Raw genomic sequence first — 115343 nt, forward strand, 5'->3', positions numbered from 1 at the left:
TCGGGCAGGCGACCGGGTCTTTGCGTTTACCGGAATGAAATGCGGCGCTTATACAGAGTATATTTGCTTGCATGAAGATGGGCTGCTCGCCATAAAGCCGGACCGTGTGACCTTTGAGGAAGCCGCAGCTGTCTCTTTTGGAGGAACGACCGCTCTGCATTTTTTTCGGAAAGCAAACATCCGTCAGGGTCAAAAGGTTCTGATCTATGGAGCTTCCGGAGCGGTAGGGACTGCCGCAGTGCAGCTTGCCAAATATTATGGAGCCGAAGTTACCGGGGTATGCAGCACTGCAAATGTAGGCTTGGTGCGGTCTCTTGGTGCCGGCAAGGTCATAGATTACTCGAAAGAGGATTTTACGAAAAGTGGAGAGCTTTACGATATGATCTTTGATGCGGTTGGGAAAAGTTTGAAATCCAATTGCAGGAAAGCATTAGTCCCTAACGGGAAATACGTATCCGTCGTAGGTCAAGGGGTGGCGAAGGTGCTTCAGGAGGACCTAATGCTGCTCAAAGAGTTGATGGAGACAGGTAAGCTGAAGCCCGTCATCGATCGGCGCTATACGCTGAAGAAAATTCCCGAGGCCCACAGATATGTCGATCAAGGACATAAAAAAGGATCTGTCGTCATCATAGTAGCTGAATCATGATGCCTATAGTGGAGGATACTCTGGCCATCTTATGGACCCTGATGATCATCTGTAGGAAGTAGTCAGGAATCCGGAATGGAAACTCTAGGATTGACATCCATTTACGATTTCAATATACTGTCTGTAATCTTATACACGATGTACGTTGAAAGAGCCCAGTAGCAGCTTGGTCCCTGTTCTAGAAAGCCGGGGGTTGATGGAACCCGGTACATATCAAGCTGACGAATTACACTCTGGAGTCACCCGGGTAATGCCGGGCGGAAGCGGCGAACGATAACTCGCCGGAGAGCGGCATGAATGGTGCGCGAACAGCGCAAGGCCCATTGGTGCAATCTGGGTGGTAACACGGTTAACTAATCGTCCCTATGTCAATAGACAAGGGGCGATTTTTTGTTTTTCAACGCGGAATGAATGATTCGTTATTTCGTTATAAGGATATCCAACAATTTAGGGAGTGGTAGCTGTGAATATTATCGACGAACTGGAATGGCGCGACGCCATCAATCAACAAACGGACGCTGAAGGACTGCGGGAGCTGACGAATTCCAAATCGATCTCGCTGTACTGCGGCGTTGACCCGACGGGCGACAGCATGCATATCGGTCATTTGATTCCATTCATGATGCTGAAACGTTTCCAGCTTGCCGGTCATCGTCCGGTCATTCTTATCGGTGGCGCAACCGGTACAATTGGCGATCCAAGCGGCCGTCAAACCGAGCGTTCACTGCAAACGCTGGAGCAGGTTCAGTCTAACGTGGAGTTGCTTACCGAGCAAATGAAAAAGCTGTTCGTGACCGACGGCGACAATCAGATTCGCTTGGTCAACAACTACGATTGGACGCATAAAATCAATGTGATCGAGTTCCTGCGCGATTACGGGAAAAATTTCAGCATCAATTCGATGCTTGCCAAGGACGTCGTAGCGAGCCGGCTCGATAGCGGCATTTCCTTTACCGAATTCTCGTACCAAATCTTGCAGTCGCTGGACTACCTCCATCTGTTCCAAAATGAAGATGTTCAGCTGCAAATCGGCGGCTCGGACCAATGGGGCAACATCACCAGCGGCCTCGATCTGATCCGAAAAAAAGAAGGCGCTGAAGCCAAAGCGTTCGGCCTTACGATTCCGCTGATGCTGAAAGCCGACGGCACGAAGTTCGGCAAAACCGCAGGTGGAGCGATCTGGCTTGATCCGAACAAAACGACGCCATTTGAGTTCTACCAGTTCTGGGCAAACACCGACGACCGTGATGTCGTGAAATACTTGAAATACTTTACGTTCCTTTCCAAAGAGCAGATCGACGAGTTGGCCGAAAAGGTGCAGACGGAGCCGCATAAACGCGAAGCGCAAAAAACACTGGCCGAGGAAATGACGAGATTCGTGCACGGCGAGGAATTGCTTGAGCAGGCGAAACGCATTACAGCAGCCCTCTTCAGCGGCGATATTAAATCGCTGACAGCCGATGAAATCGAGCAGGGCTTTAAAGAGATGCCGACTTTCGAAGCCACGCAGGAGACGAAAAATATCGTCGATTGGCTGGTTGATCTGGGCATTGAGCCATCCAAACGTCAGGCGCGCGAGGATATTACGAAAGGCGCGATTTCGATGAACGGTGAGAAAGTTACCGATTTAGAGCTGGAGGTATCAGCTAGTCAGGCTATCGGCGGCCGTTTCATTATTATTCGCAAAGGCAAGAAAAATTACAGCTTGGTCAAAATGTCCTAGCGGTCACATTCATGAGAAGCTTCCCTTGAATCCAGAGGGAGGCTTTTTTTTGCGGAAATTGAACGTAAATATTTGTAGTCTACATGCCGTACCAGCCGTTTCTCGGAAGATTATTTCAAACAAAATTGAGAATTATAGAATTTTTTGTTATTGACCATTGTTAATTACTGACATAATATTACTTGTATAAGGTTTTCGACCATAATATGTATTGGCGGGGGTGTTTTATAGTAAGAGACGGCCAACTATGAATCGTGAAAGAAATATGATGCAATGTGTAACGTGAACTTGTGCAGTCTTAACATAAAGCAGGATTGGATGTGGAGAGAGATTTTATGGATTTATTGAAAAAATCAAACGCTACGGAGTGCCTCCTCGAGATCGAAAGGCAACGGCTTTATGAAATGGCCGATCAATACGGTGATATTTGGAACCCGAATGTGATCAAGCAGTCTATGATATTGGACGAGATCATTAATAACTATAATAAAATCTATCATAAAATGAATATAGATAAAAAACACAAAAATCCGATCTAAAGTTTTATTAAAAATGCGAGGATTTCCAATTCAATCAATAATAATAAGTGATTGGATACAATGTTAAATATTTTATTGGTGAAAAAAGAATGGATAGAGGTTTCAGAGAAGATCTGAATTCTATCCATTTCTTTTTGTTTTTTACAGCAATAATTTTGTTTTGTAAATCGACTTTCGTTTATTGAAGACATAATTACATTTGTTCTTTTGTCCAAAGAGATGACTTCAATCTGTTTTTTCATAGCGGCTACGTTAGATTCGGTACGTACCAATAAATTCAAAGAACAATTCGGATTGTCCAGCGATATCATTTTCTTACTCCTGGGATTAGGAATCATCGTATTAACCAAAAACGCAATAATATTACCATATTATGGATTGTTGCGGTTTTTAATTTAAGAATAACGATACTGAACTAATCAGCATATGGAAACAGCCCAATCTAATTCCGTTTAACAAACAACTCAAATAAATTGCTATCCGTTCAATTTACTGTTATTCTAATAAAGAATTATTTTTGTTCGGAGTGAAGGATAGCATACGTAACAACTTTCGTCTTGATGATCCTGAGAGCAAGGATAGTAATACATGTGTCGTTATCACACTAGGAGGCAATAACAATGGAACAAGGTACAGTAAAATGGTTTAACGCAGAAAAAGGTTTTGGATTTATCGAACGTGAAGGCGGAGAAGATGTATTCGTTCATTTCTCAGCTATTCAAGGCGAGGGCTTCAAATCTCTTGACGAAGGTCAAAGAGTTACTTTTGACGTAGAAAAAGGTCAACGTGGACCCCAAGCTACTAATGTTCAAAAAGTTTAAAAAAATGACAATAAAAAACAGACTCTTTTTTAAGAGTCTGTTTTTTATTGTCCAGAAAAACAAATTTAAAACCCTACCCAAGCAAATGAGTAGGGAAATGGTACAGGTACAGTAAATGGTAGACTCAGTATAGCATAGTACCTTGGAATCCCCAAAACTTTATGAAATGCGACTGGTTGTAAAATCCCGACTGAACAGAAAGATCGGACCAATTAATAGAACTCTTCATCTGGTTCAGTTGTTGCAGCACGCTTTGGAATCGAATGATGCTCGTATACTCTTTGGCCGTGATGCCCATTAAAGATTTAAATGTTCTCGCGATGTGCCGCTCTGAAATCGGGTAGTAATCCGCAAGCTCCGCTATCGTGATCTTCCCGTTCTTCTCGGTAATAAAATTCAACATGCCGCGAGCCACCATTCTACAGAAATGAAGACAACCGAATCTTGAAAAATAGGTCAGTCGGAGATTTCCGGTTGGCCCTTTTTTGTGTCTTTCCGGGGCCCCCGAAAAGTATCTGAATCAGCTTCAAAGCAAAGTCCCCACTTTGTGGGGTAATTTTGGGTGCAATTCCTCCAAACACCCTATCTTAAGGTACATTTAATATTTAAAGGGTATACTAGCGCATAACTGCTAATGAAGGAGGAATTATTCTTGGGCAAATCGCGTATCGAGGAATGGACGCAGCTGAGAGGGCTTGCCTTCATGGCTATTGTGATGCAGCACTCTATCGCTGAATACATTTACAGGGCCGATATTCAACCAGCCGACTCCATTATGCTGACAATGATTTACCACTTAACCCGTTTTGGTACCCCGACATTTGTTTTTTTGTCTGCAGTTCTCATGTTTTATAAATATGGCGAGGGAGTACGTTATTTCCCATTTATAAGGAAAAGGTTTGAGAGTGTATATGTGCCTTTCCTGTTCTGGACACTGATTTACTGGCTGTATGTCCACGTGTTTACACCGCAATTTTGGCAGATAGGCGGACGGGACTGGGGCTCTTTGCTCCGGGAACTGTTCATTCCGCAAATCGGTTATCAACTATGGTTTATCATCATGATTGTTCAGTTTTATATTTTCTTTCCCATCATGGCAGTTATCTACAGGTCTGTACGGAGCCGGCTTGAACCGCTGAATGAAAAAAGACGAAACCAGAGTGTCTTGGCGATCATAGCCGTCACCGGTATATTGTATATGATGCTGCTTTATCTCTCTTATTATCAAATGGGCTCTTGGTCAGAAAAGCTCGGCAATCCTTGGTCGGAAATGATCCAGTATCGCAGTTATTCTTTCCTAATGTACGGATTTTATTTCGTGATGGGAGCGGTATGCGCCGCAAACATAGAGAAATGGCGAACCTGGTGCATGAAGCTGCTCCCATGGAGCGGACTTGTTTTTCTAGGAATGTATATCAAGATGGGCTATGATGTCATACGGGGTTCCGGAGAAGTCGTTAACCTGAATATTTCCACATATCTGAAGCCTTCGACTTTTATTATCATCGTGGCGCAAATGCTGTTATTATATGGACTACTCATGTTACTGCAACCGCACAGCAGAAAGTTTACCCGTTTGCTGGCGTGGATGGGCAGATACTCATTCGGGGGTTATCTTGTACATGCCTTGGTGATTTATGCCATCGCGTATATTACCCGCCCTCTGGATCTCGGGGGTTATCACATGTTGTTCACACTGCTGACCTTTATCTTGACCGTCCTGGCTTCGCTTGGTATAAGCTATACACTATCGCATGTGCCGAGTTTGAGCTGGACAGTTGGAGCAGGACGCCGGAAGCCGCGGCAGGGAACGTCTCAGGAATCTGAATTCCGAAAAGAGGCGCCTGCGCTACGCTAATCTTGGTTATCCGCAGCATGACTTTATTCCATAAAAGAGGAAGAGGTTATTCCTTTACAGGTGAGCGAGACCTGCGAAGGAACAACCTCTTTCTTTTTGCTGGAATTGTTAATAGTAGAACGTTTCGATTCTAGCGTTTTCCAAATGGGAAAAGCAGTAACTTTAACGAAAAATACGTTTGACAGCGGTTACACCGAGTATCTATAATCTAGATTGGAAACAAATTGAAACGTTTCGATAAAAAACTCATCTATTCCTTCACGGCACCAATGACGATACCTTTGACAAAGAACCGCTGCAGGAACGGATATGCGATGAGAATCGGCAGTGCACCAATAAATATTTGGGAGGCACGCAGCGTTCGCTGCGACATATTGGCAATGACGGCCGGATCGAAGCTCGTGGTATTTCCTTGTACGATGATGGTTTGCATCAGGCTGGCGAGAGGAAGCTTCTCGGAGCTTTTAATGTAAATCAATCCGTCAAAATAGGAATTCCAATGTCCAACCATGGTGAACAAGGCAATGGTCGCAATGACCGGCAGGGAAACCGGCAAGAAGATAGACACGAAGCTCCGCAGATAGCCTGCGCCATCGATAAAGGCGGCTTCCTCAAGCTCTTTGGGCACGGTGCGAAAGAAATTCAGAAGCAGGATCATATTGTATACGGCAACCAGCCCGGGAAGGATCAGGGCAGCCAGGTGATTCATTAAGCCAAGCTTCAGGATCAGAATATAGCTCGGAATCAGGCCGCCGCTAAACAGCATGGTAATCACGAAATACCAGAGATAAGCATTCCGTCCGCGGAACACATGGGTTTCCTTGGATAGGGCATAGGCGGCTATCGAGTTCACGACAAGACCAAGCGCTGTTCCGATGAGCGTCCGTTTGACGGATACCCAAAGGGAAGTCAGAAAGTTAATGTTGTTAAAGGTCTTGGTGTACGCCTCAAACGTAAATCCGATCGGCCAAAACGTGACGAGACCGGCATTGGCAGCCGCCGATGAGCTTAAGGAGACCATCAGCAAATGGTACAGCGGAAGCAAACAGGCGATCGCGATGACCCCGAGCAGAATGTAATTAAATATACTGAAGATGCGGTAAGGCAGCGTTTTATGATACATAATCCAGTCATCCTTTCAAGTACGGATATACGTAAGCATTCTAGAAAATCCGGTAACCAGCGAACCGATACGCCATGCGGTAAGAAATCACGATCAGGATCAGGCTGATCACTGATTTAAACAGGCTGACGGCCGTCGCGAAGCTGAATTGTCCGCTCAGAAGTCCTTCCCGGTAAACGAATGTATCGATAATATCGCCTTGCTGGTAAATCATCGGGCTGTACAAGTTAAAGATCTGGTCGAAGTTCGCGTTCAGGACATTGCCCAGCGCAAGGGTGGCAACCACGATCAGAATCGGCACAAGCGAAGGGATTGTGATGTAGAGCGTTTGCTTGATCCGGCTTGCCCCGTCGACTTCGGCTGCTTCGTACAGCGCAGGGTTAATCCCGGCGAGTGCAGCGAGGAAGATGATCGTATTAAAACCGAATTCCTTCCAGACATCACTAAAAATAATGGTAAGCCGGAACCAGGTGCCATCCCCGAGGAAAAAGATCGGCTTGATGCCAAACAAATACGTCAGGAATTGGTTTACAATCCCGGTCTGTGCGAGCAGGTCGATCAGGATCCCACCAAGCGTAACCCAAGAAAGAAAATGAGGCAGGTATACGAGGGTCTGAATGGAGCGCTTATATCCCATATGTCTGACCTCGTTCAACAGCAATGCGAATGTAAAAGGAATAATCAGATTCAGCACAATTTTGGAACAGGCGAACAGGACGGTATTCCAAGTGATTTTCATAAAATAATCGTTCTCGAACATGTACTGAAAATGCTTCAGGCCGACAAATGGGGAACCGGTGATCCCAAGCGGCGCTTTATAATCCTGAAATGCCATAATAATGCCCGACATGGGCACATAGGAAAAAACGAAAACGAGCAGCACGGCAGGCAGCACCATCAGATGCAAGACCCATGGCACACGGGTTCTTTTTTTCTTTTTCGCTGTCCGGTTCACTTTGAGGTTGACGTCCGGATTCATAATTTGTTCCATAGCTCTCTCCCGTTTCATAAAAGTCTCGATTGGTTGTTGTGAAGTTCTGCTTAATATCATAGCAATGCGGATCAGCTTTGAACTATAAGACATTGTTAGGATTGATAGGGTTTTGTTAGGCATATTGCCCAAGGGGGAAAGACGAATGAAGCTGCGGGACGGCTTGAGCATTTTTAGAAAAAGGATGGGTGCCAAGTTCAGCATGTCCAAGAAAATGAATATTTTGATTCTGATGCTGTTCATACCGATGATCGCTATGTTTACATACTCGAACAGCATTGCGTTTAACGTGATCGATAAAGAGCTGAAGGCGTCGAATATTAAACAGCTCTTTTTTTTATCCAGCCAGATCGACTCGCGGATTGATCAAACGATGAATTTCGTGCTCACGTTCTCTAAGGATCCGAATGTCCGCAAATTCAATGGCCTGAACATTTGGGATGACCGTTACGACAAGATGCAGACAAGATATGTTTTACAGGAAAAAATGGCGCTGCAATCCGGGGTCACGAGCATTTGGCCGGTTAAATTCACGGTGTATTCCCAGCTGAACCGGGAAGCGATTTCGAATGCAGGCACGATGGCGGAATACGATGAGGAATACTTGAGGAAAAACATGACGGGAAAATGGAATTACGGCGACGGAAAAAAGCTTGCGGACGGAAAAAAGCCGGGGTTCCATTGGTTTTACACGGATTCGGTAGGACAGCAGGTTGGGCTGAGGGACAGCAGTTTGGTCGTTCAGGCCACGATCGAGCATGAGAATATTCAGAATATGCTGGATTCATACAAGGCGGGCGGGCAAGGGAACCCCATATTTTATAACAAGGGAGAGGCCCCGATTCTGAACCGTACGGCGAGCGTGCCTTTGACGGATCAAGTGGTCCAGTATTTGCAGCAAAAAGATCTAGGGGACACCTCGCAGCAGGTCATCACTCTGGACCACAAAAGCTACCTGGTTAGCACGGTGAAATCACTTTACTTGGATTGGCATTTGGTGGATATCGTACCGCTCGATCAGATTTTGGGACCGATATCATTCAGCCGCAATATGTTTTATCTGACGATGGTGCTGCTGTTCGCCGTGGGCATTTCAGCATCCGTCCTGCTGTACCGGAATGTGCAGCGTCCGATTCGCCAGCTGATCCGAGGGATTCAGAGCGTTCAAAAAGGCGATTTTTCGGTCCGGATCGACTCCAAAGTGAATAATGAATTTTCATTTCTGTTTTACCGGTTTAATGATATGTCCAGTCAAATTCAACACCTGATTGAAAACGTGCTGCACGAGAAGCTGAGGGCGCGTGAAGCCACATTAAAGCAGCTGCAGGCGCAGATCAACCCTCATTTTTTATATAACTGTATCGGTTACATGATCAATATGGCGGAGCTGAAGGAGGAAGAGGCCGTCGTTTCCATGGGGCATAACCTGAGTGCTTACTATCGTTATATAACCCGTATGGAAAAGCCGCTCGCGTCGCTCCGGGATGAGATTCAGCTCATCATTAACTATCTCGACATTCAGAAGCTCCGCAACGGCAGAATTCATTATCATATCGACATTCCAGAGGAGATGCTGACGCAGGAGGTGCCGCGCCTAATGCTGCAGCCGATTGTGGAAAATGCCGTTATCCACGGGGTTGGAAAAACCTACAGCTCCGGGGAAATCCGGATCAGAGGCGAGATGTCGGACGATTTTTGCAGGCTGTATGTGGATGATGACGGTCCAGGAATGTCTGAAGCGCAGCTGGAGAGCTTGAACCTCAAAATGCAGGGGCCGATGCAGGAAGACATGGGCTACGGCTTTTGGAATACATATCAACGCATCGTTCAGCAATTCGGGGAACAGTCGTTTATGAGCTTCCGAACATCAGAGCTTGGCGGATTCCGTACGGAAATCGTATGGGTCCCTCCTTCGGATGAAGAGTTTCGCACGGCCTAATATAGATAAAGGGGACAAATTACATGCAAATGATCATTGTTGACGATGAAGCCCATTGGGTGGATAACTTATCTGCTACGAAACCATGGCACACGCTTGGGATTGAACAGGTTCATAAGGCATATTCCGCTAGGCAAGCGCTGCAAATTCTGGAAACGCACCCGATTGATCTAATTATCTCCGATGTTATTATGCCGGAAATGACAGGCATTGAACTGATTGGGAAGATTCGTGAACGTGATCATAAAATCAAATGCATCATCCTGTCCGGTCACTCTGATTTTGAATATACCAAGGAAGCGCTGCGGCACCATGCCGTGGATTATCTCCTAAAACCGCCGACAGATGCGGAACTGCTGGGAGCGGTCAAGTCGGCTATAGACCAGCTGAAAGAGGAGTGGGAAAACGTTAGCTCCTATGAGAGTACTGAATTCACACTCCGGGAGAATCTTCCTCTCCTGCGCGGCCAGCTGCTACTTGATGGGTTGCGGGGTGAGCGTCTGATGGGGGAGGAATGGAAAAGGAAGCTCGAAAACTATCATCTTCCTTTTGAGTTCGGGGAATGTTCGCTACTCCTCGTTCGCATGGAGGATGAATTCGGGCGATACCGCAACAACGGCCTACATCTGCTGGAATACGCCATCATTAATATGGCAGAGGAAATACTCGGGGAATTCGCTAACGTCTGGGGCGTAAAGGAGGATCATGGATACCTTGCCTTTCTGCTTCAGTTCAAGCCGGAATATGTTGACCATGGCAGAGAATCCTTGCTTGAGCGGTCTGCAATGCAGCTGCAAGCCAAAGTGAAGCAGTTTCTGGATGGATCATTATCCATCGTCATGACGGAATTTTTCCGGTTTCCCGATCTGCTCGCAGACCGGTACAGCCACGCCTTGGCTTATTTCCGGCAGATCGTCGGAGACGAGCGTGAATTTGTGATTCGGGCAGGTGATCTGCATCAACAGGCATCGCAGGGACCTCTTGACGTGATTCATGCGCCGCCAGGCCTCAAAAATTTGCTAGAGGCGGGTCGATGGGACGCGGCGGAACAGAAGCTGAATGCGGTATTCATGGAGCTTGACGAGAAGTGGTACGACTCCTGGGAGCATTGCCTGGAAGCGGGGTACATGATCGCGGCTTCTTTCACCCATTTTGCCCACCGAAACGGTCATACGCTTGCCGGTTTGCTGGGAGAGGATATCGCCATGCTGCAAAGCTCTGAAGCTTTCGCTTCCATCAGCAAGCTGCGGAACTGGTCGCTCAGAAGTCTGCACAAGCTGAGAGACGGTACATCGAGTGAAGTAAAGGACATGCGTTCGGTTTATGTGAAGAAGATTCAAGCTTATATCGAGGATCACCTGCATCTCGATGTTTCGCTGCGCGCACTGGCGGATCATGTTAATCTGCATCCAACGCATCTGTCGAAGCTGTACAAGATTGAGACGGGAGAAGGGGTTAGCGACTATGTGTTCCGCCTTCGCATGGAAACGGCCTGCGACATGCTGAAGAAGACTGAAAAAAAGGTGTACGCGATTAGCTCGGAGATCGGCTATTTGGATCCGGCCTATTTTATTAAGGTGTTCAAACGGCAGTTCGGGGTGACTCCGCAGGAATACCGGGAAGGAAATTAACAACATGACAGAGTCCTATGGAAACTAACAAATTCATATAGATGACTCCCAGGCCCGTTGGTAAAGTAACTCTTGTAACGATCATACAACGTAGGGGGTAAATCAATATGGGGAAAATGAAGAAGCTGTGGATGCCGATCGTGGCCATGACGCTGTTCCTGTCCGCCTGCGGCAGCAGCTCCGGCGGCAGCGGCACGACTGCCGAAAGCGATACATCCAATAAGGCTACGAAAACGAAAACTGAGACGATGTCCGAAGCCGATCTGGCCTTCAAAAACGGCAAATACGATCCGCCGATCGAGATCAGCACGGTGATCATGCCGCGGGACTATACGAAGGGCGAAACGAAAGAGAACAACGTACATGACCGCTGGATGCTGGAGACGCTGGGCATGAAGCACAAGGATACCTGGTATCCTGCAGGCAGCGACCAGTATAAGCAGCAGCTCCAGCTCGCGCTGACATCCGGCGAGAAACTGCCCGATTTCGTCATGGTACCAACCAATGCGGTACTGACTAATCAGCTCATTGACTCTGGCCAGTTCATACCGATCGACGATCTGTTTGAGAAATACGCGAACAAAACATGGAAGGACCATGCAGCGCAGCACCCTGAACTGTGGTATCCGTTCACGAAGGACGGCAAGAAGTGGAATCTTCCGATCATGGAATATACCGATAACGATGATACCGTATTGTGGCTGCGCGAAGACTGGATGGAGAAGCTGCATCTTGAGGCGCCGAAAACGATCGCGGATCTCGAAAACATCATGGATAAATTCAAAAACCAGAATCCGGACGGACTGGCTCCAAAAGATGTATATCCACTAGCCATCTCCTTGAAAAACAACACCAACACCTGGATGGGCGGATTGGATTGGCTGTTCGGGGCTTTTGGATCTGTAGAGGAGCAGTGGAACAAGGACGAGAACGGCAACCTTGAATACGGCTCCGTCAACCCGGGGGCCAAGCAGGCGCTGGCGAAGCTCCAGGAATGGATGGAAAAGGGGTATATCCATCCGGACTCTGCGCTTTGGGATGAAGGGAAATCGGCTGAAATCTGGACCAAAGGCAATGCCGGTGTACTGCCTGGCGCCAACTGGGTTCCAGACTGGCCTGCTCCAGATTTGCTGAAAAACGTGCCTGGATCGAAGTACAAAGCCTATCCGGTTCCTGCAGGTCCAGACGGAAAGATCGGCACGAAATGGCAGAATTCCGGTGTTAACAGCAGCTTCATGATCAACAAGGATGCCAAGCATCCGGAAGCCATCATTTTGTACTACAACTACCTGCTTGACAACCTGGCGGATCCGAAAGTCGGCAGCCCGTACGAATACGGATTTGCCAAAGGTTACGACTGGGATGTGGTTGACGGACAACCGACAAGCGACAAAGACAAGATCAAAGATTTCTTCGACAAGTTCCCATTCATTACAGGCCCAGCGCGTATTCCGGATCTGTATATGAAGACGCTCGTGAAACTGGCGGACGGCGCGAAGCCGGAAACGCCATACGAGAAGCAGTTGGCTACATTCCGTAAACCGGAAAACTGGTATGCAGCCAAAGTCGTCATGTCGCAAATTGATATCCGTAAGCAAAACTACTTTACGGGTGCAGCGACACCAACGATGATTACGAAGTGGAACCTGCTTCGTCAGTCGGAGCTTGAGACCTTCAATAAGATTATTTACGGTAAACTGCCTGTAGACGCATTTGACGATTTCGTCGCAAGCTGGAAGGCAAACGGCGGCGATCAAGTGACGAAGGAAGTTAACGAATGGTTTAAATCTGTTTCGCAGTAAAAACGCATTCGGAGAAGTGGATTTTTTGAAGTAGACGGATACGAATACAGCTAAAAAAATTAAAGGAACTGCTTGTCGTCTAAATTTTACGACAAGCAGTTCCTTTATATTGTCTGGGCTAAATTAATCATCTCATCTTTTGTTAATTTATGACTGTCCATATCGAAATAAACCCCATCATCTATCCAATAAAGTGCACCGCCTTTTGCTTCACCAACATAAGGATAATAATGATATGTAATGCTATTTAAAGTGTAAGTACTTGCGGTTGGACTCTTAGAACTATCAATTTTTTTGTTATCACTATTCTGTTCAACAAGGCCTAAGATAAAATCATCGTCTGAAGAAAAATAACTAATAATATATTGAGTTTTATAAGTTTTTGTGACAACCTTCCAAGTTTTGGGGACTTCAAGATATATGGGCTTAAATTTCACTTGAGTTTCGTGCAAGATTTTTTCTGTAACCTGTGGTGAAGCACTGCATGTATTTCCAGAAGCAGCAAATACCAGAAGGATTAACAGTATATATTTTTTCACTTTTACATCACCTCATCGATTTTTATAATGTTGAAATTATTGGATAAATGATTATTATTTATTCATTGCGACATATGTAGAAAAGAAAGTTATGCTAAGGTATGCAGCGAAACTTCATAGGGTGATGTGCGTACATATCAGGTGAAGATCATCCAAAGAAATGAGGAAGAAACGTTTGAAAGCCATTAAGTCTGTATTGTTTGTATTGTTAAGCTGTTTATTGCTTTTGACCGGCTGCGGATTGAGTGAAAACCAAAACCAATCCCAATCCCAATCCGAAGGTTTAACCACCTTTGAAGGTGTCGCAAGTTACATCGAGGCCCATCATGAATTGCCGGATAATTTCATTACAAAAGCCGAAGCGAAAAAGCTTGGCTGGGATCCGCAAGGTGGAAATCTGCAGGAAGTTGCACCCGGAAAAAGCATCGGCGGCGATGTCTTCCAGAATCGCGAAAAAAAATTACCCGTTAAAAAGGGAAGGATATGGTACGAAGCTGATATTAACTACAAATCCGGCCATCGGGGAAAAGACCGAATCTTATTTTCGAACGATGGGCTAATCTACAAGACGGAAGACCATTACCAGACGTTTGAACCAATAAAGTAAATCTTGGGGGGCCAGAAATTGCGTGAGATCATATTGGATGGCAGGAAAATGGAAAACAGGGATCAGCTGCATGCCGTATTAAAAGAAGCTTTGGAGCTGCCCGACTATTATGGTAACAATTTGGACGCCTTATGGGATTGTCTGACGGGATGGGTTGAAATGCCGCTTACGATTCGTTGGCTGCATTTTCAAAAAAGTGAAGAGAAGCTGGGGGAAGACAGCCGGCTTGTACTGCAGCTTTTCCAAGATGCGGAAAATGAACTCGAAGGCTTTTACTTACTACTCGAGTCTTAATAAAACATATTAAAGAATTTTACACTCCGTAAATCCTCTGATGACAACAGTGAACATAAGCTAAGTTATTACTGCTTATTTATCAAATCGGATTTATGAACTGATGATTATGCGATAGCCTAGATGCCAAGGAACAGCTTGGTTTCTAGGCTTATTTTATTTATTCAGACCTTAGAGAAAATGATATTCCAGGGATAATTTTCTTTGCGCAAAATATTACATTTCAATCATACACCAATAACAAAGCGGCAGTATTCTTGAGATGTGGGAACGGTCTCACATCCGGAAAAGAGGGCGGAGTACATTGGATTATACAATTAAGGAAATTGCATTACGTGCAGGGGTGTCCAAATCAACGGTTTCACGAGTGATTTCGGGCAAGGGATACATAAGCCCTGCAACGAGGGAAAAGGTGGAACAAATCATTCGCGAGCTGCAGTATAAGCCTAATGCATTGGCCAGAGCTATGGTGTCACAGCGAACGCACAATATCGGTGTGATCATCTACCGCCAGGAATATCCCATTGCTTCCCATCCGTTCTACGGCAAGATTCTGGATTCCATTTTAACAGCAGCAGAAAAGATGAACTATTCTGTTTTTGTATCGACAGATCGTGAAATGACACATCATTCCGCTGATTTTATGCTTGAAAAAAGAGTGGATGGGCTCATCCTGATCAGTCGTCTAAAGCAGCAGCTGATTGATTATATTCAAAACTTTAAGGTTCCTTACCTGATGGTTAATGGCTCGACTGATGTTGAAGGTGTCTTCCATCTCGTCAATCGGGATGATATGGGCGGCCGCATGGCGGCTGATTATTTAATCGGAATCGGACACCGGAATGTCTTCGTACTTGCCGGACCACAAACCCACCGAAGCCACAATTTGAGGCTGAAAGGATTCCGGGAAGGTATGGAAAAGCACATGAATCCTGTTTCTGAATCATCGATCGCCTATCTCGCTGCTTCTACGTTCGAAGAAGGATATAAAACGATGAAGCAGGAATGGACCCGTTTTCAAAGCGGCCTATGCACAGCCATTTTCGCAACTAACGACATGATCGCCCTTGGCGCAATGAGCTTCCTTCAGGAGCAATCCGTACGTATTCCTGAGCAAGTTGGGGTAATGGGGTTTGACGGTATCGATTATGCAGCCATGTATTTTCCGTCGTTAACGACGATTCGGGTCAATATAGAGGAGATGGGTAGACAAGCGTTAACACTGCTGGACAAGCAGATCCGGCAGGAACCTGTTAAGGCAAAAACCATAGAGTATGAGCCTGAGTTGATCATCCGCCAGTCGACCTAGATAGAATGAATTAAATTTATTAATCTATATTTTCCTGAAAGGAGTGTTTATCGTTCGTATGCGTTGGTATTGGAAAGCGATAGGTCCCAAGAAGATTATCGAGTTTCTTGTTCTTGTTGTGTTTGTCATCTTCTTCCTAGGTCCGCTGCTGAACTTGGCCATCTTGGCTTTCACAGGAAATTGGAAATATCCAGAGGCATTCCCGCACGAATGGTCATTGAAATGGTGGAGGTTTGTGCTTCAGCAAGAGGATATTGCGAAGTCCATCGGCTTGTCGTTTTTGATCGCTACGATCGTAACTGCAATTTCCATTTTGATCTGTGTTCCTGCAGCCTACGCGTTCGCACGGATTCGTTTTCCGCTTAGCCGCTTCTTTTTATTCTCATTTCTACTGACGAACGCCTTTCCAAAAATGGGGCTGTACGTGTCCATCGCTGTCCTCTTCTACAAACTAGGATTAATGAACACCCTGGCAGGGGTTGTGCTGATTCATATTGTTAATGTGCTGATGTACATGACATGGATTCCAACAGCTTCTTTCCGTAATGTACACACCGCTCAGGAAGAATCAGCGCGGGATGTGGGAGCGAGCCCTTTTCGTGTGTTCCGCAGCATTACGCTGCCACTCGCCATGCCGGGTATTCTGGTCGCCTCTATTTTTACGTTTCTGAATTCACTGGATGAGGCTCAAGGTACATTCCTGGTCGGTATTCCGAATTTCAAAACGATGCCGGTGATTATGTATTCGATTATAAGCGATTATCCGGCCTATGCAGGTGCTGTCTTCTCTATCATCCTAACGCTGCCGACGATTATTCTGCTGCTCGCAGCGAAACGTTTTGTTAGCGCTGATGTGCTATCCAGTGGCTTTCAATTTAAATAACACGGAAAACAGATAACTCGAAAGGAGCCTCCCTTATGGATATACAACTGTCGATTCAGAAACTCACGAAACGTTATAAAACAGGAGATGGCGTATCTGATATTTCACTCGATGTTCAAAAAGGCGAGTTGATTACGCTGTTAGGTCCGTCCGGATGCGGTAAAACAACGGTGCTTCGCAGCATCGGCGGTTTCCTCGAGCCTGATTCTGGAGATATTCTCATTGAAAATAAAAGCGTTCTGAAGGCTCCACCAGAGAAACGGCCGACGGCAATGGTCTTCCAAAGCTATAATTTATGGCCGCATATGACGGTATTCGATAATCTGGCATTCGGTCTGAAGATACGCAAAATGAAAAAAAGCGAGATTGACCAAGCCATTTCTGAGGTGCTGAAATTGATTCGCTTATCGGGTTCGGAGCAGAAGTTCCCGGGTCAACTCTCTGGCGGTCAACAGCAGCGGGTCGCAGTTGCCAGAGCACTGCTTCTTAAACCAGCCGTTCTGCTGCTCGATGAACCATTCTCTGCGCTTGATGCCAAGCTCCGGCATGAGATGAGAGAAGAATTGCGGGAGATCCAATCGAATACCGGGCTAACCATGGTTTTTGTCACACATGATCAGGAAGAGGCTTTGTCGATCTCCGATCGAATCGTTGTCATGAACAAGGGTCACATTGAACAGGTTGCCTCTCCGCAGGAAATATACGATGAACCTAAGACACTATTTGCTGCGCAATTTATTGGCAAAATGAACTTTTTAAAGGGGGTGGTAACAAACGGTCGGGTAATGATCGCTCAGCTTGCTTTTCCAAATTCGAAAAATCTTTCTGGGAATGTAACTCTCGCGATCCGGCCAGAAGATGTGCAGCTGTTTGATGGAGAAGAAGCGGGTCTACCAGGGACGATCAAACACATCATGGTACTAGGTCATTATGCAGAAGTATCCATCGATTTGCAGGGGCACGGAATCATTCGGTCTTTCCGGCCGCGAGATCAGGTCAATGACCTTCGAACAGGTCAGCATGTGAAAGTAAACTTCGCAAAGACATTGGTATTTCCTACAGTTTAAATTGATATAAAACAACTTAGCGATGGCTTCCGAAGTGAGTTTTGTTACGAAGCCGTTCAATGCAGTTCATGCTCTCACAAAACTTTTAGGAGGAATTTACATGTTTCGTAAGAAATCTGTCCTTTCACTGCTATCTGTATTCGCCATTACATCTACAATCTTGGCAGGCTGCGGCAGCTCGAGCAAGGACTCAAGTTCCACTGACGCAGGCTCTGCTTCTGCAAATAATACTGCAACTTCTGCAGCTGTAAAGCCAGTTGAATTTTCCTTTTATTTCTCCGGTTCGCAGAACGTAAAGGACTTGTGGGATACGCTCATCCCGATGTTCGAGAAGCAAAATCCCGATATAAAAGTAAAACCGGTATTTATTCCATCTGGTACGGGTGCGCAGTCAACCTATGACCGTATTCTGGCAGCCAAGCAGGCAGGCAAAGGATCCGGGGATATCGACTTATATGAAGACGGACTTTCCACCATTACAAAGGGACAAAAAGATGACCTGTGGGATACGCTTAGTTCAGGCAGCATACCGAACCTTAGCAATGTGGATCAGCAAACAATGACAGATGTCTCCAACCTGGCTGTTCCTTATCGTTCGTCCGCAGTCATTCTGGCTTACAATAGTGAAAAAGTAACCGAAGTTCCTAATACCTTGGACGAGCTGTATGACTGGATTCGTAAACATCCCGGAAAATTTGCTTATAACGATCCTTCGACGGGCGGCTCCGGTAATTCATTCGTAATGACAGCCCTGTATAAAGATTTGCCGGAAGAAGCCATTCATAACTCCGATCCGAGCATTGAGTCTCAGTGGGACAAAGGATTTGCTCTGCTGAAGGATTTGGGGAAATATGTTTACGGCGAAGGAATTTATCCGAAGAAAAATCAAGGTACACTTGACCTGCTGGCAAATGGCGAGGTAGATATGATCCCGGCTTGGTCGGATATGGTGCTGGAACAAGTTGCGAACGGTCAGCTCCCGGCTTCGACAAAAATCAAACAGCTGACACCTGGCTTTAACGGCGGTCCGACTTACTTGATGGTACCAAAACTGTCGGAGAAGAAAGACGCTGTATATAAATTCCTGGATTTTGTTCTTTCTCCTGAAGCACAGACGGTTGTCGTTAACAAAATGCACGGCTTCCCAGGCATCCAGCTTTCGAATATGCCACAGGAGGTTCAAGACTCATTCAAAGGCGCATCAGAAGGCTTCCGTTCATTCAATATCGGCGACTTGGACAAAGATATGTCCATGCGTTGGCAAAGTGAAGTTGCTGCACAATGAGTAAACAAACAAAAATGGGGATACTGGGCCTGCTTCTGGTACTCCCCTCTTTTCTTGTACTGTTTGTCATCGTCGTTCTTCCGATCGCTCTTTCATTTAAAGAAAGCTTAACCAATGCATCCGGTGGCTATGATTTATCCAACTACATCTACTTGTTTACGAATAAGCTGATGCGATCCAATATCATTTTCACGCTCGAAGTCACCATCATATCTGTTCTTCTTATATTGGCGATCAGCTATGCCTTAGCGGTATACATGAGGTTCAATAATGGGGCTGTAGTGCAGTGGATTCGAAGATTGTATATGATTCCGATGTTTATTCCCGGTGTCATCGCTACGTATGGCTTGATACAGTTGCTCGGCAACCATGGATGGGCAGCACGGATTTTATATCAGTTTGGCATCGAATCGTTTCCACGGATCATTTTTGATATGAAGGGAATCATTATCGCTAATTTATGGTTTAATATTCCGTTCACCACCATGCTGCTTGGTTCTGCGCTGTCAGCTGTTCCTAACTCAGTTATCGAAAGCGCAAAGGACGTTGGCGCCGGCACTATACAAATCTTCTTTAAATTTATCCTGCCGCTGACCTATAAAACATTGCTTGTCGGGGCTACCTTTGCCTTTATGGGCGTCATCGGCTCGTTCACGGCTCCATTCTTACTCGGGCCCAATGCGCCGCAAATGCTTGGTGTGTCGATGGAACAGGTATTCGGAGTCTTCCAGCAGAAACAGCTTGCTGCAGCACTTGCCTTCTTCACGTTCTTGCTTTGCTCCATTATGGGATTCTTCTATATTCGCGAGATGATTAAAGATGAGGGAGTGAAAGCATGATGAGACGAATCCTTCTCGAAACGCAGGGGGAAGTGTCTCCCGTTTGTTCCAAGAGCCACATTACGTATAAATTTCATATTAGTGAGCCGGGAGGCAAGCTGTGCATTCATTTCGCTTACGGGCCGAAGAACTTGGAAGACCGGGAGCTGTCCAAGACGCTTGTTTATGAAAGCATTGAAAAATATATTGAACCAAGCCGGCGGGAGCTCGTTCAAGCGAAATGGGAATCTTACCTGCCGCTCAAAAATTTGATCACTGTCTCTGTAGATGATCCTGACAGTCATCGTGGTGCCGGCCATCGGCATGATCCTGAACAGCTTTTGCATCTATCCATGAAAGATGCTTCTCCTGGCTTGATTAGCGGTCCGATTCATAGTGGCATGTGGGAAGTCACGCTCAGTTTGCATGCTGTTGTCACGGATCAGTGCAAGTTTTCCCTAAACATCTGGCAGGAGGAGGAATAGCGTCATGAAGTGGATCGCTTGCGAACTGCACTCGCATACCTTTCACAGCGATGGGCGGCAAACGCTGCATGAGCTAGCTGCTGGTGCAAAGGCACTTGGTTTCGACTGTATCGCTCTGACTGATCATAATACCATGACCGGGTTAATGGACAAGGAGACAGTCCAGGACGAAACGGGTATTACCATCATCTCAGGTATGGAATGGACCACCTTCTATGGGCATATGGCCACGATCGGAGTCAAGGAATTCGTGGATTGGCGTCCGGTCGGCCCCGGCGATATTCATGCCGGACTGAAACGCGTTCATGCAAGCGGCGGTATAGCTGGGATGGCACATCCTTTTCGGATGGGAAGCCCAATCTGTACCGGCTGCTTCTGGGAATTTAAGATCGAAGACTGGAACGATCTCGATTATATCGAGGTGTGGTCCGGGACATTTCCTTCAATTAAAAGTGACAATGCCCGTGCTTTTCAGTTATGGACAGATAAACTAAACGAAGGCTATCGAATTGCAGCTACTTCAGGTCGTGACTGGCATGTGCAGAGTACCACGGATGAACCGGTATCCGTAACCTATCTCAGTCTCGAAGAGGGAGATGCGCAAGCGACGGAGAAGGCGGTCCGTGCGGTGGCAGCAGGTAGGGCTTCAGTAACGATAGGTCCCCTTCTAACGATGGACATTGTATGTGGAGGTTCGGCTTACGGGATCGGCAGTATTATTTCTAGAGAGGCTCTAGAGTTCGGCTGTAGTGTGAACTTGTTTGCGGATTTTTCCGTTAGACAAGGTCTCTGGGAGCTAACGGATCAGACCTATTCTCTTCGCGTGGTTGGAAATACAGGAATTATACATGAATGCTCTATTACAAGAGAAAATTCTTACTGCCAATTTGAAATGAATGGCATCGAGGCGATCTGGGCGCGAGCAGAGCTTTGGGGCATCGTTCGCGGGGTTCACGTGTTGATTGCCTTTACGAATGCCGTTTATTTTGACTAAGGAGAGAGCTGGTTATGGCAAAATATTTTCCGATTATTACGGCCCACAGCGGATCTATGGGCACACAGGATCATACGCTGCATTCGATCGATACCGGTATTCAGCTTGGTGCTGATGTGATCGAAGAGGATATTCGAGTGACTCAAGATGGGGTCGCAGTTCTGGCTCATGATGATGAGTTTCGGACAGCTGAAGGACGTGATTGCCAGATTTCACAAATGACTTTCGAGAAAATCCGTGAGCTAACGTCCATTGTGACGCTAGAGGACATGCTGATTCTGGTTCGGGAATCGGGCGTGACAGCCAATTTGGATCTGAAGGTGGATGAGTGCATTGAACCTGTAGCTGATTTGGTGAAAAAGCATGGCATGCAGGAGCAAGTATTTTTGTCCGGATGCGGGGCGCAGCGGGCTCTAAAGGTTCAACTGACACACCCCGAGCTGCGAAAACTGCTCAATGCCGACGATGAGTTATTCCTAATGAAAACATACAGTGAGGCAGTCGCACAGACTTGTCATGATGCACTCGCTGCTTCCTGTTTCGGTATCAACATACATTATCAGCTTGTTCGCCAGGAGCTTATGGATGCCGCTGCGGTTGCAGGATTGCCAGTTTACGTATGGACCGTTAATGAGGAAACGGAGATGAAGCAGTGCATCGATCTGGGAGTGGCTTCCATTACGGCAAGGAATGTCCTCGCGCTCGTGAATTTAAAAGAAGGCATGGCGAAATGAATAATATGATACAATACAGCTGTAACGCGTTGAATTAAGAACTTGCTTCTCGTTTGCCGATTGTACTACAATGCATTTAATTTATAACTACATCGAAATTATGAAGAAGCAATGAAGGAAAGAGTAAGCGGAGAAAGGTCTTAACAGGGACGGCATGCCGATCGACTGAAAGCATCCGAGGAACACTGTCCGCCGAAGTTCATTCCGGAGCCGGTATCTGACAGCCTGCATGCAACATGCTGGCCGTAGGCATACCCGTACCCTTGCGTTAAAAGGTCTTAAGTGAGATATGCTGCAGGTTACGGGCATGTCTAATAAGGGTGGTACCACGACTCCTCGTCCCTTGGCGGATGGGAGTCTTTTTGTTTTTCTTAATAGACCATAGAAGGAGAGATTCGAGATGAGTCAGGGAAGATTGGAAGAGCTGCGTACGAAATTGGATGAGGTAAATCTCCAGCTGCTGGGTCTGCTGTCGGAGCGGGCCAAAATTGCGCAGGAACTCAGAGTAGAGAAAGAAAAGCAGGGCGTTCCGAAATTTGATCCGGTGCGTGAGAAAGAGATGCTGGAGAGATTGGTGGCCAGCAACGAAGGTCCTTTTGATCATGAAACGGTGCGGCATTTATTCAAGCAAATTTTTCAAGCCACATTGTCGCTACAGCAGGTGGATCACAAGAAGCATCTGCTGGTCAGCCGCAAAGAGAAACAGGAGGATACAATCATTCAACTTGGCGACGTGACGGTCGGCGGCGGCAAGCCGATCATGATCGCAGGACCTTGCTCGGTTGAGAGCTACAAACAGGTGCGTACTGTTGCGGCGGCGCTGAAGGAAGCGGGCATCACCGTCATGCGCGGTGGCGCGTTCAAGCCGAGAACCTCTCCTTATGATTTCCAGGGGCTGGGCATTGAAGGGCTGAAAATTTTGAAGGAAGTTGCATCGGAATTCGGTCTGAAAACGATCAGCGAAATCGTGGATCCGGCCCATATCGAGCTGGCTTGCGATTACATTGACGTGATACAGATCGGTGCGAGAAACATGCAAAACTTTGAGCTCCTGAAGGCGGCAGGGGATGTTAAAACGCCGATTCTCTTGAAACGCGGCCTGGCTGCTACATTGGATGAATTCGTGCATGCGGCGGAATACATTGTATCCCGGGGGAATACACAGGTCATGCTGATCGAACGCGGGATCCGGACCTATGAAAAAGCAACGCGTAACACCCTGGATATCTCGGCCGTTCCGATCCTCAAGCAGGAAACGCATCTGCCGGTACTGGTAGACGTTACGCATTCCACGGGACGCAAAGACATTCTGGCGCCATGCGCCAAAGCAGCCTTGGCAGCAGGTGCGGACGGCGTGATGGTAGAGGTGCATCCGGATCCTGCAACAGCATTATCCGATGCGGCGCAGCAGCTGAACATTCCGCAGTTCCACGATTTCTATGCAGAGGTTAAAAAGTCCGGATTAATGTAACAGCTGTACCCGCGGATCATCCCCTTTGAAAATCCTCTAGTCATGAATATATCGGCCTTTTCGGTTCATATATTACTGCTGGTGGAAATTTTCTTGGGAGGGGATTTACATGGAAGAAGCGCTGTTTGAGCATCGGTTTTGGCTGCAGATTCTAGGAGATCACGCCCGATTTATTTATAACGCTCTATCGTCCACAGAAGCTGAGGATGTCCGGACTGCTGAGCAGTTCATTGTATGGTTCGACCAGCTGCTGGATCAGGCGCGTACGATACAACAGGCCGGGGCGCTGAATGAATTGAATGAACAAGCATATCAGGCGGTACTGAAATTGCACGCGTTCAAGCTCCGTCTTCTTGATCGGCTGCTTCTAGGCAAAGTCGTCATCGCGATGTCTCCCACGTTTATTAACCATATGCTCAACGAGCTCGAAGAGTATGAAAGAATATTGACTGAACTGCGAAGTGGGAAGCCGGTTCCCTACTACCATCCGCTTCATCATGATTTGCTGTGGCTGCCGGATGCCGTATTTCACTCCGCGGCCATCGCATCTGATCTCGATGGGGTGGAGCGGAGGCTGATTTACAAAAGCAAGGAATTTGAACAGCATTTCAATGAATTTTATTTAAAAGCGCTTGAATTGGTCGGGTATTTACGGACTCTGAAGACGACGTATCCCTCGATAAAAAAATTTCATCAGGATGTAGATTTGGAGATGGCGGCTTTTATGGCATTTCTGCTGGAGGTGGAAGAGCTGGATATCAGCGCGGAGCTGCTGAGTCGTCTGAACCGGCTTGTACCGGATCATATGTATAGGGAAGAATGCTACTATTTGCAAAAACTTTCACAGTTTGGCGAGGTGCCGAAGCCGGATTGCGATCCGACCAAGCCAAGAGTACAGTAAAAAAACGTGTATCATAGAGTTTCATTAAAAGCACCATGAGCTGCTGCTGATTGAATGTCGGCGGCAGGTTGTGGTGCTTTTTTTTGCCATTTTTGCCGTAATATCAAGGGCGCGAAAATATTGCTCAGCCGATCAAAAAATGTTGCTTGCCTTGAATATTAGGCGCCTTTTATGATGAATCCATGCGGAAAGGGGCCCACAATGACCGCGAGCGCTTAAGTGAAAGGGGAAGATCATGAGAGCTAACATTCAACCGCGAAAGAGATCATCTTATCGCTTACGTGAAAATATGCAGCTGTATTTGATCATGCTTCCTGTTTTGATCCATATTTTCATTTTCAGCTATATCCCGATGTACGGAATCATTATTGCATTTCAGGATTATTACCCGGGAAAACCTTTTTTCTCGTTTCATGAAAGCGTTCACTGGGTTGGATTCCAGCACTTCATTGATTTTTTCAATGGCCCGTATTTCGGAAGACTGATGCGCAATACGTTTTTGCTCAGTTTTTATTTCCTGGTGTTCGGGTTCTGGATACCGATTCTGTTTGCACTTCTGCTGAACGAGCTAAAAAGCGGCATCTTCAAAAAATATGTGCAGACGGCAAGCTATTTGCCTCACTTTATTTCGAATGTCGTCGTTGCGGGCATGGTACTGTCCTTTATCAATACGGACGGCATCGTGAATGCGATCGTCAAGCTGTTTGGCGGAACACCGGTCGCATTAAACACGGAGCCGGGATATTTTCCGGCGATCTATACCATTACGAGCATATGGAAGTCATTCGGCTGGAGCAGCATTCTGTACTTGGCAGCCATGTCATCCGTCGATCCGCATCTGTATGAAGCTGCCAAGATGGACGGAGCCAACCGGTTCAAGCAAATGCTCCATATTACGCTGCCATCCATTCGTCCGACCATCTTCATTTTGCTTATCTTCGCGATCGGCAATCTGCTGTCGGCGAACAGCGAGTTTATTTTATTGATTTATAACCCGATGGTGTATGAAACGGCGGACGTCATTGGCACCTATTTGTACCGCGACGGCCTGCTTGGCGGGAATTTTAGCATGGGAACGGCAGTTGGACTGTTTATATCGGTCATCAATTTCACGCTGCTGTATATCGCAAATTCGCTAAGCCGTAAATATTCAGATTATGCCTTGTGGTAAGGGGGAGTACGATGGCCACGGTCAGGAGAAATCCAAACAGGATCAAGCAGGGCTCGGTCGCGGTCGACATTATCCTTTATGCAATTGCGCTCGTTATATGCTTGATTACACTTTATCCTTTTTATTTCGTCATCATCATGTCGATCAGCTCGCCTTCGGAAGTGGCGGCCATGAACGTCTTTTGGTTTCCGAAAGGTTTTTTCCTCGGTTCCTATGAATTGATTGTCAGGGACACGAAAATGTGGTGGGCGTACTCCAATACGTTGATTTACGTGGGGGCCGGTACGCTGCTAAACTGCCTTACGGCTGTACTCGGGGCTTACCCGCTTACCGTACGCAATCTAAAGGGGCGAAAATGGGTGGTCACATTCTTGCTGATCCCCATGTACTTCGGGGGCGGATTAATCCCCTCCTATCTGCTGATCAATAAGCTTGGGATGTACAACACGATGTTTGCGGTCATTATCCCCGGGATGGTCAGCATCTGGAACATCATCCTTGTCCGGACGTTTTTCACGACCATTCCTGAAGGGCTCAAGGAGTCTGCATTTATCGACGGCGCTTCCCATTTGCAGCTGCTGTTCAGAGTCATCCTGCCCATTTCCAAGCCGATCCTTGCGGTCATAGCCATCTATTCGATTGTCGGCATCTGGAACAGCTGGTTCGACGCGCTTGTATATTTGCCCAACGAGAAGCTTCATCCACTGCAAATGTATTTATACCGTGTCGTCGTCCAGCAATCGGTGGATCTGAAAATGCTATCGCTTGAAGATACCAAGAATGCGGTGGCGAACATGCTGTCAAACATCCAACTGAAATATGCGATCATCGTATTTACGACGCTGCCCGTGATCTTTACGTATCCATTCTTCCAAAAGTATTTCATCAAGGGAGCACTTCTCGGTTCGTTAAAAGAATAACGATTTTGATATCATTCGAGGGGGAATCTAATCATATGAAATTGTGGAAAAGATCCATCGTATCGGCTATGGCGGCAGTTCTCGTGCTTGGGGCTGTCACCGCATGCAATAGCAGCAGCAATAATGGAAGCAGCAGCGCTAGCAGCGACAGCCCAAAAAAAGAAGCCGGAGGTTCTGACTCGGCCGGGCAGCAGACAGCCAAACTCCGGCTGCTCGGTCCTATGACGAGCAATAAATACATCAAATTTGACGAAAGAGATAAGTATCCGGTATGGAAAGAAGTCGATAAGTTGCTCACCGATGCCGGTTTGCAGCTGGATTACGAGATGGTTCCGAGCGAGCAATACAAAGTCGTCATCCAAACCAGAATGGCGTCTGGCTCTGACCTTCCGGACATCGTCAACATATCGGCGCTGGATAACACGACGGTACTGAATCTTGCGAAGCAGGGCGTCCTGCTTGACCTCAATCCATTGATTGAAAAGTACAGCAATGGCAACATTAAAAAAATGTACGATACGGAATTCCCTTATGCCAGAAAGTCGACAACGTCTCCTGACGGCAAAATGTACTGGTTCAGCGACCTTCACAAAAAAACATACCAAGGAAAAGATCCAGCTCCCGTTTCTTTAACCATGCTGCTCCGTAAAGACTGGCTGGAGAAGCTGAATCTTCAGGTTCCTACCTCGGCAGAGGAGTATATGCAAACGTTAAAAGCAATGCGGGATAAGGATGCCAACGGCAACGGAAAGAAAGACGAAGTGCTCGTGTATGATCCAAGCAATTTCTATGGCGCTATTGCCCAATGGTTCGGGCTAGGCACCGAGATTACATCTGTTGACGTGGAAAATAAAAAAGTGGTGTCCCCATGGTATCAGGACGGAATCAAGGATTACTTCCGGTACCTGCAGCAGCTGGCGAAAGAAGGACTCCTCGATACAAGCCTCATCGGGGCGACAGGCGAGCAAAAACAGCAAAAAATGACCGAAAATCAAGTTGCATCGCTCTCTGATTACAATCTGGAAACGTATCAGGAACCGACCATCAATGGCGGCGGCGAATTCCTTCCGCTCATGCCGCTCAAAGCGGTCGACGGTATTACTCCGGCAGCGCAGCTGGAACCGCCGTTCCTCGTATGGCAGAAGTATGCCATCACCAAAGACTGCAAGAATCCAGAGGCGGCCATCAAGTTTTTTGATACCATCTATTCGGATAAATACGCCGAACTTTTATACTGGGGGATTGAAGGCAAAACCTACAAGAAAGACAGCAGTGGTGCGAATGTGTACATCGACAACGGATCGGACGAAGAATTGGCCAAATCGGGCCTGGTGCCTGGGATCAAGCTGTTTGGGGATACCGTGTTCCCACGCGTCCAATTTGCCAACCTGGAGTTCGAGCTGTCCAGAGTTCCTAAATACAAAGCGGATAACGAACTGAATGTTTTGAATTACAAGCCTTATTTCGTCAACATGAACGGCAACTATTTGGCCATCCCCGATGATAAGCAGCTGGAGACGAAAACCAAAATTTTGACCAACCTGTCCACATATTCTTCGGAACTTGCCACCAAGCTGGCTCTCGGTCAGAAATCTCTCGACAACTGGGATCAGTATATCGCTGATCTGAAAAAGCTCGGACTGGATCAGCTGATCGAAATTGACCAGCAATTGCTTGACAGATACAACAGCATTAAGTAACGTTATCCCAAAGAAAATTGAACAGGAAGATGGCAGGTCTATTCGAATAACGGAGGGGCCTGCCGTTTTTCTCCTTTTGCTTCACGATGTACCGATTCCAAACCGAGGGAGGGGTGGCTGTGCGCAATAGGGGCTTCAGAAGCGGCACGTTTCGCAACATTTTTTGGTCCTATACCGCGATACTGATTATTCCCATCATCGTGTTCAGCGTCTTGAACGGACAGCGCAGCATCCAGGAAGAAAAACAGAGGCTGCACGAAAAGCATGCTTCGGATGCGAAACGTATCGCAGACATTGTGGATGTCAAATTAAACGAGCTCAAAAATTTAGGTAAAGTGCTGAGCGGCGAATCATGGGTTAAGAAGCTGATGCAAAATACGAATGTGTACGATGATGAGTTCGATCTACTCAAGATGCTTGAGATCAGAAATAGTCTGGAGAATGATGTGAATTCGCTGGGCATTCTCTCCTTCGGTACGGTTATTTTTCCGGAGAAACAGCAGGTCTTGTCTTCATGGGGCAGCCACAATGAAAACGAATTTTTCTCAAGCATTGCCGTCTTTGACGAGGATATGAAGCGAATGATACAAAGCTCTTTTTCCGAACAGCAATATTTCAAAATCATGCCGCCTGCAACCGTGAAGCTGTGGGGAAGCAATAAACGGGTAATCCCCGTATTGCAAAGCCTGGAGGTCGTCAACCATCCGCGCGCTGTACTGGTACTCTTTGTTGATAGCGCTTACTTTTCTGACTACATGCGCCGTTTTGGCAGTGTAGAACCCAAGGATATTTTAATTTCGACCAACGGTTCACCGATTTACAAACAGACCCAAAAGTTGCGAGACGGTCAGCATGAGGATGGGCGGAGCTACAAGCTGGTTTTGCATTCCCAGGCCAGTGATCTAGAATTTAAGATCTCTTATGATGAAAAGAGCTTGATCGGGATCAGCAATTTATTCACCTCACTGCTGGCCATTCTGATTTCAATCGCGGTAGGCACATGCTCGGCTTTCCTGCTGGCCAAGGTCAGCTATCGCCCTCTTGGCGCCTTGCTGAAGAAGCTTTACGGTGCCGAAAGGTACGGGGAGAATAAAAGCAGCCTAACCAAAGGCTCTGAATATCACTATATTGAAAAGTCGTTCGACCGCTTGCTCCATGAAAACCGGAACCTTCAACAATCCATGAGGGACTATGAAAGCGCTGCCAAATCCAATCAGTTTCTCCGCCTGCTCAAAGGTTATTTTACGGATGATCAGCAGATGAACGGTTTGAAAAAATTCGGAATCGGCTATACCGAGGAGATGTATTATTGCACGATGCTGATCAGCTTAAACGCCATACGAGACTTCTCCGATTTCGAGACGATCCGGAAAATCGAAATGATGACGATCGTGATCGCCGAAAAAGTAATAAGCCGTTATCGTCTAGACTATGAGCTGTTCGAGGTGACCAATGCGGATAAAGCGATGATCATGTCTTCTGACATCCCGTTTGGAAACGATGGTTTGCTGGAACAGATCGCCTCCGGAATTGCGGAAGAAATCGAACGCACCTGCGGATTTCACCCTGACGTCTTTTGCGGACCGGTCGAAAAGGGCCTTGTCGGCATCAGTAAATCGTATTATGCGGCGAATGAAAGCCTGCAGTATACTTTGTTTGCACGCGAGCATCTCCAGATTGTCCATGTGCGTGAGGAATCGAGCTACGCAGGTGTCGATTATTATTACCCCACTGATTGGGAAGTTCAGCTGATCAACAACCTGAAGATCGGTAATCTTGATACGTCAATGCAGATCCTTCATGAAATCAGTGCGGAAAACGGGAAGCGCCAGCTGCCTGAAGCCAGTAGTGTTAAGCTGGTGACGTTATTGATGGAGACGATGCTCAGGGTGCTGCATGAGTTGAATCACGATACAAGCCTCTATGCCAAGCAATTCGAAGCCAGATCAGGAGCGGGAAGTACAGAAGAAATGTGGAGCTACGTCTTTGAAGTGGGGACGCTCATCTGTGAACGGAGCCGTTATTCCAACACGTCATCGGCGGTTGCCATTGGCGGACAATTGCTGGTATACGTGAATGAAAACTATACAAGCGCGGATATATCGTTAAAACAGCTGGCTGAATTGTTCAAGATGTCTATGTCGAGCGTTTCTAAAATATTTAAGGAAGTGTCAGGCATTAACTTTTACGATTATGTATGCCGGCTGCGCATGGAAATGGCCAAGGAACTGCTAAGGGAGAAAAAATGCGGTATGGATGATATTGCCCGCCAGGTGGGCTATCACAATCTTTACTCTTTCAAACGCGCCTTTACCCGGTATGAAGGAATTAAGCCTGACAAATATGTCGATCTGGCTTAATGATCCCGGGGGGTGATAGATTATTTTTGTACAATCTGATAGCTTAGAATAAAAACAGCATGAAAGAATAGAGAGGATCAGGAATCGTGACACTACAGCAGCTGAAATACGTCATCGAGGTCGCCAACCGGGGATCTATGAATGAAGCGGCCAAACGGTTGTTTATATCCCAGCCCAGCCTTTCCAATGCAATCAAGGATCTGGAGGAAGAAATACAGATTACGATTTTTGAGCGCACGAATAAAGGTATATCCCTGTCCAAGGAAGGGGCGGAATTTCTGGGTTATGCCCGGCAAGTGATCGAACAGGCGGAACTATTGGAAAGCCGTTATTTGAACGCCAAGCCTTCGCCGCAGCATTTTTCAGTATCGACCCAGCATTACGCTTTCGCCGTCAATGCTTTTGTGAATCTGGTCCGGGAGTATGGCCACGATGAGTATGAGCTCGCTCTGCGCGAGACCAAAACCCATGAAATTATTCAGGATGTAAAAAACCAGCGCAGCGAAATCGGCATCTTGTATTTGAACGAGTTCAACAGCAAGGTGATCAACAGGCTTCTGAAGGATGCGAATTTGAAGTTTACGAGCCTGTTTACCGCGAAACCGCATATTTTCATTAGCATACATAACCCCCTTGCCAAGCAGTCTGTCGTTACGATTGACCAGCTTCAGGACTATCCTTATCTGTCCTTTGAGCAAGGGGAGTTTAATTCTTTTCATTTTTCCGAGGAGATCCTAAGTACCCTGTCACATCCGAAAAGCATCCGCGTGAATGACCGGGCGACGCTCTTCAATCTGTTGATTGGACTGAACGGTTATACGATTTCAACGGGGGTGCTGAGCGCGGATTTAAATGGCAATGAGATTATCCCTGTCCCTCTGGATATTCAAGAAACCATTAATGTCGGCTGGATTTGTCATCAAAATGCCGCCTTGTCCAAGCTGGCGCTGGCCTACATCGAGGCGCTGCATGAAGCGATATCCGGGGTAAAACTTTAAACGCAAGTAAAACGGAGATAAGCGAAGAATTTGAATGGTAAAGATGGATTAATGATGGGTAATCCATGAAGGGTATCGAAAAAGCACCGAATTGTGGTTTCCCCATGCTTTACAGTTTTAAGACTCAGGAGTATATTCAGGTCATTGTATGCGTCAATTCTATCATTTGTCTATATCGCTGAATTTCCGCCAATCGCGGAAAGCGGGGGAACCAGCCGTGATGATCTTGAATCGTCACATGGGGTGAATCTCATGTCACTTGAGTAGGGCTACTCTTAAGTCCGAATCCGTCAGCTAACCTCGCAAGCGTATAAAGAGAGGCAACCTGGATATATGCGGTTTTGAACGAGGCTTTTTTTGCCTTGCCCAAAGAAGCATTGAAGAGAGGTCCTCTTTTCGATGCTTCTTTTTTGCGTTTTATCAGGTAGAGAGGAGAAGAAAGTTGCCCAACATACAAGTGAACGGAACCACATTATATTATGAGACACATGGCAGCGGCGCGCCGATTGTTTTCATTCATGGACATCTTTCAACCCACCATATGTTCGAGCCGCAGATCGAATATTTCAGCAAGAGGGCCCAAGTGATTGTGCTGGATTTAAGAGGCTACGGCAATTCCGGAAAATTAAACGTCGAAGTCGAAGATATTATAGATACGCAGTGTAAAGATTTGAATGAACTGCTGGAAAAGCTGAATCTGTCCAAAGTCACGCTTGTCGGCTGTTCCAGCGGCAGTCTGCTCGTGCAAAAATTTGCGGCTTACTGCCCGGACAAAGTAAATGCGCTGGTATTGGTAGACAGCTATTTTTTCGGCCCTTACGGGACAAAAAGCAGTCTTTGGAAAATTTTCGAGGCATGCAGCTGGCTTTCCTACTACCTTCCCGCAGGATTCTTCCTCAGGTCGCTTCGCGTTACCTATAACCGCTGGGTACCCGCGTACAGCATTCTGAGGGATGAATTGTTTCACAAGCGGCCGACGGAATCGATCAAGCAGCGGATGGCTTTATTAAAAATTGATATGGACTCTAACTCCTCCAGGCTGCGAATGCCCATATTATGCGTGGCCGGCAGGCAGAGTGAATGGTTCGTGAAACAAATGAACAGGGCTGCAGAGATGTTCGTTTATGCTCAGAAGGTCGTCATTGAAGACGCGATATACCCGAGTCATTTATGCCAGCCCCACGAATTCAACCGCGTCCTGCTGAATTTTATGATCGACCAGCATATTTTTCGCGTGGAGCAGCAGTTGGTTTGAGTAGGGCCGCATTTAGAGGTTGTTTTTCTTACGATGTAAGGATGCGATCTCTTTGAATTTAATACTTTCTGATATCTTAGAGAGGTGGTTTCCGACTTGGTCGGAAGCTACCTTTTTTTAATTTTTGATTTGGGAATAGAAGGAAGTGGACGTATTTTGTCGAAATCTACCAGATTGCTTGTAAAATATTCCTTGATTAAAAGAAAGAGAGAGGTCATGAAGTTGAAAAAGTCATTATTTTTTACCCTCCTCATTGGCATCCTGTGCGGACTTGTTTCAACGCATTGGACAACCGGTACAGCTTTTGCAGAGGAAGGCAAACTCCAGATTCAAGACATTGCAGGAAAGAATACCTATTTGATGAGCGACGGGTCGATGTGGACCATGTACAATGGGAATCGAATCATCCATACACCTGGAACGATTGCTTCAATCAGCGGGGATCTATACCAAGGTAATGGTGTAACCCGGGACGGCCGCTTGATTTCATGGAGTATGAATGCTCCGGAGGTTGTTGACGGCGTAACAGGAGTCAAGCAGGTGTCGGGAGGCTACGTGCTGAAGACAGACGGAACAGTTTGGATGGGTAAAAAGCAGCTGAAAAAACTTAGCAATATTCTGCTTATTGGCTATGGCAGAATGGATTTTGCAGCGCTTGCTTCGAATGGGGATTTGCTTTTTGAGGATGACACCAAACCGGACGGGTTCAAGAAGCTGGGTACGGTAGAGCAGGCTTCCTCGGTCAAATCCATGGCGGTAACTGAAAGTAGGGTGGCTTTGCTATATGACAGCGGTAAGGTCGTTGTTTACGAAACTTACAACTTTGATGATAACGGCCGCATTATTCCGGTGACGATCACGCAGGATGCGGTTCATATCGTGTACGATCCTTCGAGAACTCTCATCGTGACGCTGAAGGACGGGACGGTGTGGACGACCGGAGAATATCAGGACCGCTGGAAACTTAAATATCAGGTGCCAGGTCTAAGCGGAATCGTTAAAACTGCCGTTGATAATGGTTCCTCTGATATGTCGGAAGTAATATACGCACAGAAGAGCGACGGTAGCTGGGTCCTGTACAAAGACGATGAGATTAAGCCGGTTGAAGTGCCTGTCGTGACGAATTTGTCTGTTTCGATATCCGATACCAAGCCTTTTGTCGGGGACAGCTTGAAGGTAGACATCCAGGAAACTTATTCTAACGGAGCAAAGATAAAGGTTCCGACCGCTAACGCCAAAGTGGATGTGGAAAAGCCATATCTGATAAAGCAGCAGCAAAATGGTACGTTAACCGTAACGGGGGTAGGTAAAACGCAGGTCACCGTGACTTCAAGCGGAATATCCAAATCCGTGACGGTATCGTCGAGCCTCCGCAATAATTTGAAATATGCCAAGCAGGTAGATGGCAGAGTATTCGTCTCGGCGAAAACGGTGATTCAGGCACTCGGAGGTACATTAACAGAAGGAAATGGCGGCATAAATGCAAAATTCGGCGAGACGACGATCTTTTTTAAAGCCGGTGATGTTCAGGCGACTCTGAATGGCAATCCAATCCGACTCAAAGCAGCACCCATCACGGAAAAAGGTGAACTGATGATCCCGGCTTCATTATTGTCCGATGTTCTAGGCGCCAAGATTAGCTGGGATGCCGATTGGAAGCAAGCGGATATTTCCTTTGGGGATGCCAAGATGACCGTTGTGTCCTCCGAAACCGCGGGATTAATCAAAAAAGCGATGCAGGGCAGCTTGGCCAAATTTATTGGCCGTACCTACTGGGTGAATGATTTTGAAGGCTGGGAACGCTTCTCCAAAGTGACGGTAACCGATGTGCTGCCTGTCGACAATGGGGAATTTTCGATCGTATTCAAATCAGGATCAGGCCAAACATTAAAAACCTACCCGATGAACTCATCAGAAGTCATGCAGCTGTTTGCGGACCGGTCTTCGTTATTGAATTATGACCCTTATCAGAAATACAAATGGTCTTCCTCAGTCTGGAAACAGATCAAAGCGGGGAATGTTACGCTTGGCATGACGAAGGAGCAGGTACAGCTCGCATGGGGAAATCCGATTGCCAAGGATATTACAACAGGGGGCGGCAAAACCATCGAAACCTGGGGATATGCCAATTACGATGTCGTTGCCTTCGTGGATGGAAAAGTGTATATGGTTATCATGTAACGGATTATTTTCATCACTGTGAATATGAAATCAAACGCCCTTTTGAGAAAATGGCAGACGCTATGCCTCCATCTCAAAAAGGGCGTTTTGTTGTTTTACCTAAATCGACTGAAAGCCAAAATACTTCGCGGCGTTATGATAAGCGATATCCTCCACCATGGATCCAAGGAGCGTCATGTCCTCAGGAGCTTCACCGCGCTGCACCCATTCGCCGATCAGCTCGCACAGCACCCTGCGGAAGTACTCATGGCGGGTGTACGACAGGAAGCTGCGGGAATCCGTCAGCATGCCGACGAAATGAGCGAGCAGGCTGTTATCAGCATACAGAGATAACTGCTGGCGCATGCCGTTTCGAGTATCGTTGAACCACCAGCCCGATCCCAGCTGGATTTTGCCTGGCGTGTCTTTTTGGTAGCAGCCCATGAGTGCCAGCAGGGAAGGATAATCATTGGGATTCAATGAATAGAGAATGGTCTTCGGCAGCCCCTGCGAACTTTCGGCGCGGTCGAGCAGCTTAGACAACGCTTCGGTCAGCGGCAGATCGTTTAGAGCGTCGTAGCCCGTATCCGGTCCAAGCTGCTTGAACTTCAGCGTATTGTTATTGCGGTAAGCATGGATATGCAGCTGCATGGTCCAGTTCTTTTCAGCATAGAAGCCGATCAGCGCTGACAGGAGCTCCGTCCGGTAGATCGTAATTTCTTCTTGGGACAAGAGTTCGCCCGCCAGCCTTTTCGCAAAAATCTTCTCCACGGCAGCGGAATCACCCGCTTGGTAGCGTAAGGTATCCAGTGCATGGTCGGAAAGTATACAGCCTTCCTGATGGAAAAAATCCACTCGATCCTTCAAAGCATCTACCAGAGCGGCGTAGGAAGGAACCTGTTTGCCTGCAGCCTGTTCCAGACGCTTAAGCCATTCAGTGAAGCCAGGAGCATCGATATTCAGCGCCTTGTCCGGGCGGAATGCAGGCAGCACCTGAAAATCATGCTCCTCAGCTCTTAGAAGCCGATGATATTCCAGCGAATCTGCAGGATCATCGGTCGTGCACACGACTTTGACATTGGCATTCTTGATGATATTGCGACGTTGAAACGCAGGAGTGGCGAGCTTCGCATTCACTTCCTCCCAAATCCGCGGCGCCGACTCTTCATTTAACAGCTCCTCAATGCCGAAGAACCGGCGCAGCTCCAGGTGCGTCCAGCTATACAGCGGATTGCCTATCGTCTTAGGGACGGTCACGGCCCATGCGAGGAACTTGTCATAATCGGAAGCATCGCCCGTAATATGGGACTCGGGAATGCCGTTGGCGCGCATCAGGCGCCACTTGTAATGATCCCCCGAGAGCCAGGCCTCGGTTAGATTGCGGAAATTTTTGTTTTCATATATTTCTTTGGGATCTAGATGGCAGTGATAATCGATAATGGGCATGTCTTTGGCATGTTGATGGAAAAGCGTGCGTGCGGTTTCGGTTGATAATAAAAAATCATTGTTTAAGAACATATACATCGCTCCTTTTTATAAAGTCAAGCAAAAATGCACACGTTAACATTTCGATGTAAAAAAGAGGAGGCCTCTTTTTTGCCCGAAGGGATCACACGGCAGCTACACTTTGACGTACCATTAAAGTGGTATTGACAAACAATTGCTGAGGTGGAGTATCCGGGTCTTTCATCAGTTCAATTAGCTTGGTGGTGCCCAGCTTGCTGATATCGGCGACGGGTCTGTGAATGGTTGTGAGAGCGGGATTAGTATACCGTGCGAATACAATATCATCAAAACCGATCAGCGACAGCTGCTCTGGAATGGTGATTCCTTGTGCATAACAGGCATTCATGGCGCCGATCGCCATATCGTCGTTCGCGCAGAACACGATGGAAGGGGGCTCCGGAAGAGCGAGCAGTGAACACATGGCCGTATAGCCGCTCTCCACAGCGTAATCACCGGCTGCAAAATATTCCGGAATCAGCGGCAAACGATGTGCAATCAGGCTGTCTATAAAGCCCTGCTTACGTTCTATCGACGATTTGAACCCAGCTCTGCCCTCAATGATCGCAAATCGGCTGTGTCCTTGCGAAGCGGCGTAATCGATGGCTTCCATCACGCCTATCCGATCGTTCGCCACGACATTCATAATGCCGGTATCCTCCAGCTGACGGTTCAATACCACAAGCGGAATGCACATTTTCTTGACGTGATAGATGAAAGCGTTATCCTCATCGCTTTGGCTCATGACCAGAATCCCGTCAAAGCGCTGTGGCATGATGGCATCGAAGTGCTGGATGCTGTCAATCCCGTGAACCGTAAGGCTGTAGTTTTCATCGAGGACATGATGGATCCCTTTAATCGCATCGACGAGAAAACTTGCAGTCGTACCTTGGTCAATACTGGAGAAAAACAATCCGATCGTATACGACTTTTTCATGACCAGACTTTTGGCGCTGTAATTAGGTATGTAGTTCATTTCTGCCGCAATTTTTTCAATTCGGTCACGGGTTTCCTTTTTGATGAGCGGATTCCCGTTCAGCGCCCTGGACACCGTAGTGTGGGACACGCCTGCGACGCGTGCAATATCTTTTATTGTAATCATTGTAAACCTCATGTGCGGATGTTGTATGACGACTTCAGTTTAAGTTTGTGGTTTTCGGAAGTCAAGGAATTTGATGGAAAATGCACACGTGAAAAATATTTCAAGACCGGCATGCCGCAAGGTGTGCTTTTTTTGTGTAAGAATTCCGTCAGGAATGAAATCGCATACATGGCATTTTTGATGTGGGGATGAAATCCAGTGTAAAGGGCCTGTAAAAAAGAATGTGATTTTTGTTATTGTCCTTGGAAAGGCCGCAAATTTAAGCAAAAATGACATATTTACAGCCTGACAATTTGGTCTGATATTCATTCCGGCCCAGTCACAGCGCACATTCAAGCTCATGCCAAAAATGGCATATTTACGTTATTTTCCTGATTAGGATATTTTGTTTGTGTAAGCGTTGCCAAAGGCCATTGACTCTCAAATTTATCAGTTAAGGGAATGTCCCTATGAAGAAGGGGTGAATCATGTGGAGGATGCAAAAGCTGCCGTAATAGGCAGTCCGAGGTTGACTCTGGGGAAGAATCGTAAAGGTATATGGAAAAAAGTCATTCGAAACTGGGAGTTGTATATCTTTATTGCGCCTGCGTTTTTCTATTTTCTGATCTTCTCATACGGGCCGATGTACGGCATACAAATCGCCTTTAAAAACTTTATTCCAACGAAAGGAGTTACGGGGAGCCCGTGGGTTGGATTTGACCATTTTCAGCGCTTTTTTGATTCCTACTATTTCTGGGATTTAATCTGGAACACGTTGAGTATCAGCTTATATGAACTGGCCGTTGGATTTCCGATTCCGATTATTTTGGCACTCGCCTTCAATGAGGTCAGAAACGGTTTCTTTAAGAAGCTGGCTCAGACGGTCACTTACGCGCCTCATTTTATTTCCGTCGTTGTCATGGCCGGGATGATCATAACCTTCCTTTCCCCATCGACAGGGATGATCGTTCACCTCATTGAGGGGCTCGGATTTAATGCACCTGCATTCCTGACCGATCCAAGGTGGTTTAAGACAATGTATGTATTTTCGGGGGTATGGCAGAGCGCAGGCTGGGGCACGATTATTTACCTGGCGGCGTTATCGGGTGTAGACCCCGGGCTTCACGAAGCTGCGATCATTGACGGTGCCTCGCGTTTTCAACGTATCCGTCATATCAACATACCAACGATCGTTCCGACGATGACCATTCTGCTCATTCTGAATATGGGAAGCTTGCTCGGCGTCGGATTCGAAAAGATTCTACTGCTCCAGAACCCGCTTAACATGGAATCGTCAGATGTCATTTCAACGTTCGTATACCGCTCAGGGCTTGTGGATGCCCAATACAGCTTTTCGACAGCGATCGGCTTGTTTAACTCCGTGATCAACGCCGCTTTGCTGATTGTCGTGAATCAAATCGTCCGCCGTACAAGCGAAAACAGTTTGTGGTAGAAGGGAGTGGGCTATATGTTATCGGGTGTTAAGGAAACCAGAGGGGATAAGGTATTTCTGATCTGCAATTACATTTACGTATTTCTGGCTTTTCTTATTGTGTTCTACCCCTTGGTGTATATTGTCAGCGCATCCATCAGCGATCCGAAGTACGTCGGTTCCGGGGAGATGTGGCTGTGGCCCAAAGGGATTACCTTTGACGGTTACAAAAGAGTGTTTCAAACCACGAGTATTTGGACCGGTTATGGTAATACGATTGTGTATACCGTGGTAGGAACGGCCATTAATCTGGTCGTGACACTGCCGGCAGCGTATGCCCTGAGCCGCAGGGATTTTGTAGGACGCACCTTTTTTACTGGCATGTTCATGGTGACTATGTTCTTTGGCGGTGGGCTTGTACCGACGTATTTGCTCATTAAGAAGCTTGGCATGATCAACACGATGTGGGCGATTGTCATTCCGTCAGCCGCATCGATCTGGAATATTATCGTATCCCGGACCTTCTTTCAAAGCTCCATTCCGTCGGAGCTGCAGGAAGCGGCTCAAATCGACGGCTGTACCAATATGCGGCTGTTCATCAAAATCATTTTGCCTCTGTCGATGCCGATTATCGCGGTTATGGCTTTGTTTTACGGGGTCGGCCACTGGAACGGCTACTTCTCGGCGCTTATTTATCTGAATGATGCCGATAAATATCCGCTGCAGCTGGTACTGCGCCAGATTTTGGTTCTTCAGGAAATGTCCGCACAGGGTGGAGGAGCAATGAGCGCTGCTACGGCTGAAGCGATGAACAACAAGGCGGAAATCGCCGCCCTCGTCAGATATGCCGTCATTATTGTCGCAACCATCCCGATCATTGTCATTTATCCGTTCTTTCAGCGTTATTTTGTGCAAGGTGTCATGATTGGTTCTGTAAAGGGCTGATCTTGCCATAGATCAATAACTTAACTTAAAGAGGGAGTTGTTATCATGAAAAAGATTCGAAAGGCATCATCCATTTTACTTTGCCTCACGTTGTCAGCAAGCTTATTAGCGGCCTGCGGTTCGTCCAAAGAAGATGCTGAAGGATCCAAAGGCACAGATTCGGCTTCGGCTTCAGTAGCAGGGGTTAAAAAAGAAGGTTTTCCGATCGTGGATAAGCCGCTAACGCTCAAGGTCATGTCGCAGGATGCGGGTAAAGCCGATTGGAACAAAATGCCTGTATTGCAAGAGATGGAGAAACTATCGGGCATTCATCTGGAGCCGCAGCTTGCGCCGATCGACAGCTTTGCAACGAAGAAAAACCTGGTATTCGCCAGCGGCGATTTGCCCGATATGTTCTATGCGGCCGACTTGAAGCCAGCGGAACAAGTTACATACGGGACCCAAGGTGTGCTGATTCCACTCGAAAAATATATTGATGAGGGGTATGCGCCCAACCTGAAGAAAATCCTTGATGAGCATCCAGATGTGCGCAAGTCGTTTACGACGCCTGACGGCCATATGTATGCGCTCCCGTTCATCGATACCGGAGCTGTCTGGTACCGCGGTCCGATGTGGTACAACGGCAAGATTCTGAAAGCGCTTAATATTACCGAGCTGCCTAAGACGACGGAAGAGCTGTACACATTCTTGAAACGTGTTAAAGACGAAGATCCGAACGGGAACGGTAAAAAAGACGAGATTCCTCTGACTTCCGTGAAGCTGGATGATCTGCGCATGTACTTCTTCGGCTTCTGGGGAATGTACGACGAGAAGATTTATGCTGACAAGGACGGCAAGGTTCACTACTCGCCGCAAGAGGAAGGATATAAGGGATATTTGACCTTTATGAACCGTCTCTGGAAGGAGGATCTGCTGGATCACGAAACCTTCTCGCAAACGCCTGAGCAGAAGAAAGCCAAAGGGAATGACAACAGGATCGCGTTGTTCAGTGACTATTTCCCTTACTTCACCCTCGGTGGCGAGCCTAGCACGGATAATCCGCTCATGACGCCGGTGGCAAGCGATATTCCGGGCACTCCGGTTTACGGTAAGCATCCAGGAATGTCTGCCAACGGAACCTTCGCCATTACGAGCAAAAACCCTTCTCCGGAAGCAACGATGCGCTGGATTGATTACCTGTACAGCTATGATGGTGCAACACTGTTCAACCAAGGACCTGAAGGCTTGCTGTGGAAATATAAAGACAAGGCAAACCACGTGAAGGAATGGCTGCCGGTTCCTGGCGGCGGTGACCGGGAGGACTATCGCGGGACGATCACACCGAACTACGGTATCTTGACGCCAGGCGTCAGCGATCCTGAGGTTTCGAAAGGACTTCGTGAAAGCTTTGCTGATTGGATTGACAAGGAGAACGCGGAAAAGCTTACACCAATCGGCAAAGCACCATTCCCTAACGTTTATTTAACGAACGAAGAACAAACCGAAGCATCCGCATTGTTTTCCGACCTGGATACTTACGTTCAGCAGATGGAAGCAAAGTTCGTAACGGGTCAAGAGCCTTTGTCTAATTGGGACAATTACATTGCACAAATCAAAAAGATGGGTGGCGACCGAATCGTTGAGTTGTACCAAGGGGCTTACGATCAATGGAATTCCAGTAAAAAATAACATTTGAACGATTTGAACATAGCCAAGCGTAACCCGGTCTTGATCGGGTTACGCTTGGCTTTTTGCATTATCGTCACAGGAGTGCTCATGTCTGCTGAATCAGTTCCAGGAAATGCTGCGCGGCTGCGGATAAATGATGACCTTTCAGCCAGATCAACCCTGTCGCAGCTGAAAGATGGGCATCCTTTATTTTAAAAGCATGGATACCGTTCTCAGGAAGCTGAGCAACCACCGTTTCTGGCACGATGGCTGCGCCAAAACCGGATGATACCAATTGTAGTAATAAGGGGATGTCGGAGCACTCGGCGATGATGCTCGGTTTGAGATGCTGCGCCGAAAAGGCCATCAGAATGGTATAGTGCACCCCTAAGCCCTCAGTACTTGGGATCATTAGCGGATATTCCTTCAGATCAGCAAGAGTCACTTCCTCGTCAAATCCAGATGCCGGCTGCGAAGTTATGAAATAAAAGGGCTCGGCCTGCAAAGGGATGACTGAAAAATCGTCCAGCGCCAAGGGTAATCGAATGATTGCCAGCTCCAGCACACGGTTTTTCACCAATTCACACAGCCGGGAGGATTCGTTCTGCTGGATCTTATATGTAACCTGGGGATACCGCGTCTTAAACTGATGGAGCAGTCCTGGCAGCTCTACAGAAGAGAGGGTATTGATCCCTATATTCAGGCTTCCTTTCACGCCATGGCCTACCTCTTTTACCTCGGATATTGCTTCATCCATCAGCTGCGTCATTTGTAAAGCATAATGGTATAACGCTTTTCCCGATTCGGTTAATTCCAGAAGCTTCCCGGTTCTCTCGAGTAAAAGAGTTCCCAGTTCCACTTCCATCGCTTTGAGCTGCTGGCTTAACGGGGGTTGGGACATATGAAGTCTTTGAGCTGCGGCGGAGATTTTCCGTTCTTCCGCAATAGCAATAAAATAACGAAGTTGCCGGATATCCATGAGTTCGTGTTCCTCCTAGTATATGAAAAAGATTATCGAAAGGAATATTTTTAATATTTTTCATATAGACATACCCATGTTAGCATACCTTATACAGAGTTTCAAAAGGCTTACATTTAAGGCGCCCGAAATCGAAAGGAGACAGGATGATTTATGCAGGACAACCATTACTGGTTAACCCATGTCCAGTTGGAAACCGGCTATCAGTATGAGAACGGAGTCGTGTCCGGAACAGAAACCGGGATCTTTCATGTCAGAGTCGAAAACGGAAAATTTTCAGAAATAATATCAGCTGCCACAATCCTTGAGGATTCGCTGCCCAAGTGGAATATGAACGCCAAGCTGATGCTTCCGTCTTTTCGGGACATGCATATCCATTTGGACAAAACCTATTATGGAGGGCCATGGAAGGCCCCAACCATTCCGACAAACGGTATTTTTACAAGATTTGAAGAAGAGAAAGAGCTGCTTCCCCGGCTGTTGCCGGTGGCAAGAGAACGGGCGGGCAAGCTGATCGAGCTGCTAATCGAAGCTGGTACAACGCGTATCCGCAGCCACTGCAATATTGACCCCGTCGTTGGACTCAAAAATTTGGAGGCAACGCTGCAGGCGGTAGAAGACTATCAAGGGAGAGCATCGATTGAAATTGTCGCCTTCCCGCAGCATGGATTATTGCGAAGCCAATCTGTTTCACTCATGAGGGAAGCGTTAAAAAACGGTGCTTCGCTAGTTGGAGGAGTCGATCCGGCTACGGTCGATGGTGATATGGAGAGATCCCTTCAGACCATCATGGAGCTCGCGGTGGAAGCAGATAGCGATATTGATCTGCATCTTCATGATGGCGGGCATTTAGGCATATTCACGTTCCAGCGGTTGGCTGATTTGGTGGAAGAAGCTGGCTGGCAGGGGCGAGTCACCTTGAGTCATGCGCTTGCACTTGCGGATATTTCACCCGAAAAAGCCGCAACTACCGCTGATCGGCTGGCCAGTCTCGGCATATCCATTGCATCTTCCGTTCCGCTTGGCCGGACGATTCCTATTCCGCTGTTACATGACAGGGGAGTGAAGGTGTCGCTTGGGGATGACAGTATTATGGATCACTGGTCTCCGTTTGGAAAAGGTGACATGCTCGAAAAGGCGGGGATTTTGGCGGAGCGTTTTAATCTCGCAGATGAACGTGCATTGGGACAAACCCTGGGGGTTATTACCGGAGGAATTACACCGCTGAACCGTGATGGAGAGCAGGTGTGGCCGCGAATCGGGGATGAAGCAAGTATGGTTTTTGTGGATGCAAGCTGTTCAGCAGAAGCCGTAGCCAGAAGGCCCAAACGTCAGGCGGTCTTTTTCAAAGGAAATCTCGTCTTTCGGCTCTCTTCGGCCTAATCACTAAATCGAAAGGAAGATGAATAATGGAACAACAATTTTGGCTTATGAATGCCCGCCTGGAAAATGGTTATCAGATACAGGATGATGTCATCACCGGAACGAAAACAGTAGTAAGGCATCTGCTCATAGAGAACGGAAATATCACGAAAATGCTTCCAGCCGATCAGTCTATTTCGGATCAGCTTCCGCAAGTAGATGCAGGCTTCCGCCTGGTTCTTCCTTCTTTCGTGGAAAAGCACTGCCACCTGGATAAGACGCTGCTCGGTGGACGCTGGAGAGCTGTTACGCCTGTGAAATCTATTTTTGATCGGTTGGATGAAGAGAAAGAATTGGACTCCACGCGCTCTATTTCTATACGGGAGAGTGCTGCAAACTATCTGGAGGCTTCATTAAAGTCAGGTGTAACGCATATCAGAACCCATGTCGACATATTCCCTGAGGTGGGGCTTACGCATTTGGAAGAGGTTCAACATGCGCTGCGTTTGTATGAAAATAAGCTGTCATACGAAATTGTGGCTTTTCCTCAGCAGGGACTGCTTCGCTCCGGGTCGGAAAAGCTGGTTAGAGAGGCCATCCGAAAGGGAGCTTCCATGGTCGGCGGCGTCGATCCTGCTACCGTGGATGGGGATGTGGAAAAATCCTTGCAGACGATGGTGACCATTGCTGCCGAGGAAAACGCAGGCATCGATTTGCATCTCCATGATCCGGACCGTCTTGGGATATATACGATCAAGCGGCTGGCTGAGCTTACAATAGAAGCTGGGCTTCAAGGAAGAGTGGCCGTCAGCCATGCGTTCAGTCTGGGAGATATCCCTGCCAAACAAGCTGAGGAGGTAGCGGAACTGCTGGCACACGCTGGAATCACGATTATTACGAGCGTTCCAATGAATCGAAAGTTCCCTCCTGTGAGACTGCTGCATGACTATGGGGTATCTGTAGCCGTTGGGTGTGATAATGTTTATGATATCTGGTCACCTTTCGGAAATGGAGACATCCTGGAGCGGGCAGGGCGGCTGGCTGAAATTTCGCATTGGGTGGATGAACGCTCATTAGCCGAGACGCTTGCGTACATTACGGATGGAATAACTCCACTGGATCAGATCGGCAAGCAGGTATGGCCGAAGGTCGGAGATGAGGCAAGCCTGGTACTAGTTGAAGCTTCCTGCTCGGCTGAGGCGATTGCAAGAAGAGCGAAGAGAATCGCAACGATGTTTAAAGGAAAGATCGTTTCGGGTTCATTGGATTAGTAAAAAGCCGGCGTTTTTTTTGCCGGCTTTTTTTCGCAATCATGCCTCCAATTCAGCTAGACTCAGGCTGATTTTATGCAAAAGCATTAGCAGTTGCTCCTCCTCTTCCGAGCTTAAATACAAGGCAAGTCTCTTGTTGGCATCATCCAGAATGGACTGCAGCACAGGTTCAAATTCCTTCGCTTTTGGCGTTGGATAGACCAGTAAGGAGCGTCGATCATCGGGATCTGGAATTCGTTCAATATACCCGGACTGCTCGAGCTGTTTGACGGATCTTGCAGTGGTGGCTTTATCGAACTTAAGTTCTTGCGTAAGCTGGTCTTGATTAATTCCCGGACTCCGGAGAACGAGCTTCAGAAAGCTATGCTGTCCTCCGCTGCCGATTCCATAAGGAGCCAATTGCTTGGTGAGCATCTTTTGGTTTGAACGATGAATATATGAAATGAGCTTGCCAATGGGTTCTTTTTTCACGAGGCGCACCTCTCAAATCAATCTTCTACATACTATGAGCTTAGTAATAATAAATCAGGACAATTATATAGATATTATAAATATACTATCGCAATATTGTTGCGCACGCAACTATTATGAGTTACACTGGTTTCAATCGATTAGTTGCATCTGCAACTAATAAGACTTTTGAAGATCAGGAGGTAACTATGAGTGCAGCCTTTGCTACTTATCAAGAAGATGCCGCCATTCAGAAAAAACGCTGGTTAATTCTTGTTGTGCTTAATTTGTTTACATTTATGTCCACGCTGGATGGCAGCATTGTCAATATTGCACTTCCAGTTCTATCACAAAAGCTGGGATTGCCGATTGCCCAGATTGAATGGGTCACTACGGGTTACCTGATGGCGATCTGCTCCGTGATCCTGTTCTTCGGGAAGCTGGGGGATATGCTTGGCAAAATCCGTATTTTTAAACTTGGCACATATATTTTTGTCGTCGGTTCATTATTATGCGGATTTAGCAGCTCGCTGCCGTTCCTGATCACCTCACGGATCATACAAGCGCTTGGAGCCTCGATGACCATGGCCAACAGCCAGGGGATCATTACGGATATTTTTCCGGCGAAGGAACGTGGTAAGGCGCTCGGTTTGATCGGAACGTTTGTCTCTCTGGGGAGTATTGCCGGACCAAGTCTCGGCGGTATTATCATTTCTTCACTGGGCTGGGAATATATTTTCTGGGTGAATGTGCCGATTGGACTCATTGCCATTTTTATTGGATGGAAGGTCCTCCCTGCGGATTTGGTCAAAGTGAAATCAAAAATTGATGTCCCAGGCAGCCTGTTGTTCGCTGTATTCATTATTGCATTGTTTACTGGTCTTCTGCTGGGGCAGCAAGCCGGATACAACAACATTTGGATTATCTTGTCGCTGATTCTGGCGGCTGTTGCGCTGGTATTGTTTCTACGTATTGAACTTGTTCGGAGTGAGCCGCTGCTCGAGCTGTCTCTGTTCAAAAATCCATTGTTTTCGGTTAGCATTCTCTGCGGTTTTCTCGTCTTTGCGGCGAATTTCTGCTTCAATATTATCGCACCGTTCTATGCACAAAATATGTTGAATTTAACTCCGTTTGCTGCAGGCTTTTTGTTGATGCTATTTCCGATCTGCATGGTCATTGTTGCGCCAATAAGCGGGGCACTTTCCGATAAAATAGGATCTGAACCCTTGACCTTCGCCGGACTGATCGTGATGGTGATCGCCCAGTTCGGATTGGCTTCACTTCATGATGGCAGCTCGTTGTTAATCGTTGGAATCTGGATTGCGATGCTCGGCATCGGCAGCGGTCTGTTTCAATCTCCAAACAATTCACTCGTGATGTCACAGGTTCCGCGTACCCAGCTTGGTTCGGCTGGAAGTGTTAATTCATTGGTTAGGAATGTGGGGATGGTTGTAGGGATTACGATCGCAACAACGACGCTGTTCAATGTGATGAGCAGTAAGGCCGGTCACCGGGTGACTGGACTTATTCCGGGTCGTCCTGATATTTTCCTCAGCGGTATGCATACCGTATTTATTGTATCCTCCTGTATTTGCCTAGCGGCGGCGCTGCTTACGGGATGGCGGATGTATTACTCCTATTCTGGAAAGCATGCTGCGTCCAAGGGATAAAACGCTGTTGGTTTGGACAATTCCGACTATAAAGGTATACAATATTAGGAATAAAATAATAGCAGCAGAGAGGAGAATTGCCGTATGAATTCTATCCAAGCGGATCCATTTGTCAGAAATGAGCGTGAGGAACAGATTGCATCGAGATCCGACAGGCTTGCTGCGATCTTCGCGAAGCGAGCTTCTTTGCATGACCGAGAGGGTTCATTTCCTTTTGGGAATTTTGATGATCTGCGGGAAGCAGGCTATCTGAAACTAACCGTACCGGAAGAGTTCGGAGGCGAGGAAGCATCTCTGTACGAAATGCTGCTTGCGCAGGAACGGCTTGCGAAGGGAGATGGTTCGACGGCGCTGGCTGTGGGCTGGCATATCAGCCAAATCCTGCAGATGCGGATCAAACAATCATGGCCGCGGAAGCTGTACGCCGAATTTTGCAGAGAGGCTGCGGAAAAAGGCGCGATGATCAATCAGTTCGCAAGCGAGCCTTCCACAGGCAGCCCAAGCCGCGGCGGCCGGCCGCAGACTGCTGCCGTAAAGACGGAAGGTGGTTATCTGTTGACCGGACGCAAAACCTTCAGCTCACTCATTCCTATACTGGATCAGTTTACGGTCACTGCTTTTGTGGAGGATGAGGAACGGGTTGGTACGTTTTTCGTCCGCAAAGGACCTGGTGTAAGCATTGACGAGACCTGGGATACGCTTGGCATGCGGGGAACCGGAAGCCATGATCTGCTGCTTAAAGATGTGTTTGTACCGGAAGACGAAAGAATCGACAGCTGCGAAGCCGGAGAAGGGGCCGCGGCAGGAACTGGCATGTCCGACCATGGTGGAGCGCTTCTGCATATTCCGGCTTGCTATCTCGGCATTGCTTGGGCGGCACGCGACTTTGCGGTGAAGTTCGCTACAGAATATCGTCCCAGCAGCCTTCAGGGACCGATCGCAGAGCTGCCTCATATCCAGCAGAAAATTGGGGAGATGGAATCGGAATGGATTACGGCACGAACGCTTCTTTACAGCGTTGCGGATCGCTGGGATCGCATACCGGCAGAGTGGGCATTTATGAGGCCTGAGCTTGGACTCGCCAAGACAGTAGCGACGAACTCGGCGCTCCGGATCGTTGATCTGGCGATGCGGATCGTGGGAGGATCTAGCATGTCACGCAGCCTGCCGCTGGAGCGAATGTACCGCGACGTTCGCGCGGGACTTCATAATCCGCCGATGGATGACTCCGTCATCACCATGCTGGCCCAGCGCGCGATTCGTGAGTGCCGAGAATGCAAATGAAAAAACATTGAAGCCGCCGGGCGGAATGAAGTGCACCCTTTAGAATAGGCATTGGAAAAACCTCCGGGTGAATCCGATGAAATTCTTGGGGGTGCATTTTTCTTGATATCCTCAAACTATTTATAACTATTATTTCAAAATAGCATATCTCTCTTAATTTAAATTACTATTATTCATTAAAAATACATAATTAAAATGCCTGTCCATGGATTGACCTGATAATCATTCTCAAGTAAACTAGAGCAGGATTGTTAATGATAATCAATCTCAATTGACTATAGAAAGTGGGCACCCCCATGCACAAATTGCCAAAAGTAACGCTCTTGATTCCGCTCCTGCTCATCATTCTACTCTTACCTCAATCAGTTATGGCAGCAAGTCAAGGCATTGAGAATATGAAGCAAGCCCAGAATCAAATCGAGCAGACGATTGATCTGGCTAAACAAGATTTAGTTAAAGCAAAACAAGCCTACGACCAATATCACGACCTTTGGATGAACGTTGAAGATAGCGTTAAAACAGATTCCAAAGCTGCGTATAAAGATATCGAAACTCAAATGGGGCAGGTGGAGTACGCCTTTATCGTCAATAAGCAAGATGATGTCCTAAAAGCACTGGATAGCCTGCAACAGGTGCTCGTGAAGTATACTTCCGGGCAATACGCGAATGTGGCGAGCAGTAAAGATGAAAACATTACACTTGCCGAATTTGTTACACTTTTGGACCAAACAAAAGATGCAGTACAAAAGCATGATCAAGCAGCATCACTTAGCGCGATCAATAAGGTCAGAGAGAGTTGGTTAAGCGTCGAAGGCAACGTCGTAGCCCAATCTGCCACGGTGTACAGCAACACGGAGCGCGATATGGTCGTTGTGAACGCGATGATTACAGATCAGAAGTATGATGAAGCGACAAAATTACTGAGCGACATGATAACATACATTACACCTCTTACACAAAAATCCTCCTATACGATTTGGGACGCTGCCATGATTCCGATTCGTGAGGGACTCGAAGCGCTTCTTGTGGTGGGTGCGTTGCTTGCCTTTGTTAAGAAATCCAATAACCAAAAAGGGAAGATTTGGATTTGGGCTGGCGTAACGGTAGGAATTCTCGTCAGCGCTGTGCTTGCTCTGGTTGTGCAGTTCATATTCACTTCCGGGGCTTTTGGAAACAACAACTTCCTAATTAGTGGCTGGACTGGTATATTCGCAGCTGTGATGCTGTTATACATGAGCTTTTGGCTGCACAGCAAATCAAACGTCAAGCAGTGGAATGCGTATATCAAAGAGAAAACAGAAACAGCTTTAAGCAAAGGCAATATCATATCTCTTGGTGTTTTGACCTTTCTAGCGGTATTCCGTGAAGGAACCGAAACAGTCTTGTTTATTATCGGTATGGTAAATCAAATCAGCGTTCAGGACCTTCTCCTGGGCATTTTAATCGGGGTCGGGGTTCTTGTGGTTCTCGGGTTCATCATGCTCTACATCGGCGCCAAGCTTCCGATACGGCCATTTTTCATTGTTTCAAGCTTAATCGTGCTGTACCTCTGTATTAAATTTACGGGTCTTGGCATCAATAGCCTGCAGTTGGCTGGTGTGATTCAAACCACGCACAGTTCGGTGTTGCCGAGCATCAGCTTCCTTGCCTTCTTCCCATCGTGGCAAACCGCAATACCGCAAATTCTGATTATGGTCGCCGCAATCGTTGTTTTTGTAAGGGAGAAATTTAAAAGTAAAGCCAAATTATCTGTTACTCAATCTTAATTCTAAAGATCCTCGGAGGAACACAAAATGAAAAAGAAATTCATAATGTCCATTCTTGTACTAACACTATCTGCAGCCATGCTCTCCGCATGTGGCGCAAAGCCAGAAGGTGAAGCGGCAGATTCAGCCATGCAGGAACAAACAACAACAACGAATGCTTCCGAGCTTTCGGTGAAAGACGGAACTGCAAAACTGCTTTCGAACGCAAAACAGCTAAAAAAAGCTGCGACCGCTGGCGATGAAACCAAGATTAGAGAGATAGCTCCGAGTCTTGAAGAAGTTTGGGCTTCATTTGAAGATGGGGTCAAGGAAAAATATCCGGATATTTATGATGAAATCGAGAAAAGTCTGAATCCAGTTGTCGCAGCGGCTAAAAATACAACAATGGATAAAGATGCGGTTTTAAAAATTGACGATCAGCTTATCCAGGTGCTGTTTGACCTCTCGGGAAAGCTAATCACAGTTGATCAGGTTAAAGCAGGCGCCAAACAAATGCTTGACATTACAAGTGAAATCAAGAAAGAAATCGCCGCTGGAAATGATGCTAAGGTAAGTGAGCTGGCTCCAAAATTAGAAGATGTATGGAAAACATTTGAAGATGGCGTCCCAATGCGCAGTGCTGATTTATATGACAAAATTGAAAAGAGCCTCAATCCTGAAGTAGCAGGTTCACAAATGAGTCCCATTGATAAACAGGTAATGACTCAACTAAATGATAACTTAACACAAGCTCTAAACGAGCTTATTCAAGGGATTTAATAATCAGTTACCAATACGGCTTTCATTCAGATTTACGAATGGAAGTCGTATTTTTTTGTTGAACCGTTCCACTGGAGTAAGATCTTTTACCCCCGCCTCAAAATGAACCAAAGCTTAATATTACCTTTACAAAATTTGCGATTCTATTAAATAATTCATTTTTATAATAAAAAACGTAAGGGTTATTAAACCGGTTTAATGATCGAACGGCGCGCGATAAATCGGCTTAACAACTTACGTATATTCAGAGCATCCAGAAGGAGAATCAACAATCAAATGGCTACCATTGATGATGTTGCCAGAAAGGCTGGGGTATCCAAAGGAACGGTATCTAGTGTGTTTAGTAAAAAAAGACCCATCAGTCAGCAGGTAACGGAACGGGTGCTTGAGGTAGCGAAAGAGCTCGGTTATTTTCCAAACCATATCGCGAGAAGCCTGTCGATCAAGAAAACCATGATTGCCGGTCTGAGAATACCGCTGTCTTCCGATGGAACAATGTCTGCCTTCGATTCCCAAATGATTAATGGAGTCATAAAGGAATGCTCCAAACAAGGATATCGAGTGCTGCTCGACACCTTGCCGGAGCAGGATGATCCTACTTTATTTTCTCAGGATCCCGTCGATGGCATCATTATGCTGAACCCGCGGAAGAATGACACCCGAATCGGACGTTACAATCAAATGGGCATACCACTTGTTCTTGTAGGGCGCCCGGATCCGCTGGATGATTCAATTAGCTATGTTGATAACAACAATACAGAAGCGGCCTATCAGGTGGGTGATTATTTGCTCCGAAGCGGTCATAAGTCTGTTCTCTTCTTGAATGCATCATCGGATATGACAGTGGCTTATGATCGGAAGAACGGTTTGATGGAGGCTTTTCGACATCACGGACTTCCATTCTCGGAAGAGCATGTTATGCACTATAACCGTAAGCTGCATGTGAGTGGAACAGAATACGGATATATGTCCATCATGGATACTTTTGAAGCGATGAACTATTCAGCAGTCATAACGGATACGGACCGGGTGGCGCTCGGTGTGCTGAGAGCGGCTAGAGAGCTTGGCATCGAGGTACCGGAGAGGTTGTCGGTGATCGCGCTCAGCAATGATGCTACTCTGGCTCAAGAGATTAATCCGAAGCTTACATCTGTAGAATTGTCGGCGGATCTGCTCGGCGCGGAAGCTGCCAAGCTGTTGATCGAGAAGATGAATGACATGAGCATGAACCGGCAAGTGATTATTCATGCCAAACTGGTTGTCAGGGAATCATGTAGTACTCAAAATTCATCATAAATGATAAATGAGGAGCGATAAGAGTGGTAAAAAGAAAGAAATTTATCAGTATGATTATGGCTGTATCTCTATTAGGCGGTGTGCTGGCAGGGTGTTCCTCGAATTCTGGAAACAGCGCGAGCGGGGACAACAAAACAACGCCAACTGCGCAGGCAGATTCCAAGAATGAAGAACGCACGCTGAAAATGATGACAGGGGTCATCGGCGGAAAAACTCCCGAAGAGAATGTCAAGTTTGAGAAGGAAATCGAACGTTTAACAGGCATTAAGGTGACGATGGATAAGCCTGCCTCCGACTATGACCAGAAGCTGCTTGCATCGATTGCTTCTGGAGAGAAATACGATTTGCTGCAGGTCAGCAAAGAAAGAATGAACACTTTGATCGATCAGGGAGTACTTACACCCCTCACCGATCAAGTGAAAGCCTCCAAGGTGCTTTCGGATCCAAGCGTTATTCCAACGGATGAGTGGGATCAGGTCAAAACGAAGGATGGCCAGATATACGGTGTTTTCACCAAGTACCAAGGGGGAACGATGCCGATCGTACGTAAGGATTGGCTGGACAAACTGAATCTGCCAGAACCTAAAACGCTGGATGATTACTATAACGTGCTCAAGGCTTTCACCGAGCAGGACCCGGATGGAAACGGCAAGAAGGACACCTACGGACTCAGCACGGCCGGAATGTACGAATTGCAGGGCTTCTTTAGCGCCGCAGGCCTTAAACAAAGATACGTAGAAACAGCAGACGGCAAGCTGGATGTACCGTATTCTACGGATGCTGCAATTCCTGTATATGAATGGCTCAACAAGCTGTATAAAGAAGGTATTCTTGATCCGAACTTTGCAACAAATGATACCGGTAAAATGCGTAATATGTTCCTATCCGACCGTGTCGGCATGATTACATACTGGGACGCTTGGGTTGGCATGCTGAACAACACCCGCAAGGGGCAGGATCCGCAAACAACATTCGAAGCTAAAGGTCTTCCAGGCGCTGCTGATGCCAATGGCAATTACATGCTGCGCAGAGGCGATCCGGACGTATGGGTTATTCCGGCTAATGCAGAGCATCCGAAAACGGCCTTTGAATTTATCGAATGGTGGAACACTCAGGACGGTATTATGCTGGGCAGCTTGGGCATTAAGGATGAAGATTACACGATGGACAATGGCAAGTATGTGCTGACCCAGACTGGTAAAGAGCATGCCTCCGACCACGGTGTACCTTTCTGGTACAACAGCAATGTGGAAGCTCCTTTCGGCAAGCTTCCAGGCGTACAAGAAGCCCAGGATCTCGTCAATAAATACGCTACCTTGGAATTAACGCCTCCGAATTGGTCAGAAGCAGAGAAAATCATCAATGAATATTCCTTCAAAGCAATCATGGGCGAAATGCCGGCCGCAGATGCAGTGAAGAAAATGCGTGAAGAGTTGAAAGCAAAGAAGCTGATCGATTAAATCTTCAAGAGGAGGAAGTGGAACAACTAGCCTCCTCTTTATTTTTCTAAAATGGTGGTGACTTTCCGTTGAAAGCGATATTGAAGTACAAGACGCTGTATTTAATGATGCTTCCAATCCTGGCTTACTTCGCGATTTTTTCATTTTATCCGCTTGTCCGCGGACTAATTATCAGCTTTCAAAATTATCGCCTGATCGGTGACCGGCCGTTCGTAGGCTTCGATAACTATATGACTGTATTAAAGGATCCGGTTTTCTGGGACGTTTTACAGAATACCATCGTGATCGGTACAGGGATCTTTGTGATCAATTTTATTTTACCGCTGATTCTTGCGCTCTCCTTGAATGAAGTAGCCTCCGTCTGGTTCAAGAAGGTTACGCAGATGATTGTTTATTTACCCCATCTGTTCTCCTGGGTTGTCGTGGGCGGGATGTGGATTCTTATGTTGTCCCCTGACACAGGCATCGTAAATCAGATTATTCAATTGTTCGGTGGGGATCCAATCAGTTTCTTGGCTTCCGACAAGTATGCCCGCAGCGTCATGATCTTTACCTCCGGCTGGAAAGAGATGGGATACACTTGTATCTTGTATTTGGCAGCGATTGTAAATATCAATCCGTCGCTCTATGAGGCTGCAAGCATTGACGGTGCCAGTCGCTGGCATAAGGTCCGCTTTGTGACGATTCCTCAGCTTTCTTCTACCATGAAAATGGTTGTCATGTTGAATGTACTCGGCATCCTTCGCATGTTCGACCAAATATTAGTCATGCGTAATGGTGCCATTGCTGACAAAGTCGATGTGGTTATGATGTATACCTATCAAAAAGGGATATTGGAATTCAATATCGGACCAGCTACGGCTGCAGGGTTCCTTATCATATTCGCCACATTAGTGATTTCTTTTGTAACGAGAGCGTTAATCCGCTATGACGAAGGGTGAGTCGGTTTATGAAAATCTTAGAAAAAAAGAGCTGGCAGAGCCGGATCTTCGATTGCATCAATGTTCTGTTCCTGCTTCTGCTCGTATTGACGATGATCATCCCATTTTTAAATACACTTGCACTTGCGTTCTCATCCAACCTTGCTTCCATGCAGCCGGACATTGTCCTGTGGCCCAAGGAATTTAGCACGGAAGGGTTCACCACTGTATGGAACCGCATGAGACTTTATTTACCCTTTATGAACAATGTCATTGTGACCGTAGTCGGTACGGCAGGCCATGTATTTCTCTGCTCCGTCGCAGGCTATGTGTTGATTCAAAAAGGTCTTCCAGGGAAGAAGTGGATGCTGTCGGCTATTCTTGTGACGATGATGATTCCAAGCGAAGCCATCATGATTCCACTCTATATTGTGAACAAAGACCTGGGACTGCTGAATTCGTTGTCCGCTCTCATCCTGTCGGGCTTAGTATCGGGCTTCGGCGTTCTGCTGATGCGGAATTTCTTCCTGAGCGTTCCTTATGAAATGTCGGAATCAGCCCGGATTGACGGTGCCGGAGATTTGCGCATTTTCTTTACGATGTACATGCCGCTTGCAAAAGCAGGTCTGGCAACCGTTACGCTGTTCGAATTCGTCAGCCGTTGGAACCAGTTTACACCGGCTGTGCTATATATTAATGATCCATCCAAAAATACGCTGCAGGTCGCGTTAAAATCGCTTATCGTCGATACGGATGTGACATCAAGCAATTTTATGATTACAACAAATGTCCGAATGGCGGGCATTGTCATCGCATTGCTGCCACTCCTTTTCATTTATCCATTTGTCCAAAAGTATTTTGTAAAAGGAATTTTTCTTGGAGCGAATAAAGAATAAGCCAGTAAACAGGAGGAGAGTTTGGCATGTTAAAACAGGCGAATCAGCGGCAGTCTTCAGTCGTTTATAAACGGTATATCGAGCATTCGGAGCAAAGCTCGTACATTGAAGTTCCATTCGAAATGCCGGAGCATGTTGAGGAAATTCATGTGCGTTTTGAGGTGTTGCCGCATGACGGAGAATCATCTTCCCATGCTGTCATTGATTTGGGCGTACGAGACAGTGCTAGAGTAAGAGGCTGGAGCGGTGGTGCCCGGAAGGAATTTTATATCGGACAAGAAAAAGCAACCCCTGGGTATTTGCCGGGCTCGCTGGCTTCGGGTGAATGGGCGGTACTTCACAACGCCTATAAAGTGCCTGAAGAAGGCTGCACCGTCATGATCGAAATCGTGTTTACGTTTAAGACACCACGCTGGCTGAAGGGAGATCTACACACGCACAGCGTTCACAGCGACGGCTCCTATACGCTTGCAGAGAATGCGGCCATTATGGAAAGTCTGGGATGCGATTTTATTGCGATGACGGATCACAATACGAACAGCCAGAACTTGGCCTATCCGCGGGAAACATCTGTGCTTATGATTCCGGGGACGGAGTTTACGACCAACTTCGGTCACAGCAACTTTCTCGGCGTAACGGATCCTATGGATGATTTCCGTGTCAAGGGAATGGCTGATGTGCATGAAAAGTTCCGAATTGCGCGTGAGCGGGGCGCTAGAATCGTACTCAACCATCCACACTGCGAATATTGCGCGTGGGAATGGGATTTCGAAGTGGATCACGATTGGGTGGAAATTTGGAACGGGCTGTGGCATGAGCGCAATAGCCGTGCATTGGCATGGTGGCAAGAGCAATTGGCTGCCGGCAGACGTCTGGTGGCTGTAGGAGGCAGTGACGTGCATCGTCCGGATCCTCACTTGAAACATGCGATGCCATGTGTCTGGGTCTGGTCGGAAGAGAAAACCGTGCAAGGAGTGCTCGGCGGCATCGACCGCGGCCATGTCGTCATTACCTATGCACCGGACGGACCGTTTGCCAATCTGCATTGCGGCGAATACATGATCGGAGATGAAGTGCCTTTCGAACAATCCAATCGCGAGATCGTCATCGAATTGGATGATTTGCATGCCGGAGATCTGATTCGCCTTTATAGCGAGCGCGGTCTGGAGCGGGAAATTCCGGCTGAGTCGGAAGGTGGAATGGTGCTGACGTTTGACGGTAAGGAACGAAGATTTTTGCGGGCAGAAATCTGGCGCTATTTCGAACAGGCTGAAACCACGCTTATGGCCACAGTGACGAACCCGATTTATTTTGCCTCGAGATGAGGAGGAAGACCGAAATGGAAATGACCGTCATGAGTTTTAATTTAAGATATAACAACCCCGGGGACGGGGCCAATCAGTGGATGTACCGCGCAGACCGGGCGGCGCAAATGATCAAGGATCATCATCCGCTTGTGATCGGTACCCAGGAAGGGTACTACGATATGCTGACAGATCTACAGGAACGTCTCGATGACTATGCTTGGGCAGGAACCGGCCGTATGGGTGGACATGAAAACGAGCACTGCGCGATTTTCTATCGCAAGGAGGTGCTTGCTCTGCTGGAGCAGGGGACTTTCTGGCTCTCCGAAACGCCGGATGTACCGGGCTCGAAGAGCTGGGACAGCGATCTGCCGCGCATATGTACCTGGGCTCGTTTCGAGCACAGACAGATTGGCGAGAAGCTCACTGTATTCAACATTCATTTGGATCATTTAGGGCAAGAGGCTCGCAATCAGGGTACCCGAATGATATGGGAATCTATTGCAAGCAGCTATGAGAAGCACCCTACACCGACGATTCTGACCGGCGATTTCAACAGCCACCCATCGGAACTGCCGATTGCTCTCCTACGCGGTAATATCGAGCTGGATGGTCAGAGAAGCTGGCTAAAGGATGCGTATACGGCCATGTCCAGCGAGATCGGTTCAACTAGACACGATTTTAATGGAGGCGAGCAGGGAGAGCCGATCGATTATATTTTCGTTTCCCCGGAATGGAATGTTCGAAGCATACAAGTGGACCGGCACTTGATGGATGGAGCATACCCATCGGATCATTATCCGGTTATTGCCAAGCTTCATTGTGAAGGAAGCACAAACATTTAGGGAAGAAAGCAGCCGCATCAGCGCTTCGGGCAGAAGGAGAACAATGATGAACCAGAAAAAGAGGCTTGAAAAAATATATGTAGTGTTCAAAACTCATTTTGATATTGGCTTTACCGGCCTTGTATCGGATGTTGTGGAGCGTTACCAGACCGAAATGCTGAAGGATGTCATTTCAATTTGCGGGAAAACAGCGGTAAATCCTGAACATGAAAAGTACGTGTGGACGATGCCGGCTTGGCCGCTGCGGAAGACGCTCGATGGAAGCTCACAGGAGGACCGTGACGAAGCGATGTCCTTTGTGGACAGCGGCCAATTGATTTGGCATATGCTCCCCTATACGACACACACCGAATTTTGCGGCCTGGAAGAATGGATTCGCGGAATGTACATATCCCGTGGCTTGTCCGAGCAGTTCGGGTATATCCCGAAGGACGCCAAAATGACCGATGTTCCGGGGCATACCTGGGTGGTGCCGTCACTGCTGGCGAAGGCGGGCGTGAAGATTTTGCATCTGGGCTGCAATCCGGCTTCTACGCCTCCGGACGTGCCGCCCGTTTTCTTCTGGGAAGGACCAGACGGGGAGCGGCTGCTCACGTTTTATTCCAAAGGTTCTTACGGCACGGGGATTCTTCCACCAGAGGAATGGGAGCATCCGGTGTGGCTGGCGATGATTCAGACGAGCGACAATCACGGACCTCATGATCCTTCCTATATACAAGAGATGAAAGACTCGCTGAAAGCGAGCGGGCTTAATACACAGCTGCACATTGGCAGTTTAACGGATTTTGCCGAGGATTTTCTAGCCCGAAATCCGGAGCTGCCGGTCATTCGCGGCGATCTGGCCGATTCCTGGATACATGGCGTCGGCACGGCTCCGCGGGAGGTATCACGCGTCAGAGAGCTTAGAGGACGAATTGCGGGTACGGAAAGCGCATTAGCCATGGCAAAGCTGACCGGGGATACGGCAGTGGATATCGATCAAGCGAAAACATACATTGACAAGAGCTATGAGCATGCATTGCTGTTCGGTGAACATACATGGGGCATGGACTGCAAGACATTTCTTTTTCCGAGACGGTATGAAAAAGAACAGTTTCTGCAGGACAAGGAAACCGAGCGCTATAAAAAGATGGAGCATTCCTGGCAGGAGCAGCGTGACTATTTGAATACAGCTGAGGCTGCGCTTCATTCTGCGCTTGAGCTGGCTGGCGGTGTTTCGGTCGAAGAAGTGGACCTCAAGTCGCGGAACGGGAATGTAAGCGATCCTGCCGACAAGGGGAGTAAGCCTGCCGCTTATCGCATTTATAACCACCTGGGGTGGAAGCGGGACGCCCACGTACTGCTGCCATACGGATGGCAGCTTGAACCGCATGAGCGGCTCATCGATTGCAGCACAGGCGAGCTTGTTCAATTTTACCAAAATGAAGCTGGCGTGTGGGCCGATATGCACGAATTACCGGCGCTCGGCTATAAGACGCTTGCGATTGCGTCAAACATGTTGGAGAGCGGGAGAAAGGTTGCCTTGACAGAAGCAGCTCCGGCAGCGGAGGTTCCGCTTGCCAGTGAAGCAGCTGAAGCGGTTAGCTGCGTCCGCGCCGAGATGAATGAACGGGAAGCCGTATTGGAGAACGAATATCTCATCGTCAAAGTATCCAGATGGACCGGCTTGCTCACAAGCATCTGGGATAAGCGCTTGCAGCAGGAATTTGTTAATGCCGATGCCCAGTACGGCTTTGGTCAATATGAATATAATGTTTATTCTAGCGAGGACATTACGAGATATATCAAAAAGTATGCCTACCGCTTCTATGACTGGGGGATTCATGATTTCGGCAAAACGGGCTATCCGGATCAGCAGAAGCGACTTTCTTTTACAACCGATGCTCCTGAGCTTCAGCTTGTACAGGAGGCAGACGCAGTATGCCTGGTATGCATAACTCATGGAGAGGAAGCCTCCTTAGGAGAATACGGGAATGCCGAGCGAATCGTTTGGTCTGTTCGCCTAACCGGCGCTTCTCCTGAACTGGATTTCGAACTGCAATTGAAAGGCAAAGAGGAGACGCCGCTCGCGGAATCGGGCAGCCTGATCTTCCCTCTTAAGCTTGACCAAGCTAAGTATCGGATTAACAAAATGGGCAGCGTCGTGGATCCTATCAAGGATGTGGTACGTTCCTCCAGTACGCTGCTGAACAGCTGTGAATACTTCGTCGATGTGACAGACGATCAAGGGAATGCGGGTATGGCTTTCGTTCCGCTTGACTCCCCGCTCTTTTTCATCGGTAAAAACGGTATGTGGGACTTTGAGCACCAATACACACCGGAGCAGCCGGAGCTGCATTTCAACCTGTTCAACAATTGGTGGGGTACGAATTTTCCGCAGTGGACGGGCGGAGATTTGTGTTACCGCTACAAGCTGATTCCCCATGCCGGCAGCTGGTCGGAGTCGGAGGTCTGGAAGCGGGCTGAGGAGGCTGTAACGCCGGTAACAGCAGTACCGGTCTGGGACAGAGCAGCTGAAGCTGAGCCAGTAGTGTACGAGCTGTTGCCGCAAGAGCTGGATGGTGCAGCTGTCACCTGCTTCAAGCCAGCGGAGGATGGCGATGGCTGTATCCTTCGTCTGCGCGAATGGACGGGGACCAGCCGCGAGCTCACTGTGACGCTGCCTGCAGCTACTCACAGCGTAAGCCGCACAGATTTGCTGGAGCATCATCTGGAGGAACTCACGCTTGTAGATGCGGGCAGCAATGCAAAGCAAATTACGCTATTCACCAATCCGTTTGAGGTTCATACGCTGAGGATTCGTGGTTAAATTAAGCTTGATTTTAAATGGAAAAGGTTGAATCAGATACACACAAAAAAAGCGCCCACAGCGGGCGCTTTTTTTGATTCTATCAATCGCATACGTTCATGACCGTACTAGAAAAACATTCGCTCTACCAGCCAAAGTGCTCCCAGACTTGTAATAACCCAAGAACCGTAAATAACGGCCGGTTTGAAAAAGTTTTTCCTTTGGATGTACAAAGTACGACATTGTAGAATCTTGAAACGTGACCTAAGTGGTGGAGAACCCGTTTCTTTTTTGCTAACATATGAAGTATATCGATTGAACTGAGGTTTATTTTTGGATATAGATATATATTTCATAAAGATGGGAGTCACACCATTGTATCGGAATTTAGAAGAATGCATTATAGACCTAGAAAAACACGGGCATTTGGTTCGCATCAAGGAAGAAGTCGATCCCTATCTGGAGATGGCAGCCATTCATTTGAATGTTTATGAAGCTGGCGGGCCTGCTTTGTTGTTTGAAAATGTCAAAGGCTCGAAGTTTAAAGCGGTGTCTAATCTTTTCGGTGATATTGAGCGGAGTAAATTCATCTTCCGGGACACGTGGGACCGCACACAAAGCATTATTGCCTTGCGTGATGATCCGATGAAGGCGGTCAAGCATCCTTTTCAAAATATCGGAAACGGTTTTGGAGCGATCAAAGCTCTGCCAATGAAAAAAATGAGCGGCGTACCTCGCGACTTTGAAGAGATTCAGATTTCAGATCTTCCTCAGATTCAGCATTGGCCGATGGATGGGGGCGCATTTATTACCTTGCCGCAGGTGTATTCCGAAGATCCAGACAAGCCGGGGCTCATGAATTCCAATTTGGGGATGTACCGGATTCAGCTCAGTGGAAACGAATATGAAAAAAATAAAGAGATTGGCCTGCACTATCAGATCCATCGCGGTATTGGTGTGCATCAGGCGAAGGCAAGCAAAAAAGGGGAGCCTTTAAAAGTAAGCATCTTTATTGGAGGGCCGCCTGCCCATACCCTGTCAGCGATCATGCCTTTGCCAGAAGGGCTCAGCGAGATGCTCTTTGCTGGTTTGCTCTCTGGACGCCGTTTTCGGTACAGCTATGTAGACGGATATTGCATCAGCCATGATGCCGATTTTGTGATCACCGGCGAAATTCATCCTGATGATACCAAGCCTGAGGGACCGTTTGGCGATCATTTGGGCTATTACAGTCTGACGCACCCTTTTCCGGTTATGAAAGTTCATAAAGTGTACGCCAAGCGGAACGCGATCTGGCCTTTTACCGTTGTCGGGCGTCCGCCGCAGGAGGATACCTCATTCGGAGAGCTTATCCATGAGCTGACGGGCGATGCCATTAAGCAAGAGATTCCAGGCGTTAAGGAAGTTCATGCGGTGGATGCTGCCGGGGTGCACCCATTGCTGTTTGCGATCGGTAGTGAACGTTACACGCCCTATCAACGGGTAAAACAGCCAACGGAGCTTCTGACATTGGCCAACCGGATCTTGGGGACAGGTCAGCTGAGTCTGGCCAAATATCTGTTTATTACGGCGGAGGAGCATCGAAAGCTGGATTCCCATGATATTGTCGACTTTATGACCTATATTCTGGAGCGTATGGATTTGCGCCGGGATATTCATTACTATACGAATACGACGATCGATACGCTGGATTATTCCGGGACGGGACTCAATAGCGGCAGTAAAGTGGTTTTTGCGGCTTACGGGGACAAGAAGCGGGATTTATGCCATGAGGTGCCGGAGGAGTTAAAGGAGCTCCCGGGTATTGAAAATGTGCACATGATCATGCCGGGTGTTGCAGCGATTCAGGGCTCCGCATTCACGAACTACAGAGAGGCGCAGCAGGAGCTGAATAGCTTATGTGAAGCATTGGCTGAAAAAGGGCCGGTGAACTCCTGTCCAATGATGATCCTGTGCGATGACAGCAAATTCCTGAGTGAAACATTAAATAATTTTTTGTGGGTCACCTTCACACGGAGCAATCCATCGCATGATATTTACGGCGTGAACAGCGGTTACGAGAACAAGCATTGGGCTTGCGACAATATGATCATCGATGCCCGCACCAAACCGCATCAAGCTCCGCCTCTCATACCTGATCCACAGGTAGAGAAAAATATCGAACGTTTTTTTGCGAAAGGCGCCATCTTGGGCGGTATAAAGTTGAAGTGATTGTGTATATCAAAAAAGAGTTGCTCTTGCGGGTTGATGAAGACCGGCAGGGACAGCTCTTTTTTTTTGCATCGTGCCATGTTTATTCGAAAAAGAAACATTAGAACGAAGCCGTTTGGCTTAAGGAGTTTCATCAGGATATTTAACAACAGGCCATTTCTCCTTACGTAATGCTTGAAGCAGCTGCGGGCTGGCATGTAGATTATCCCGGACAAGGTCTTTTGGAGTGAGTGCCATCCATTGATTCAATGAGACATCGGCAAAGCGGTCGCTTTTGAACATTTCCAGAAACCAGAGAGTTTCGGTCCCGGTATTTTGAATGTAGTGGCCGTTGGCAAATGGTACGTAGCCCACATCGCCAGCTCTGTAATTGAAGGTTCTTGCAGTCCCGCCACTGGCAAAAACAGTCATTCGCCCCTGTCCGGTCAAATAGTACTGCCATTCATCCTGATTGGGATGCCAGTGCATCTCCCTCATGGCACCTGGTTTGATCTCAACCAAGGCTGCGGCGATGGTTTTGGAAATCGGAAAGTTCGTGGAGTCGACAATCCGCACACTACCCCCGGGCGTAACGATCGGCGTTTGTGCAAGCAGCCTGTGCTTGAAGTTGAGCGGTACCGTTCCATAAGGGGACTCTACCTGCTGGCTTTCCAGGGAACCCGGGACCGGTGCCTGAAATATGTACACCTGCTCATGAGGCCGATGAGCAAAAGCTTCCTCAGGGACGCCGAAGTTCGCGGAAAGCACGTCCTCGGGCGTATGGGCAAACCAGTCTGAGATAGAGAGTGTATTCAATTCAGAAAAGCTTCCGTCATCGAAAACAAGCAGAAATTCGCAGCCTTCCGCGAGCCCTTGGATGGAATGCGGAAGGCCGGCTGGGAAATACCACAGATCTCCCGGACCGATATCGGCTATGAAATTTCGGCCGTTCTGATCTACGGCGGTGACCCTGGCTTCCCCGCGGATCATATACGCCCACTCTGCCTGTTGATGCCAATGCATTTCACGGACACCGCCGGGGGTCAGGTACATATTAACGCCTGCGAGCGTTTTTGCGACAGGTAGCTCCAGCACGGTAATCTCCCGTGACCATCCACCATGGTTGAGCTTCATATGAGTATCGGAGAAGGAAAATTTAAGGTTCGGCAGCAGCCCGGCATCGGTAGCGGGTGGGACGAACATATCTGGGTTTTCCAAGTCCCTTAACACATCGCGAGGCCCCCAGTCAGGGCCGCCTGCACCGTCGCTGCGAATGGGCTGGGGGATGTTCAACGGCTTGTCGTTAGGGTTACGGGGATTATCTATCATCGAATCCATTCCTCCAAACTTCACAAGCTTCATTCGGAAACCATATCCAAAGATGTGTATGAACACAGGCTTGGTTATTATGAGAAAAATGATGATGGCTGTGGTAATTTCCTTTGCAAAATCTGGAATCGGGTGGCATCATTACGATATGTATCGACTGCGCTTAAGCGCTAACCGGATAAACCAGCTCAAATTTTGAACTGATGAACTTAATTTTGATAAAAGGATGTGCTGCGCCATGTTGTTTCCGGAACTTACGACGGAGAGATTGCGTTTAAGAGAAATTACGCCTCAAGATGAAGAACGCATTTTTGACTGCTTCTCGAATTATGAAGCTATGCGCTATTATGGTCAGGATCCGTTTCATCATCTTGAGGAGGCTGGCAAGCTTATCACATTTTTTGCGGACAGTTACCGTGACAAACGCGGTATCCGCTGGGGGATGGAACGGAAAGAAGAGCCGGGACTGATCGGAACGATTGGCTTCAATGCATGGTCACCCAAGCATCGGCGGGCGGACATCGGCTACGAAATTCATCCGGATTATTGGCGTAAGGGCTATGCTTCGGAAGCCGCGGAGGCCATTATCGCCTATGGATGGGGTGTGATGAATCTTGCGCGGATTGGCGCCGTCGTATATACCGATAATGCCGCGTCGAATGCCATGTTGGTCAAGCTCGGCTTCCAGCAGGAGGGGATACTGCGCAGCTATATGGTGCAGGATGGATTATCCCATGATACGAATGTTTACTCCATTCTGAATGCGCGGGGCAGGTAAAAGACCTTGCTTGGCATTCGGCGATGATCTTACCGATGCCCTTGGGTTTTCATCTTATGTATAGGGATTCTGCCGGATCAGCTCGACGAGGTTACGGGCGGCAGCGCCTAGCGGTTCCCCCTTGCGCGTACAGATGGCAATCAAGTTCCGTAGCTCGATGCCTTCGATATGAACGCGGCATAACTCGCCGCGGAGAACGTATTCGCGGACGACAAGGGACGATACAAAGTTGGCGCCGTATCCTGCGATGACGGCCGATATGGCTTCATGCAGCCCATTAAATTGCAGGGCAATCTTCGGAGCAGGCGTGCTGTAGGTCCGGCAAAGGGCGAGCAGCCTTTCTCTAGTTGAACTGCCTTCCTCGCGCATAACAAAAGGCTCTTTCATCATTTCTGCAAGCGAGACATGCTGGCCCGCAAGCTTGTGATTCGGGGCCACGACAAACCATAGCTCATCCTGAAACAATTCCTCGGTCTGCACCGTCTCCGGATATTCCTCCGGCAGCCCGCCGTAAATGGCCATATCCACATCCACGTTTTGAAGCTGCTTCAAAGCACCGCTCGAATTGGTCGTCGTAATCGTCATCTCCACCTGTTCATACTGCTGCTTGAATTTGGCCAGCCAGGCAGGCAGCAGAAAATGAGAGGGGAGATAGGTCGCTGCGAGCCGGATGTGCCCATAGGTTCCGCGGCCATAATCCGCTGCAAACTGCTCAATCTGCTGTTCAACCGCAAACAACCGCTTGGCCAGAACGGCGATCTGCTCGCCTGCATCGGTCAGTGCAATCCCTCGGCCCTGCGGTATGAGCAGCGTCAGAGCGATTTCCTTCTCGAATTTCTTGATCTGGGACGTGATCGCCGGCTGACTGATATTCAAAAGCTCCGAAGCACGTGTAACACTGCCGGTTGAAGCAATAACGTGAAAAAGCCGCAGGGCATGTAAATTCATGATCGTTACTTCTCCTTGGTTCCAATCATATATTTTATATATGATTCTGAAATAAAGATATATTATTCATATCATTATAATCCAACTACAATAAAACCAGAAGCTGTTTAATTGAAAAAGGAGTGATGATCAATGAAACAAACCTGGGAACAAGTCGACAACTATATTACGGATCTGCTTTGCCCGAGCGACCCGGTTCTGGATGAAGTGCTGGCTGCGAATCGGAGGGCGGATTTGCCGGAAATCGATGTGAGTCCTTCCCAAGGCAAGCTGCTGCAGCTGCTGGTCCGAATGAAAGGAGCGAAGCGGATTCTAGAAATCGGGACGCTTGGCGCGTACAGTTCGATTTGGATGGCAAGGGGACTGCCTGAGGATGGAAAAATCATCACGTTGGAGCTTGAACCTCATCATGCTGAGGTTGCCCGGGGCAATATTACGCATGCCGGCTTGGAGCACCGGATTGAGGTTCGGACCGGCAATGCGCTTGCGCTGCTAGCTGAATTAGCCGAGGAGAAGACGGAGCCCTTTGATCTAATTTTTATCGATGCTGATAAACCCAATAATCCTGAGTACCTGAACTGGGCTTTGTATTTTTCCCGGCTGGGCACGGTAATCATCGGCGATAATGTCATCCGCGAAGGTGAGGTCGTGAATAAACACAGTACGGACCCCCGCGTTCAGGGCGTTAGAAAATTTTATGATATGATCGCTTCAAATCCACGAATTTCTGCTACAGCGATACAAACGGTTGGAAGCAAGGGTTATGATGGCTTTATGATTGGAATCGTAAACGAATAATTATGCAGTCTTTTATGCAATGAATTTGCAAATGGTGCAACATTCCATATCTTTATCCCGTCAGAAACTATGAAAAGGTAAGATGATCCATCAACAATATGGCATCATGCAGCATTCTCGAAAAATGCTGGAATGGAACTACACACTTACAAATGGAGGTAGCACAAATGAAAAAAATGTACAAAGTTCTGGCAACGGCATCTCTTATGGCCATGGCAGCTGTTCCGGTAGGAGCCAGCGCGCAAGATATTCAGCCAGTAGCTATGCCGGTAGCAACACAAAATGTGAATCAGGTTAAAGTAGTGCCTGGCACCATGGGGCAAATTACAAATTTCGTAAACGATAAATCAGGTAAATTTATTACGGTAACTGGCCGTGGTCTTGCTCCGACGGATCAGAGCGAAATCATTCTGGAGATTACCAAAAATACAAAAATCGTAGATGCCAGAGGTAAAACAGTACCTTTGAAAACTATCATGGACGAGCATAAGACGGTCAAAGCCTTTTACGGACCAAATATCACGAAAAGCATTCCGGCACACGGAACCGCTCTTACACTTGTTGTACAGGATCAATCCTTATCCGGGATAAATGGCACCGTTACCGAAATGATGGATGACGGAATACTTGTTACAGGTAAAAATATGTATTCTGGATATGATGATTCCGTTGTTCTACATTTTGCTGACAAAGCTCAAATACTGGATCAAAATGGAAAATCTATTGAAGCCGGAGCGATTCAAAAGGGTATGAGCATTAAAGCGTTCTATGGTCCTGCCGTTACCATGAGCTTGCCTCCACAATCGACTACCAATTATGTTGTCGTGAATACAGAGGACGTAGAACAGGCTCCCGGCACGGCAGGTATCATTACGAATGCAGCAGATAACAAAATCACGGTCATCGGTCAGCCTACGGAGAAGGGCGGAGTAAATTACGTCATCCTGTCGATCGACGATAAAACGCAAATCGTGGATGAAAACGGCCAAGCATTGACCAAGGATGCACTGAAGGAAGCTGCTCATGTGGACGCCTACTATCCTCAAGTCATGACCGCGATCTACCCTCCGCAAACACATGCTGATAAGCTGGTTGTCAAAAAAGCTGAGAGCGTAAAAATCGAAGGCACCGTTGCCGCTTCTGACCGTGATTCGAAAGATCAGGTATATGTGAATGTGGGCTCCGACCAATCCAAGGACAATGATGTGATCTTGAACATCTCCAAAGACACCACCGTGATTTCGCTTCAAGGCGGAGATGCAACTCTAAAAGAAGGTACCAAAATCGTTGCTTATCATTCTCCAATCATGACAGCTTCGCTGCCTGGCATCACCAAGGCTGAAGTTATTATCGTTCAGTAAAGCCTAAACAATAGCTGATGTGCGGAAAGCACCATCATAAATACATGTTAAAGGGCAGTACCCAAGTCGTTTCGACTGAGGTACTGTCCTTTTTCTTTGTCCATTGCCTAAATTTCAAGAAAAAATTGAAAATCAATTGACATTTAATCCCTTATCGCATATATTGATGTTAGTTAGTTGAGTAATTAACCGGTTAGGTGGTGGAGACATATGGGGCCTATAACAGATGACGGCCGACCAATATTTATACAAATCGCGGAAAAGATCGAAGACGACATCATCGGAGGTGGGCTGCCAGAAGAGTCGCAGGTCCCTTCGACAAACCAGTTTGCATCCTTTTATCAGATTAATCCTGCGACCGCTGCGAAGGGAGTCAATCTTTTGGTGGATCAAGGCATTCTGTACAAGAAAAGAGGGATCGGCATGTTTGTAACGTCGGGGGCAAGAGAAACATTGATCGAGAAGCGTAAGGAACTTTTTTATGAGCAGTATGTCATCACGATGATCCACGAGGCGAAGAAGCTTGGTATTACAATAGATCAATTAACCAACATGGTTAAGAGAGGGGATGATCTGTAATGAACACTGTAATCGAAGTGCACCGGCTGAATAAAACATATGGCAAGGATACAGTTGTGAATGATGTCAGTTTCGTTGTTGAGCAGGATAAGATCTATGGTTTGCTTGGAAGAAACGGTGCTGGCAAAACAACCATCATGCATATGATTACAGCCCAGCTCTTTCCCACCAGCGGTGAGCTGAAGGTTTTCGGAGAGAATCCTTACGAAAATAACCGGGTGCTGAGACGTATGTGTTTTATCAAAGAAAGTCAAAAGTATCCGGAAAGCTTTAGAATCATCGATGTTATGGAAGTGGCTGCATCCATTTATCCGAATTGGGATAAGGATTTTGCCGAGCAGCTGATCCAGGAATTCCGGCTTCCTGTGAAAAGAAGAATGAAAAAGCTGTCCAGAGGGATGCTTTCATCTGTTGGAGTGGTCATTGGCCTGGCCAGCCGTGCACCGCTCACGATTTTTGATGAGCCTTATTTGGGGCTGGACGCGGTTGCGAGAAACCTGTTCTATGAAAGACTGATTGAAGATTACGCGGAGCATCCGCGGACGGTCATTCTATCCACGCATTTGATCGACGAGGTAAGCAATATACTGGAGCATGTATTTGTTATTGATAACGGAAAGATCCTGATCGACGAAGAAGCCGATGACCTCAGGGGAAAAGCCTACACGGCTGTAGGTTCGTCAGCGAATGTCAGCGCCTTTGCGGCAGACAAAAAGATCATTCAGCAGGAGTCGGTTGGTGGTCTCATGTCTGCGACGGTTCTTGGGCATTTGGAAAACTCGGCAAGAAGGCAGGCGGAAGCACAGGGCATAGAGCTTGCACCCGTGTCCCTGCAACAGCTGATTATTCATTTAACAAATGGCAAAACGAATGGAAAGGTGGCTGAAATCGGATGAACCGGACAGCAAGCATTATGAAAATGCATTGGCGTGACAGGTGGATCTGGATCTATACGCCATGGATGATTTTACTGTTCAGCTTTGCAGTGAACCTGATTATAGGTTTTTTGGCGGGTGGTCAAGAAAATATCTATACAGGGGGGATTCTCTCCATTTTTGTTTGGATATTTGTTTGCACCTTGATCATCCAGGGGCAAACCTTTCCGTTTGCGCTCGGGATGAACATACGGAGAACGGATTACTTCGTTGGTACAATTGTGATGGGGCTGCTTGTCAGCGCGGGGTCAGCGGTTATTTTATTCCTGCTATCAATTATGGAAAAAATGACTGATTCTTGGGGTGTTAATCTGTATTTTTTCAACATTCCGTTCATGAATCATATTTCACCGCTTGCGCGCTTTGGAATCTACTTTGTCGTGATGGTACACGTGTTTTTTCTGGGATTCATCATTTCGAGCATTTACCGCCGGTATAGAAAAACAGGAATGACCGTGTTTTTTCTCGCTTTATTCTTAATATCCAGCATTGTATCGATGGCATTAACGTACTACAGCCTCTGGGGAGACCTGTTTAGCTGGATTGCCCATCACTACATGGAGCTGTTCATCTGGTTGGCGCCCCTGAGCATCATTTATGCGCTGCTATCCTACGTCCTGCTTCGTAGAGCGACGGTATCTTAATCAGCTTAGTATACCTGAAAGCCCCCGTTAGTTAGGCAATGTCATTAAGTTAAGCCCAGAGACACCACAGGGAATAAAATGGAATCCAAAACGGCATGGGAAAAAGCCCTGTGCCGTTTGTTTTTTTGTGCAAGTAAGGAAAAAGCGTACAGCAAACAAAGCGGATGGAATATCCGCTTAAAAAATGTTCATGGGAACCGAATTATGCTACTCTGTAGACGAAGCTACCGTTATATTCAGAGATGCGTGAGGAAGTTTCCCCCCCCATTATTCAGGTAGTGCTTTCTCATTTTATTAAAGACGAATAAGTGGCTTATAAAATGGAGACGATCGGTTCTGTGGCGTGTGTGAAAAGGGTGTTTCGCCCGTCAAAAGGAGGCCAAGATGAACGAAACAGCATTAGAGCTTCAGTTATTTGAGAACTTAAAGCCTGAGTTAACATCGTTCTGTTACAGAATGCTAGGATCCATCGATGACGCAGACGATGCTGTTCAGGAAACCTTTATTCGTGTTTGGCAAAGTTGGCATTCATTCAGGCAGGATTCCTCATTCAAAACATGGGTTTATCGTATTGCATCAAACTTATGCCTGGACAAGCTAAGACAAGCCAAACGCCGCACGCGTCCCGTTGACCTATCCGACCCAGCAGTACTCATCGTCGAACTCCGCGAAAAGTTTCCTGACTCAGCTTGGATTTGGCCTGCCCCTGATTTCTCGGGGAGTCCGGAAGATATTTTCATTCGCAAAGATACCCTTAAACTCTGTTTTATTACACTCTTACAGATCTTCCCCCCCGTCAACGTGCGGTTCTTATTTTGAAGGATGTATTCGAATGGTCCTCCAAAATTTCATGAGGAAGGCCGTCTGTCAATGCCGCCTTTCGCAATGTGGGTACGCGGCAAAGACGATTTGTTCAAGTTTTTTGCGCTTACACGCTGGCATTGTGAGGGCTCCCGGTTTTTGCCGATTACGGCAAATGGGGGTTATCCTGCTTTCGCACAGTATGTGCCAAGCGGTGAAGACTCCTACTTGGTACCCTGGGGTATTCACATTATTGAAATAAAGGACAAGCAAATATACCACGTCCAAAATTTCATTAATACAAAATTATTTTCCCGATTTGGGCTTCCTGCACAAATACACCGATGAATATCGTAATCTAATTTCGTCTAAATAAATGAGAAACAAAATTACGATTATCAAAGATAGAAAGGACGATAGTTCATGCGTAAAATCATTCTATTCATTCACAGTACTTTTAATGGAGTTGTCACTGGCGACCCAAGCGAGGACAAAACCAACTGGGGGGTCTGGAGAAATAGCGCTGGCATTGAGGAAGGTTCTCAGTATCTATTAAATATTTTCGAGACAGCTGATACCATTTTGCTTGGCCGCGGAACCTACGAAGACCTCTCTAGAAAGTGGCCGACTATTCGAGGGTCTAAACGGGACGATGGAGGTTCAAGCCTGGGTGATAAGATAAACAACGCCCACAAACTAGTTGTAACAAGCGCCCGCCCGCTCGACAAGCTACAATGGGGAGAATTTGAAGCTCCAAAACAATTGACCGGCAGTAATATAGAAGAGCAAATTAAGGACCTAAAAAATAGTGACGGTGGCGACATTGTTATTTTCGGTAGTCCAACACTCGTGCGATCACTTGCAAACGCAAATCTTATTGACGAATATCAGATAGTCATGCACCCGGTTGTGGTCAACGTAGGTGAGCATTTGTTTGACAATCTTAAGGAGCAGAAGGAATTCCATCTCGTGGACGTCAAAACACTTAAGGTTGGTTCCCTCTTGGTAACCTACAGACCCGCTAAAGCTTAGCTCAACCGGGCATATCATTACTGTCAACACAAGCAGCTACCCAGTTGATAAAGTGCAATGGACCGTCTGTTAAAACAGCACGCCGACAGGCAGCTCACCTTGACTACCTACGAAGGAACCCTTGATCAAAAACACGAACATACGCCCAGTGAGTGATCGCGCATGCTATGAAAAAGATTGATGTTATGTTGTCGCAAGCTTTAGCCTTTAGGCATAGTCGTATCCAAAATGGCCAGGAAGCACATATAGTTAACCCTTCAACGTGTTCAACTAATGATTCGGGGATGGTTTTGGCACTATATAGTTTTCTTTATTTTTTGGCCCTGTGCCTTAACTTAATGACATTTGTTAGTTAGGGGCTTTTTTATGTTTTTAAAATGAACTAAATCAAATTCATAATTCCCTACCTTTGCATGAAGTGATGAATTCATATACTATATGCAAAGGCCGCAGATTAATTTAACAAAAAAAGATGGGAGAAATACCATGAGTCAACGCTATCGAATTACAAGAGCATTTCAGGAAGAAGACAACTCGCCGCAAACGATATCCTTGGAAGAGTGCAAACTGTATTTTGCGTCCAAGCCTGATTTTACTTATACAACTGTGTTTACTGTAAAAGGTCAAACCACAATGTCCATTGAGGGAGACTTTTTTATGTGGAGCTATGGCGATACACAGATTCCGTTTCGGCTCTATCAGGGAGATCTTTACGTATCCGGTACGAATGAAGCTGTCATTCCCAAGATGCTTGAAGTCGCAAGTGATCTGAGGGCAGATGTGGCGGAGGGGTAATGAATAAGTAAGAATAGAAGGAAACCAGATGGTACAGGCTAACAACGTTAACAGTTGGATATCGTACGCATCATGCTGTGACGAAACCTTTCATCTAGACTAGTAAATAAGGGAGAGTGATCCGATGTTAAGTGAGAAACTGCTCGCGAAATTGAATGATCAAATGAACTATGAATTTTATTCTGCTCAGGTGTATCTGGCTATGGCGGCGTATTGTTCGTCAGAGAGCTTTGATGGATTTGCGAATTTTTTCATCATGCAGTCGGAAGAAGAGAAATTTCATGGGATGAAAATTTTCCATTTTATAAATGCACTAGGGAAACGCGCCGTAGTCAGCGGCATGGAGAATCCTCAGAATGAATACAGCTCTTTGCTGGACGCTTTCGATCATTCCTTCGAGCATGAGAAAACGGTAACCAAGCGGATCTATGAATTGTCCGACATCGCGCTAGATGAGCGGGAGCATGCGACGATTAATTTCCTAAAGTGGTTCATTGATGAGCAAGTAGAAGAGGAAGCAACCTTCGATAGCATCATTCAGAAGCTGCGCCGCATTGATAATGACAGTAATGCTTTCTATATGCTCGATTCCGAGCTGGCTAAGCGTACGTTTACGCCACCGACAAATGAAGCACAAGCGTAAGCGCTGCACAATCAAGAAGCTGATTTCCCGATAGTAAGGGGAGACAGCTTCTTTTTTATTCCTAATGAAAGCGCTTTACAAAAAAAACTTGCCAATTGAAAATCCGCTTGTTATAATCGCCTTGAAAAGGTTTTCTTGAAAAGGAAGTTTTAATGATGAAGCCAACAATTAGAGATGTTGCCAAAATGGCGGAGGTGTCCATCAGCACCGTCTCCCGGGTTATGAATGCGCCGGAGTCGGTCGTCGAGAGTAAAAGAGTACGCGTTTTGGAGGCGATTGAGAAGCTTCAGTACCAGCCTAACTCGTTTGCACGCGGTTTGATTTACAAGAAATCATTTACGCTCGGCCTGCTGATTCCGGACATCGAGAACTTTTACTACACGGGAATTATCCGGGGTATGCAGGATGCATGCATTAAGCTGGGTTACAGTTTGATGATTTGCAATACGGACAGAGACAAGAACAGGCTTCTTTCGTACATCGATGCTTTCCATGAGAAGCAGGTGGACGGCATTGTTTTTGCAAGTGATGTCATGTTTCCCGAATACTACGAGAAGCTGGTCCGCTGCAGAATACCGTTCGTGCTTCTGTCGACGCACTCCGATGAGTACGAGGTGCCAAGCGTAGAGGTTGATGACGAGGAAGCAGCTTATGATGCGGTAAAATTTCTGATCGAGCTCGGCCACCGGGATATAGGAATGATCGGCTTTAACCATGAGAATTCGATTTCCGGACCGCCACGATATCAAGGGTTTATTAGAGCTCTGAATGAAGCGGGACTAGAACATAATGTGGAAAAAATCAGATGCGCCACGCATCGGTTCGAGCATGCTTACCACGCAGCCCACGAGTTGTTTACGGATTATCCCGAGATTACAGCTGTGTTTTGTGTTGCCGATGAATTCGCCATGGGGGTGATTTCTTATCTGAAGGACCGCAGCATTCTGGTTCCCGGCCAGGTATCGGTGGTTGGATTCGATAATCTGCGGATCGCGAATATGTTCATTCCGAAGCTGACGACAGTTGCCCAGCCGATGTATGACATGGGATACCGCGCAGCGGAAAAGCTGCATGAATTGGTTACGACAGGTACAGTCCGGGTTCTGAGGGAGAAAATGGAGCATAAATTGATTGTCAGGGAGTCTACACGTCAAAGATGAGGTCCTGATTTCGTGAATTTTGAAAAGCTTTTCAGGATTTGTCCGACTTTTATGTTTGAGCGAAAAGTCGCGAAGGGAACGGAATCGATTCTTTCGAAGCGGCAGCGATCGGAAGAACGATCCGTACCGTAGCGGCCACACCGCCCAAAACTATGAAAGCGCTATAGTTTGTCTAATGCCTTGATTCTGCAAGGAGGTGATCCGCACACCGGCTGTAACAGGCTGCTTGAACGCATTGGGACTAGGAAGAACTTTTTTAGATGTCAGAAGATATACACATGGCGGCTTAGCATCCTGATGTCGCAAGAAAAACCTTCCGCTGTACGCGGTCTGTCTACATCAAGAGTATGCTGATAGACGTTTTTCTTTAAAACTATAAAAAGGGGATGTATGTTGTATGACTAAAGCACGGAAAGCCAGAACTTCGATACTGCTCTCGCTTTGCCTGTCCTTGACCATGATGCTGAGCGCCTGTGGCGGATCGGGTGATGCAGGGCCTACGAAAGAGCCAGCTGCCTCCGGCGGCGACAATAAGGAAACGACCACGACGACCACAACGCCGGCGGAGGAGAATTCGGGTTCTCCGCTGGAGCTGGCGATGCAGGGCAAGTATAAAGGCACGAAAGTAACCATGTTCGGGCCCTTTGTAGATGTCGACCAGAAGAAATTCGAGGACAGCATTAAGGAATTCGAGGACAAAACAGGTATCGATATTCAGTATGAGGGCTCCAAGGAATTCGAAGCCACGATCAACGTTCGTGTAGACGGTGGCAATGCGCCGGATATCGCCGATTTCCCACAGCCGGGGTTACTTGCTGCCATTGCCAAAACGGGCAAGGTGGTCGATCTGACAAAGATTCTCGACCAGGATAAGCTGAAGAAAAATTACAACCAAAGCTGGCTGGACATGGGCACCATGGACGGGAAAGACGGCAAGATCATGGCCGGCATCTGGAACCGCAGCAACGTGAAGAGCTTGGTGTGGTATCCGAAGAAGCAGTTTGACGAAGCAGGCTATAAAGTGCCTCAAACCTGGGATGAAATGATGGCCTTGACCGAGCAAATCGCCAAGGACGGCGATCCTGCCTGGGCAATTGGCATCGAGAGCGGCGCGGCAACAGGCTGGCCTGCAACCGACTGGGTGGAAAACATCATGCTGCGCACCACATCGCCTGAAAACTATGACAAATGGGTCAAAGGCGAGCTTCCTTTTACATCGCCTGAAGTGAAAAATGCGGTTGAAATCATGTCCAAGATCTGGATGAACAAAGATTATGTATACGGCGGCACCAAATCGATCGTGACAACTTCCTTTGGCGATGCGCCAAAACCAATGTTCGAAAACCCGCCAAAAGCATGGTTTAACCTGACAGGCAACTTTATTACAAGCTTCTTCCCTGAAACGGCCAAAGTGGATCAGGATTATGACTGGTTCTACCTGCCGTCGATCGATGAGAAGTATGGCAAACCTGTACTCGTAGCCGGCGATATTTACGCCATGTTCAATGACCGTCCTGAAGTGCGTGCAGTCATGGAATTCTTCACCACAGGCGAATCGATTAAGAAATGGGTGCAATCCGGCGGCGTGATCGCTCCAATGAATGACGCTTCGCTTGACTGGTACACTTCCGAATCTGACAAGCGGATGGCGAAGCTGGTTCAGGATGCGACAACGCTCCGCTTTGACGGTTCTGACCTGATGCCAGGCAAGGTCGGTGCAGGCTCTTTCTGGAAAGGCATGACCGATTATGTCAGCGGAACGGTGAATCTGGATGAGGCTCTGAAGCAGATTCAAAAGGGCTGGGATAACTAACCGTTTAGGATGATTTGATTTTATAGGCTGGAGAGGGGCAGTTTCATGAACAAGCGCTGCCCCTTTTTTCAGATATTGGAGGGGAGGGGATTATCTATGGATGCACAAGCCAAAACCAAATCCAACTTCAAAGCGGTGCTGTTCTTGCTCGTCGTGCTGTTGTGTAACCTTTTCGTTCATGGCGTCATCTTCATGTTCTTCAAGGAATCAACGCTGAACCCGCTGGTGACCGCTTTGGCTGCGGTGATCTGGGGCGTCGTCGGTGTCTATTTTCTATATTTTTCATTCAGCAAGGCCGTGGAGCAGTTTCCGGAACGGATTGGCAGGAATATTCTTCCATATATTTTTATTGGTCCCGCTGTCCTACTCTTGGGCTGGCTGCTGGTACTGCCGGCGCTGCGGACATTATACCTGAGTTTTTTTAATGCATCTTCTGATAAGTTCGTCGGTCTGGGTAACTATCTGGCAATTTTCAGCGACCGGCTGCTCGCGACTGCTTTGCGCAATAACCTGCTGTGGGTATTCGTCGGTACACTGGCTTGCGTGGCTCTCGGGCTGCTGATTGCCATCCTTGCAGACCGGAGCAGTTATGAGCGGATCGCAAAATCCATCATCTTCATGCCGATGGCCATTTCCTTTGTAGCGGCAGGCGTCATTTGGAAGTTTGTGTACTACTATCAGCCTGGAACCGAGCAGATCGGCCTGCTGAATGCAATTGTCATTGCGTTTGGCGGCGAGCCGCAGGCGTGGGTGACCATGCTGCAGCCGTGGAATAACTTCTTTCTCATCGTGATCCTGGTCTGGATGCAGACGGGCTTTGCGATGGTTATTTTCTCGGCCGCGATCAAGGGGGTTCCGGAGGATATCCTTGAAGCGGCACGCGTTGACGGGGCGGGAGAAATCCGAATCTTTTTCCGGATCATTATTCCGTTTATCTCCACGACACTGCTGACCGTTACCACGACGATTATTGTATTTACGCTAAAAATATTCGACGTCGTCATGGTCATGACCGGCGGTCAATATGACACCGAAGTTGTCGCGACACAGTTCTACCGCCAGTTCTTCATGTACCGCAACTTCGGGTACGGTTCCACGCTGGCGATCGTACTGCTGATTGCGGTCCTGCCTGTTATCTATTTCAATCTTCGTCAAATCCGCAAACAGGGGGGATTCTAAATGGCCGGAAGAAAGAAGAGAAAAGGGAAGAAGTGGATTGTCAATCTGGTTCTCGGTTTCATCTGCTTCATTTGGCTGATTCCAACCGTGGGCCTGCTGGTGTCGTCCTTCAGACCTGCTGCGGATATTCTTCAAACCGGCTGGTGGAAAGTGTTCCCTCATCAGGAATGGAAGTCGTCGGATACCATCAAGCTGTCTAAAGATGTGGATTTGCGCGGTCCGATCGAAGTGAATGGCAAGACCTATACCGATGATCAGTTGAAAGCCGGCGTAAAGGCAGGGGATGAACGGCTGATCTGGGAGAACCGCAGAAACCGGGAGATCAGTGTGCAAAAACAGGGTTGGGTCGCCAGCTCCAAGCTAACGCTTGACAACTACAAAAACGTCATCTCCGGTAAAGAGTACACCCTGAAAGAACCTGATGGCAGCGAAAAGAAGGAAAAGGGCACTGGCCTCTCGCAAGCCTTCTGGAATACGCTGACGATTGCCATTCCGGCCACGGTCATTCCGATTCTGATCGCTTCTTTTGCTGCTTATGCGTTTGCGTGGCTGCGTTTTCCGGGAAGAAAAACAATGTTCGTCGTTATTATTGCCATGCTGGTCGTACCCTTGCAGGTGGCGCTGATTCCGGTGCTTAAGGATTTCACCGCGCTCGGCCTGAACGGGAGCTATCTCGGTATTTGGCTGGCGCACTCTGCATTTGGCCTGCCGCTGGTGACTTATTTTATGTATAACTTTATCAGCCAACTGCCGAAGGATTTGTTTGAATCCGCCTTTATGGACGGGGCGAGCCATTTTACGATTTTCAGCAGACTGATTCTACCGCTGTCCGTTCCGGCGCTGGCATCCATCGGAATATTCCAGTTCCTGTGGGTGTGGAATGATTACCTGGTATCTCTGATATTTATCGGCAACCAGCCGAATGTTCAGGTCATGTCCATGAAGATCGCCGATCTCGTCGGTTCACGCGGAAACGATTGGCATTTGCTGACGTCAGCAGCATTTATTTCCATGCTGATGCCGCTTGCGATTTTCTTCCTGCTGCAAAAGTATTTTGTCAGAGGCTTGATGGGCGGTTCGGTCAAAGGTTAAAACCATACACAATAGAAAGTGCCCTTTAGTGGATAGGAGGACTTAAACAGATGAAAATGAAAGCATACGTGCGTCCAGAGGCACTATACCCTTACCGGGCGTGGAGCCTGGCTGAGGAAGCCTATGATGATGAAAACAATCAAAGAAGCGAAAGCGTCTTTGCGCTCGGCAACGGATATATCGGGATGCGGGGCAATTTTGAGGAAGGCTATCATGGTGTAAAAGGAAATTCGGTAACGGGCAATTACGTTAACGGGTTTTACGATGCCAAACCAATTGTGTATCCGGAAGGAGCTTACGGGTATCCGTCCCGGAACCAATCCATGCTGAATGTGACCAATGCCCAGTGCATTGAACTATCGGTTGGGGAAGATCCGTTTCATCTGAATACCGGCCGGGTGATTTCATTCAAGCGGGAGCTCGATATGACGCGGGGCTTCCTATGGCGCCAGGTCGAGTGGGAATCCCCTTCCGGTGGGCATGTGCGACTGAACTTCCACCGGATCGTTTCCCTGGAGTATAAGCATCTCGCCGCGATCCAGGTTGAAATCGAGTCTATCAATTATACTGGGGACATAAGCTTTCATTCCTTTATGGACGGGAAGATCGCCGAAGCGGAAGTTACGGATGATCCGCGTCTTGGTTCCGGCGGCGGGGAGCCCAGCCTGATCCTGGAACAGTTGGAACATCAGGGGGAGCTGGCTGTGTTGAAGCAGCATACGCGGCATACCGGCTTTAAGCTGCTTACTGCGATCAGCCACCAGCTTGCCGGTACGACTGCTTTTGAATCCGTGAATACGAAGGATGGAGAGAAAATCGGCACGGAGTTTACTTTGAAACTGGCCCCGGGCGAAAAAGTCACCCTGACCAAGTTTATTTCATACCACACATCCAAAAATGAAGCAGGACAGGAGCTCGAGAAGCAGACTGCTGAGACGCATCATATGGCCTCCGGTCTTGGTTTTAATAAGCTCCTGAGCGGTCAAGAAGCCTACCTGGAGTCCTTTTGGCAGCATGCTGACGTGGAGATTGAAGGCGACCCTGCACTTCAGCAGGGGATACGCTTTAATGCGTTCCAGCTGCTGCAATCGGTAGGACGGGACGGCAAAACGAACATCGGCGCAAAAGGCTTAACCGGCGAAGGGTATGAGGGGCATTATTTCTGGGATACGGAAATGTATATGATGCCATTCTTCACCTACACGCAGCCTGACATTGCCCGTGCGCTTATGGATTTTCGGTATGCCACCCTGGATAAGGCACGTAGCCGTGCGGAAGTCATGTCCCAGAAGGGGGCGCTGTATCCGTGGCGAACGATTGATGGTGAGGAGAATTCAGCTTACTTCCCGGCAGGAACGGCCCAGATGCACATCAATGCGGATGTCGCCTATGCGATCAAGCAATATGTACAGGCGACCGGTGACGAGGAGTTTCTAGTCAACAAGGGGGCCGAAATCCTGTTTGAGACCTCCCGCTTCTGGGTTGATCTTGGCCACTATAACGAAGCAAAAGGCGGTGCCTTCTGCATCGACGATGTAACAGGACCAGATGAATATACGGCGATCGTTAACAACAATACGTATACGAACCTCATGGTGCAGAGCCAGCTGAATTACGCTTGGGAAACGGCGCAACTGCTGCACTGGGACTATCCAGAAGCGTATGAACGAATTCGGAAGGCGATTGGACTGACAGAAGAGGAAATTGAAGACTGGCGTGAAGCGGCCTCCCGTATGTTTGTTCCGTACGATGAACAGCTCGGGATTTACGCGCAGGACGATACCTTTTTATCCAAGAAAAAATGGGATTTCGAGAACACGCCGGAAGACAAGTATCCGCTGCTGCTTCACTACCACCCGCTCGTGATTTACCGGCATCAGGTGCTCAAGCAGGCGGACACGGTGATGGCTCTGTTCCTACTCAGCGAGAAGTTTACGCTGGAAGAGAAGATTCGTAACTACCAGTACTACGAACCGCTGACTACCCATGATTCGTCACTATCCCCATGCATCCACAGCATCGTTTCTGCTGAGATCGGCGATCTGGAAGGGGCATACGCTTATTTCGACCGGACCGTACGGATGGATCTGGACGACATTAATCGGAACGCCAAGGACGGTTTGCATACCGCCGCTATGGCAGGCTCCTGGATGTCCATCGTCAACGGCTTTGCCGGCATGCGCCTGACGGACGGTTCGCTCAGCTTTAGCCCTGCGCTTCCGGCACAGTGGGAGAGCTGCAGCTTCCGGGTGATGTATCAAGGACAACTGCTGAAGGTCTGCATGGGGCGCAGCGAGACAAGTTATACCTTGCTTGAAGGGGATTCTGTGTCATTTAAGCACAAGGAGGAAGTTGTCGCATTAACCGGGCAGGAAAAAACAGTCGTCATCCAGTCCTAGTTTATATAAATATATAATGAACGGGGTGGCCCGTAAGCTGTTATATAAATGCAGATCAAGCGGGCCAAAGCCGTTCTTTTTTTGGTGCTTAATTTGATGAATTGAGTTGCTGAATTTGGTGCGAAACGAACTTTATCTTTATCTTCTAAATTTTTTTGTGAAAATACTTGACGATAATTGGCTTGTCATGGTAAGATCTATCTTGTCGCCGCGAAACAAACAAATCGCGAAAGACAATGACCGATATGCGGTCGTGGCGGAATTGGCAGACGCGCACGGTTCAGGTCCGTGTGGGCTAACCCCCCGTGGAGGTTCGAGTCCTCTCGACCGCATCACTTAAAAAACAGGCCTATAAATTACTCACGAGTAATTTATAGGCCTGTTTTTTTATGCTTAGAATCTACAGTTTATTAGGCGGATCACATTTGGCCGGACTCTGACCAAGGTGCCTGTCCTATATTATTTTCTTACTCTCACCATCTTACTGGACCAAAGTCTAGTCCGAAGACTGGACTACCGAATGGTTCTTAACAATCCCTCAGATGGTACATTATGGGTGTCGATTCGGCGGTTGACAGCATTATATGCCAATTAAGTTTAGGAGCGTGTATTGTGAGCGATCAACTTTCCTTACCTGCAATCACAAATAAGCATCAAACAAATAAAGGACTAGTCAAATGGATAAAGTATGCGATTGTACCCATTGTAATTATTGGATCCATCCTTATCGGTTTGTTGCAAATTCAAGCACCTCGTGCCGTTGATTCGAGCGCACCTCTGGATGTGTTCTCTTCCGCGCGTGCGATGGAGAAGTTGAAAGTAATTGCGAAGGAACCGCATCCCCTTGGGACACCTGCACATGATCAAGTACGAGATTATCTCATGTCTGAACTTGTGAGCTTAGGATTAAGTCCAGAAATTCAAAAAGCTCACGTGACTTCCGACGTATCCTCCAAATTTAGCGAGGTATCAGGGACGATCGAGAATATCATTACGCGTATTCCGGGTACAGACAACAGTAAAGCAATTATGCTTGCAGCGCATTATGATTCTACACCGAATGGTCCAGGTGCCGCAGATGATGGTGTAGGGATTGCCGCTATGCTCGAGACGATACGTGCGATACAAGCATCTGGTCCATTGAAGAACGATCTCATTTTACTTATGACAGATGGCGAGGAAGAGGGGTTGCTTGGGGCAAAGGCCTTTATGACTGAGCATCCGTGGGCCAAAGATGTAGGGCTGGTTTTCAATTTTGAAGCCCGTGGGAACAAAGGTCCGTCCTTTATGTTCGAAACAAGCGATCAGAATGGGTGGATCATAAAAGAATTTATGAAGGCGGCCCCTTATCCAATTGCGTACTCGCTGATCTACAATGTGTATAAATTAATGCCCAATGATACAGATCTAACGATATTTCGTGAGAAGAAGTTAGTCGGACTGAACTTTGCCTTTGCTATGGGATATAATTCCTATCATAAACCTATGGATACCCCGGAGAATTTAGATCCAAGCAGTTTGCAGCATCAAGGGGAATACATGCTGAGCTTAACTCGACATTTTGGAAATTTGGAATTGGACGAAGTGAAGCAGGAGGATCGCGTGTATTTTAACGTATTTGGGTGGAAAATGGTAAGTTATCCGCTTTCTTGGGTGAATTGGTTTACGCTTTTTGGAGTGTTGTTATTTGTTGCAACCTTGTGTCACGGGATATATCGGCGAAGAATGAGTTTGAAGGGATTGGCTGGAGGCTTCCTAATTACTTTGCTTTGTTCAGGGGTTCTATTTGGTGTGGTCACCCTTCTATGGAGTATATTGAAGTCTAATGTGTCTAAGACGCAACTCGTACTGATACTAAAAGATCCTCAGGTCAGCATTTACTATCTAATCGGACTGTTAGTGCTTTCATTCATCATGATCTTTTTGCTCATCCGATGGTTATCATGTTATATTCGTGCGGAGAATGTCTGGATCGGGGCATTGTTACTATGGCTGCTCCTTTGCGTAGGGACGACAATTTATCTGCCGGGCGGCAGTTATTTATTCACTTGGCCGTTCATATTCAGCTTATTTGGATTAAATATGTCTCTTATCATGCGAGAAGGTGCATGGACATGGATTTCGGTTTTATTTGCTGCACCGGGCTTCATTTTGTTCACACCGATTTGGTACCTCGTATCTGTAATGATGACACTTGAATTGGCAGGTATACTGGCTGTATTGGTCTCGATTGCATTCTCTTTGGTTTTTCCTGTGTTTTGCACGCTACAAAAGAGAGACATACGAGCAACTCATGATGCCATGGTTCAACCATGAAAATAAATATTCTATGAAACATAAAACTGCCCTAAAAGGATGCAATGTATGCTCCCTTTGGGGCAGTTGTCGTTTAGAATCTTTATAAACTTAAACTATTTACTTCTCGGCAAAATTTTGTTCAATGCAATCGCTGCAACGGAAGCTGCTAAAATAGGCGAACCGAGCAAATATTGCACGAAAGTAGGTAAAGAATTCAGGTAATCTTTAGGAATAAGCACGACCGCTAAGGTGATAATCATCGGTATGGCAACAATATACATCTCTTTCTCGCCAATGGTTTCATTTTTCATTACTTGTATACCGTTAATGGCGATGATACCGCAGATGATGGCGAATACGCCGCCGATGACCGCGGTTGGAATCGAAGAGATCAAAGCAGCTAATTTGCTGGAAAAGCCGAAAATGATAAACCATACTCCCGCGGCAAGAAAAACTCGGCGGCTCGCAATGCCTGTGATGGAAATAATACCTGCATTTGTGGAATAGCCTGTCACAGGGGTTGAACCGACAAGAGACGAAATAAGACAGCCAATTCCTTCTCCAATAACACCTCGGTTAATATTTTTATCGGTTAACGGTTTATCGATGACGTTGCTCACGGCAAACCACGTACCTGTTGTTTCAGCCAGTAGGACAAGATAAATAATAATCATCGTAATAATGGCAGATAAGTTAAAAGAAAAGCCGAAATCAGCAAAAGGGACCTGAGGCATACTAAACCATTTGGCGTTTTCTACAGTCGTGAAATCCAAGATACCCATAACATTTGCAGCAATACATCCGGCGATTAATGCGATCAACACAGACATAATTCGGAATAGAGATCCCTTTTTACGGAGCACAGAACCTAGGATGACAAAAATCATGAGTACAGCACCGGAAATAAGGGCTAGTATTACGTTTTGATTGATTGTAGCGTCGGTGGCGGCATAAATATTGTCTCTGATCGCAACCGGTAATAAAGACAGACCTACGATGAAGATGATTGTACCCCCTACAATGGGTGGGATAAACGATTTAACAATTTTATTGAAAACGCCAGTGTAGCCCAAAATAATAACGAAGATTGCGCCAATTAAACTGGCACCCAGCACGGAACTCCATCCTAATTCCCCTCCGCCGCTAGCTGCATAAATCGTAACGATGGCCCCCAGCGGAATATATGAAGGACCTTGGGCGATAGGCAGCTTCATGCAGAAATAGGTTTGCACAATCGTTGCAAGCCCGGCAGCAATAAATGTAGCTTGAATCAAAGCGTTTGATTGATCTGCTGATAAACCGATTAACATCGCAATAAGGAAAGGCACCACATAGACGTCCATGGCTAATACATGTTGTAGACCTAGAATGGCGGATCTACCGAATGAAATTTTCTCATCAGGTAAGACCGTTAATTGTTGTGACTTCATTTGAGCTTGATCCTGCTTGTCTGCTTGTGTTTTCATTCTCAGATGCGCACCTCGAGTTTTTTAGTTTTTTCTATTCTTAACGTGAATGAACTTGTTCACCCTGTACCCAGACTTCACGGATATGTTCAGGCCTTACAAGGTACATCATTTTTTGGAAAACATCATGTAAATCTTCATTCTCATCGAATATGGGCAATTTGGCGGATGGTAACTTCGTATCGATGATTTGCACATCCCATGCACAGTTTTCTTGAATACGACCGATGGGTAAGCTTAAGCTTTCTCCGCCACCTGCCGTAGCAAGATAGAATGCTTCATGAATGGTAATGCGTGAACCTTGTACGCCACGATCTTTGGTAGGAAGGGAGGCATTAACACCATCTTCGAGCATTCTGGAGGATATGACAGCTTGTCTGATGTTATCGAATAGACTAGGTGAAAAACCTCCGGAAATATCTGATCCTAAACCAATCTCGACACCTTTGGAATGGAAATGAGCGATTGGAATGACACTATTGGCAAAATACGCGTTTGATATCGGACAATGAGCAATAGCTGTTCCTGTTCCAGCGAATAAATCCGCATCTTCATCATCCAGGAAATTACAATGGGCCATTACCGATTTTTCACGCAATAGACCGAAATCATGCAAGGCAAAGGCATCGTTCTTCTGGAATCGATTCTTTACATAACCGTGTGCCCAGTCACTTTCACTACAGTGGGATTGAACATACGTATCATATTTAGCTGCCAGCTCTCCTAAACCTTTTAAAGCATTATCTGTACAGCTTGGAATGAATCTTGGTGTCACTACCGGATAAACGCCTTGTTTCGTGGTTTTGGATAATTCCTGTACCGCTAAAATAAATTCTTCCGTATCTGCAAGTGCCGTATGCGTGTCCATGTCGCGATAGTTTTCCGGATTTTGCTGCGGATCATCCATGACCACTTTCCCAACTAATCCACGTTGGCCTCTTTCAGCACATATTTCAGCTAATAATAAGCTTGCTTCTTTATGTACAGTTGCAAAATAAAGTGCTGTCGTCGTTCCGTTGGCGAGTAAGGTGCTGACCACATCATCGTAGACCTTTTCTGCAAAATGTAGATCCGAGAATTTAGACTCAAGCGGGAAGGTATACGTATTTAACCAATCATAGAGTGGAATGTCTAATGCGGTTCCAGATTGAGCCCACTGCGGCGCATGAACATGCAAGTCGACAAAACCAGGCAAGAAATACTGACCTTCAGCTAATGGATGAAAGTTGTTTGTGCCTTGATATGCATCTAGCAAAGGTTGAAAGTCGGGATCTTCCGGTGCAACGATTTTTTCGATCATCCCGTCCCTATTGATACAAAAAAGATGGTCCTTTAATATTTGGATTTCTTTTGGGGATTTGCTGGAAAAAGCAGTGCCTTGAAAAATTTCCTTATATTTATCCATTTTTACCGCCTTAATGTTCGTCTTTTATGATGCAATTGTTATTATAGTCTGTAAAAATAGATAAGTCCATACTAAAAAGACGAATGGTGGTGGGTGTTCATTTAAATGAAAATAAGCCCGATGCTATTGCATCGGGCACTACTGGAGAATCTCCGCTTTAATTCCCCCGTCTCGGTCAACGAACGTGAGATCCACAAAATCGAAAGCAGTAGAACTCCAAAATATGGAGGCCTGCTGCCTTGATCCGTACAGTCATTAGTTAAAGTGTGCTCAATTATTCAAAATCGTAGCGGAAATCAGACAAAGATGTCTTGAAGCGGGTAGGTAACTGAGATATCATAAACACTAGTTTGATTTTTTGATAAAAATAGACGTTAATGTCTGTATTATAGTATTGAAGCGGAGAGATCAATTTTGACAATGAAAAAAACAGATGCAGCACGAAAAGATAGACAAATGTTGATCCTTCGTGGAATGAATTTCTGGCAGTATGCTATTTTGGCTGTGCTTTCGCCATTTTTGCCACTATACTTTGCAAACTTAGGATATTCTTCTTCACAAATCGGCTTTCTTATGATGATCGGACCGTTTATAGCAAGTATGATCCAGCCGTTCTGGGGGTATGTGAGCGACCGGATGCAGACAGTGAAGAAATTTATTTTTTGGTTATGGATTTTGGCGATTATTAGCAGTGTAATATTGTTTAACTCTGGGGGCAACTATACACTGACGCTTTGCTTCGTATTAGCGTTTTACTTCTTCTATCAGCCTACCATGCCATTGCTCGACAGTATCTCTGTCCAGTCAGCGGCGCGCAGAGGGAAGTCCTACGGCTCGCTGCGACTATTTGGCTCTATGGGCTATACCATAATATCCTTGTCTGGAGGCCTGCTTCTGGCCGTTCTGGGTGGTATTAATAAATTGCCTTATTTGCTTTGGGCCGTCTGGGTTGTGCCGTTCCTGCTGTTAATACTTCTGCGCGACGAACCGGCTGAAGGGGAAGGCATGACTCTGGCAACCTTAAAAGAACTGTTCACGAACAAATCATTCCTATGGTTTCTGTTTTTAGTGTTCATTATTTCGGTACCCCACCGCATGAATGATGTGATGCTCAGTTTGTACATGAAGGAATTGGGCGCCTCCGATGCCATGGTTGGATGGGCTTGGGCTCTGGCCGCCGCCGTCGAAATTCCCGTATTCGCCTTGCTGGGCAAGTATTTACACCGGATTCATGAATATGTGCTAATTGGTATTGTCGGTATAATATACTCGCTTCGCTGGTTTATGTACTATGTATCGGACGATCCGTGGGTGCTGTTGGCGCTTCAAGCTGGGGCTGCCATCACCTTTGCCGTCTTCTGGATTACTGCCATGCATTACGTTGCACGGATTCTTCCTCCGCAGCTAGGAGCGACCGGTTTTTCATTACTAAGCATGGTGTATCTGGGCTTGGCCGGCATGACCGGCGGTGTAGTGGGCGGGAAACTGGCCGACTTGTACGGGGGAGCTAGAATGTACTTGTTTGCAACCATCGTTTCACTTCTGGGAGGATTGTTGTTTCTTGCGACAGAGGCGATTTCCCGAAAGCGTGGATATAGAGTCCAGTAACAAAATTGTTCATCGTTAAAAAGCCGTCTATTGTGCATTCGGAGCGCAATAGGCGGCTTTACTTTATTAATCTACAGGTTCGATTGAAAATACAGCATAAAGCGGAACAGCGAATCGCCTTCATACGAATATGTGCTAGTCTTAGTCCTTGTGATAGTATCGCTTGACGCTTTATCTGAAACAGAAGATTATTATACTGGAAGGAAAATTTGAGTTAATAAAGAAGAAATATCATATAACGACAAGAAACGTCATTAAAATATCCTTTTCTCTTATTTTTGCTGAATTAATTTTGTCTGACTTGATTAATAACTGACAATCCAAGTATGGAGGGTATCCATGTTTAAACATAGAGAAAAAGGGATTACCAAGCATTTTATTAGAACCTTTATCTTGATTATCATTGTTCCATTCATCTTATTCATCACAATATTTTATAAATATTATTCAACCTCGTTAATTCAAAGATCAATGGATCAGATTAACCAGCAGCTGGATATAGCATCTAATAACATGAACGCTGAGCTGAAACGAGCCTCACTTACCATTGCCACCATCGCTAATGTGAATGACCATATGATATTGGATGCCGTCTCTGAGTGGGGTAAATCTACAACTTCAGTAGAAAAAATTCAACTTGCACGTGAGATCGATGCACACTTAAATATTATCTCGAATTATAGCAATGAAATTGTAAGCGTTATTTTTACTTTGAAGGATGGGGGATACTATTATTTTAAGAATCCGCCAACGATTTCCGATTCCTCCATTCGCAATCTTCCATGGTATCAAGCAGCAATGAGGAGTAGCAATGGAACAACAGTCATTGTTGACAACTTGAGCGGTATTACTTCAAATAAACAGGACATGTTTACCTTTTTACTTCACCCGGATCAATCTTTGGAAACTGAGGTTGAGATGATATATTTAACGACCCACGCCTCTCTTCCAGGTTTCATTCATTCTAATCCTGAAATTGAACAATTCATTATTGATCGAAACGGCAATCAAATTGTGAATCAGAACAATCATGCTAAGTTAGATCCTGAAATAATAATGGAACTATCCAATACGTTGCAGAAGCAATCTCAAGATCATGATGATGAATACTCGCATATTAAGATAAACGGAGAGAATAAGCTTCTTAAGCTGTATTCGATTGAGAACACAGATTGGAATATCGTCAATATTTTAGATGAGAGTATTGTTACAAGGGACGCAGATCAATTCTTAAAAATATCCACCATTTTCATCGCCTGTAGTTTCGCTTTTTTTCTATTATTTCTACTTTGGTTTTTTCGAGACATACTTAAGCCGCTGCAGAACCTCATTAGAGCTATGAGGCAGGTGGAGAAAGGTGATTTTCTAACAGAGGTAGAGGCAGACGGAAGAGGTGAGATTAAGCGACTAGGCTATTCCTTCAATCGTATGGTTTCTCAGATCAGAGATCTTATGGAGGAACGTGATTCGAAGGAACGAGCACGCAGTCAGGCTGAAATCGAAGCTTTACAGTCACAAATTAATCCACATTTCTTGTCGAATACACTGAATTCTGTTCGCCTTATGGCCATGATCGCCAAGACAGACAATATCCGCAAAATTATTGACAGCCTATCGTCCCTTTTGACTCATGTATTCCGTGAACCCAATTCACTAGCACCGATTGGCAAGGAGATCAAAGTACTTGAGTCATACATGCATATTATGCAGGTTCGATATGGAGGCAAGCTTAATATCCAGTTTGATATTGATGATACGCTTTTGAATTACAGCATGCCCAAAATGCTGCTTCAACCGATTCTTGAGAATGCCATTTTTCATGGACTTGATCAGCAAAATGAGAACGAACTTATTGAGGTGAAGGCGGTTCGGCACGACCTTGGAGTATGCTTTACGATCACTGATTACGGTATAGGAATGACAGACGAGCAAGTTAGGGGATTGCTGCAGGAGGGGGGAAAACACCAGCGTGGGAATTTTAGCGGGTTAGGTGTACATAATGTTTTACAACGAATTGAGCTTAATTATGGTCGCCCGTACGGACTGGAGATTGATAGCAAGTTAGGTAGAGGGACCATCGTTACTATTCTGCTGCCATTGATTTGAACATGATATTCATTGAAAGGAAGAGCCGTATGATGAATGTAATGATCGTAGAAGACGAGACGATTATGAGATTGGCGTTAACTACGCTGATTGACTGGGAATCGAACGGATTTCGAATTACTTATGAAGCGAGTAATGGTTATCAAGCACTTCAGTATATAAAGGGAAATCGAGAGATTGACATTGTGATTACGGATTTGAAGATGCCTGTGATGGATGGTTTAGAGCTTATTGATGAGCTTAATCAGTTGGATGGACCCACTCCGCATGTTGTCATTTTAAGTGCGTATGATGATTTTGAATTTGTAAGGAAGGCCTTTAAGAGGGGGGTAAATGACTATATTCTTAAATCAGAGATGGATCCGGATGTTGTACTGGACCTCTTGAATCGGATCAAGCATGACAGTGAAGTTGAACAGACGATGACAAGACAATCGATAGAAATCCGTAATGGCGAACGGGTACGACTGAAACAGCAAACCATCCGGGAATGGATTGAAATTGGCGTGAGTTCTCAGTTGGAGCCTTCTATTCTGGACGATTTGAACATGAGGCTGGAATGGACTAATATTACCGTTTCAATGATTCGAGTAGAGAGCTTTGCTGAGGTGCAGGAGCGGTACGGTTCGTCTATTGGGGAGTTTGTAAGTTCTGTTTTAAAGTCTATTGATCAGGTGCTAACAGAGGCGGGAACGGGTGAAGTCATCAGCTACAATCCGTATGAGTACGCGGTGCTGTTATCGTTTCGAACGAGCAGTTTAATGTATGTTCGGCAGTGTATCTCGCAGATCCTGGATCAGATCATATTTGTACTGAAGGAATACATTAATATTCAAGTCACGATAGGAGTTAGTGAGCTTTGCGAGGAGTTGAAGCAGCTTCCGGCGTGTTATCTTCAAGCTCGAAAACATGCTGATCTGCGCTTTGTCATTAATAAACATCGGATCATTTACCCTGAGGATGCTAAACAATTCTTGACGCTGTCGGGAGAGACCTTGATCGGGAAAGAGCAAGCCTTACTGGAAGCATTGAAGGAGGGCAAGGAGAAAGCGGTACTGCAAGAACTGGACAATATGTTTACGCTGATTAAGCGTTCCGCCTCTATGGGAAATGAGGTACTTCGTGCCCGGTATATGGAACTTTTAATGATACTAATGAAGTTCATGTATGATAACGGCTTTGCAAATAAAGAGGAAATGAATAAGATCGAGGACGTATATCGAATGGCTTGGCAGATTGACTCCGCCGATAGCTTGCAAGCATGGATTTCAAGCTTGGTTCAACAGCTTCTGCAAGAGATGGATAAGAAAGCGGGTCAGATGAACCGGGTTGTAGCCATTGCACAAGCGTATATTAAGGAACATTATGATGAAGAAATTACACTTGCGAAAGTAAGTGAAATCGTTTATTTAAGTGAAAGTCATTTCAGCACGTTGTTCTCAAAAGCGGTAGGAGAGACTTTCAAAGAATTTGTAACGAAAGTACGCATGGAAAAGGCAATGGAAAGCATGAAGAAGGAACCTTATCTAAAGATATATGAGATTGCAGAGCGTACAGGGTATGCAAGTACGGAGCACTTTAGTCGGGTTTTTAAGAAGATAACGGGGATGAGCCCGTATATGTTCATGAAATCGGTTTCTAAATAGTCTAAAACTATATCATGATTTCGAATGTTTTATCATTCTGACCTCTTACCACAAAGGCTATGATATAAGCAGCAGATGAACATAGCCTGCATTAAATAAGAATAGGGGGAATGTTAGATGCATCAAACTCGACTACGAGTAACACGTATGTTATGCATGATCATGATTACGGCCCTAATGGTACCATTGTTTTCAGGTTGTGGATCTAAGGGGAATTCAGACGCTAGTAAGGGGCAATCCACAACAGATGGACAACAACAGGAGCAGAAAGCAGCAGATGATAAAGAAAAAGATAAAAAGGATCCTGTCACATTAAAATTCCCAATCTGGTCAACCATTACGGAGGATTTATTTACCAAACTAGATCTTGTAAACGAATACAAAAAAGATCATCCTAATGTCACGATTGAGCTCGAGCTATTAAAGGATACGGAGTATGAGAATACGTTAAAGATTCGGAATGCAGCCAACGAATTGCCAGATATTATGCCGCTGAAATCGGCATGGCTGGTTAATTTCAAGGATAATATTCTACCTCTTGATGACTTGGAAGCAGCCAAAAACAATTTGTTCGCAGCTGATTTCAAGGTGAACGATCAAATTCTTGGCGTACCCGAAAGCCAATTCAATGAGTTTGTCTGGTATCATAAGAGCGTTTTCCAGGAATATGGCATTGAGATTCCAAAGACTTGGGGAGAGTTTGTAGCTGCTGCTAAAAAAATTAAAGACGGTGGCAAGTATATTCCGATTGCCATGGGCGGGAAAGACGCCTGGCCGGACTATCCTTTCAATGAATTTATGCCTTCTCTTGTAGCCGGCGATGGGGATTACTGGTCAACAATGGCCACAATGGATGAACCTTTTACGAAAGGTCAAGCATTCTATGATGCTTATGTGAAAATTCAAGAGCTGTACGATGCTAAGGTAATGGGTCCAGATCCTCTCGGTGTTGGTTTTGATCAATCCAAGCTGATGTTTGCTTCCAAGCAGGCAGGAATGATTGCTCTTGGTCAATGGTTCGGTAGTGATTTGAAATCAATGCCAGATGTAGATATGAATGATATTGGTGCCTTCTTGCTGCCGGTTCGTGACTCTGTAGATCAGCCATTTAACACGGTTTCCATGGTAGATACGTTCTATACGATTCCGAAAACCTCGAAGCATCCAGAGGAAGCGAAAGAATTCCTGAACTGGTTCTTCAGCGATAAATGGTACTCTAAGTATATGACCGAGGCTCAGCTTCAATCGACGATCAAGGATGTAAAGATTGACCTAGGCACAACGTTCAATGGTGCTTTTGACATCCCTAATCTGAATTATGTGCTCAATAAAGGCGGTAATGAGGATTATAAGAAAATCGAATCGGCGATTAAGTTTGATGTGAAGAAAATGGGGCAGGACATGATGGCAGGCAAAGATTTCAATAAGATGATGCAGGACATGAATAAAAGCTGGAAAAATGCCCGTTCCAAATTAAAATAAAATCTCAACTTGAAAGTTGAGTAATGAATGGAAGGTGGCTAGCGTTTAGAGTAGCCACTTTCCTTATATATAAAGGAATGGAGGAGTAGAAATGAGAACGATTTCTATGCAAAAAAACCTACTGTTATTCAGCTTTTTATTGATTCCTGTCTTGCTGCTTTTAATGTTCGTGCTCTACCCGTTATTCGAACTGATAAGAATAAGTTTTACCGATTGGAATGGAGTGGATGCCCAGCAAACTTATGTGGGTTTCGACAATTACGTTAAGATGTTTACCGATTCATCCGATGTATGGCTGTCACTTCGCAATAACGGGATCTATTTTATCTTTCATTTAATTATGATTCCGCTTGAATTAGCGATTGCGGTTGTACTCGACAGTAAGATCCGTGCCAGCAAATTTTTCAAGACCATTATATTCATGCCTTACATTATCAATGGGGTTGCGATTTCGTATATGTTTGCCTTCTTCTATAGTCCCATTAATGGTGGTTTGAATGGCATTCTTGAAGTACTTGGACTAGAGTCGCTCATACAGAATTGGTTGACGGATGAATCCATCGTTAACCTCAGCTTAGTGTTTGTATCGATTTGGCGATTCTCCGGCTTCCATATCATCTTATTCCTGGCAGGCTTGCAATCCATTCCTCAGGATCAATTCGAGGCAGCGAAAATCGATGGCGCGAACAGCATTCAGAATTTCTGGTATATTATCGTTCCAGGTGTAAAAAAGGTGCTAGAGGTTCTATTGTTCTTAAATGTCGTTGGGGCACTGCAGGTGTTCGATATTCCGTATATTATGACGCAGGGTGGTCCGGGGCATGCGAGTAGTACATTCACCTTATATACCCTGGAGACGGCCTTCAAATTTAACAGCTTTGGAATGGCTTCAGCGATGGGGATCACGATGCTAATTCTCATTATTGTCCTGAATGGTGTACAGAACAAGCTGTTCAACCTGAAGGGAGTTGGTGAGGAATGACGCTTCGTCTAGGAAGTGCAGCTAAGAAGCTCGCCGTATATTTGATTCTAATGTTGATTTGTATGGTTATCTTCATACCCTTACTTATAACGTTATTTGCTTCTTTTAAAACTGCGGTGGAGATTGGCTCTGAATTTGCTCTAAAGCTGCCTGCAAGCTTTGATTTCGGTAACTACCAAGTTGTATTGGATAAAGGGAAGTTTCTACAGGGATTTGGGAATTCTATGTTCCTTGTTGCCGTCAGTGTCGTCATTAATGCTGTATTAGGAACAACGACAGCTTACGCGATTAATCGATTTGATTTTCGCTTGAAGAAGGTCATTCTCGGTCTCTTTGTAGCAGGTATGATCATGCCCGGTATGATTACAGAAATTTCGCGCTTTACCATCATTAAAAATCTTGGACTTTATAATACGATTTGGGCTCCGATTGTGATTTATGCAGCAACGAATCTGGTTCAGCTCTACATTTATACCCAGTTCATCAATGGGATCCCGAAGGATTTGGATGAGAGTGCGATGCTTGATGGATGCTCCTACTTTAAAGTCTTCAACAAAATGATCTTCCCGCTTCTGCTGCCGGCAACGGCAACACTCGCTATTATTAAAGCGGTTGATGTGATGAACGATATGTATGTTCCATATCTCTACATGCCTTCAAGCTCACTTAGAACGTTGACAACGACCTTGATGTATTTCAGTAGTTCCAAGTTCGGAAGTTGGGATTATCTAAGTTCTGCAATTATCTTGGTTATGCTGCCGACACTTGTCATTTACCTTGTATTTTCGAAGTATATCTTCAAAGGAATCGTTGCGGGTGCAGTAAAATCATAAATATCCCCAAAACATTCCCGGGTCGAATTTGGTTATTCGATAGTATACGTGTCTTTGGAATCAATGACCAACGCCGAAAGCCCCAAATCCCATAAAACAACTGTTCAAATGTATAAAAACAGGATACTGTAAATGAATACCATCATCAGGAGGCGATGAAGTGAAAAAGAAGACCTACAAGTTGAAACATATGGCCGGAGCATTTCTTGCCGGAGCCATGATGTTTTCAGGATTTTCGTTTGCAGCTGCGAATCCCGAAGGAACATTAGATGCGATTAAACACACGACCTCTAAAATAAGCTACTATGTTAACGGCAAGGACCACTCCACAGCTGACGGCCAATATATGAACCAAGGAACGGCGGCCCCGGATTCCATTATTCACAACGGCACGACCTACGTGCCCGTTCGTATGGTTTCCGATCTGGTCGGCCAGCCTGTGTATTGGGAGCAGACTTCCAGGACGGTATCTTTGGGGCTTCCTGTGGTCAAGCTGTATAATGCGGCGGGCGAGCCTGCGGGTTTCGCTACCTTGGAGCAGGTAAATGACGGGGTGAAGGTGAAGATTAGCGCATCCGGCCTCACTTCAGGTAAGCATGGATTTCATGTGCATGAGCATGCGATCCAAGGTGGGGATTTTAAATCTGCCGGTGGGCACTTTAATCCGATCGACAAGCATCATGGCCTGGAGAATCCGCAAGGAAGCCATGTTGGCGATATGCCGAATCTGGTCGTAGGAGCAGACGGAACCGTGGAAGCGGAGACGCTCATTCAGCATGGAACACTTGAAAAGGACAAGCCTAACTCGGTGCTGGGACGCTCACTGATCATTCATGCCGGCGAAGATGATGGCGTATCCGATCCAGCGGGTAATTCCGGTGACCGCGTGGCCGGCGGGAATATCCCTGAGTAATCCGGCAAGCTGCCGGCACATGCAGACGAAAAAATGGGCTGGATCAGATTCAAGCGATGCTTACCGTAACCAGTCAAACCGTGATCACGCTCCAGTTTTTGTTGATGAATTTGGAGCGTCGTCATCGGGTTTTTCTTTTGCTGGTTTTCAAAAAGTGGGATATTCGGGTGATGATGAGCACCTGATTTAGGTGGATAGGATTCCACCTTTTTTTGTTGTTTTACATTTTCAATCGAAAAATTAATCAAGAAATCCAAATTATCGTCATTAACCTATTAATTTCATTTCAGCAAGCGACTTCTCTCAACAGGTGAATCCACGGCATCTTCAATCCTTCCGTTTATATTTAACTCTAAAGAGGTGTGCTATGAAGAAAATAACTTTATGGCTTTTAATTTTCTCCTTTATATTAGGAATGGAATACTCTACTACAAATGTATATGCACAGAGCGATCGTACGGATCAGATAACCGAGAATTCAGATGGGAGAAAAATAATGAATTTTAATAGCGACTGGGGATTTTACAGAGGCGACTTAGCAGAAGCAGAGGCCATTGACTATGATGATCAGGCTTTTGCAAATATAACTATTCCACACACCATGAGACTGGAAAAGAAACATGCCAATGGTGGAAAAGCCGTATATCAAGGAATTGGCTGGTACAGACGTTATTTTACGGTTGACGAGATGTACAGAGGAAATACAATCAATATTGACTTTGAAGGTGTCATGACCGATAGTGAAATCTATTTAAATGGAGAAAAAATTTATACCCGTAATGGTGGTTATGTCGGATTCTCGGTAGATATTACAGATAAAGTGAAGTTTGGTGAAACTAATGTTTTAGCTGTAAAGGTATCTAGCTATGATAGCCCGGATACACCGCCAGGAAAGCCATTAGCCAATCTCGATTTCCATTACTACGGTGGTATTTACAGAGATGTAACCATGAGAATTACGAATAATTTACACATTTCAGATGCATTACAGGCTGATCAAACAGCCAGCGGTGGAGTTTTTGTGACTTATCCTGAAGTGAGCAAAACTTCTGCAAAGGTGAATGTAAAAACGCATGTCATCAACAAAAATAATACATCAGCAGATACGAAGGTTGTAAGTAAGATTGTAGACAAGGAAGGAAATGCAGTTGCGCAGGGTGAAACTGATGCTGCAAGTATATCAGCAGGTGGGGATAAGCAGTTTGTTCAGGATTTAACGGTAACCAACCCAAAGTTGTGGCACCCGGATACCCCTTATATTTATTCTTTAGTTAGTGAAGTGTACAATGGATCAGCTTTAGTGGATTCTGTTACGACAAAGATAGGGATCAGAACAATCGAGTATAAGGCAGATGGCTTCTATATCAATGGGGAAAGATTATATTTACGCGGAGCCAACCGTCATCAGGCATATCAGAATATTGGAGATGCCGCTCCTAACTCGATGCAGTATCGTGATGCCATGCAAATCAAGGAAAATGGATTTAATGCGGTTCGTGCGACCCATTATCCTAATGATCCGGCCTTTTTAGATGCAGCTGATGAATTGGGGTTATTAGTGATTGAATGTCAGCCCGGCTGGCAGAACTTCACCAAAACTCAAAAGTTCTATGATCTCACTTTAAGAGATACACGGGAAATGATCAGACGCGACAGAAACAGACCATCCGTCATCCTATGGGAAACTTCACTGAACGAGACGGGCTATTCAGCAGCATGGGCAAAAGATGCTACTGAGATTGCTCATGCAGAATATCCTGGCAATCAGATGTATACGGCGGCGGACCATGGGCTTCAGGGATCCTTTTATGATGTGAACTATAAGGTCGTGGATACGAATTGGGAAGCTGATCCAAGCAAATGGACTGATTTTGACCCCAACAAGCCGTTTTTCACACGTGAATGGGGAGATTTTGAGGAATCCAGCAAGGCGCTCAGAAAAGAAGGCGAAGGCGCCATGAATACGCAGATTTTGACGCGTCAGAGGTATTTGAATGGAGATGGTTACTCGGACTGGGGCGGCCTTGATGAAAATGACAGAATTGGTGGATATTTCTTGTGGAGCTGGAATGACTACGCACGTGGATCAACAACGAAAACCTTAGGAAGTGGAACGGTCGATATCGATAGATACGAAAAATATGACTACTACTGGTTCCAATCCATGCAATCAGCTAGAAATTCTATTTATGGTCCAATGGTGTTTATCGCAAGCACATATTCGCAGGCCTCAAGCCTAAATATCAACGTATTCAGCAACTGTGACAGTGTTAAGCTATATCAGAATAATGAATTGGTTAAAGAAATGACAAGGGAAGAAGCACTGAAATCTGTTCCAAACATAGCTAAAAAAGGCGGTAGCCCTATATTTACATTTACATTAGATAAATTTGCAGCTGGTGAGCTTAAAGCAGAAGCCATTTTAGATGGGAATATTGTGAAAACGCATACAGTTAGAACACCAGGTCAAGCCGCTGGAATCGAAATTGAAGTACGTGACAGAGGAATCATGCCAGTAGCCGATGGTTCGGATTTAATCCCTGTATACTTCAAAGTCGTTGATGCAAATGGAACAGTAGTACCAAACTACGACGGTAAGATTAAAATTTCCGTAACAGGTGAAGGGGAACTCGTTGGACAAAACATTGAAAGAATAGGTGTTGAAGAACAAAGCGTTGAAGGTGGTATAGGCTTTGCATTTGTTAGAACTTCAGATGTCAGTGGAGATATCAACATTCATGCTGCAGCAGAAGGATTAAATGCAGGAGCAAAAACCGTAAGTACCGTACCCTATGAAGGTCAATTTGTCCCTGATGGACAGCATATACCATGGGTTGGTGGAGTTGACAAACTAGAAACCACAGAACAGACATATAAGAATATTGCAGCTCTTAAACCTGTTACAAGTTCTTCCGAACAATCAGGTAACTTTGCAAAGAATGCAGTAGATAATGACGAAGGTACAAGATGGTGTGCGAGTGGGTCATCCTTACCACAGTGGATACAGGTTGATTTACAACAGAGCAGCGCTATAGCTGGTTTTCAGATCATGTGGGAGAGAAGTACGAATGTTTATAAGTACTATATTGAAGTATCAGAAGATGGGGCGAATTGGCAAAAAGTTGTTGATAGAACATCAAATACCACACCTAATGGTTATGAAGATACCAATCTGGTAGAAACAAAAGGTAGATATGTAAGATTAACCGTTGTTGATCGTATAACAAATGGAGATTGGGCATCTTTATTTGAGTTTAAGATCATACCTTCAGAAAATGAAGAACCTGGTGACATGATAACAGATGCGAAAATTGAATCCATTACATCATCTTCAGCAAGTGAAGCTGACAGAGGTACGGATAAGCTGAGAGATGGCGTAACGACGATAGGAACAGGTTGGTTATCCAAGGAATTAACTCTTCCTCAGTCCGTAACAGTAAAGTTCAACAAACCTCAATCCGTTGTTGGAAGCCGTATTTTCTGGGAAAAGGACAGTAACTGGTACACATATGATTTAGAAGTATCTACGGATGGTGAGGCATGGCAAAAGGCACTCGATCATCGCTATGTTGGCGGACAGCATTTTACACCAGAGATCTTTGCGAAGCCTTATGACAACATCAATTATGTTCGCGTAACGATCAAGGACATCACTGCTGGCGGCGGGTTCAGAATAGGGATGGCGGAACTGGTGTTATATGGACAGGATTATGTAGAACCAGAGCCCAAGAACTTTGACTATGCTAGTGATCTGGAATGGGTATCAGCGCACAGTGATTATAATGCTGTACTTAAGGATGAACCCCAGTATGGTGGTTCCAATTTGGACTTAAACACGGCAGCAGGAGTCCAGACCTTTACGAAAGGATTATCAGCAGATACAAATTCAGAGGTTGTATACAATGTAGATGGTCGTAAGTATACAAGATTCCAAGCCTATGCAGGAATTGACAAGAAAGCTCCTAAAATGGGTGGAGAAGCTATATTTAAAGTATTTAAAGATGATGAGCTCATCTATACAAGCCCAGTCAAGATGAGAGGCGACAACTGTGAATTTATTGATCTTGACATCAGAGGAGCCAAGCAGATTAAGCTTGTTGCTGAATGGAATAACAACCCTGATAATCCTGAAGCTAGGTACAATACGCATGTTGACTGGGCAGATGCCAAATTCATCTTAGCAACAACAGACACAACTGCACCAGCATGGTCAGCGGATGCTAAATTAACAGCTTCACATGTTGGCAAAAAAGTCCTTAAGCTGACATGGACAGCGGCTCGTGATAATACGGCTGTAACCAGCTACAAGGTTTACAAAGATGGTGTTGAATTCGTTACAGTAGCAGGCGATATCACTAGCTACACAGTCAATCACCTTTCACCTCAAACGACGTATACCTTTAAAGTTGAAGCATGTGATGCAGCAGGGAACTGGAGCGTCGATGGTCCGAGTGTAACGGTGACGACGGAAGCTATGCCAACTAAGCCGACTAAACCAAACTAAGCCAACATTTATTCCGGGATTATAGTTTTTTATAATCATATATCTAGTTTGAAGGAGGGAATTTATAATGTTCAGTTCCAGACAAAAAGCAATGGTGCTGGTAATGCTAATTGCAATGTTTGTCAATTTTACACCTATTGCTAGTGCTGCAGACAACGGAGATGGTACATACACAAATCCTATTATGTGGGGAGATTATCCGGATAATGACGTGATCAGGGTGGGAGACACCTATTACATGTCATCAACGAGTATGCACCTATTTCCCGGAAGTCCAATCATGAGTTCTAAAGATTTGGTGAACTGGACGTATGAAAGCTATGCTGTGGACAGAATGGAAGGAGACATGTACGACCTTAAGAACGGGTTGAATGCTTATGACGAAGGTCCATGGGCAACCAGCTTAAGATATCATAACGGTAAATTCTACTTGTTGTATAACATCAATAGAGATGCTGCATACGTTAGTATTGCAAATAGCGCAAAGGGTCCTTGGACGATTTACAAGTTAGAAGATGAACTATACGATCCAGGACTATTTTTTGATGACAATGGAAAAGTCTACGTTGTACATGGTCAAGGCCAACTCTACCTAAGCGAACTGAAGATCGTGAATGAAGAAACGGGTCAACTTTCCATTATTTCTAAGAAAGCCCCCGGTGCATCAAGAAATGGAAAGATGATCTACGATTATAAGGGTGGTCATTATAATGAAGGATCACATGTATATAAAATTGGAGAATATTATTACATCCTCAGCACGCCGACCTGGAATAAAGGTTCAAAGAAAGAAATAGCGATCAGAACCAAAGACTTGGCTGATGGTCCTTATGAAGTAAAGGATATCATGACCAGCTTTATGAATTTTACAGGCAATGGTATACACCAGGGGGGGATTGTAGATGTTCCTCAGGGTGAAGGAAAGGATCCAGAATGGTGGTCAGTCATATTCCAGGATCGAGGCAAGCTGGGACGTGTTCCTACTTTACAACCAGTCAACTGGAAAGATGGATGGCCATATTTAGGAGAATTTGATGGAGAGAAAGCTGTTGTTACTTATAAAAAACCTAATATACCAGGTTTGGGTACAACTGAGCCAAAAGCACCTGCAACATCTGATGACTTCAGTGGGAACAAGTTAGGTCTGCAATGGCAGTGGAATCACAATCCTGACAATGAAAAGTGGAGTCTTACGGAAAGACCAGGAAATATAAGACTTAAGACATCCAGTGTAACAAATTCTTTAGCCTATGCAAGAAATACACTTACGCAGCGAATCATCGGTCCGGATTGCACGGCAACTGTAAAGATGGACATCAGCCATATGGCTGACGGTGATCAGGCGGGATTATCTGTCATACAAAAAGATTCAAACTTCATTGGAATCAAGAATGAAGATGGAAAGAAAAGAATCGTTGTTCAGGATTTATGGACAGAAGAGGCATCAACTGATCTTCCAGAAGGAACAACGAATATCTGGTTTAGAGCTGAAACCCCAAGATTTGAATATCGAACGGAGTTCTCATACAGCCTAGATGGAGTGAACTTTACCAGATTAGGCGGAAGATACGAGATGCGATACGGAACATACGTCGGTATGCGTTTTGGTATTTTTAACTATGCAACAAAAGCCCTTGGCGGATATATCGATGTGGATTCATTTGAACTGACAATGACTGAAAATCAAGGGAATTTATTTACTGTAAATAAGAAGATTGATGCTGAACGTTATGATGATCAAAACTACGTTACTGATAAAAATCTAACGATCAACGCTAAAACGGAATGGACCAATGATGATGTATACGACGGATATGACCAAAGTATGGCGAATATCAAAAATGGCGACTGGTTGCGTTATGACCAGGTGGATTTTGGGAATGGGGAGGCGAAATGGTTTAACGCAAGAATAGCAAGTGATAAAGCAAACGGTACGATTGAGGTTAAACTAGCTGATGCAGAAGGAAATCCAGCTGAAACGATAGCCATACTACAAATTCCAAATACAAGTGATTTGAATGAGTATGTAAATGCTAAAGCGGAGCTTACAAAAGAAGTTACAGGCAAGCAAAAGATATTCTTAGTATTTAACGGTGCTGATACGGAAATGTGCAAGCTAAACTGGTTTATGTTTGGTTCTGGTGATTATCCGGAGATTGCAGCAGCTCCAGCTCATGTTCAAGTGGATTCACCAAACAGCTCAACGATTGATATCGCATGGGATGCTGTATCCGGAGCATTACAGTATGATATCAAGATTGACAATAAGATCATAAGCAATGCTACAGGCCCATTTTCAGAAACAGGGTTACTTGCTGGATCCACTCATACCGTACAGGTTAGATCCAAGAACTTTGCTGGTTTCAGTGGATGGAGTGAGGGTGTCACTATAACAACAGAAGTCGACCCTGAAATGATTCCTTCAAGTGGCATGACGGTAACTGCTTCAAGTGAAGAAACGCAAGACGAAGATAATAAAGCGGCAAACGTGATAGATGGAAACATAGATACAATATGGCATACAAAGTGGAGTGGTGGAAACACGCCTCCTCACACATTGGATTTCAACTTAGGTGAAACCTATGACGTTTATAAGCTTAAATATATTCCAAGACAGTCAGGCGGAGATAACGGTATAGTAACCAAGTTCAACATCTACACGAGCATGGATGGTGTTAACTACACCTTGGTCAAGGAAAACGGAACATTTGTAAACGATTCCACTCCAAAGACAGTAACATTTAAACCTACTCAGGCTCATTATCTGAAATTTGAAGTATTGGCTGGTCATAATGGCTTCGGATCTGCTGCAGAAATGAACATTTATCAAAATGTAGATTCAATACCAGTCGTATCTGATCACAAGACAGCTGCAGCAAGCAGTGAACAAGCAGGTTTTGAGGCTTCAAAGGCTAACGATGTTGATATTGCAACTTCATGGAAGGCTGCTGTTGAAGATACGAAGAAGACTTGGACGGTAGACTTAGGAAACAAGTATGATTTGACAGAGATCGAGCTTGAATGGGCTGCAGAAAATGCTAGCAAGTACAAGGTCGAAGTGTCAACTGATAACAAGGTATGGACTCGTGCTGTTGACAGAACGGCGGATACAGAAAACAGCAAGGTTAAGACTGATAGAGTTTCAAATCAAGAAGTAAGGTATGTAAAGGTAACATTTACAGAAGGAATCGCTTCAATTGATGAAATAAAAGTACGCGGTATGAAGAGCGAAATTATACCGGAATCAAGCAATGTCGTATTAAACAAACCCGCTATTTCAGATAGTCAGCAAAGCAGCAATCCGGCATCAGCAGGTAACGATGGTGATGAGTCAACTCGTTGGTGCGTGACTGATGATAAGAATCCACACTACTGGCAAGTTGATCTTGGCGGGAAATATGATTTAACGGGTTCTAAGGTCATATTTGAAAAAGCCGGTAAGGCCATGATGTATAAGATTGAGGTTTCAAGTGACGCTACAACATGGACTACCGTGATTGACCATATGAATAACACAACCAACACAGATCAAGTCAGAACAGATAACTGGACGGCGAAGGGTGCCCAATATATCAAGGTAACTGTTATGGGATATCCGGATCTGTGGGGAGGTTTCCGTGAGTTTGAAGCTTACGGTGCTAAATCACCGATAGTAGATACAACAGCGCTAGAAGCAGTGATTGCAGCAGCTCAGATCAAAGTAGATCAAGCAGTCGTTGGTGATCAGCCAGGGCAATATCCGCAAACAGCAGTAGATGCATTCAATGCAGCGATTGCAGCAGCACAAGGTGTTGTTGAGACAGCAACAACGCAAGTAGAAATTACAGCAGCGATCGAAGCGCTTCAAGCAGCGGTCAAAGCATTCGATGATGCAATGATTACTAGAGAAGAACCACCAGTAGACAAAACTGCACCAACATGGTCAGCGGATGCTAAATTATCAACTTCACATGTTGGCAAAAAAGTCCTTAAGCTGACATGGACAGCGGCTCATGATAATACGGCTGTAACCAGGTATAAGCTTTATAAGAATGGCGTTGAATTCGCTACAGTGGCAGGTGATATCACTAGCTACACAGTTAATCACCTTTCACCTCAAACGACGTATACCTTTAAAGTTGAAGCAGGCGATGCAGCAGGGAACTGGAGCATCGATGGCCCGAGTGTAACGGTGACGACGGAAGCTATGCCAGATAAACCAACTAAGTTTTAAGTTAGAGTAGAATCGTTTACTGTACTTCAGAAGAATAAATCCCCTTCAAGCACATACTCGAATACAGCGTTTTGAATGCGTGAGCTGCGAGTGTGCTGAAGGGGGTTTTTATTTGACGCTTACCGTAAAATTGATCAAGAAATCTAAATTATCATCATTAACCTATCCATGGTGGGAGAGTATGATGTAGACAGAAATCGTTCGTTAATATATTGTAAGCGGTTCCACTATTGTGCAATGAGTCGAACTCAAAGGAGGTGATGCTGACTTCATAGCCATTGCTTGAAAGGTATTGGAAATGAATGGATGAAACCCAAGGGAGGTAAATAAATGTCACTGTCAAAGGTAATGAAAAACTTAGCTATTGTGGTAGCTTCTGCACAGTTGATTAGCATTACGATACCAGTATATTCAGGAATTGCGGATGCTGCTGCAAGTAATGATGGAATCATAACATCCAATGAAATGTCTGTTGAATTAGATCAGAGTTTCCCAAGAGTAATCAAGTATGAGATAAATAACAAAGTGCTTCATGGTTCAGAAGAAGTATTGAACAAAATCAGAATCAACGGAACAGACTATGTACCGAAAGTGACGTACACAGAAGAGGCAGACAAAGCCCACTATGTGCTAACTGTTGATGAGCTGAATGTAGTCATCAATCTAACAATGACAGTAAAAAAGAATACACTTGATTTTGAAGTAACAAAGGTGGAAGAGAATGGTACAGCAAGAATACACACCATTGAATTTCCAGACCATAGCTTGGTATCGGTAAGAAGTACAGAAGCGGGTGCCAAATTTGCCGGTTCCAGAATGGAAACCGCTGTCTATAAAAAAGGCGATGTGTATCAAGATGTATCAGGAACTCCTGCCGTAGATACTACTCCAAGAAACTATATGTACGCGTTCATCAACAATGATCAACTGGCAGCAGGGGTTTGGTCCAATGCATATGGTGATACCGGTGCTGATGCAGACAATGACAACCACCGTATTGTGAAGCAGACGACCAAGAAAACCGATTACTCCCGTACAGCTTTGTGGAGTGCTTCATGGGTATACCGTGGGAATAACATGCCTAATGATATAACTGAACCATTGCCACATACTAAAGTAGTTATCACAGAGGACGCAAATGCGGATGCGAAATTGGATTGGCAGGATGCAGCTGTAGCATTTCGTGATATCATGAACAATCCTGTAGGCAGTGATCGCATGTCCGAACTTGTTGTTCACCGTATACCATTTAACTTTTCTAGCCAGGCAACAAATCCATTTCTCAAGACTTTAGATGAAACGAAGCGAATTTATCTATCGACGGATGGTCTTGGGCAGTGGGTGGAATTAAAGGGTTACCAAGCTGAAGGGCATGACTCCGCCCATCCGGATTACGGCGGACATATCGGTGTTCGTCAGGGCGGACAGAAGGATATGGATACGCTTGTAAGAGAAGCACAGAACTATAATGCATTCATGGGTGTACATATTAGTGGTACAGGTGCACACCCGGAAGCAAAGGCTTTTGATGATCAATTGGTTAATTTAAATAAATTTGGTTGGGACTGGCTTGACTTATCCTATGACTTTGATGATCCAACCTACCGTAGAGAAGTTTATACGGGCAACCGAATGAATCGATTACAGATGTTAAAAGCCGATGCGCCGACACTTGATTTTATTTATGCGGATGCATGGTATGAACAGGGCTTTAACGGAAGAAGATTTGCAAGAGAAGTAAATTCTTTTGGCTGGGCGCTAATGACGGAGTTTCCGAGTGTATTAGAAGATGAAGCCGTGTGGGATCATTGGGCTGTTGACTACGATTACGGCGGTAAGGGCACCAAGGGATATAGCAGTGATATCGCAAGATTTGTGCGAAATCACCAGAAAGATACGTGGATCGGTCGCCATCCAATCCTAGGCGGCACGGAGTCAACGGATGCGGAAGGATGGGTGGGAAGAGTAGATTATGATGAAATGATCAATGTTGTATTCAAAACAAACCTGCCAACGAAATATCTACAAAGTTTCCCTATGACGAAGTACGACGTAAATAACAATGTGGGAAGAGTTGAATTTGAAGGGAATGTTGTTGCCGAAAGGACATCAGATGGAAAGAGAACATTTACGAAAGATGGTAAAAAGCTTCTTGAAGAAAATGTAACAATTACTAAAGCTTCCGAGGGTGGTAACACGTACGATAAGGTAACGTATTCAAACCTCAAATATTTATTGCCATGGTCGCCAAATGCGAATAAGACAAAAGACGAACCATCGGGTGCTGAAGAAAAACTTTATCACTACAATGAAAATGGTGGAACAACGACTTGGGAGCTTCCAAATAGCTGGAGCAATGTATCAACTGTTAAGTTATACACATTAACAGATACAGGTAAGAAAGATGAAAAAGTTATCAACGTAGTTGATGGCAAAATCACGATTGAAAACGCAGCTGCAAAACAGCCATACGTCGTTTATAAAGGTGACGTTACGCCTAAGGTTGAAGAGATGAATTGGGGATTCGCAATGCCAGCCAAGGATCCTAGCTTCAACAGTGGAAAGCTGGATAACTGGAACGTAAAGAGCGGAGCAGGAACAGTAGAACGAAATCATCGCGGACAATATGAATTAGTAGTTAAAGAAAATACAGAAGAAACCGTATTAGAAACTCAGTTATCAGGATTGAAGCCAGGAACCTACTCTGCATCCATATATGTTCAAGTAGGCAATACACCAAACAGTACAAATGCTAGTGATCCAAACACGGCAGGAAATGCAAAACGTAAAACGACGATTGGTGTGAAAGATTTCGGCGGAGCAGACATCACGAACTATACGGAAAGTTCACCGCTTATGAACTACATCTCAGCTGACTCCAAGCACAGTACCAATATGCAGAGAATGAGAGTCGTATTTGATGTAGCAGCTGGTCGGGATACAGCAACATTGTATTTGAAAGTAGCTCCAGGAACAGCGACTGTAACCTTTGACGATGTTCGCTGCGTACCTACTGAGAGAGTTGTACCGCAATCTCCAGATGTAGTCGTAGCTGAAGATTTTGAACATGTTGACCAAGGTTTGACTCCATTTGTTATAGCAGATGCTGACGGGGTAAGTGATCCTCGTACTCATTTATCCGAATTACACGCTCCATACACACAAAAAGGTTGGAATGGAAACGCAGTTGATGATGTATTAAATGGTGAATGGTCCATTAAGTCACATAAAACTGGTAGCGGTCTCATCATGAGAACATTACCGCAAACTTTAAGATTTGATAAAGGAACTACGTATGAAGTTTCATTCAAATATGAAAGTCAGTTTGATAAGAAGATCAATTTCGTTGTTGGTAACGGTAATAAGGAAATTATAAATGTACCTATGCCACAGGCTACCGTTCCTACACCGTTTACGGTTAAATTTACAGCAAGCACCGAAGATTTCTGGATCGGTACAAGAAATACAGCCGGAGATTCAGCAGGAGACTTTATTCTTGATGATCTCGTCGTTAAAGAAGCAAAGGATGCTACCATTGAGCCGCCACAGATTACACCTGTTGACTTATCTGTTATACCTGTAGATGGTATCACTGCAAGTGCAACGGGTTATCAAGAAGGTGATAACCCTGAAAATGTTCTTGATGGAAACACAGGTTCATTGTGGCACACAGCTTGGGATGGAAGTGATAAACTACCACAATCCATTACGCTTGATTTAGGTAAAGCTTACAATGTTAAAAGAGTAGATGTTACTCCAAGACAAAGCCAGCAAAATGGAATAATAAAGAAATATGAGTTGTATACAAGTGCCGATGGAGTGAGTTTTGAGAAGGTAGCAGAAGGTGATTGGGAGGTTAATGCAGACACAAAGTCTATAAATATTAATAATCCTAAGCCAATTACTCACGTTAAGTTAACTGCATTAGAAGGAGTTAATGGTTGGGCGAGTGTAGCTGAAATGAGAGTGGCTCAAGACGCTCCATCTATAACTGGATCAGGTAAAGTTGAAGTTAGTACGATAGTTGGCATGCATCCGGAAATGCCTGCAACTTTCAAGGCGACATTGAGCAATGGCACACAAATGGAATTGCCAGTTCAATGGCCGGCCATTGCCCCTTCCAAATATGCCGAAGTAGGAACATTTGAAGTTGTAGGACTCATTAATGGAGTCCAAGATGCAACTGTCACAGCTACTGTAACCGTAACAGCTGGCGGAACAGCAGAGATCGTAGATGCCAAAGTGATGACTGTTTACACGACAGCAGGAACTGCACCTATGATGCCAGCAACTGCTAAGATGGTAACTTCGAATGGTACAGTTATAAATGTACCTGTCACTTGGGATCAAATAGCTGAAGATCGTTACAAGAATGTTGGATCATTCAATGTAACGGGTACGGTAGAAGGTACGAATGTAAAAGCTCAAGCGATTGTTATCGTAACAAATCCTGGGGCTGCAATCATTGAAATCCCTGAAGTAAAAGTAAGTACAGTCATTGGTAAAGTACCCGTACTTCCAAGCATGCTTGAAGTAACGTTAAGTGATCAAACAAAGAGATCTGTATCTGTTGCTTGGGATCGTATTTCTGATGAGCAGATCAGCAAAGAAGGTCAGTTCACTGTAAATGGTACGATAGAAGGTACGGATAAAAAAGCTGTTGCAGAAATTACAGTCAAAGAAGATCCAAACATTGCATTGAAGAAACCTGCAACTGCAAGCAGTGAGCAGTCAGGTAATACGGCAGTGATGGCGAATGACGGTCTAACATCAACTCGTTGGTGCGTAAGTAATCCAAGTACGGAACAGTGGTGGAAAGTTGACTTGGGTACACAATATGATGTAACGAGTTCCAAGATTACTTGGGAAACAGCTTCAAGTACGATGAAGTATAAAATCGAAGTATCTACGGATGGCGAGAACTGGACAACAACGGTTGATAAGTGGAACACTCCAGTTACTCAAAGTATGACAGAAGATACTTGGTCCGCTAAGAATGTTAAATTTATAAAAGTGACAGCTTTGGGTATTAACCCAGCATGGGCAGGTTTCCGTGAATTTGAAGCCTACGGTGCGAAATCAACTGTAGATCCAGGAACCGTTATTAAATCCATTCATCCGGTGACTGTTTCCACAACGGTTGGAATAGCTCCTCAATTACCTGCTAATGTAACTGTAGTATATGAAGATAACACAACTGGTGAAGCAGCGGTAACCTGGGATGCTGTAGATGAGAGCAAGTACGCTCAGCCAGGTACATTTGCAGTAAATGGTGCAATTGCTGGAACAGATGAGAAGGCTGTTGCAAATGTTACTGTAGAGAATAGCCCAGTTATAGAGATTACTTCGATCAAACCAGTAACCGTTAGCACGGAACAAGGAACTGCACCTGTACTGCCAACTACAGTAATCGCTCTATATAGCGATAATACTGAAAAGAGTGTATCCGTATCATGGGATCATATTGATGAATCAAAGTATTCCAAGACTGGTCAATTTACAGTTCAAGGTACAGTGAGCGGAACAAATCTCAAAGCTACTGCAGAAGTAACAGTAACAAAGAAAAATGGAGGAGACAAAGAACCAGGAACGCCTCCTACGAAGACTCACGAAATCGTCATTGATAACGATGGAACCGTAAGAATCATCCCTGATGTCACTGTAGATGGAAATACAGGCAAAGTGGTATTGGATAACTCAACAATGAACAAGGCTTTTGCAAAAGCAGTTAAAGACAAGGCAGGAATTACCAATATTGTTATCGATCTGACAAAGAATGCTGATGCAAAAACATGGGTTATACAATTGCCATCACAGCAGGTAACTTCCAATAAAATGGATAAGACCATTCAATTCATAACAAATCCCGGTGTCGTTACCATCCAGAATAATATGTTTAAACCCAATGAGCTAAAAGGTTATGAAACAGTTGAGTTTATGATTGAGAATGGAATAATCACAAGCATCAGTTAAGGTAGCACAACGATAACCATTTGAACTTTGCTTAGGAAACAACAAACGCTTGGGCGATAATTAGCCCAAGCGTTTGTTAATTGTTGAGGGAGAAGAGGAAATGATATCTTATTTAATTGTGACAGGATAAAATGCATCGGTTTCAGAAGAGGCTTTTGCCTGCAGACACACAAGAGCACTGCGAATGCCATCTTTTAACGGGGCAACGGATTCGGTAGTTCTGCCTTGCATCAGATGTACAAAATTGCGCATCAGTACAATATCACCGCCGCCATGACGCGAACCTTGATCGTCAAGCCGCACGATGGTTACTTTGTCATTCATATGGTCAAATACTTTGATTTCATTCGTGTAGAAATCGAATTCCACGGTGCCTTTGTAGCCGTACAGCCTTGCACCGCGTCGCCCAGCACCTTTGCGGGCAAAGAAGTTCTGCGAATACATGACGTGCATGCCGCTTGTGTATTTCACAATCATGCTGCCGGAGTCTTCGTTTCCGGTGTCTACCGCAAAACCGCAATAATCGCTGCGCGGAGTGTCATTGCGCAGATTCACGATATTGTACGTGCTGTCCATGCAGGTTTCCCATTTGTCGCATTCGCTGCATCGCAGACCAGCTGGCATATCGCCTTTGTAAATCTGTTTGGATTTCATTGCACAAACTTTTACAGGTTCTTCTCTGAGCAGATAGTTAATGACATCGATATCGTGTGTGGCCTTTTGCAGGAAAAGTCCGTGTGAAACGGATTCATCTCGGTACCAGTCGTGGAAATATACATAACCATAGATTACATCGTTAAATGCCTGTACATGATCTACCTTGCCAATCGTGCCGGCATCCAGAATGCGTTTTACTTCCTGGACCAGCGGCGTGACGCGCAACGGGAACGAAACAATCGTGGGAGCCGTTGCTTTCGCTTCGCACTCGGCAAGCGCTCTCAAATCCGCCATAGAAGTGGCCACTGGTTTTTCCAAAAATAGCGGCAGATTGCGTTCCAGAACTTTTTTGGCAAAATAAGTATGCGTGTTGCAGTTCGTGCCAACGATCACGCCGTCCAGTTTTTCTTTGTCCAGCATTTCGTCTGCATCCGTATAAAAGTTAATCGTATCTGGATTCATCTCGCAGCTGCGCATAAGTCCGTCGATTTTATCGATTTCCATGTGATGCATCGTTTCTTTGGAACCGTCTTTTTTCATCAGAGCCCGTACACGTTCATGGTTGGTATCCGCTACGGCCTTGATGCAGACCTCATAAGGCAGTGCGAACAAATCATCCATCAGCATGTCGATCCGTACGCCATATCCAATAACACCGATATTCAACATAAGGAACACCTCCTGTTATTTTTTCAGTTCAATTTGTATCCGTTGTCCGGCTGTTAGCGAAACATGTTTCATTTTTTCAAAGTAGTTATGCGTTACGCGCTGAGCATCTGTACGTTCGTCCGCAAGCAGCGTAACCACCGTACTGTATGCTGTAGGATTATACATTTCCAGGCATACAGAATCCGGATTCCACTGCGTAACCAAGCATTCCACATGGTCAAATACCTGCAATGTCCTGCTTGTAAAATCCACATAGACACCCGGTATTTCCACAAAGGTAAGCAGCATGGAAACTTCAGGCCAGTTGGAACCATAGAGGAACTCCCCAACGGTTTCTTTGCCCTCCCAGTCACTTGTCTGCACGCGCTCGTTCATATAGCCTGCGGGCAGATATTTCTTTTCGAGAGTCAGCTCCGGATCTTCTGCCAGCGATACAAATTGCGGTAAACTGTGTGTTATGGCGTGAAGATCATGTAGATATTTTGCATTGCCTGTGAAGCGATACAGTTTGAGCAGACAGTTGCCTGACAGCGTACAAATACCTGGCGCAGAGTGCTTGTTCTGTGCGTTAGCAAACACCGTGCCGCTGCTGTGCACACCGCGTTTAGCTGCGGTACTATGCGCAGGGAACACAAAGTCATAGCTCATAACCCATGTCATGGCAATCTCGTAGGTTTCTTCTACATAAGACAGCCAGATGCTCTTACGGGTCGTTTCGTACAGTTGCACATAGCTTTCAAGCATAGCGAACGCCGCCTCGCTGTCAGGTGCCTGACAGATTTCGCCTGGGCAGCCGTTTAACATGCCCTTTTTTACGTAGTTGTTGTAATAATACTCACCGAGCTGTTCTGCAACATCACGGTATTCCGTACACTGAAAATATTCGCTTGCAAGTGCCAGCGCGCCTACAGCCATACATGCTCCGGCAGAATTACCTACCACGATTTCTTCTGTAGCTATATCAATAAACTGTCCGAGCTGTCCGTATTTATGGAACAACCGTACGAATGCATCGCAAAGGGACTTTACGGGCTGTTCAAACTCTATCGTGGAATGGTCGTTATCCGAAAGCCAAAATAGCTGCTTCAGCACGAAATAGAGCAAATCGGCATCTTTTCGTACCAGCAAAATAGTGTCAGGGTTACTGTCGCCACCGTCACCATAAAATTTTCCGTTTCCATACATGCCGAACACCCATCCGCTGGGATGCTGTAAGCGCGAAAAAATAAAGCGGAGCGTAGACAGCGCGCGCTGCCGCGCCTCAGATGAATCTTCCAGCAACAACGGATAGCTATTGATACCACCACCAATCCAGCCCGCCTGCCAACACTGCTGATGTATGTTCCAGTCGGTTCCTACGGAGTAATATCCTTCTTCTGTAAAGTTCTCCTTTTGGTACTTGTCTTTGATGCTGGTATACGCCTTATAAAACGGTACACTATAAAAATTAGTAGGGTTTTCCAAAGTTGTTTTTGCGTCGTTAACCAGCTTAAAAAAGTCCGGTAAAGTTATTTGCTGCCAATGAAAGACACAGGCAGTCAGAGTGAGCGTTTCACCTTGTTTAAAAAAAGCGCCGGTATCTTGCGAAGGAGCAGAGGCATCCGGACGAAAGCCTAGTCCATCGTTTTGATCCCCGAAAAAATATGCGTTAGTTTCACGTACACCCGGAACGGAAAGCACAAAAGAAGCCTCACGATCGGTTTGATTTTCATTTATGGTGAAGCCTGAATAGTAACTGCCGCATTGGTGCTCTCCCAATAGAACAGAACCGGATTGTCCGTTAGAATCATAAAACCCACATAAGGGGGATGTCATATCACCTGAGAGTAAAGAAATTTGCGATTGCATCTTCTCGATATCCAGGTGGGGAATGCTAGTGATGACTTCGGCATCCGAAAAAGAGCAATTTTCCGCAGGTTGATAATAAGGTGGGTACTCAAGTGGTACGCTTACAAAGCGATTGCCATTGTAGACCGCACCTGGCATCAACACATAGTTGCTCTTTTCCCATTGCTCCGCTTCCATAGAAAATGAAAAATTCATCGGATAGGTCGTATCTTCATGAAATGACAAGGTAATATCCAATCGTTTTCCATGCTTCAATGTTTGCGTTGTCATCGAAGCACGACACGGGAACTGCGAAAAAGTATACTGGTTGTTTTCCAGATTCACAGAAATTTTCTCAAAGTCTAACACTTCACTGCCAGTAAAAGATTTACACATAAGAGAATAGCGCATACCTAAGTTCCTCTCTTTTAGGCTTATTAAAATAGAAATCCGGTGTACGATATAAAGAAATACACCGGATTTCACAAAGGAGCGTGAGATTATTTGTTTGCTTTCCAGGCGTCATATTGAGCCTGTTTTTCTTTGATGATGTCGTCCACGCCGGCAGTTTTCAGGCGCTTGAGGAATTCAGGTAATGCTTTTGCAGGATCAATAGAACCGGAGCTGAGTGCCGGAATGATCTCACTGGTAACTGAAGCGCAGTTTGCAACCTGAGTTTTTACAGGCGTAGGGTCGAATACAAAGCCCGTTACAGGTGAAATCTCTGCTGTTTTGTCAGCTTCCAAGACAATTTTTTGGGTCTCTTTTTGGATTTCACCATCTTTGTTCTTGTCATAATTAGCACGGTTAAAATTAGGGCTGTAAGATTGACCAATTTGCCATTCGTTAAAGTTGAAATTGTATTTGCCTTCAATCATAGTGAACTTGCCATTTTCGTCGTACTTGTAGTCAACGCCTTCTTCACCAAGCGAAATCAGCTTGTACAGTTCATCGTTGGTGTTGAGCAGTTCAACTAACTGCAACGCTTTTTCAATGTGTTTGGATTCGGAATTGATTGCAATAGCTGCAGTAGAAGCAGCACCTGCAGGAATCATCGTGCGAGTCGTGGAAACGGTTACTGCAGGAGCATTGCCTGCGCTTTTTGTCATAGACATATTGCTGGCGTCAGAATTACCAGGATGATCAATGCTGTCAGGCCAGCTTCCCGTTTTCTCAGCGACAAATTTGGCTGCTTTACGGTCAGGAGAAGTATCTTTTACCGTTGCGCCATCCTTGCGCACATAACCTTTTTCGAACCAGTCGCGCATAATTTCAGTGTACTTCGCAAATTCTTCTGTCTCGAACTGGTTGATAACTTTGTCTGGTTGATCAAGGTTAATCCAGCCAGGGATGCTCGTATCACCTACGGCTTCCATGTTCCATAACAATGGATTGCCGGCATATAAGCTTGAGCTTTCAAGGGAGCTGGTTTCAAACCCGATCATATCTTTGTGTTTTGCCAGAGAATCGCCAAGGAAAGGCCCCATCTTTTCGAGTACCTCGATTGTAGGTTTGCCTTTTAAGGATTTCCAGTCAAAGCCAGTTTCCTCTACAAGATCTGAACGGAATTTAAAGCCCTCTCGTTTGGCTGTGCCCCACTGTT

86 protein-coding genes, 1 tRNA gene and 1 riboswitch (2 of these 88 cut by a window edge) are annotated in these 115343 nt (G+C 46.0%); of the genes, 72 read left to right on the forward strand and 15 right to left on the reverse strand.

Translation table 11 applies throughout. The features are described 5' to 3' along the window. The 4 genes from MUG84_RS00550 to MUG84_RS00565 form a co-directional block, all read left to right on the forward strand. Nucleotides 1-646, forward strand: partial view of an NAD(P)-dependent alcohol dehydrogenase gene (locus MUG84_RS00550; protein WP_244717634.1) — the 3' portion only. The gene continues 272 nt to the left of window position 1, outside the view; the window shows 646 of its 918 coding nt (coding positions 273-918); the start codon falls outside the window, past its left edge; it ends in the stop codon at nucleotides 644-646. A 463-nt stretch (nucleotides 647-1109) separates the two neighbouring features. Beyond that, nucleotides 1110-2369 carry a tyrosine--tRNA ligase gene (gene tyrS, locus MUG84_RS00555; RefSeq protein ID WP_244717638.1) on the forward strand — a complete coding sequence of 420 codons (1260 nt, stop codon included), beginning with the start codon at nucleotides 1110-1112 and terminating at the stop codon, nucleotides 2367-2369. Nucleotides 2370-2704: 335 nt separating this feature from the next. Continuing rightward, nucleotides 2705-2908, forward strand: coding sequence for an aspartyl-phosphate phosphatase Spo0E family protein (locus MUG84_RS00560; protein WP_244717641.1), 204 nt, complete (start codon nucleotides 2705-2707; stop codon nucleotides 2906-2908). Nucleotides 2909-3528: 620 nt separating this feature from the next. Beyond that, complete coding sequence (locus tag MUG84_RS00565; protein WP_136605620.1) at nucleotides 3529-3729, forward strand: cold-shock protein; 201 nt, start codon at nucleotides 3529-3531, stop codon at nucleotides 3727-3729. Between the two features lie 124 nt (nucleotides 3730-3853). Here MUG84_RS00565 and MUG84_RS00570 read toward each other — a convergent pair whose 3' ends face one another. Further along, complete coding sequence (locus MUG84_RS00570; RefSeq protein ID WP_244717644.1) at nucleotides 3854-4132, reverse strand: helix-turn-helix domain-containing protein; 279 nt, start codon at nucleotides 4130-4132, stop codon at nucleotides 3854-3856. Nucleotides 4133-4381: 249 nt separating this feature from the next. Between MUG84_RS00570 and MUG84_RS00575 the strand changes: the two genes are divergently transcribed. Further along, entirely contained in the window at nucleotides 4382-5587 is a 1206-nt protein-coding gene (locus MUG84_RS00575) for an acyltransferase (RefSeq protein ID WP_244717647.1), read from the forward strand. Between the two features lie 250 nt (nucleotides 5588-5837). Here the strand turns inward: MUG84_RS00575 and MUG84_RS00580 are convergent, their stop codons facing one another. Both MUG84_RS00580 and MUG84_RS00585 read right to left on the reverse strand, forming a co-directional pair. Then, nucleotides 5838-6710, reverse strand: a complete 873-nt coding sequence (locus MUG84_RS00580) for a carbohydrate ABC transporter permease (RefSeq protein ID WP_244717650.1) — start codon at nucleotides 6708-6710, stop codon at nucleotides 5838-5840. Between the two features lie 40 nt (nucleotides 6711-6750). After that, nucleotides 6751-7701, reverse strand: coding sequence for an ABC transporter permease (locus MUG84_RS00585; RefSeq protein ID WP_425313094.1), 951 nt, complete (start codon nucleotides 7699-7701; stop codon nucleotides 6751-6753). Between the two features lie 145 nt (nucleotides 7702-7846). Between MUG84_RS00585 and MUG84_RS00590 the strand changes: the two genes are divergently transcribed. The 3 genes from MUG84_RS00590 to MUG84_RS00600 all read left to right on the forward strand — a co-directional run bounded on the left by MUG84_RS00590 (nucleotide 7847) and on the right by MUG84_RS00600 (nucleotide 13073). Next, a complete protein-coding gene (locus MUG84_RS00590) occupies nucleotides 7847-9640 on the forward strand; it encodes a sensor histidine kinase (RefSeq protein ID WP_244717653.1) in 1794 nt (597 codons plus the stop codon). A 23-nt stretch (nucleotides 9641-9663) separates the two neighbouring features. Beyond that, nucleotides 9664-11271 (forward strand): response regulator transcription factor, encoded by a 1608-nt coding sequence (locus MUG84_RS00595; protein WP_244717656.1) that lies wholly within the window; start codon nucleotides 9664-9666, stop codon nucleotides 11269-11271. A 107-nt stretch (nucleotides 11272-11378) separates the two neighbouring features. Beyond that, nucleotides 11379-13073, forward strand: a complete 1695-nt coding sequence (locus tag MUG84_RS00600; protein WP_244717659.1) for a type 2 periplasmic-binding domain-containing protein — start codon at nucleotides 11379-11381, stop codon at nucleotides 13071-13073. A 104-nt stretch (nucleotides 13074-13177) separates the two neighbouring features. Here the strand turns inward: MUG84_RS00600 and MUG84_RS00605 are convergent, their stop codons facing one another. Beyond that, a complete protein-coding gene (locus tag MUG84_RS00605; protein WP_244717662.1) occupies nucleotides 13178-13612 on the reverse strand; it encodes a DUF4367 domain-containing protein in 435 nt (144 codons plus the stop codon). Between the two features lie 160 nt (nucleotides 13613-13772). Between MUG84_RS00605 and MUG84_RS00610 the strand changes: the two genes are divergently transcribed. The 19 genes from MUG84_RS00610 (at nucleotide 13773) to MUG84_RS00700 (ending at nucleotide 35045) form a co-directional block, all read left to right on the forward strand. After that, on the forward strand, nucleotides 13773-14219 hold the full coding sequence (locus tag MUG84_RS00610; RefSeq protein WP_244717667.1) for a ribonuclease domain-containing protein: 447 nt from the start codon (nucleotides 13773-13775) through the stop codon (nucleotides 14217-14219). Between the two features lie 18 nt (nucleotides 14220-14237). After that, a complete protein-coding gene (locus MUG84_RS00615; protein WP_244717670.1) occupies nucleotides 14238-14513 on the forward strand; it encodes a barstar family protein in 276 nt (91 codons plus the stop codon). A 304-nt stretch (nucleotides 14514-14817) separates the two neighbouring features. After that, nucleotides 14818-15822, forward strand: a complete 1005-nt coding sequence (locus tag MUG84_RS00620) for a LacI family DNA-binding transcriptional regulator (protein ID WP_244717673.1) — start codon at nucleotides 14818-14820, stop codon at nucleotides 15820-15822. 58 nt (nucleotides 15823-15880) lie between these two features. Beyond that, nucleotides 15881-16705, forward strand: a complete 825-nt coding sequence (locus MUG84_RS00625) for an ABC transporter permease (RefSeq protein ID WP_244717677.1) — start codon at nucleotides 15881-15883, stop codon at nucleotides 16703-16705. A gap of 35 nt (nucleotides 16706-16740) precedes the next feature. Beyond that, on the forward strand, nucleotides 16741-17772 hold the full coding sequence (locus MUG84_RS00630; RefSeq protein ID WP_244717680.1) for an ABC transporter ATP-binding protein: 1032 nt from the start codon (nucleotides 16741-16743) through the stop codon (nucleotides 17770-17772). Between the two features lie 100 nt (nucleotides 17773-17872). Beyond that, a complete protein-coding gene (locus MUG84_RS00635) occupies nucleotides 17873-19057 on the forward strand; it encodes an extracellular solute-binding protein (protein ID WP_244717683.1) in 1185 nt (394 codons plus the stop codon). Then, complete coding sequence (locus MUG84_RS00640) at nucleotides 19054-19896, forward strand: ABC transporter permease (protein ID WP_244717688.1); 843 nt, start codon at nucleotides 19054-19056, stop codon at nucleotides 19894-19896. The genes MUG84_RS00635 and MUG84_RS00640 overlap by 4 nt, the downstream gene beginning before the upstream one ends. Further along, nucleotides 19893-20360, forward strand: coding sequence for a hypothetical protein (locus tag MUG84_RS00645; protein WP_244717691.1), 468 nt, complete (start codon nucleotides 19893-19895; stop codon nucleotides 20358-20360). The genes MUG84_RS00640 and MUG84_RS00645 overlap by 4 nt, the downstream gene beginning before the upstream one ends. 4 nt (nucleotides 20361-20364) lie before the next feature. Then, nucleotides 20365-21354: a CehA/McbA family metallohydrolase gene (locus tag MUG84_RS00650; protein ID WP_244717694.1), complete on the forward strand. Its 990-nt coding sequence runs from the start codon at nucleotides 20365-20367 to the stop codon at nucleotides 21352-21354. A gap of 14 nt (nucleotides 21355-21368) precedes the next feature. Next, the gene (locus tag MUG84_RS00655; protein ID WP_244717697.1) at nucleotides 21369-22088 is read left to right on the forward strand and encodes a glycerophosphodiester phosphodiesterase; all 720 of its coding nucleotides are present in this window, start codon (nucleotides 21369-21371) and stop codon (nucleotides 22086-22088) included. Nucleotides 22089-22488: 400 nt separating this feature from the next. Continuing rightward, on the forward strand, nucleotides 22489-23559 hold the full coding sequence (locus MUG84_RS00660) for a bifunctional 3-deoxy-7-phosphoheptulonate synthase/chorismate mutase (RefSeq protein WP_244717700.1): 1071 nt from the start codon (nucleotides 22489-22491) through the stop codon (nucleotides 23557-23559). Between the two features lie 109 nt (nucleotides 23560-23668). Continuing rightward, complete coding sequence (locus MUG84_RS00665) at nucleotides 23669-24460, forward strand: DUF2935 domain-containing protein (RefSeq protein WP_244717703.1); 792 nt, start codon at nucleotides 23669-23671, stop codon at nucleotides 24458-24460. A 235-nt stretch (nucleotides 24461-24695) separates the two neighbouring features. Beyond that, a complete protein-coding gene (locus MUG84_RS00670) occupies nucleotides 24696-25631 on the forward strand; it encodes an ABC transporter permease (RefSeq protein WP_244717707.1) in 936 nt (311 codons plus the stop codon). Between the two features lie 11 nt (nucleotides 25632-25642). Further along, nucleotides 25643-26551, forward strand: coding sequence for a carbohydrate ABC transporter permease (locus MUG84_RS00675; RefSeq protein WP_244717710.1), 909 nt, complete (start codon nucleotides 25643-25645; stop codon nucleotides 26549-26551). 35 nt (nucleotides 26552-26586) lie between these two features. Continuing rightward, the gene (locus MUG84_RS00680; RefSeq protein WP_244717713.1) at nucleotides 26587-28251 is read left to right on the forward strand and encodes an extracellular solute-binding protein; all 1665 of its coding nucleotides are present in this window, start codon (nucleotides 26587-26589) and stop codon (nucleotides 28249-28251) included. Between the two features lie 119 nt (nucleotides 28252-28370). Next, nucleotides 28371-30611 carry a helix-turn-helix domain-containing protein gene (locus MUG84_RS27415; protein ID WP_244717716.1) on the forward strand — a complete coding sequence of 747 codons (2241 nt, stop codon included), beginning with the start codon at nucleotides 28371-28373 and terminating at the stop codon, nucleotides 30609-30611. An 86-nt stretch (nucleotides 30612-30697) separates the two neighbouring features. After that, the gene (locus MUG84_RS00690; protein WP_244717719.1) at nucleotides 30698-31609 is read left to right on the forward strand and encodes a LysR family transcriptional regulator; all 912 of its coding nucleotides are present in this window, start codon (nucleotides 30698-30700) and stop codon (nucleotides 31607-31609) included. Nucleotides 31610-31775: 166 nt separating this feature from the next. Next, nucleotides 31776-31934: riboswitch (cyclic di-AMP (ydaO/yuaA leader) on the forward strand. 117 nt (nucleotides 31935-32051) lie between these two features. Next, nucleotides 32052-32864: an alpha/beta fold hydrolase gene (locus MUG84_RS00695; RefSeq protein WP_244717722.1), complete on the forward strand. Its 813-nt coding sequence runs from the start codon at nucleotides 32052-32054 to the stop codon at nucleotides 32862-32864. Between the two features lie 216 nt (nucleotides 32865-33080). Next, entirely contained in the window at nucleotides 33081-35045 is a 1965-nt protein-coding gene (locus MUG84_RS00700; RefSeq protein ID WP_244717727.1) for a stalk domain-containing protein, read from the forward strand. 99 nt (nucleotides 35046-35144) lie between these two features. On the opposite strand, the gene uxaC is transcribed toward MUG84_RS00700, so the two are convergent. Next, a complete protein-coding gene (uxaC, locus tag MUG84_RS00705; RefSeq protein ID WP_244717730.1) occupies nucleotides 35145-36542 on the reverse strand; it encodes a glucuronate isomerase in 1398 nt (465 codons plus the stop codon). 91 nt (nucleotides 36543-36633) lie between these two features. Continuing rightward, nucleotides 36634-37629 carry a LacI family DNA-binding transcriptional regulator gene (locus MUG84_RS00710; RefSeq protein ID WP_244717733.1) on the reverse strand — a complete coding sequence of 332 codons (996 nt, stop codon included), beginning with the start codon at nucleotides 37627-37629 and terminating at the stop codon, nucleotides 36634-36636. Nucleotides 37630-38137: 508 nt separating this feature from the next. Between MUG84_RS00710 and MUG84_RS00715 the strand changes: the two genes are divergently transcribed. The 3 genes from MUG84_RS00715 to MUG84_RS00725 are packed head-to-tail and all read left to right on the forward strand — an operon-like array spanning nucleotide 38138 to nucleotide 41653. Continuing rightward, entirely contained in the window at nucleotides 38138-39061 is a 924-nt protein-coding gene (locus tag MUG84_RS00715; RefSeq protein ID WP_280521145.1) for an ABC transporter permease, read from the forward strand. A 15-nt stretch (nucleotides 39062-39076) separates the two neighbouring features. Beyond that, nucleotides 39077-39985, forward strand: coding sequence for a carbohydrate ABC transporter permease (locus MUG84_RS00720; RefSeq protein WP_244717740.1), 909 nt, complete (start codon nucleotides 39077-39079; stop codon nucleotides 39983-39985). 45 nt (nucleotides 39986-40030) lie between these two features. Then, entirely contained in the window at nucleotides 40031-41653 is a 1623-nt protein-coding gene (locus MUG84_RS00725; protein ID WP_244717743.1) for a type 2 periplasmic-binding domain-containing protein, read from the forward strand. A gap of 85 nt (nucleotides 41654-41738) precedes the next feature. On the opposite strand, the gene MUG84_RS00730 is transcribed toward MUG84_RS00725, so the two are convergent. Then, nucleotides 41739-42611: a LysR family transcriptional regulator gene (locus tag MUG84_RS00730; protein WP_244717746.1), complete on the reverse strand. Its 873-nt coding sequence runs from the start codon at nucleotides 42609-42611 to the stop codon at nucleotides 41739-41741. A 153-nt stretch (nucleotides 42612-42764) separates the two neighbouring features. On the opposite strand from MUG84_RS00730, the gene MUG84_RS00735 reads away from it, so the two are divergent. Further along, complete coding sequence (locus MUG84_RS00735) at nucleotides 42765-43994, forward strand: amidohydrolase family protein (RefSeq protein ID WP_244717749.1); 1230 nt, start codon at nucleotides 42765-42767, stop codon at nucleotides 43992-43994. Nucleotides 43995-44020: 26 nt separating this feature from the next. Next, entirely contained in the window at nucleotides 44021-45244 is a 1224-nt protein-coding gene (locus tag MUG84_RS00740; protein ID WP_244717752.1) for an amidohydrolase, read from the forward strand. 39 nt (nucleotides 45245-45283) lie between these two features. Here the strand turns inward: MUG84_RS00740 and MUG84_RS00745 are convergent, their stop codons facing one another. Then, complete coding sequence (locus tag MUG84_RS00745; RefSeq protein WP_244717756.1) at nucleotides 45284-45715, reverse strand: MarR family winged helix-turn-helix transcriptional regulator; 432 nt, start codon at nucleotides 45713-45715, stop codon at nucleotides 45284-45286. 188 nt (nucleotides 45716-45903) lie between these two features. Here MUG84_RS00745 and MUG84_RS00750 point away from each other — a divergent pair, with 188 nt between their 5' ends. The 12 genes from MUG84_RS00750 to MUG84_RS00805 all read left to right on the forward strand — a co-directional run bounded on the left by MUG84_RS00750 (nucleotide 45904) and on the right by MUG84_RS00805 (nucleotide 62893). Beyond that, nucleotides 45904-47364 carry an MFS transporter gene (locus tag MUG84_RS00750; protein ID WP_244717760.1) on the forward strand — a complete coding sequence of 487 codons (1461 nt, stop codon included), beginning with the start codon at nucleotides 45904-45906 and terminating at the stop codon, nucleotides 47362-47364. 84 nt (nucleotides 47365-47448) lie between these two features. Further along, a complete protein-coding gene (locus tag MUG84_RS00755; RefSeq protein WP_244717764.1) occupies nucleotides 47449-48648 on the forward strand; it encodes an acyl-CoA dehydrogenase family protein in 1200 nt (399 codons plus the stop codon). 296 nt (nucleotides 48649-48944) lie between these two features. Then, nucleotides 48945-50414, forward strand: coding sequence for an FTR1 family iron permease (locus MUG84_RS00760; RefSeq protein ID WP_244717767.1), 1470 nt, complete (start codon nucleotides 48945-48947; stop codon nucleotides 50412-50414). Between the two features lie 27 nt (nucleotides 50415-50441). Beyond that, entirely contained in the window at nucleotides 50442-51173 is a 732-nt protein-coding gene (locus tag MUG84_RS00765; protein ID WP_244717770.1) for a hypothetical protein, read from the forward strand. A 276-nt stretch (nucleotides 51174-51449) separates the two neighbouring features. Next, a complete protein-coding gene (locus MUG84_RS00770) occupies nucleotides 51450-52469 on the forward strand; it encodes a LacI family DNA-binding transcriptional regulator (RefSeq protein WP_244717773.1) in 1020 nt (339 codons plus the stop codon). Nucleotides 52470-52492: 23 nt separating this feature from the next. Then, nucleotides 52493-53929, forward strand: a complete 1437-nt coding sequence (locus MUG84_RS00775; RefSeq protein ID WP_244717776.1) for an extracellular solute-binding protein — start codon at nucleotides 52493-52495, stop codon at nucleotides 53927-53929. Between the two features lie 68 nt (nucleotides 53930-53997). Beyond that, the gene (locus MUG84_RS00780) at nucleotides 53998-54870 is read left to right on the forward strand and encodes an ABC transporter permease subunit (protein WP_244717779.1); all 873 of its coding nucleotides are present in this window, start codon (nucleotides 53998-54000) and stop codon (nucleotides 54868-54870) included. A gap of 8 nt (nucleotides 54871-54878) precedes the next feature. Beyond that, entirely contained in the window at nucleotides 54879-55745 is an 867-nt protein-coding gene (locus tag MUG84_RS00785) for a carbohydrate ABC transporter permease (RefSeq protein ID WP_244717782.1), read from the forward strand. A 26-nt stretch (nucleotides 55746-55771) separates the two neighbouring features. Then, nucleotides 55772-57070 (forward strand): CehA/McbA family metallohydrolase, encoded by a 1299-nt coding sequence (locus MUG84_RS00790; protein ID WP_244717785.1) that lies wholly within the window; start codon nucleotides 55772-55774, stop codon nucleotides 57068-57070. A 14-nt stretch (nucleotides 57071-57084) separates the two neighbouring features. Further along, nucleotides 57085-57894: an endonuclease/exonuclease/phosphatase family protein gene (locus tag MUG84_RS00795; RefSeq protein ID WP_244717788.1), complete on the forward strand. Its 810-nt coding sequence runs from the start codon at nucleotides 57085-57087 to the stop codon at nucleotides 57892-57894. A gap of 43 nt (nucleotides 57895-57937) precedes the next feature. Then, entirely contained in the window at nucleotides 57938-60703 is a 2766-nt protein-coding gene (locus tag MUG84_RS00800) for a DUF5054 domain-containing protein (protein WP_244717791.1), read from the forward strand. Nucleotides 60704-61057: 354 nt separating this feature from the next. Next, complete coding sequence (locus MUG84_RS00805) at nucleotides 61058-62893, forward strand: UbiD family decarboxylase (RefSeq protein WP_244717794.1); 1836 nt, start codon at nucleotides 61058-61060, stop codon at nucleotides 62891-62893. Nucleotides 62894-63013: 120 nt separating this feature from the next. On the opposite strand, the gene MUG84_RS00810 is transcribed toward MUG84_RS00805, so the two are convergent. Beyond that, complete coding sequence (locus tag MUG84_RS00810; RefSeq protein ID WP_244717797.1) at nucleotides 63014-64201, reverse strand: oxalate decarboxylase family bicupin; 1188 nt, start codon at nucleotides 64199-64201, stop codon at nucleotides 63014-63016. A 241-nt stretch (nucleotides 64202-64442) separates the two neighbouring features. Here MUG84_RS00810 and MUG84_RS00815 point away from each other — a divergent pair, with 241 nt between their 5' ends. Beyond that, complete coding sequence (locus MUG84_RS00815) at nucleotides 64443-64979, forward strand: GNAT family N-acetyltransferase (protein ID WP_244720850.1); 537 nt, start codon at nucleotides 64443-64445, stop codon at nucleotides 64977-64979. Between the two features lie 54 nt (nucleotides 64980-65033). Here MUG84_RS00815 and MUG84_RS00820 read toward each other — a convergent pair whose 3' ends face one another. After that, nucleotides 65034-65927, reverse strand: coding sequence for a LysR family transcriptional regulator (locus MUG84_RS00820; protein WP_244717800.1), 894 nt, complete (start codon nucleotides 65925-65927; stop codon nucleotides 65034-65036). A gap of 132 nt (nucleotides 65928-66059) precedes the next feature. Here MUG84_RS00820 and MUG84_RS00825 point away from each other — a divergent pair, with 132 nt between their 5' ends. From MUG84_RS00825 to MUG84_RS00900, 16 genes are all read left to right on the forward strand, one after another. Further along, nucleotides 66060-66725 carry an O-methyltransferase gene (locus tag MUG84_RS00825; RefSeq protein WP_244717803.1) on the forward strand — a complete coding sequence of 222 codons (666 nt, stop codon included), beginning with the start codon at nucleotides 66060-66062 and terminating at the stop codon, nucleotides 66723-66725. A gap of 167 nt (nucleotides 66726-66892) precedes the next feature. Then, nucleotides 66893-68086, forward strand: coding sequence for a peptidase (locus MUG84_RS00830; protein ID WP_244717806.1), 1194 nt, complete (start codon nucleotides 66893-66895; stop codon nucleotides 68084-68086). 210 nt (nucleotides 68087-68296) lie between these two features. Then, nucleotides 68297-68665: a GntR family transcriptional regulator gene (locus MUG84_RS00835; protein WP_244717826.1), complete on the forward strand. Its 369-nt coding sequence runs from the start codon at nucleotides 68297-68299 to the stop codon at nucleotides 68663-68665. Further along, nucleotides 68665-69561: an ABC transporter ATP-binding protein gene (locus tag MUG84_RS00840; protein ID WP_244717829.1), complete on the forward strand. Its 897-nt coding sequence runs from the start codon at nucleotides 68665-68667 to the stop codon at nucleotides 69559-69561. Before MUG84_RS00835 ends, MUG84_RS00840 begins: the two co-directional genes overlap by 1 nt. Then, entirely contained in the window at nucleotides 69558-70244 is a 687-nt protein-coding gene (locus MUG84_RS00845; protein ID WP_244717832.1) for a hypothetical protein, read from the forward strand. The genes MUG84_RS00840 and MUG84_RS00845 overlap by 4 nt, the downstream gene beginning before the upstream one ends. A 384-nt stretch (nucleotides 70245-70628) precedes the next feature. Further along, on the forward strand, nucleotides 70629-71063 hold the full coding sequence (locus tag MUG84_RS00850) for a sigma-70 family RNA polymerase sigma factor (RefSeq protein ID WP_244717835.1): 435 nt from the start codon (nucleotides 70629-70631) through the stop codon (nucleotides 71061-71063). 405 nt (nucleotides 71064-71468) lie between these two features. Then, complete coding sequence (locus tag MUG84_RS00855; RefSeq protein WP_244717838.1) at nucleotides 71469-72077, forward strand: dihydrofolate reductase family protein; 609 nt, start codon at nucleotides 71469-71471, stop codon at nucleotides 72075-72077. 486 nt (nucleotides 72078-72563) lie between these two features. Next, nucleotides 72564-72872, forward strand: coding sequence for a hypothetical protein (locus MUG84_RS00860; protein WP_244717841.1), 309 nt, complete (start codon nucleotides 72564-72566; stop codon nucleotides 72870-72872). Between the two features lie 124 nt (nucleotides 72873-72996). Next, on the forward strand, nucleotides 72997-73515 hold the full coding sequence (locus MUG84_RS00865) for a ferritin (protein WP_244717844.1): 519 nt from the start codon (nucleotides 72997-72999) through the stop codon (nucleotides 73513-73515). Nucleotides 73516-73667: 152 nt separating this feature from the next. Continuing rightward, nucleotides 73668-74675, forward strand: a complete 1008-nt coding sequence (locus MUG84_RS00870; protein WP_342346082.1) for a LacI family DNA-binding transcriptional regulator — start codon at nucleotides 73668-73670, stop codon at nucleotides 74673-74675. Between the two features lie 397 nt (nucleotides 74676-75072). Continuing rightward, nucleotides 75073-76488, forward strand: a complete 1416-nt coding sequence (locus MUG84_RS00875; protein WP_244717847.1) for an ABC transporter substrate-binding protein — start codon at nucleotides 75073-75075, stop codon at nucleotides 76486-76488. Nucleotides 76489-76584: 96 nt separating this feature from the next. Then, nucleotides 76585-77667 (forward strand): carbohydrate ABC transporter permease, encoded by a 1083-nt coding sequence (locus MUG84_RS00880; RefSeq protein WP_244717851.1) that lies wholly within the window; start codon nucleotides 76585-76587, stop codon nucleotides 77665-77667. Beyond that, a complete protein-coding gene (locus tag MUG84_RS00885; protein WP_244717854.1) occupies nucleotides 77668-78759 on the forward strand; it encodes a carbohydrate ABC transporter permease in 1092 nt (363 codons plus the stop codon). Nucleotides 78760-78809: 50 nt separating this feature from the next. Continuing rightward, nucleotides 78810-81158: a glycoside hydrolase family 65 protein gene (locus MUG84_RS00890; RefSeq protein WP_244717857.1), complete on the forward strand. Its 2349-nt coding sequence runs from the start codon at nucleotides 78810-78812 to the stop codon at nucleotides 81156-81158. Nucleotides 81159-81405: 247 nt separating this feature from the next. Next, nucleotides 81406-81490 (forward strand) — tRNA-Leu (locus MUG84_RS00895). Nucleotides 81491-81770: 280 nt separating this feature from the next. Then, entirely contained in the window at nucleotides 81771-83474 is a 1704-nt protein-coding gene (locus MUG84_RS00900; protein WP_244717862.1) for a M20/M25/M40 family metallo-hydrolase, read from the forward strand. 95 nt (nucleotides 83475-83569) lie between these two features. On the opposite strand, the gene MUG84_RS00905 is transcribed toward MUG84_RS00900, so the two are convergent. Both MUG84_RS00905 and guaD read right to left on the reverse strand, forming a co-directional pair. Further along, complete coding sequence (locus tag MUG84_RS00905) at nucleotides 83570-84922, reverse strand: uracil-xanthine permease family protein (protein ID WP_244717867.1); 1353 nt, start codon at nucleotides 84920-84922, stop codon at nucleotides 83570-83572. Between the two features lie 40 nt (nucleotides 84923-84962). Then, nucleotides 84963-86327: a guanine deaminase gene (gene guaD, locus MUG84_RS00910; RefSeq protein WP_244717870.1), complete on the reverse strand. Its 1365-nt coding sequence runs from the start codon at nucleotides 86325-86327 to the stop codon at nucleotides 84963-84965. A 420-nt stretch (nucleotides 86328-86747) separates the two neighbouring features. Between guaD and MUG84_RS00915 the strand changes: the two genes are divergently transcribed. The 11 genes from MUG84_RS00915 (at nucleotide 86748) to MUG84_RS00965 (ending at nucleotide 110587) form a co-directional block, all read left to right on the forward strand. Continuing rightward, on the forward strand, nucleotides 86748-87935 hold the full coding sequence (locus MUG84_RS00915; protein ID WP_244720856.1) for an MFS transporter: 1188 nt from the start codon (nucleotides 86748-86750) through the stop codon (nucleotides 87933-87935). Nucleotides 87936-88274: 339 nt separating this feature from the next. Further along, nucleotides 88275-90041 carry a cache domain-containing sensor histidine kinase gene (locus tag MUG84_RS00920; RefSeq protein ID WP_244717873.1) on the forward strand — a complete coding sequence of 589 codons (1767 nt, stop codon included), beginning with the start codon at nucleotides 88275-88277 and terminating at the stop codon, nucleotides 90039-90041. A gap of 29 nt (nucleotides 90042-90070) precedes the next feature. After that, a complete protein-coding gene (locus MUG84_RS00925; protein WP_244717877.1) occupies nucleotides 90071-91687 on the forward strand; it encodes a response regulator in 1617 nt (538 codons plus the stop codon). A gap of 117 nt (nucleotides 91688-91804) precedes the next feature. After that, a complete protein-coding gene (locus MUG84_RS00930) occupies nucleotides 91805-93169 on the forward strand; it encodes an ABC transporter substrate-binding protein (RefSeq protein ID WP_244717881.1) in 1365 nt (454 codons plus the stop codon). Between the two features lie 91 nt (nucleotides 93170-93260). Next, nucleotides 93261-94151, forward strand: a complete 891-nt coding sequence (locus MUG84_RS00935; protein WP_244717884.1) for a carbohydrate ABC transporter permease — start codon at nucleotides 93261-93263, stop codon at nucleotides 94149-94151. Beyond that, a complete protein-coding gene (locus MUG84_RS00940) occupies nucleotides 94148-94984 on the forward strand; it encodes a carbohydrate ABC transporter permease (protein WP_244717887.1) in 837 nt (278 codons plus the stop codon). The genes MUG84_RS00935 and MUG84_RS00940 overlap by 4 nt, the downstream gene beginning before the upstream one ends. A gap of 160 nt (nucleotides 94985-95144) precedes the next feature. Beyond that, nucleotides 95145-95897, forward strand: coding sequence for a superoxide dismutase family protein (locus tag MUG84_RS00945; RefSeq protein ID WP_244717890.1), 753 nt, complete (start codon nucleotides 95145-95147; stop codon nucleotides 95895-95897). A 19-nt stretch (nucleotides 95898-95916) separates the two neighbouring features. Continuing rightward, a complete protein-coding gene (locus MUG84_RS00950) occupies nucleotides 95917-96087 on the forward strand; it encodes a hypothetical protein (RefSeq protein ID WP_244717894.1) in 171 nt (56 codons plus the stop codon). A gap of 177 nt (nucleotides 96088-96264) precedes the next feature. Then, on the forward strand, nucleotides 96265-100401 hold the full coding sequence (locus MUG84_RS00955) for a discoidin domain-containing protein (RefSeq protein ID WP_244717898.1): 4137 nt from the start codon (nucleotides 96265-96267) through the stop codon (nucleotides 100399-100401). A gap of 67 nt (nucleotides 100402-100468) precedes the next feature. Beyond that, entirely contained in the window at nucleotides 100469-104614 is a 4146-nt protein-coding gene (locus tag MUG84_RS00960) for a discoidin domain-containing protein (protein WP_244717901.1), read from the forward strand. A gap of 330 nt (nucleotides 104615-104944) precedes the next feature. Continuing rightward, the gene (locus tag MUG84_RS00965; protein WP_244717905.1) at nucleotides 104945-110587 is read left to right on the forward strand and encodes an endo-alpha-N-acetylgalactosaminidase family protein; all 5643 of its coding nucleotides are present in this window, start codon (nucleotides 104945-104947) and stop codon (nucleotides 110585-110587) included. Nucleotides 110588-110695: 108 nt separating this feature from the next. Here MUG84_RS00965 and MUG84_RS00970 read toward each other — a convergent pair whose 3' ends face one another. From MUG84_RS00970 to MUG84_RS00980, 3 genes are all read right to left on the reverse strand, one after another. After that, the gene (locus MUG84_RS00970) at nucleotides 110696-111913 is read right to left on the reverse strand and encodes a Gfo/Idh/MocA family protein (protein ID WP_244717908.1); all 1218 of its coding nucleotides are present in this window, start codon (nucleotides 111911-111913) and stop codon (nucleotides 110696-110698) included. 15 nt (nucleotides 111914-111928) lie between these two features. Further along, nucleotides 111929-114151, reverse strand: a complete 2223-nt coding sequence (locus MUG84_RS00975) for a hypothetical protein (protein ID WP_244717926.1) — start codon at nucleotides 114149-114151, stop codon at nucleotides 111929-111931. Between the two features lie 89 nt (nucleotides 114152-114240). Next, a protein-coding gene (locus MUG84_RS00980; protein ID WP_244717929.1) for an ABC transporter substrate-binding protein crosses the window boundary here: on the reverse strand, nucleotides 114241-115343 show its 3' portion. The gene runs 481 nt beyond the window's last position; 1103 of the gene's 1584 nt are visible here — the last part of the coding sequence; its start codon lies off the right edge, out of view; the stop codon is at nucleotides 114241-114243.

Source organism: Paenibacillus mangrovi, from assembly GCF_022898935.1.
Taxonomy (GTDB): domain Bacteria; phylum Bacillota; class Bacilli; order Paenibacillales; family Paenibacillaceae; genus Paenibacillus_AQ; species Paenibacillus_AQ mangrovi.

What these genes read in the sequence shown, in the direction of transcription:
- MUG84_RS00560 (WP_244717641.1), top strand. Translation starts at nt 2,705, where the DNA reads ATGGATTTATTGAAAAAATCAAACGCTACGGAGTGCCTCCTCGAGATC.
- MUG84_RS00565 (WP_136605620.1), top strand. Translation starts at nt 3,529, where the DNA reads ATGGAACAAGGTACAGTAAAATGGTTTAACGCAGAAAAAGGTTTTGGA.
- MUG84_RS00570 (WP_244717644.1), bottom strand. Translation starts at nt 4,132, where the DNA reads ATGTTGAATTTTATTACCGAGAAGAACGGGAAGATCACGATAGCGGAG.
- MUG84_RS00580 (WP_244717650.1), bottom strand. Translation starts at nt 6,710, where the DNA reads ATGTATCATAAAACGCTGCCTTACCGCATCTTCAGTATATTTAATTAC.
- MUG84_RS00585 (WP_425313094.1), bottom strand. Translation starts at nt 7,701, where the DNA reads ATGGAACAAATTATGAATCCGGACGTCAACCTCAAAGTGAACCGGACA.
- MUG84_RS00590 (WP_244717653.1), top strand. Translation starts at nt 7,847, where the DNA reads ATGAAGCTGCGGGACGGCTTGAGCATTTTTAGAAAAAGGATGGGTGCC.
- MUG84_RS00595 (WP_244717656.1), top strand. Translation starts at nt 9,664, where the DNA reads ATGCAAATGATCATTGTTGACGATGAAGCCCATTGGGTGGATAACTTA.
- MUG84_RS00600 (WP_244717659.1), top strand. Translation starts at nt 11,379, where the DNA reads ATGGGGAAAATGAAGAAGCTGTGGATGCCGATCGTGGCCATGACGCTG.
- MUG84_RS00610 (WP_244717667.1), top strand. Translation starts at nt 13,773, where the DNA reads ATGAGGAAGAAACGTTTGAAAGCCATTAAGTCTGTATTGTTTGTATTG.
- MUG84_RS00625 (WP_244717677.1), top strand. Translation starts at nt 15,881, where the DNA reads ATGCGTTGGTATTGGAAAGCGATAGGTCCCAAGAAGATTATCGAGTTT.
- MUG84_RS00630 (WP_244717680.1), top strand. Translation starts at nt 16,741, where the DNA reads ATGGATATACAACTGTCGATTCAGAAACTCACGAAACGTTATAAAACA.
- MUG84_RS00635 (WP_244717683.1), top strand. Translation starts at nt 17,873, where the DNA reads ATGTTTCGTAAGAAATCTGTCCTTTCACTGCTATCTGTATTCGCCATT.
- MUG84_RS00640 (WP_244717688.1), top strand. Translation starts at nt 19,054, where the DNA reads ATGAGTAAACAAACAAAAATGGGGATACTGGGCCTGCTTCTGGTACTC.
- MUG84_RS00645 (WP_244717691.1), top strand. Translation starts at nt 19,893, where the DNA reads ATGATGAGACGAATCCTTCTCGAAACGCAGGGGGAAGTGTCTCCCGTT.
- MUG84_RS00650 (WP_244717694.1), top strand. Translation starts at nt 20,365, where the DNA reads ATGAAGTGGATCGCTTGCGAACTGCACTCGCATACCTTTCACAGCGAT.
- MUG84_RS00655 (WP_244717697.1), top strand. Translation starts at nt 21,369, where the DNA reads ATGGCAAAATATTTTCCGATTATTACGGCCCACAGCGGATCTATGGGC.
- MUG84_RS00660 (WP_244717700.1), top strand. Translation starts at nt 22,489, where the DNA reads ATGAGTCAGGGAAGATTGGAAGAGCTGCGTACGAAATTGGATGAGGTA.
- MUG84_RS00665 (WP_244717703.1), top strand. Translation starts at nt 23,669, where the DNA reads ATGGAAGAAGCGCTGTTTGAGCATCGGTTTTGGCTGCAGATTCTAGGA.
- MUG84_RS00670 (WP_244717707.1), top strand. Translation starts at nt 24,696, where the DNA reads ATGAGAGCTAACATTCAACCGCGAAAGAGATCATCTTATCGCTTACGT.
- MUG84_RS00675 (WP_244717710.1), top strand. Translation starts at nt 25,643, where the DNA reads ATGGCCACGGTCAGGAGAAATCCAAACAGGATCAAGCAGGGCTCGGTC.
- MUG84_RS00680 (WP_244717713.1), top strand. Translation starts at nt 26,587, where the DNA reads ATGAAATTGTGGAAAAGATCCATCGTATCGGCTATGGCGGCAGTTCTC.
- MUG84_RS00700 (WP_244717727.1), top strand. Translation starts at nt 33,081, where the DNA reads ATGAAGTTGAAAAAGTCATTATTTTTTACCCTCCTCATTGGCATCCTG.
- uxaC (WP_244717730.1), bottom strand. Translation starts at nt 36,542, where the DNA reads ATGTTCTTAAACAATGATTTTTTATTATCAACCGAAACCGCACGCACG.
- MUG84_RS00710 (WP_244717733.1), bottom strand. Translation starts at nt 37,629, where the DNA reads ATGATTACAATAAAAGATATTGCACGCGTCGCAGGCGTGTCCCACACT.
- MUG84_RS00720 (WP_244717740.1), top strand. Translation starts at nt 39,077, where the DNA reads ATGTTATCGGGTGTTAAGGAAACCAGAGGGGATAAGGTATTTCTGATC.
- MUG84_RS00725 (WP_244717743.1), top strand. Translation starts at nt 40,031, where the DNA reads ATGAAAAAGATTCGAAAGGCATCATCCATTTTACTTTGCCTCACGTTG.
- MUG84_RS00730 (WP_244717746.1), bottom strand. Translation starts at nt 42,611, where the DNA reads ATGGATATCCGGCAACTTCGTTATTTTATTGCTATTGCGGAAGAACGG.
- MUG84_RS00735 (WP_244717749.1), top strand. Translation starts at nt 42,765, where the DNA reads ATGCAGGACAACCATTACTGGTTAACCCATGTCCAGTTGGAAACCGGC.
- MUG84_RS00740 (WP_244717752.1), top strand. Translation starts at nt 44,021, where the DNA reads ATGGAACAACAATTTTGGCTTATGAATGCCCGCCTGGAAAATGGTTAT.
- MUG84_RS00750 (WP_244717760.1), top strand. Translation starts at nt 45,904, where the DNA reads ATGAGTGCAGCCTTTGCTACTTATCAAGAAGATGCCGCCATTCAGAAA.
- MUG84_RS00755 (WP_244717764.1), top strand. Translation starts at nt 47,449, where the DNA reads ATGAATTCTATCCAAGCGGATCCATTTGTCAGAAATGAGCGTGAGGAA.
- MUG84_RS00760 (WP_244717767.1), top strand. Translation starts at nt 48,945, where the DNA reads ATGCACAAATTGCCAAAAGTAACGCTCTTGATTCCGCTCCTGCTCATC.
- MUG84_RS00765 (WP_244717770.1), top strand. Translation starts at nt 50,442, where the DNA reads ATGAAAAAGAAATTCATAATGTCCATTCTTGTACTAACACTATCTGCA.
- MUG84_RS00770 (WP_244717773.1), top strand. Translation starts at nt 51,450, where the DNA reads ATGGCTACCATTGATGATGTTGCCAGAAAGGCTGGGGTATCCAAAGGA.
- MUG84_RS00785 (WP_244717782.1), top strand. Translation starts at nt 54,879, where the DNA reads ATGAAAATCTTAGAAAAAAAGAGCTGGCAGAGCCGGATCTTCGATTGC.
- MUG84_RS00790 (WP_244717785.1), top strand. Translation starts at nt 55,772, where the DNA reads ATGTTAAAACAGGCGAATCAGCGGCAGTCTTCAGTCGTTTATAAACGG.
- MUG84_RS00795 (WP_244717788.1), top strand. Translation starts at nt 57,085, where the DNA reads ATGGAAATGACCGTCATGAGTTTTAATTTAAGATATAACAACCCCGGG.
- MUG84_RS00800 (WP_244717791.1), top strand. Translation starts at nt 57,938, where the DNA reads ATGATGAACCAGAAAAAGAGGCTTGAAAAAATATATGTAGTGTTCAAA.
- MUG84_RS00810 (WP_244717797.1), bottom strand. Translation starts at nt 64,201, where the DNA reads ATGATAGATAATCCCCGTAACCCTAACGACAAGCCGTTGAACATCCCC.
- MUG84_RS00820 (WP_244717800.1), bottom strand. Translation starts at nt 65,927, where the DNA reads ATGAATTTACATGCCCTGCGGCTTTTTCACGTTATTGCTTCAACCGGC.
- MUG84_RS00825 (WP_244717803.1), top strand. Translation starts at nt 66,060, where the DNA reads ATGAAACAAACCTGGGAACAAGTCGACAACTATATTACGGATCTGCTT.
- MUG84_RS00830 (WP_244717806.1), top strand. Translation starts at nt 66,893, where the DNA reads ATGAAAAAAATGTACAAAGTTCTGGCAACGGCATCTCTTATGGCCATG.
- MUG84_RS00835 (WP_244717826.1), top strand. Translation starts at nt 68,297, where the DNA reads ATGGGGCCTATAACAGATGACGGCCGACCAATATTTATACAAATCGCG.
- MUG84_RS00840 (WP_244717829.1), top strand. Translation starts at nt 68,665, where the DNA reads ATGAACACTGTAATCGAAGTGCACCGGCTGAATAAAACATATGGCAAG.
- MUG84_RS00845 (WP_244717832.1), top strand. Translation starts at nt 69,558, where the DNA reads ATGAACCGGACAGCAAGCATTATGAAAATGCATTGGCGTGACAGGTGG.
- MUG84_RS00850 (WP_244717835.1), top strand. Translation starts at nt 70,629, where the DNA reads ATGAACGAAACAGCATTAGAGCTTCAGTTATTTGAGAACTTAAAGCCT.
- MUG84_RS00855 (WP_244717838.1), top strand. Translation starts at nt 71,469, where the DNA reads ATGCGTAAAATCATTCTATTCATTCACAGTACTTTTAATGGAGTTGTC.
- MUG84_RS00860 (WP_244717841.1), top strand. Translation starts at nt 72,564, where the DNA reads ATGAGTCAACGCTATCGAATTACAAGAGCATTTCAGGAAGAAGACAAC.
- MUG84_RS00865 (WP_244717844.1), top strand. Translation starts at nt 72,997, where the DNA reads ATGTTAAGTGAGAAACTGCTCGCGAAATTGAATGATCAAATGAACTAT.
- MUG84_RS00870 (WP_342346082.1), top strand. Translation starts at nt 73,668, where the DNA reads ATGATGAAGCCAACAATTAGAGATGTTGCCAAAATGGCGGAGGTGTCC.
- MUG84_RS00875 (WP_244717847.1), top strand. Translation starts at nt 75,073, where the DNA reads ATGACTAAAGCACGGAAAGCCAGAACTTCGATACTGCTCTCGCTTTGC.
- MUG84_RS00880 (WP_244717851.1), top strand. Translation starts at nt 76,585, where the DNA reads ATGGATGCACAAGCCAAAACCAAATCCAACTTCAAAGCGGTGCTGTTC.
- MUG84_RS00885 (WP_244717854.1), top strand. Translation starts at nt 77,668, where the DNA reads ATGGCCGGAAGAAAGAAGAGAAAAGGGAAGAAGTGGATTGTCAATCTG.
- MUG84_RS00890 (WP_244717857.1), top strand. Translation starts at nt 78,810, where the DNA reads ATGAAAATGAAAGCATACGTGCGTCCAGAGGCACTATACCCTTACCGG.
- MUG84_RS00905 (WP_244717867.1), bottom strand. Translation starts at nt 84,922, where the DNA reads ATGAAAACACAAGCAGACAAGCAGGATCAAGCTCAAATGAAGTCACAA.
- guaD (WP_244717870.1), bottom strand. Translation starts at nt 86,327, where the DNA reads ATGGATAAATATAAGGAAATTTTTCAAGGCACTGCTTTTTCCAGCAAA.
- MUG84_RS00915 (WP_244720856.1), top strand. Translation starts at nt 86,748, where the DNA reads ATGAAAAAAACAGATGCAGCACGAAAAGATAGACAAATGTTGATCCTT.
- MUG84_RS00920 (WP_244717873.1), top strand. Translation starts at nt 88,275, where the DNA reads ATGTTTAAACATAGAGAAAAAGGGATTACCAAGCATTTTATTAGAACC.
- MUG84_RS00925 (WP_244717877.1), top strand. Translation starts at nt 90,071, where the DNA reads ATGATGAATGTAATGATCGTAGAAGACGAGACGATTATGAGATTGGCG.
- MUG84_RS00930 (WP_244717881.1), top strand. Translation starts at nt 91,805, where the DNA reads ATGCATCAAACTCGACTACGAGTAACACGTATGTTATGCATGATCATG.
- MUG84_RS00935 (WP_244717884.1), top strand. Translation starts at nt 93,261, where the DNA reads ATGAGAACGATTTCTATGCAAAAAAACCTACTGTTATTCAGCTTTTTA.
- MUG84_RS00940 (WP_244717887.1), top strand. Translation starts at nt 94,148, where the DNA reads ATGACGCTTCGTCTAGGAAGTGCAGCTAAGAAGCTCGCCGTATATTTG.
- MUG84_RS00950 (WP_244717894.1), top strand. Translation starts at nt 95,917, where the DNA reads ATGCAGACGAAAAAATGGGCTGGATCAGATTCAAGCGATGCTTACCGT.
- MUG84_RS00955 (WP_244717898.1), top strand. Translation starts at nt 96,265, where the DNA reads ATGAAGAAAATAACTTTATGGCTTTTAATTTTCTCCTTTATATTAGGA.
- MUG84_RS00960 (WP_244717901.1), top strand. Translation starts at nt 100,469, where the DNA reads ATGTTCAGTTCCAGACAAAAAGCAATGGTGCTGGTAATGCTAATTGCA.
- MUG84_RS00965 (WP_244717905.1), top strand. Translation starts at nt 104,945, where the DNA reads ATGTCACTGTCAAAGGTAATGAAAAACTTAGCTATTGTGGTAGCTTCT.
- MUG84_RS00970 (WP_244717908.1), bottom strand. Translation starts at nt 111,913, where the DNA reads ATGTTGAATATCGGTGTTATTGGATATGGCGTACGGATCGACATGCTG.
- MUG84_RS00975 (WP_244717926.1), bottom strand. Translation starts at nt 114,151, where the DNA reads ATGCGCTATTCTCTTATGTGTAAATCTTTTACTGGCAGTGAAGTGTTA.